This window comes from Nocardioides sp. PD653-B2 (assembly GCF_002117935.1).
Taxonomy (GTDB): domain Bacteria; phylum Actinomycetota; class Actinomycetes; order Propionibacteriales; family Nocardioidaceae; genus Nocardioides.
On sequence record NZ_BDJE01000028.1, the window covers coordinates 1 to 113,244 of the forward strand.

A 113,244-nucleotide genomic window follows, 5' to 3' on the forward strand; every position below is an offset into this window, starting at 1 on the left:
GTGGACGTTGAACCGCCAGAAGTCGATGAGCTCGCACGCCGCGTCGATCTCGGCCTGGTGGGCCGTCTTCGACTGACCCAACATCGTCGCCGCGTTGATCCGCTGCCGCCACGGACCGGCCAACAGGTCCGCGGCCTTCAGCAGCACCGCCGCCCGGTCGTCGAAGTCGAGGCCACGCCAACCAGGCGCCGCGTCGGCGGCGGCCCGGACAGCAGCCTTCGCGTCGGCCTGCGTGGAGTTCTTCAGCACCCCGAGCACGTGCTGGTGATCATGCGGCTGCACGACCTTGATCTCGGCGCCGCCGCCGGCCTTCCTGCGGCCACCGATGTGGGCCTTGAGGTCGCGGGGCTTCCTCTCCAGCCTCTCGATCTCCGCCAGCAGAGCCTCCCGCTCGGGCGTACCCGGCGCATAGGTCAAGTTCGGCTCGTTGACCGGAGCCGGGGGTGTCGTCACTGCGTCCATGGGGTGCTCCTCTGGTCGTGGTCGATGAGATGACGCAGGCTCGCCGGTCAGCGCCGCGACATCGCCCGCAGGAAGAACGCGACGTTGGCGGGCCGCTCGGCCAACCGGCGCATGAAGTAGCCGTACCAGTCGGCGCCGAAGGGCACGTACACCCGCATCTGCTGACCCGCGGCGACAGCCCGCTCCTGCAGGTCCGTCCGGATGCCGTAGAGCATCTGCAGCTCCCAGCCCTCCGGCGTCCGGCCGCACTCGCGCGCAGCGGCGGCCGCGCGAGCGATCATGCGGGGGTCGTGGGTGGCGATCATCGGGTAGCACCCGGACCGCATGAGGGCGTCGATGTCCGCGAGGTAGGCGCGGTCCACCTCCGACTTGCGCTGGTGGGCCACCGACGCCGGCTCCCGGTAGGCGCCCTTGACCAGCCGGATCCGCGCACCCGACGTCGACAGCGCCGCGATGTCGCCGGGCGTTCGCTCGAGACTGGACTGCAGCACGTTGCCGATCTGCGGGAACTCGCCACGCAGCGCGGCGCCGGTCGCCAACGTCGCGTCCACGGTGGTGTGGTCCTCCATGTCGAGCGTGACCGTGCACCCGACCGCCGCCGCGGCAGTGCAGATCTGGCGGGCGTGCACCGTGGCGAGGTCGGCGCCGGAGCCGGGCAGCGCCTGCCCCAACGCGGAGAGCTTCACCGAGACGTCGGAGCCGTCCGCCGAGCCGGCCTCGTGCAGCGCGAAGAGCAGGTTCAGGTAGGCGTCACGCGTCGCACGTGCGCCGGCGACGTCGGCGACGTCCTCGCCGAGAACGTCGATCGTGACCGACCGTCCGCCGTCTCGGAGCTGCTGCGCCGCGGCGACGGCGTCGGGGACGTGCTCTCCCGCCACGAAGCGGTCGACCACGCGCCGGGTCACGGGAAGCCCTTCCACGGCGCGCCGCGCGCGAGCGCTGCGCGAGGCGCGGTTCAACGTCGAGCTGAGCACGGCGCTCCTTGCAGGCCAGGGGATTCCACGGCTCGGAGCCCCGGCCGCGGTCGCGCCGGCGTCACCCGCCGGCGAAGCCCACGCTAGAGAAGCGCTCCCGCCCGCGGGATGGGTCGATGTCACAGCTATCCGGCCCACCAGTGCGACAATTGTCTAGTGACGACGTTGGAGGAGCTCGTCGAGGACATGGCACTGCTCCTCGAGGCGCCGTGCACGCTGGAGGACGCCGAGTTCCGGCTGATCGGCTTCTCCGACCAGCGCGGTCGTGCCGCCGTCGACACGGTTCGCCAACGCTCGATCCTCGAGCGCGGCTCCAGCGCCGAGGTCCGCGACTGGTTCCACGGGCACGGCATCCGCGAGGCGGCCGGGCCGGTCCGGACTCCCACCGACGACGCCCGCGGCATCGTCGGGCGACTGTGCGTGCCGGCGCGTCACCGCGGACGTGTCTACGGCTACTTCTGGCTGCTGGACCCCGACAACACGATCGACGAGCGGCTGTGGCCCGAAGCAGGCCGCATCGCCGAGGCCGCCGCCGAGCTGCTCGACCTGGTCGAACGCCGTCAGGAGCGCCGCGACGCACTGTTCCGTGAGCTGGTCGAGGGCGTCACGGCGGCACGGCTGTCCGCCACCGAGCTCGCCGCGGCCGGTGGGCTCGACGTCCACGAGCCGGTGAGGTGCGTGCTGGTCCAACGGCCGGAGCTCGCGGAGCAGGTCGCGAGCCGGCCGACTCGTCCCGGTGTCGTCTGGGCTCGCGCCGGTGCGGGCACGTGCGCCGCCGTGGTGCGCGCCTCGCTGCTCCCGGCAACCGCGGCCCTCCCGGACGTGCTCACCGCGTTGGGACTGAGCCGCCGGGTCGCGGACCTCGATCGCGCCACCCATGTCGCCGTCGGCCCCACTGTCCGCGGGTTCGACGAGCTGGCGTCCGCGCACACCGGTGCGCTGGTCGCGCTCCGCGTGGCGCGCGCCGGGGCCGGCGGCGCCGTCGTCGACTGGACGTCGCTGGGACCGCTGACCCTGCTCGCCGTGGCCCGCGACGGCGACCTGGCGTGGTCGCTGATACCGCCGTCCCTGGCTCGTTTCCTGCGCGAGGCCACGCCGGAGGTCCTCGAGACCGCACGGGTGTTCCTCGACGAGGCCGGCAGCGCCTCACGCACGGCCCAGCGTCTCGCGGTTCACCGCCAGACCGTCTACCACCGGCTGTCCCAGGTCGAGCGCCGCAGCGGATGCGACCTCTCCTCCGGTGAGGATCGGCTCCGACTGCACCTCGCGCTCAGGCTGGCCCCGTTCGTCCTCGACCCGGTGTGACCGGGGCGGTCGGCCCGCCGGTCAGCCGCCGGCGCGGAAGGCCTCGCCCCATCCTCGCGAACGGCCGGCCGGCGAGCGCAGCTGCGGCACGCCCCACGGGTTGTCGTCCCGCAGCGGTTCGGGAAGCAGCACCTGCGGCACGTCCTGGTAGGCGACGGCCCGCAGGAACCGACCGATGGCGGCGCTCCCGACCGAGGTGCCGGCGTCGTTCGTCGTCGCCGGCCACGGTCCCCCGTGCTGGGTCGCATGGCTCACTGCAACCCCCGTCGGCCACCCTCCGAACACCAGGCGGCCGGTGCTTCGCGCCGCCCAGTCGACGAGTGCACGCAGCGCCTCCGTGTCCTCGTCGTCGGCTGCATGGACCGTGCTGGTCAGGTTGCCCTGGAACAGGTCGGCCGCCGCGGGAGCCAGCTCCGCCTCGTCGTCGTACTCCACGATGACGGAGAGCGGACCGAACGCCTCGTCGAGCAGGGTCTCGCGATGCTCCCTGAGCGTCGTGAGGTCGGTCGCCACCACGGTCGGCGTCGCCCACCCCTGCCCGTCCTCGTCCACGCGTACGGCACCCGCGGCGAGCGGATCCACCCCCGGCGTGCCGAGGATGGCGTCCCTGCGCGCGGCGTAGCCCGCGGTGATGCCGGGGTTCAGGAGGCGCTGCTCGCCCACGGCGCCGGCGGCCTCGGCGGCGCCGGCGGCGATGTCGCTCCCGCGCGGCACGAAGAGGAACCCCGGCTTGGTGCAGAGCTGACCGGCGGACCCGGACACGCTCGTGGCGAAGCCCTGCGCGATGGACCCACTCCGCTGGGCCGCTGCCCTCGTCGTGACGAAGGCGGGGTTGACACTGCCCAGCTCACCGTAGAAGGGAATCGGCGTGGGCCGGCCCATCGCGAGGTCGGCCAGCATGCGGCCGGCCCGGATCGACCCGGTGAAGCTGGCTGCCCGGATGCGTGGGTCGAGCAGCATCGCCACCCCCTCCTCCTGCCCGACGAGCAGCTGGAGCGTCGCGTCGGGAGCACCGCTCTCGGCGAGAGCGGCGCGGACGACCTCTGCGGTCTGTCGCGACAGCTCCGGGTGTCCCGGATGGGCCTTGACGATGACGGGGCATCCCGCGGCCAGCGCCGAGACGGTGTCGCCACCGATGACCGAGAACGCGAAGGGGAAGTTGCTGGCGGCGAAGTTGAGGACCGGCCCGAGCGGCACGTGGTAGCGGCGCAGGTCCGGGCGGCTGCCGAGGACGAAGTCGTCGTCCGCCTCGTCGATCCGGACGTCGAGGTAGGAACCCTCGACCACGACGTCGGCGAAGAGACGGATCTGAACGACGGTGCGGTTCAGCTCACCCGTGAGTCGCGCCTCGGACAAGCCGGTCTCGGACATCGCGGTGGCGACCAGCGCCGGGCCTGACGTCGCCACGGCGTCCGCCACCGCCGACAGCGCGGCGGCGCGCTGTCGCGGTGGCGTGGCCGACCAGCCGGGGAACGCCTCCGCCGCGGCCCGCGCGATCCGCTCCACCGTCGCTGCCGGCTCGCGGCCCGTCCCCGCCTCGGACCCGTCCACTCAGGCCACCGACGCCGAGCCGCGCGCGGCGATCGCGGCGAGGGCCCGCTCGGTCTCGCGTCGCACCGCGGCCTCCTGCGCAGCGCTCAGCGGGCCGCGCGGCGGCCGGCTGGCGCCGCCGTAGCTCTCCCCCGCCACGTCGATGCTGAGCTTGATCGCCTGCACGAACTCGGTGCGGGAGTCCCACCGGAAGACAGCGACGACCTGCTGGTAGAGCTCTCGCGCCTCCGCGATCTTCCCCTCCTGCACGAGGTTGTAGAGCTCGACCGCCTCGCGCGGGAAGGCGTTCGGGTAGCCGGCGAACCAGCCCTTCGCGCCCACGACCAGCGACTCGAAGAGCAGGTCGTCCGCACCGGCGATCACGTCGATGTCGCACAGCTCCTGGATCTCCAGGACCCGGCGGACGTCGCCCGAGAACTCCTTGATGGCGACGACCTCGGGGATCTCGGCGAGCCGGGCCACCAGCGACGGGACGAGGTCGACCTTCGTGTCGATCGGGTTGTTGTAGGCCATGATCGGCAGGCCCACCTCGGCGACCTTGCTGAAGTGCTCGACGATCTCCTCGTCGTTCGCGCGGTAGACGATCGGCGGGAGCAGCAGCACCCCGTCCGCGCCGTCCTCCTGGGCGAGCTCGGCCCACTTCTGCGCCTGGTGCCAGCCGACCCCGTGCGCACCGGCGATGACGAGGCCGCGGCCTGCGACCGCCTCCACGGCGACCTGGATGACCCTGCGGCGTTCCTCGGGCGTGAGCGAGGAGTACTCGCCCAGGGAGCCGTTCGGCCCCACGCCCCGCACGCCGTTGCGGATCAGCCAGTCACAGTGCTCGGCGAACCGGTCGTAGTCGACGGCGAGGCCGCCAGGAGCGGAGGCGTCCTCCTTGAACGCCAGCGTCGTTGCGACGACAACGCCGCCGAGGTCGAAGTTGGTAGTCATCGGTCTCTCATTCTGTTTCGTTCGGGGTCGGGGACTGGCTGGGTGAAGCGGTGGGTGGCTCAGGGTCCCGGCGGGCGGCCAGGTCTCCGAGCCGGATCGGCACGGCGATCGGGCGCTGGTCGGCGACGACCTCGTCCCGGAGCCTTCCGCCGGCCACGCGGCCGGCGAGGATCTCTTCGACCGAGCGACCGCACATCCGGCCCTGGCAGATGCCGAGTGCGGCGCGGCTCGAGAGCTTGAGGGAGCGCAGGGACGTCGTGCTCGTGGCGTCCGCGGCCCCGCACAGCCGACCGAACGAGACCTCCTCGCATCGGCAGACGATGGTGTGGGAGTCCAGCCAGCCGGTCCAGCCGGGACGGATCCCGTGCGCGGCCTCGAGTCGTGCCGCGAACGCCCGGTACGCCGCACGTCGCCGCCGGCCGTCGCGCACCGCCTTGTCGTCGGGCGGCCCGCCGGCGGCCGCCCACCCGGCGATGCTGCCCTCGGCCATGGCCAGGTCGACTCCACCGATTCCGGTGATCTCCCCCGCGGCATACAGTCCGACGACGTTCGTCTGCTGGTCCGGCCCCGTCATGACGAACCGATCCGGGGTCAGCGCGCACCCGGCGGCGATGGCCAGCTCCAGCCGCGGCGTGAAGCCGTGGCTCACGCACACGGCGTCCACCTCGACGGTTCGCTCGGTGCCCGCGATCGGAGTCCAGGCGGCGTCGACGGCCGCGGTCGTCACCGACGTGACGCGATCGGTGCCGTGAGCCGCGACCACGGCTCGCCCGGTCCGGTAGGGGATCGCGTGCCGCACGTGGTTCGCGACGTACCCGGCGAGCTCGCGCGCCTTGGCGTGCGTCGACGCGAGCTGCCACGGCCGCGGCGCCCAGCCCTTGACCAGCGTCGACAGGCGGTTCGCCTCGAGGACGCCGACGACCGTGGCGCCGGTCTGGGTGAGCGACGCAGCGACGGGGAGCAGGAACGGACCGGCTCCGGCGACCAGCACGCGGCGGCCCACCGCGATCCGCTCGCCCTTGGCGAGCGCCTGCGCGGCACCTCCGGTGAAGACACCCGGGAGGTCCCACCCGGGGAACGGCAGCGTCCGGTCGTGCGCCCCCGTCGCGAAGACGACCGCGTCCGGGCGCAGCGCGAGACGCTGCCGCCCGCCGGCGTCCGGAGGACCCACCAGCACGTGCACGACGGCCGGGACGCCGGTGTCGCGCTCGATGGCCCACACCTGGGCGGAGGTCACGATCCGCACGTGCGGGTCGGACTCCAGCCGCCGACGCAGCGCCGTGAAGGTGTCCCACCCGTGGTGGAGGAGCCTCTCGCGCTCTGCCGGGCGGGAGTCCGGGAGGTGACGCCAGTACTGGCCGCCGAGCACGTCGGACGAGTCGAGGAGCGTCACCTCGCCGCCTGCTTCGCGCGCGGCGGCAGCCGCCGCGAGCCCAGCCGGTCCGGCCCCGATGACGAGGACGTCAGCCATCGATGCTCCCCTCGACGGGCGTCGGAAGAGGGTCGTGCTGCTGGACGACGACGTCGCCGTGGACCGCACGTCGCAGGCACGCCCGGACGTCCGGCTCGTCGTTCACCGTGACCAGGCAGTCGAAGCAGACGCCGATGCCACAGAAGACACCACGCGGCCGGCTCCCGGCCGACGTGACCCGCCAGTCGAGTCGACCGGTCGCCAAGATGATGCCGGCGATGCTCTGACCCTGCACCCCGGTGAGCCGTTCACCGTCGACGGAGATCGCGACGGGCTCGCCATCACGCCGGCGGATCGGGTCCTCCGCAGCCGAGCGGAGGTACGCGCTCATCGGACACCCCCGACGGACGCGAGCGCGGGACGGCCCGGCAGGTACGGCGCTGCGGCGACGGCGGGCGACTCGCGCCTGATCAGCGCGCCCAGGATCTCTGCGGTGGCGGGCGCGAGACCGATGCCGGCCCCCTCGTGCCCGTTGGCGTGCCAGAGCCCGGGGACCATCGCGTCCGGCCCGATGAGGGGCAGGTGGTCCGGCGTGAACGGGCGGAACCCGCCGTAGACCCGCATGACCGAGGCCATGCGCAGGAACGGGAAGAGCTGGGTGGCCTTGAGCGCGAGCTCCTCGAGCACGTTGACGCGCAGGCGGTCGTCGAACCCGATCATCTGCCGCGAGGAGCCGATGAGGACCGTGCCGGACGCGGTGCTCTCGATGACGCTGGACGTCTGCAGCTCCGAGCCGTTGGACCCGACAGCGCCGACGTAGTCCGCGTCGTAGACCTTGCGGAAGATCCGATGCCGCATCCTCGTCGTCACCAACACCATGCCGCGGCGTGGCACCACCGGGATCGTCGCGCCGAGCGACGACGCGACCCGCGCAGACCACGGCCCGGCCGCGACGACCACGTGCGGCGCTCGGATCGTGCCCGCCGTCGACTGGACACCGGTCAGCTCGCCGGACTCGGTGAGCACGGGCCCGGTGACCTCGGTGTGCGGGAGGATCCGGGCACCCGCACGCCGGGCCGACGCCAGCAGCGCCTCGGCGGCGATGACCGGCTGCACCTGTCCGTCCTCGGGGTAGTGCACGGCGGCTACGGCGGACGGGGTGAGCTCGGGCTCGAGGCGGAGCGCTTCGGAGGCAGTGAGCACCCGGACCCGAGCACCCGCCTGGCGCTGGCTCTCCGCCAGCTCGAGCAGGGGGCCGGCACCTCGCTCCTCCGTCGCGACCACCAGGCCGCCCTTCTCCTCGAACTCCAGCGACGGGAAGCCCGGACCGAGCTCGTCGGCCAGCTCCACGCTCAGCTCACGCCACAGCCGCGCCGAGTACTGGGCGATGTCCAGCTCGGCCCCGGGCCGCTTGTCGGAGACGAGCAGGTTCCCTTCGCCGTGCGCGGTCGTACCTCCGGCCGCGGCGCCGCGGTCGACGACGGTGACGCTGAGCCCCGCCCGGGCCAACGTGCGTGCGCACGCAGACCCGACGATGCCCGCGCCGACCACGACGACATCGCAGTCCACTCAGCTTCCCCAAGCCTGGGCGAACACCCGGAGGAAGTTCTCGCCGAGGATGCCGTCCGTCTCCTCGTTCGAGAAGCCGACGCCCCCCAGCGCGGTCCGCAGGCCAGGGACGTCCGCGTGGCTCCCGAGCCCGGCCGGCCAGGTCCACGGGGGGCGGGGGTAGTACCGCTCGTCGTAGCCGTAGAAGTCGTAGTCGGAGGCGTCCTCGTCGGAGAAGTCCAGGCCCATGCCGACGTGCTCGGCCCCGATCAGCTCCGCGAGGTACGCGGCGTGCTCGGCGAGCCTCTCGACGCTCGGGGAGTCGTCGTCGACGAACGCCGGGAAGGCACAGAGCCCGACGACGCCGCCGGACCCGGCGACAGCGCGTGCCAGGTCGTCGCTGAGGTTGCGGGGGTGGTCGCACAGCGCCTTCGCGTTGCTGTGGCTGGCGATCACCGGCGAGGTCGAGACCTCGATGATCTCGAGGCTGGACGACTCCCCCGTGTGCGAGACGTCCGGGATCATCGTGAGCTCGTTGAGCCGACGTACCGCCTTGCGCCCGGCCTCGCTGAGGCCGGCGTTCGCGGGCTCGAGGCATCCGTCGGCGAGATAGTTGCGGTAGTTGTAGGTCAGCTGCGCGACCTTGACTCCCGCGGCGGCGTAGAGCTCGAGCCGGTCGAGCTCACCGCCGACCGCGTGCAGCCCCTGCACATGGAGCACGATCGCGAGCTCGCCGGCGGCCTGCGCTGCGACGATGTCGGAGACCGATCGCGCCAGCCGCGCGCCGGCCGGCGGCCGGTCCTCGAAGGAGCGCCACGCGCCCAGGGTCGAGGTGACGCCGGCCAGGTCCTCGATCGACGCGACCGTCGGCAGGAGCACGCCGACGCCGCCGGCGGACAACGCCGGCAGCAGGGCGTCGAGGTGCCCCGGGTGCTGGACCAGCGGCACGGCCGCGTCGAGCACCAGGGGTGCGCGCCCGACGCTGCTCGGCAGCAGCTCGCTCACGACGCGGAGGCCGAACGCAGCCGCTGCGTGGCCGCCTCGTCGACGACGAAGGTCGCCGGGTCGATCACGACGCCGTAGTCGATGGCCGCGCGCTCGACACTGACGAACCCGAGCTGCACGTCGGTGGCGACGGCAGCCACGTCACGCGTGAACGGGTCTCCCCATCCACCGCCGCCGCCGGTGACGTTCGCCATGCCCTCGTCCGCCGCGAAGTGCGTGTAGCTCTGGCCGACCTCGACGGCGCGGTCGGTCCCGGGATAGAGGACCACCGTGTTGTTCATGCCGTCGTGACCCTCGCCGATGCCCCACGGCTTCGTCTTGGTCTTGTAGTTGATGACGATCGCCGAGGACGGCGCGAGGAAACGGTAGGTGCGCTCGATGCCGACACCGCCCCGGTACTTCCCCGGCCCGCCGGAGTCCGTGCGGTAGCGGTAGTTCTCGATGATCAGCGGCGCCTTGGTCTCCAGGATCTCGATCGGGTTGTTCCGGCAGCCCGGCTCCGAGAGGTGCATGATGCCGTCCGATCCGTCGCCCTCCGAGTGGGCACCGAACCCCACACCGTCGTTCGTGGCCTCGAGCCAGGAGACACCCGTCTCCGGGTCCACCCCGAGCGCCATGATCGAGCAGACGTCGCCTCCCGAGCAGGCCGGGATCAGGTCCGGCATGCCCTGAGCGAGCGCCTTGTCGATGACCTCCGGGGCGAGGATCGCCGGCCAGATCGTGAAGGTCGGCATCGGCTCCACCGCGTGCATCAGCGACCCGGGGGTCGTCAGCACCTCGACCGGGCGGAAGTTGCCGGAGTTCACCGGCGTGCCGGGAGTCGTGAGCGCCTTGAAGGCCATCATCGTCGTGGCGACCGTGAGACCGCGCGGCAGGTTGATGGGCCCCTTGGCCGGCTTGGAGGTCTCCCGCCAGTCGACGATCATCTTCTCGTCCGTGACCGTGACCGTCACGTCCATACGGACCATCTCGTCCTTGACGACGCCGTCGGTGTCGACGAAGTCGTGCGCGGACCAGGTGCCCTTGGGCAGCTTCGCCAATGCGGCCTTCGCCAGGCGCTCGCCGTGGTCGTTGATATCGCGCATCGCCTCCTTGAGGACGTCGACGCCGTGCTTGGCCACGATCTCCTGGACCCGGCGCTCACCGGTCTGACAGGCCGACACCTGCGCCTGGATGTCACCGATGGTCCGCTCCGGCATCCGGCTGTTGAACCGGATGACGTTGAAGATGTCGTCGTTGATCACGCCCCGGTCGTAGAGCTTCACCGACGGGAAGAAGATGCCTTCCTGCGACATGTCCGTGGAGTCGAGCACGTAGCCCGCGTCCTTCTGCTTCAGGTCGAGCAGGTGCACCCGGCACGTCGACCACGCGACGAGCTCGTCCTCCACGAAGATCGGAGCGAGCACGAGGGCGTCCAGGGTGTGCGCCGAGGACCAGTACGGGTAGTTCAGGAAGTACACGTCTCCCGGGTGCAGGTTGTCCTGGCCCAGGAACTTCACCGTGTTGCGGATGCCCACGTCGTTCGCCCCGGTGAACATCGCGATGCCCGGCGTGTCCGCGACGACGTCGCCGGCTGCGTCGTGCAGGCCGATCCCGTAGTCGTGGATCTCGTAGACGACGGTGTTGTACGCCGTCCGACAGAGGTTGCGCGCCATCTCATCGGCCGATGCCAGGAGGCTGTGGCGGATGACCTCGACGGTGATGGAATCAACCATGGTTCGGCTCCTCTGCAAGCGTGATGACGATCTCTCCGACACGGCCGACCTCGGCCGTGTCGCCGGTGTGCATGACCGTCGTCGAGGTGTGCTCGACGATGATCGCCGGACCTTCGATGCGGTCGCCGAAGCGGAAGTCGCTCCGGTCGTAGACCTGGTACGGGATCCGGGTGCCGTCGGGCTGCACGACCCCGCGGCTGGCGATCGGAGCCAGCTCGTCGCCATCGCGCTCGGCCACCTCCGGCAGCCGAGGCCGCTCCACGACGCCGATGGCGCGGGACCGTAGCGTGACGATCTCGATCGGGTCCGACATCGCATGGCCGTAGTGGCGCTCGTGGATCTCGCTGAACTCCTGGCGCAGGCGCTCGACGTCGTCGTCGGCCGACAGCCCCGCGACGGGGACCGAGACCGCGTGCTCCTGACCGAGGTAGCGGACGTCGATGAACCGCTGGAACGTGCGGTCGTCCGACCCGAAGCCCTCGGTCTCCAGGGCGGCCGCACCCTCCTCCTCCATCTCGCGGAACATCGCCTCGAGGTGCTCGAGGTCGATGCCGTCCAGCGGAGACACCTGGGTGCGGGAGTAGTCGTGCTGGACGTCGGCCATCAGCATGCCGAGCGCCGAGAAGGCGCCCGGTCCGGGAGGGACGATCACCCGGGGGATGGAGAGCTCGTGCGCGACGTCGATCGCGACGAGGCCACCTCCGCCGCCGTAGGTCAGCAGGGCGAAGTCGTTCGGCTTGTGCCCGATGTCCACGGTGATGGACCGGACCGCGCCGACGATCTTGGTCGTGGCGATCCGCAGGACACCCCGGGCCACGGTGTCGATGGACATGCCGAGCGCCTCCGCGCTCGGAGCGAGCGCCCCTTCGGCGAGGTCCCGCCTCAGCTCGAGGCTGCCGGCGAGCGCGGTCTCCGTGCCCAGGTAGCCCACCACGAGAGCCGCGTCGGTGAACGTCGCCTCCGTACCACCCCAGTCGTACGCCGCCGGGCCGGGCGAGGACCCGGCGCTCTGCGGCCCCACCTGGAGGTGGCCGCCCTCGTCGATCCAGACCAGCGAGCCACCGCCGGCGCCGATCGTGTGGATGTACAGCGACGGGATGGTGAGCGGCAGGCCCTCGAACGAGGCCTCGTGCCTGAGGACGGACTCGCCGTCGACGATCAGCGAGGCATCCAGGCTCGTGCCACCCATGTCGATGGTGATGAGATTGCCCTCACCGGTGGTCCTCGCGAACGATGTCGCCCCGATGACGCCTCCGGCGGGGCCGGAGAGGATCAGGTTCACCGGAGCCTCACGGGCACTCTCGACCGTCATCGCCCCGCCGCCGGAGCGGATCATGAAGAAGTGGCCACCGAAGCCGTTCTCGGCCAACGCGTTCTTGAGGCGGCCGAGATAGCGCCGAACCACCGGCTTGATGTAGGCGTCGAAGACCGCCGTGCTGGTCCGCTCGTACTCGCGGTACTCGCGGGACAGCTCGTGGGACAGCGTCACGTCCATCTCCGGAACGACCTCGGCGAGCACGTCGCGCATCCGCAGCTCGTGGTCGGGGTTGGTGTAGGCGTGGAGGAAGCACACGGCCACCGACTCGAACCCCGCCTCCTTCAGCCGCTCGGCCACCGCTCGGGCGGCGGCATCGTCGAACGGGCGGAGCACCCGCCCCTGGTAGTTCATCCGTTCGGGGACCTCGAAGATCGCGTCTCGGCGCACCAGACTCTCGGGCGTCTTGTAGCGGAAGTCGTAGGACACCGGCCGGTCGGTGCGACCCAGGAGGTACACGTCGCGGAAGCCGTCGGTGGTGACGATCGCCGTCCTGGCGCCGTTGCGGGTCAGCAGCGCGTTCAGGCCCAGCGTCGTGCCGTGGGTGAAGTAGCCGGCCCGCTCCATGTCGACTCCCGACCGGACGAACGCGTTGATCACGCCCTGGCTGGCGTCGGCCGGGGTGGTCGGCACCTTGTCGAACCGGAGCGCTCCGTCGGCCGAGTCGAGCGTCACGACATCGGTGAAGGTGCCTCCGACATCGACGGCGACACGGACCGATGAGGACGACGATCGAGGCATGGGTGTTGTTCTCCTTCGCGAGTGGTCGACGTCGACATGATGACGTTGCGGTCATTATGTTGCGCCATTGTCTTCATCATAATGAACGGATGGATCGGATTGTCCGGATGACTCACCAGCGGTACCGCTCCGTCGGCATCAGGCCCGCCGTCTTGCCGCCGTCGATCGGTACCGCCGCCCCCGTGATGGAGGCTGCGTGGTCGGAGGCCAGGAAGCAGATGAGCTCGGCGACCTCTTCGGGCGCCGTGATGCGCCGCGCCGGGCTCAGCGCGAGGGCGCGTCGGAGGCCCTCGTCGCGACCGCCGACCAGCGCCCACTCGTCGTAGGTCATCTGGGTGTCCACCGGGCCGGCGCACACGGCGTTGACCCGCACCCCCCGATCGGCGTACGCAAGCGCCAGCGACTTGGTCAGGCTCACGACGGCAGCCTTCGACGCCGCGTAGCCGGCGCCGCCCGCGACACCGAGCAGACCGGCCATCGACGCGTTGTTGACGATGACGCCGCGGCTGCGCTCCAGGTGCGGGAGCGCGGCGCGGCTGCACAGCCAGGTGCCCTTGGCGTTGGTCGCGAACATGCGGTCCCAGTCGGCCTCGGAGGGTCCGTCGGAGCCCTCCTCCGCCTCGACCCCGCTGTTGTTCACCACGATGTCCAGCGAGCCGAACCTCTCGACGGTGGTCTCGACGAGCCCGGCGACCGACTCGGCCTCCCGCACGTCCAGCTCGACGTAGGTGACCGTCCCGGACGCGCCGGCGGCGAGCTCCGCCGCGGCCGTGGCGCCGCGGTCGCGATCGCGGCCGGCGATGACCACATGGGCGCCGCGGTCGGCGAGTGACCGCGCGGTCGCCAGCCCGATGCCGGTCGAGCCGCCGGTGACGATCGCCGTACGGGACTCGAACGTCCCGCCTCGCGTGACGTGCTGCTGAGGGATCATGTGCTTCTCGCCCGACGGATGTAGCGGTCGGTGATGATCGCCACGAGGATGAGGCAGCCCTGGACGACCTGCTGGAACGTCGTGTCCCACCCGAGCAGGTTGAAGCCGTTGCTGATCAGCGTCAGCAGCAGCACGCCGACCATGCCGCGCCAGATGGCACCCTCGCCGCCGAGGATCGACGTCCCGCCGATGACCGCCGCCGCGATCGCACTGAGCTCGAGGCCGAGCGCCATGTTGGCCTGGGCGCCGCCGCCGCTGCGCGCGACCAGCACGAGGCCGGCGAGAGCAGAACAGACGCCGCTGGCCATGTAGACACCGATGTGGACCGAGCCCACGCGAATGCCACTCAACCGGGCCGCCTCGGCATTGCCTCCGACCGCGTAGATCCGCCGGCCGAAGTTCGTGGCCCACAGCACGACACCCATGACGAGCGCGACGACGAGCAGCGTCGCCGTCGCGACGGTGATCCCGAGCCCGGGGACGTCGTCGGTGAAGACCTGGACGCCGTCGAGCTGGTCGGTCAGCGGGTAGATGATGGCGCCGCCGGTGATCACGAGCGCGACCCCTCGGTAGACGATGCTCACCGCGAGCGTGGCGATGAAGGCGTTGACCGCCGTGCTGACGTTCACGATGAAGCCGGTCAACGCGCCGAGGCCGGCGCCGGCCAGCACGGCGGCGACGAAACCTGCCTCGACACCGGCTGCCTGCGTCACCTCGACACCGATGATCGCCGAGAGCGCGAGCGACGCCGTCGCCGTGAGGTCGAAGACGCCGCTGATGATGCAGAGCGTCGCGCCGCAGGTCAACAGGCCCACGACGACCGCCTGGTCGAGCACGTTGGTGAGGTTCCCGGTCGTCAGGAAGGTGCTCGTCGACAGGGACAGGTAGATCACCAACGCGACGACGCCGATCACGACGCCGTAGTCGCGCAGGTTGAAGGACCGGGAGAGCGCCGAGGGCTGCGCCACCACGGGTGTACTGGTCTCAGTCATGATTCCTTGCCTCATCTCCGAAGGCGGCCGCCACCACGTCGCCGGCCGCCGCGTTCTGTGCGAACTCCGCCACGGCTCGTCCGCGCCGCATCACCACGACGCGATGGGCCAGTCCGAGCACCTCCTCGACCTCGGAGGAGACCACGACCACCGCCACCCCTGAGGCGGCGAGATCCACGATCAACCCGTGGATCTGCTGCTTCGCGACCACGTCCACGCCGCGGGTCGGCTCGTCGACGAGCAACACCGACGGCTCGGTGAGCAGCCACTTGGCGAACAGCGCCTTCTGCTGGTTGCCACCCGAGAGCGTCCAGATCGGCACTCCCAGGCCCTTGGCCCGGAGGTCGACCCGGCGCGCGACATCCGCAACCGCCCGCCGCTCGGCCTTGCGCTTGGCGAAGGGCCCCAGGCGCCGCCTGGACAGGGTCGGCGCGGCGACGTTGTCGCGCACCGACCGGGTGAGGGCAAGGCCCTGCTCCTTGCGCGACTCGGGGACGAGAGCGAGACCGGCCGCCATCGCGCGCGCCGGCGACGGCGCCTTGAGCGGTGCGCCGTGCACGAGAACCCGTCCGGCCGCCGGGGTGTCGGCACCGAAGATCATGCGCAGCAGCTCGCTGCGGCCCGAGCCGACGAGCCCCGCAACACCGAGGATCTCGCCGGCCCGCACCTGCAGGCTGACGTCTCGCACCATCCCTCGGCTGAGCCCCTCGACCGACAGTGCGACCGGGGCGTCCTCGGGAACCGGAGGCAGCGTCGGGTACATCACGTCGACCTGGCGGCCCACCATCATCGCCACCAGCGATGCCGGTTGGTGGCTGCTCGCGTCGTCGGTCGCCACGAGGTCCCCGTCTCGCAACACCGCGACGCGGTCGGCGATACTCAGCACCTCGTCGAGGAAGTGCGAGACGAACACGACCGTGGTGCCACCCTCGGCGAGCTTGCGGATGAGGTCGAGGAGCCCCTCCTTCTCGTGTCCGGCGAGCACCGCGGTCGGCTCGTCCAACGCGAGGACCTGTGCACCGCGCGCCAGGGCCTTGAGGATCTCCACCTGCTGCTGCCTCCCGATGGGAAGCGAGGCGACGATCGCGTCCGGGGCCAACCGGAACCCGGTCTCCTCCTGGAGCCGTTGGAAGGTCTGCAGGTCGCGTGCGCGGCCGTGACCGCCGGCCCAACCGTCCCAGCTGCCGAGGAAGACGTTCTCGAGGACCGTGCGCGCGGGGACCAGGGCGAGCTCCTGGCTGATCAGGCTCACCCCGCGGCTGATCGCGTCCTTCGGCGTGCGGATCCCGGCCGGCTCCCCGTTGAGGAGCACCTCGCCGGTGTCGGGCCGGATCGAACCGGCGAGGACTCGGAGCAGGGTGCTCTTCCCGGCACCGTTCTCCCCGACGAGACCCAGGATCTCGCCGGGTCGTACGTCGAGGTCCACGTCGCGCAGCACGGAGACGCCCCCGTAGCTCTTGCCGACGCCGCGGGCCGAGATCCCCAGCCCGCTACGCTGCGCCACCGGCGTCATCATCGGTGCCCTTCCGCTGCCAGCTCGATCAGTCCGAGTACTCGCCGGTGTAGCCCGCGAGGTTCTCCTTGGTGCCCAGGACGCCGAACGGGGTCAGCTCGTCGTAGCCGACGAACGCCGGGTCGACCTCGTCGCCCCGCGCGGCGGCGAGACCCATCTCGGCCGCCTTGGCGCCGGCGGTCTTCTCCGCGAACACGTACACGGCGTAGAAGTCACCCTGCTGAACGGCGGTCACGGCCTGCGTCGAGCTGCCGTTGCCGACGATGCTGACGTCATCGATGCCGGGAAGGTCGATCGCTCCGAGCAGCGCAGCCGAGGATGCGCCGGCGATCACGTCCACGTCCGGGTTCGCCTGGAGGATGTCCTGGACCGCGGCGCGGCCGGTGTCCTGGGCGTAGCCGCCCTCGACGTTCGCCACGACCTCGACGCCCGGCTGGTCCACGGCCGCGAGGAACGCGTCGGTCCGCACCACGTCGATCGGCTGCGCACTGAAGCCCTGCAGGTACGCGACCTCGCAGGGATCCGCACCGGCGTCCTCACACGCCTGGAGGCTCAGCTCGCCCAGCACGGTGCCGTTCCGCTTCGGGTCGTCGACGAGACTCAGCGTCCCGGGGATCTGCGGCTCCAGGGTCTCGAAGTCCGGCCCGATCGGAGTGAACTCGGCGACGACGGTGATGCCGGCGTCGACGGCCTCCTGGATCGTCTGCTGGACCGCGACTCCGTCGTTCGCCTGCACGATCCAGACGTCGTAGCGCTTGCTGGTGAGCGCGTCCTTCAACTGCTGGAGCTGCACCTGCACGTCGAAGTTCGGGTCAATGAACTCCGCGGTCGCGTCGTTCTTCTCGGCGTACTCGCTGATTCCCGCGTACGCCGCCTGGGCGAACGAGTTCGTCTTCGAGAACCCGAAGAACCCGATGCTCAGCGACTCGTCCGAGGCCGATCCGGTGTCTGCGGTGTCGGCGTCGTCGCCGCACGCCGACAGGAAGAGGGCTGAGCTGAGCGCGACACCGACGGCGGCGGCGCGAACGATCTTGTGCATGGACATCTCCCTTGGTCGCTTCTTGCGAGTAGCGAGATGTCTACCACAGTGTTCATTCTATTGGAAGAATGTTCATTAAAAGAAACATGGCTGACATGTTCAGGTCTAGGCCGAGGTGTGGTCGGCCGCGATCCACCACTGTCCGTCGCGCTTTTTCAGGTGCAGGGAGAACAGGCTCGTGGCGTCGTCGCCATCCCCGCGCGAGATCCAGGCGCGGCCGAACACGAGGGCGTCGGCCGGCCCCGCGAGGGTGATGACCACGTCCTCGTAGCGGAGCTCGCCGAGCCTGCTCCAGTCCGGGTACGCCCGCCTGAAACGCTCCCTGACCCGATCGATCCCGTGGACCACGGTGCTCGCCGAGGCGTAGCGGACGGACTCGTCTTGGACATAGGTGTCGAGAAGTCCGTCGAGGTCGCCGCCGTTCCACGACTCGAGGTGCGAGTCCAGCAGCCGCCGGATCGCCGCCCGGTCCGCCTCGGCCGCCTCGTCGAACGAGGACACCGCCCCGCTCATGGCTTCGCCTGCTCGCCGTGCGAGTCCAGGGAGTCGACCGCGAGCGCCACCGAGGGCGACGCCTGGTCGGGGTAGTGGATGACGAGGAACCCCTCGACCACCTCGTCGAGGGCCTCGTAGGCGTGCTCGCCCCACGACGGAAAGGACACGTAGTCGCCCGAGGCCACCTCGATCGGCGAGGACGTGGGACCGGTGAGCAGCCTGCCCTGCTTGACCACGATGTGCTCGACACCGGGATGCCCTCGCGAGACCTGCCGGTTGCCCGGCAGGCAACGGAAGTCGTAGATCTCGGTCGCGCTGCCCGTGCTGGCGAACCGGTCGTAGAGCATCAGCTCGACGGCGACGCCCCGGATGTGCCGGGCGTCGTCTCGACCGACGAAGGTCGGCGCCGCCTCCTCCTCGCTCGAGACCAGTTCGCCGATCGGCACCCCGAGGCCCCTGGACAGCGCGAAGATGGTCTCCAACGTCGGGTTCCCGACGCCGCGTTCGAGGTTCGACAAGGTGCCCTTGGCGACTCCGGACTGCTCGGCCAAGGCGCTCAGGGAGAGTCCCCGCTGGGTGCGCAGCCGCAGGATGGCACGCGACAGGGGACCGCTCACGAAGGACTGAGCGGAGGTCCTTCCGTTCATTTCATTAACCTCATTGACATCGACACCGGACTGCTGCGGAACGGTCGACACGCGGACCGCCCAGGTCCCTGCCGTCGTTCTACCTGGGACCGTAGCGGATGTTTCGCCCCTGTGACACGGAAAGCCTCGTCTCGACGTCGGCCTCGTCGCACTGCGGACAGCCGCACGGGCGGGAAGTCGACGTTCTATATAATGAATGCCGATCTGATTGCTGCCAAGACATGGAGCCGACTGCACATGCCACTGACCGGTCCCGTCTGGATCTCTTCGGACGAGGTGTACGCCAGGCTGAGTTTCGTCGGTGCCGCTCGCGCCATCAGCGAGTCGCTGCGCGACGGGCTCGACCCCTCCGCCGATCCGCCGCGCTCGATCGTCGACGTCTCCTCCGGCCAGCTCCTCATCATGCCCTCGGAGTTCGCCCGCCATGTCGGGGTCAAGATCGCCAGCGTCTCGCCGAACAATCCGGCGCGGGGCCTCCAGCGGATCCAGGGCGTGTACCTGCTGCTCGACGCCGACACGCTCGCGCCCGTCGCGCAGCTCGACGGCGTGGCTCTGACCACGCTGCGGACCGCGGCGGTCTCGGCGGCCGCGGCCGACGTGCTGGCACCCGACCGTGTGGAGCACCTCGTCGTCTTCGGCTCGGGCCCCCAGGCCTGGGGGCACGTGATGGCGCTCCGCGCGGTTCGTCCCGTCGAGCGCGTCACGATCGTGGCCCGGGACCGAGACCGCGCAGCGGCGCTCGCCGACAAGCTCGCCGACGGGACCATGACCGCCGCGGCCGGGTCCGCCGATGCCGTCGCGGACGCCGACCTGGTCGTGTGCGCCACCACGGCGCGCTCCCCCCTCTTCTCGGGGAACGTCCGCGACGACACGCTTCTCATCGCGGTGGGTTCCCATGAACCCGACGCGCGGGAGCTGCCCGGCGACGTCGTCGCGCGAGCCCAGGTGGTGGTGGAGGACGAGGCCGCCGCACTCCGCGAGGCCGGCGACGTGATGATTCCGGTGGCCGAGGGGCGCCTCGACCCCGCCTCCCTCGTCTCGCTCCGATCGGTCGTCCGAGGCGAGGTCCCCGTCGACCGCTCCCGACCACGGGTGTTCAAGAGCGTGGGGATGTCGTGGGAGGACCTGGTGATCGCGTCAGCGATCTACCACGCCTGAGCCAGCCCCACCCCGAGGCTCCGACACCACCACCGGACGTGGTCGATCGTCGCGTCGGTCACATCCCTTGGTTCCACGGGAGCTTCCCGGGACCGTCGCGTGCTCCAACAGGAAAGCCCCTGACCGGCATGACTGCAGGTCAGGGGCTTCTTGGTGGAGCCGCCTGTCAGAATCGAACTGACGACCTTCTCATTACGAGTGAGACGCTCTACCGACTGAGCTAAGGCGGCGTGCTGCCCGGGGTCTGGAGACCAGGTCCGGGCAACCCGGAGAAGTATACGGACGCCGGCTCGGTGCGCGAAAACGGCACCGGAGCCGACGCCCGGAGGTCCGATCGGGACGGCGAACGCGACCACGCCGCGCCTCTCGGAGGCGGGTGGGTCAGGCCGCGAGAGTGACGCTGGACGCCGGGGTGGCGGCCCGGCCGGTGACCATCGTCTGGTCGGCACCGCACCAGCAGGTGAAGGCGACGACGATGCCCTGGTCGGTGTTCGTCAGGGACGACACCTGGCTCGAGAAGATCAGCTGGCGCTTGGCGCAGGCGGTGCAGTAGTGGTCGAACATGAGGTGACCTCCCTCGAAGACGGCGGATGGGTGCTCCCCCATGGTTCAACATCTGTAGCCATAGGGGTAGCCTTGCTTTCCTTCGAGAAGTCAAGGCACAACCTATGATTGTGCGCGTGCTCTCCCTCCATCAGCTCACCTGCTTCCTCGCCACCTACGAGCACGGGTCGCTGACCGCGGCTGCCGAGGAGCTCGGCTACGCGCAACCATCGGTCTCCGAGCAGATCCGCTCGCTGGAGAAGTCGCTCGGCGTGCCGCTCTTCCGTCGGGTCGGGCGCGGCGTCGTGCCGACCACCATCGCCGACACGCTGCGCCCCCACGCCGAGCGGGTGCTCGCCGCCGTCGAGGACACCCAGCGAGCGGTGCAGAGCGTGAAGTCCTTCGAGACCGGGACCATCCGCTTCGGCATGTTCGGCACCGCCCGTCTGTACGCCGGCGCCGGGCTGGTCGCCGACGTGCTGTCGCGCTACCCCGGCGTCCGCGTGGAGCTGATCGGGCAGAACTCCATGGACGTGCAGGAGGACCTGCGCCGCGGGCGGATCGAGGCCGCGATGATCGCGGTGCCGTCCGTGGGCAGCGAGGGGCTCGACGTCACCCCGGTCGCCCGCGACGAGCTCGTCTACATCAGCGCCGACCCGACGCACCTCGAGGCACCGGTGACCGCACACCGGCTCTCGCAGGCGTCACTGGTGATGCCCGAGACGACCTGGCGGGCCGACGACTCGACGCGCCGGGTGCTGCGCCAGATGCTGCACGAGACCGGCCGCAACCCGCACACCCGGATCGAGGTCGAGGACGTCGAGACCGCCGTGGAGCTGGTCGGCATGGGCTACGCCGACTCGGTCATCCCGAAGGGCGCGGCGGTCCAGCTGCTGCCGCGGCTGGCGCCGAAGGCAGGCTGGGTGTCGCTGCGGCCGCGCCAGTACGACATGTTCGCGGTCGTGCACCGTGCCGGCGCGACCCTCTCGCCCGCCGCGCGCCTGATGATCGACCTCGCGACCACGCGGATCCAGAACATCGCCGAACCGGTTTCGCCCCACCGGTCCGGGGTTACTGTCGAGGCATGACTCCGGAAGGCTCAGAACAGATCGTCCGCGTCTTCCTCGAGCGCCTCGCCGCGGCCGACGTGGACGGTGCGCTCGAGCTGCTCGACCCCGAGGTCGTGTGGAAGAACACCGCGATGCCGGCCTTCAGGGGCGAGCGGGCGCGCGGCATGCTCCGCGACATGAAGCAGCGCGGCATCGGCTTCGGCGTGCAGTGGCACCACGTCGCCGCGAACGGCGACGTCGTGCTCACCGACCGCACCGACGTGATCAAGGCCGGCTCGTGGGAGACGTCGTTCCGCGTGCGCGGCACGTTCGAGGTCCGCGACGGCCGGATCGTGCTCTGGGACGACTCCTTCAGCTGGCTCGAGCTGTTGGAATCCGGCGTGGTCGGGCTCGGCCGGGTGCTGACCTCGCGCTAGCGCGCACGGTGCGGCTGGGCGGCCGAGAAGCGGCGGCGAGGCGCTAGCAGTCGGTCCCGTCCTCGGGCACGGTGCCGTCGAGCAGGTAGTCGTCGACGGCGGAGTCGACGCACTCGTTGCCCTCGTGGTAGCCGGTGTGGCCGTCGCCGTCGCGGCTGACGAGCACGCCCGACTCGAGCTGGTCGGCGAGGTGCACCGCCCAGGCGTACGGCGTGGCCGGGTCGCGGGTCGTGCCGACGACCACGATCGGCGGGGCGCCGGCCGCCCGGACGTCGCGCGGCTCCTCGGTCGACCGCACCTGGATCCCGGCGCAGGTGTTCAGCCCCCAGGCGAAGATCCGGCCGAACGTCGGCGACGCCTCCTCGAAGTCCGCCACGGCGGCCGGCACCTGGTCCGCGGGCACGGCGTAGGGGTCGTCGAGGCAGCTGATCGCCGGGAACGCCTCCATCGAGTTGTCGGTGTAGCCGCCGTGCCCGCGCGACGCGTAGGCGTCCGCCAGCGCCAGCAGCACGCTGCCGTCACCGTCGAACGCCGCCTCGAGGCCCTGGGTCAGGTAGCTCCAGAAGTCCCTGCTGTAGAGGGTGAACGCGATACCGGACACCGCGGAGCCCTCGGTGAGGTCGCGGTCGTCGGAGGTCTCCAGCGGCTGCCCGTCGACGTCGGCGATGAACTCCTTGATCCGGGCGACGCCGTCGTCCACGGTGTCGCCGAGGAAGCAGTCGCCGCCGTCGACGCAGTCCTGGACGTAGGAGCGCAGCGCCGTCTCGAAGCCACCGGCCTGCTCGAGGCTGAGCTCGCGCGAGCTGATCGAGAGGTCCACCGCCCCGTCGAGGACCAGCCGGCCCACCTTGTGGGGGAAGAGGTCGGCGTAGGTCGCGCCGAGCTCGGTGCCGTACGACGCCCCGAAGTAGGTGAGGGTCGACTCACCGAGCGCGGCCCTCAGGACGTCGATGTCGCGGGCCGACTCGATGGTCGAGATGTGAGCACTGAGGTCGCCGGAGCTGTCGACGCAGCCACGCCAGAACTCCTCGCCCGAGCGTACGTAGGCGTCGACCTCGGCCGCCGTGTCCGGGTCGGGGTCGCGGGCGAGGAACGCGTCGAGCCGGGCGTCGCTCAGGCAGTCGACCGGGCTGCTGTCACCGGTGCCGCGTGGGTCGAAGCCGACCACGTCGTAGGCGTCGAGGACCGGGCTCCGGAAGACCTGGCCCGCCGCCTCGGCGTAGTCGGTGCCGGGCGCGCCCGGGCCGCCGGGGTTGACGACCAGGGAGCCGATCCGCTCGGACGGCTCCGCGGCCGGCACCTTCAGCAGCGCGAGGTCGAGGGTCTCGCCGGCCGGGTGACGGTAGTCCAGCGGCACGGTGAGGGCCGCGCAGAGGAAGCTGCCGCGGCACGGGGACCAGCTGAGCTGCTGGGAGTAGTACGGCGCGAGGGCCGGATCCGGCGGCTTCGTCGCGCCGGGGGCCGGTGTCGTGGTGGGGACGTCGGTCCGGGCCGGGGTGGGGGTCGGGTCGGCTCCGCCCGAGCCGAGCACCGACAGCGCGGCCACCCCCACGATGCTGACCACCAGCGCAGCGACGAGGACGAGCACGACGACGCGCTTCACCCGGCGCGCACCTCGGGCGCGACCAGGCCGAGCATCATCGACTCGAGGGCCAGCGCGGGCTGGACGTTGAACTCCAGCATCTGCTCGCGGGCCTCGAAGATCGCGGAGATCCGGCGCAGGTTGGCCTCCGGCGTCGAAGCGCGGGCGAGCAGCTCCACGTCGTCGCGGATCTCCTCGTTGACGAGCGCCCCGGCGGCCCCGGCGGCGACCGCGATCGCGTCGCGGTAGACCGACACCATGTCCATCAGCCCGCGGTCGACGACGTCGAGGTGGCGGCGCTTGGCGCGCGCCTTCTGGTCCTTCTCGAGGTCGCGCAGCGCGGGGGCGTACTCCCGCGGCCGGCGCCCGCGCTCGACGACGCCGTACGTCGCGTCGAGGTCGGCCTTCTCGCGGGCGTCGAGCTCGCCGGTCATCAGGTCGGCCTCCTCCTTGGTGACGTCGTTGAGGCTCGAGGCGGCGTTCATGCACGCGCCGAGCGACGTCAGCCGCACCGGGAGCGCCACCACCTCGCGGCGCCGGTTGCGGGTCGCCTCGTCGCGGGCGAGCGCCCGGGCCCGCCCGATGTGGCCCTGGCTGGCGCGCGCGGCGTACGACGCCAGCGCGTCGGGGACGCCCACGGTGCGCACCAGGAAGGCCGCGACGTCGTCGGCGGTCGGGGTGGTGAGCGTGACCAGGCGGCACCGCGAGCGGATCGTGGGCAGCACGTCCTCGACGGTCGGCGCGCAGAGCATCCACACGGTCCGCGGGGCGGGCTCCTCGATCGCCTTGAGCAGCGCGTTGTAGGAGTGCTCGGTGAGCCGGTCGGCGTCCTCGACGATGATGATCTGCCAACGCCTGCCGACCGGCGCGAGCGAGGCGCTGCGCACCAGGTCGCGGACGTCCTTGACCCCGATCGAGAGCCGCTCGGTGCGGACCACGCGGACGTCGGCGTGGCTGCCGGCGAGCACGGTGTGGCAGGCGTGGCAGGTGCCGCAGCCGCCGGTCTCGCACTGCAGCGCGGCGGCGAAGGCGATCGCGGCGTTGGAGCGGCCCGAGCCGGGCGGCCCCGTGAACAGCCACGCGTGGTTCATGCCGTGGCCCTCGGCCGCCGACCGGAGCGCCTCGACCGCGCGGTGCTGGCCGACCAGGCCGTCCCAGACGGTCACGGCGCGGGCGTCCGTCGTACGGCGTGGTCGAGCAGCGGGGCGACCCGCTCGCGCACGGCGGCGGCGATCGCGTCGATCTCGGCCCGGGCGTCGAGCACCAGGTAGTGGTCGGGGTCGGCCGCGGCCAGGTCGAGGAAGGAGTCGCGCACCCGCTCGTGGAACTCGACGGACTCGCCCTCGATCCGGTCGCGCCCGGCGAAGCGGCTCAGCCCGCGGCGGGGGTCGAGGTCGAGGAGCACGGTGAGGTGCGGTCGCAGGTCGTGGGTTGCCCAGCGGGCGACCCACTCGACCTCCTCGACGACGAGCGAGCGGCCGGCGCCCTGGTAGGCGAGGAGGGAGTCGACGTAGCGGTCGGTGATGACGACGTCGCCGCGGTCGAGGGCCGGCTGCACGACGGTGTCGATGTGCTCGGACTTGTCGGCGGCGTAGAGCAGCGTCTCGGTGCGGTCGGAGAGGTCGCCGGTCTCGGGGCTGAGCACGATCCGGCGCAGCTCGCGCCCCACGACCGTGTCACCGGGCTCGAAGGTGAGCAGCACGGCGTACCCCTGCTCGCGCAGCCACTCGGCCAGCAGCTGCGACTGGGTCGACTTGCCGCCGCCCTCGCCGCCCTCGAAGCACACGAAGACACCGGTCTCGACGTACCTCCCGATGCTCACGCGTGAAACCTACGGGGCGGCACCGACGCAGACCAGCGAGGGGTGGCTCCGGTGGTCACGACTTCTTGGCGGCGGCCTTCTTGGTCGTCTTCTTGGCGGTCTTCTTCGCAGCCTTCTTGGCGGGCGCCTTCTTCGCACCCTTCTTGGCCGTCTTCTTCGCGGGACCCTTGGCCCGGCGCTCGGCGAGCAGCTCGGCCGCGCGCTCGAGGGTGAGCTCCTCGATCGAGTCGTCCTTGCGCAGCGTCGCGTTGTACTCGCCGTCGGTGACGTACTCACCGAAGCGACCCGCCTTGACGACCACCGGCTGCCCGGAGACCGGGTCGTTGCCCAGCTCCTTGAGCGGCGGCGCGGCCGCGGCCCGGCCGCGCTGCTTCGGCTGCGCGTAGATCCGCAGGGCCTCGTCGAGGGTGATGCTCAGCAGCTGGTCCTCCGAGGTCAGGGACCGCGAGTCGGTGCCCTTCTTGAGGTACGGCCCGTAGCGACCGTTCTGCGCGGTGATCTCCTCGCCGTCCTCGCCCACGCCGACCACCCGCGGCAGCGAGAGCAGCTTGAGCGCGTCGTCGAGGGTGATGGTGTCGAGCGACATGGACTTGAACAGCGAGCCGGTGCGCGGCCGGTCGTTCTTCTTGGCGTCCTCGGGGAGCACCTCGGTGACGTACGGGCCGAAGCGGCCGTTCTTGGCCACGACCTGGAGCCCGCTGTCGGGGTGCACCCCGAGCTCGATCTCCTCGCCGGCGGGGTTCTCGAGCAGCTCGAGCGCCTTCTCGAGGGTCAGCTCGTCGGGCGGCAGGTCGTCGGGCACGTTGGCGCGCTTGCCGATCGGGTTGCCCTCGTCGTCCGGGCCCTCGAGGTAGGGGCCGTAGCGACCGACGCGCAGGTTGATGCCGCTCTCGCCGTCGCCCACCGGGAAGGTCGCCAGCTCGCGGGCGTCGATGTCGCCGAGCTCGTTGACCAGCCGCTGCAGGCCCGCCACCTCGGGCGAGCCGAAGTAGAACTCGCCGAGCTCGGTGTTGCGGTCCTTGCGGCCGGCGGCGATCTCGTCGAGGACGTCCTCCATGCCGGCCGTGAACTCGTAGGAGATCTGCCGCGGGAAGTGCTCCTCCAGCAGCCGGACGACCGAGAACGCCAGCCACGCGGGCACCAGGGCGGTGCCCTTCTTGTAGACGTAGCCGCGGTTGAGGATGGTGCCGATGATCGAGGCGTACGTCGACGGGCGGCCGATCTCGCGGTCCTCGAGCTCCTTGATCAGGGTCGCCTCGGTGTAGCGCGCCGGCGGCTTGGTCTCGTGGCCCGACGCGGTGATGCTCGCGGCGGAGACCGCGTCACCCTCGGCGAGGGTCGGCAGCCGGGTCTCGGCGTCGTCCTTCGTCGCACCCTCGTCGGTGCCCTCGACGTAGGCCTTGAGGAAGCCGTGGAAGGTGATCGTGCGGCCACTGGCGGTGAAGACGACGTCCTCGCCGCTCGACGCGGCGCCACCGAGCCGGACGGTCACGGTGTTGCCGACCGCGTCCTTCATCTGGGAGGCGACGGTGCGCATCCAGATCAGCTCGTAGAGCCGGAACTGCTCACCCGTCAGGCCGGTCTGCGCGGGGGTGCGGAACGTCTCGCCGGCGGGGCGGATCGCCTCGTGGGCCTCCTGGGCGTTCTTGACCTTCGAGGCGTAGACGCGCGGCGAGTCGGGGAGGTACTCGGCGCCGTACAGCTCGCGCACCTGGGCCCGGGCCGCGTCGACCGCACCACCGGAGAGGGTGGTCGAGTCGGTGCGCATGTAGGTGATGAAGCCGTTCTCGTAGAGGCGCTGGGCGACCGACATGGTCACCGACGCGCTCATGCCGAGCTTGCGGCTGGCGTCCTGCTGGAGCGTGGTGGTGCGGAACGGCGCGTAGGGCGAGCGGCGGTAGGGCTTCGCCTCGACGGAGCGGACCTCGAACGTCGAGTCCTGCAGGCCGGCCGCGAGCGTCTCGGCGCGGGACCGGTCGAGGTGGACGACGTTGGCGCCCTCCTTCAGCAGCCCCTGCTGGGTGAAGTCGGAGCCGCGGGCGACGCGGACGTCGTCGACGGTGTGCAGCCGGGCGGGGAACATCCGCTGGTCGTGCTTCGCGCCGGCGTCGAAGGTGCCCTCGAGGTCCCAGTACGACGCGAGCCGGAAGCGCATCCGCTCCCGCTCCTTGTCGACGACGAGCCGGGTCGCCACGGACTGCACGCGGCCCGCGGACAGGCCGGACATGACCTTCTTCCACAGCACCGGAGAGACCTCGTAGCCGTAGAGGCGGTCGAGGATCCGGCGCGCCTCCTGGGCCTCGACGAGGTCCATGTCGAGCTCGCGGGGGTTCTCCGCGGCCTCGAGGATCGCGGCCTTGGTGATCTCGTGGAAGACCATCCGCTTGACCGGGATGCCCTTCGGCTTCAGCTCGTCGAGGAGGTGCCAGGCGATCGCCTCGCCCTCCCGGTCCTCATCGGTGGCGAGGAAGAGCTCGTCGGCGTCCTTGAGGAGGCCCTTGAGCTTGGAGATGTGCGCCTTCTTGTCCCGGGGCACCACGTAGTAGGGCTCGAAGCCGTGGTCGACGTCGACCGCCAGCCGGCCCCAGGGCTTGTCCTTGATCTTCGCGGGGGTGTCCGCCGCGTTGTTCGGGAGGTCGCGGATGTGGCCGATCGAGGACTCGACGACATACCCCGATCCGAGGTACCCGCCGATGGTGCGGGCCTTCGCCGGGGACTCGACGATCACCAACTTGTGTGCCACTGGACCTGTCATTTCCTTCGCTGTGCGGTGCGTGCTGCCCCGAAGTGGGGCCCCACGGCCGAACACGGTAGCGCGTGCGGCGAACAACCCATTCCCGGCCGTCTCGCGGGAATCGTCGTGGAAGGCCCTCAGCGTTCCGCCATCGGCCCCCGTCACTGGAGCGTAGGTGAGAGACGATCACGGCCCCGGGAGGCGGACGGTGGACCAGGACGTCGCCGGGGACCTCACCCAGGAGTCCCTCGCCGGACGCGTGGTCCAGACGGTCCGCGCAAACCGCTGACAGGACCCCGCGGCAGGCCTACCGTCGAGGTCATGGGACCCCGGAGGTCAGTCCCCGTCATCCTCGCCCTGGCGTTCGTCGCGGCGACGTTCAGCGGCGCCGACGCCGCGGCCCGCCGCGACGGCCACCACCCGCTCGGCGGCTCGGCGGAGACGTCGACACCACCCGGCGCGTCCTCGACCGTCACCTCGGGCAACTACTCCAACGACGTCGGCAGCGCCGACATCTACATCAACACCGACGCGTCCCGGGCTGCCGAGGACTTCAAGCTGATGACCTTCGTGCTGATGAGCGTGAAAACCCCGAAGAAGCGGCTCGTCGCCTGCGCCGTGATGGCCGCCGACGAGCAGGCCCACGTCCGTGACCTGTTCACCGACGGGTCGGTCCCACCCGACCGGATCGAGTCGTTCGCCGGCAACAGGGCGGCGGCGTACGCCCTGATGTGCATGAACATCGCGCGGCTGATGGCAGAGATCGAAGCAGAGCCGCCGCCGGCTCGCGCGACGGCTCGGAGGTCGGCGTGCGAGGTCGTCCCCGTCAAGATCAAGGTGCACACCGAGCGGACGGAGGACGGCGGCTACCGGCTGGTCCCCGACGACGACAAGTTCAGCGACGGCACCAAGGCGCTACCGCTCAGGGCGACCTGCACCGGCAGAGGGACCAAGCTGACGATGCATGTGGCGCCCAAGAACAAGGGGTCACTGAGGAAGGTGACCGGCCCGCGGGTGATCGTCGGGGTCGCCAACCCGCCGGCCGCCGACCGCCGACCGGACCATGCCGGTCACCGTCGGGTTCAAGGGGCGCTGAGGAAGCCCTCGGCGACCAGCTCGCGCACCACCGGCAGGTAGGTCTCGCGGGTCTGCGCGGCGTCGAGGTCGAGCAGCTGCGCCAGCGCATCGAGGATCTGGCCGACGCTGAGGTCGCCGTCGCAGGCACCGACCAGCGCGGCCTCGACGGTGTCGGCCTGGCGGGCTCGGCGCAGCCCACGCTGCTGGCGCAGGACGACCGTCTCGGGGTCGGCCGCCCCGGGAGCACCGAGCGTCTCCTGGCGCACGTCGGTGCGGACCACGAGGTGGGAGTCGAGGTCGACCCGGGCGTCGTGCGCCGCAGCCCAGTCCCGGATCGCGGGCGCGATCGGCTGCTCGACGTCGTAGGGCCACTCGAGGAACTCGCGGGCGGAGCCGCCGCCCTTGCGCAGGTTGATCCAGCCGAACCCGACCGCCTCGATGCCCTGGTCCTCGAACCACGAGAGCCACGTGTCGTAGCGGACCAGGTAGTCGGCGGAGCCGTGCAGGCCGGCGTCCTTCAGCCAGAGCTCGACGTACGACGCCGGGTCGACGACCTCGCGCTGCACGACGAAGGCGTCGCAGTCGTCGGCCACCCACCCGGCCAGCCGCTCGTGCCAGGCGGCACCGGTCGGCACCACCCAGTTGGCGAGGACCTGGCACCAGCCGCCGTCGGTCAGGTGGTCGGGGGCGTTGCGGACGATGTGCTCGACGACGCGGTCGCCCGGCAGGCCCGAGTCGCGGTAGACGAGGCGTTCGCCGGTGGCGGGCGAGATGACGAACGGCGGGTTGGTGGCGATCAGGTCGAAGAGCTCCCCCGCGACCGGCTCGAAGAACGAGCCGTCACGCACCTCGAACGGGGTCTCGATCTCGTTCAGCTCGACGTTGAAGCGCGCCCACCGCAGCGCGCGCGGGTTGACGTCGGTGGCGACGACCGCAGCGCTGTGTGCGGCCAGGTGGAGGGCCTGCACACCACAGCCGGTGCCGAGGTCCAGCGAGCGGCCGACGGGCTCACGCAGCGTCAGCTGGGCCAGCGAGGTGGAGGCCGAGCTGATGCCGAGGACGTGGTCGGGGCCGACCCGGTTGAACCCGCCGTCGAGACCGGGCGTCAGGTCGCTGACGACCCACAGGTGCCGGTCGTCGACAGCGTACGGCCGGACGTCGAGGCGCGCGGTCACCTCGCCCACGGTCTGCTCCAGCAGGCCCTCGGCCACCATCCGGTCGACGAGACCGGGCAGCGCCCGCTCGGCGGCGACCCGCTCGACGGGGGCCTGCAGCAGGAACAGCCGGATCAGCGTCTCGAGCGGCCAGCCGCCGGCCGTCCGGCGCAGCCCGGGGGTCGTCTCGTTGCGCATCAGGGCGTCGTGCCCTTCCGGTCCGAGGACCTCGGCCACGCCGTCGTACGTGAACCCTGCCGAGAGGAGGGCCGCCCGCAGACGGTGCGGGAGGTCGGAGGTCGGAGGAGAGGTCACGGGACGAGCCTAGGACCACCGGTCCAGACCGCACTTTTGGCCGGCCGGCGTGACGGGCATCACCCCCCGCATGCATCGGTTCACGCGCGCCGTCGGCGCCCTCGCCATCTCCGCCCTGGTGTCCGCCGGTCTCGTGGTCGGACCGACCGGCACGGCCCAGGCGAAGGACCTGCTCCCGGGCGTGCCCGCCGCCCTGGCGGTCGTCAGCGCCCCGGTCCTGAGCGGGACCGGGGACGTCGGCTCGACGCTCACCCGCACCCTCCCGGTGTGGAACCTCGCCGGCGTCACGAACTCGACCCAGTGGCTCAGCGACGGCGCCGCGATCCCGGGCGCGACCGGCGCCACCTACGTGCCCACGGCTGCGGATGCCGGCTCGACGGTCCAGGCGGCCGTCACCGGCACCCTGCTCGACATCGTCCCGCTGACGGCGTACTCGAACGCGATCACGGTGCCCGCCGCCGGCGGCGGCGGGGAGGACCCCGGCGACCCCGGCGACCCCGGCGACCCCGGCGACCCCGGCGACCCCGGCGACGTGCTGTCGGCACTCGTGGGCCCGGTCCTGAACGGGACCCCGGCGGTCGGCTCGCTGCTGACCGTCACCGCCCCGGTCTGGAGCCTGCCGGGCGTCACCACCACGTACCAGTGGCTGCGCGACGGCGTCCCGATCCCGGGTGCGGACGACCCGTTCTACGTGCCGACGGTCGACGACGCCGGGCACCAGGTCTCGGTCTCCGTGAGCGGCGCCCTCCTGGGTGTCCCGGGCGTCAGCATGCTCACCGAGTCCCTCGGCATCCCGCTCTCCAGCGGCTCCACGGTGAGCCCAGCCAGCGATGTCACGGTCTCCGGCACCCGGAAGATCGGGACCGCGCTCACCGTCACCGGGCCGACGTGGGAGCCGGCTGACGCGACCAACACGTACCAGTGGCTGCGCGACGAGGCGCCGATCGCGAGCGCGACGGCCGCGACGTACACGCTCGTCCCGGCCGACCTCGGGCACGCGATCTCCGTGAAGGTCACCGGCCACAAGGACGGCTGGACCGACAACACCATCACCAGCGACCCGGTCGCCCCGGTGGTCGGCGACCCGATCCAGTTCCTCCTCAAGCCACGGCTGACCGGCACCGGCAAGGTCGGCAAGCTGCTGACCGCCGACCCCGGCGTGTGGGGAAGCGCCGGTGAGGACGGCGCGCCCCCGGCCTTCTCCTACCAGTGGAACCGCAACGGCGTCGCGATCCCCGGCGCGGTCGCGCAGACCTACCAGGCCCAGCTCGCCGACGCCGGCCGGAGCCTGACGGTCACGGTCAAGGCGGCCCGGCCGGCCTACCGGCCGGGCACGTTCACCACCGCCGGGATCACCGTCGCCAAGGTCGCCACGAGCCTGCGGGCCACGACCGCGAAGTCCACGATCAAGAAGGGCCAGGCGGCCGTGCTCGCGCTGCTGCTGAAGGCACCGGGAGTCGCGAAGCCGGCCGGGGTCGTCAAGGTCTTCGACGGGAAGCTGCTGCTCGAGAAGCTGACCCTGGCGCCCGGCAAGAGGGGGAGGACGACCGTCCGGCTCGCCGGATTGAAGCCGGGCCTGCACAAGCTCACCGCGGCGTACGCCGGCAGCGCCGTGCTGGCGGGCACCACCTCCCAGGTCGTGAGGCTGAAGGTCACCACGAAGAAGTAGCCGGACACGACACTGGCCCGTCAGAGGTGACTCTGACGGGCCAGTGTGCTGTGCGGCGGAGCTACTGCTGGGTCGGTGCCTCGAACCGCTGCGTCGGGGCGGGGTCGGGCTGGTGCACCGGCGGAGGAGGCGGCGGCGGCGGGGCCGGCGTGCCGGACTCGTCGTCGCCGAGCGTGACCTCGCGCTGCTTCGAGACGTAGACCGCCCCGGCGATGATCGCGACCGCCACGACGGCGATCAGGATCCGCAGGGCGTCGTGCTGGTCGTCGCCGACGCTCATCGAGACCACGGCGCTGGCGATCAGCAGCGAGACCAGGTTCATCACCTTGATCAGCGGGTTGATCGCCGGGCCGGCGGTGTCCTTGAACGGGTCGCCGACGGTGTCGCCGATGATCGTGGCCGCGTGGGCCTCCGATCCCTTGCCACCGTGGTTGCCGTCCTCGACCAGCTTCTTCGCGTTGTCCCACGCGCCACCCGAGTTGGCCAGGAAGACGGCCATCAGGGTGCCGGCGCCGATGGCGCCCGCGAGGAAGCCGGCCAGGGCGGTGACGCCGAGCCCGAAGCCGACCGCGACCGGCGCCAGCACCGCGAGGATGCCCGGCGTGATCAGCTCACGCAGGGAGTCCTTGGTGACGATGTCGACGACCTTGCCGTACTCCGGGCGGCCGGTGCCCTCCATGATGCCGGGGATCTCCCGGAACTGGCGGCGCACCTCGTAGACGACCGCGCCCGCTGCCCGGGCCACGGCGTTGATCGCCAGGCCGGAGAAGAGGAACACCACGGCCGCGCCGAGGAGGACGCCCACGATGACGGCGGGGTTGAAGACCGAGAAGTCGAGCAGGTAGTTCTCGTCCGGGCCGACGTTGGCCTTGTTGAGCGCCTCGAAGACCGAGGTCGCATAGGACCCGAAGAGGGCCGTGGCCGCGAGCACCGCGGTCGCGATCGCGATGCCCTTGGTGATCGCCTTGGTCGTGTTGCCGACGGCGTCGAGCTCGGTGAGGATCTGCGCGCCCTCGGGGCTGACGTCGCCGGACATCTCCGCGATGCCCTGCGCGTTGTCGGAGACAGGGCCGAAGGTGTCCATCGCGACGATCACGCCGACGGTGGTGAGCAGCCCGGTGCCCGCGAGCGCGACCGCGAACAGCGACACGGTCAGCGCAGCACCGCCCAGGAGGTACGCGCCGAACACGGCGGCGCCGATGACCAGGGTCGTGTAGACCGCGGACTCGAAGCCGACCGAGAGGCCGGCGAGGATCACCGTGGCCGCGCCCGTGAGCGAGGTCTTGCCGACGTCCTTGACCGGGCGGTGCTCCGTGCCGGTGAAGTAGCCGGTCAGGGCCAAGATCCCGGCCGACATCACGATGCCGATCACCACGGCGGACGCCGCGATGAACCGTGGGTCGCCGTCGGCGCCGGAGAGGCCGCCGGCGATGTTGTTGAACTCGTCGAAGCTGCCCGGCAGGTAGACGTAGGCCAGGATCACGCTGGCCACGGCGGCGATGCCCGAGGACAGGTAGAACGACCGGTTGATGGTCGTCAGGCCGTTGACGCCGGCCGTCGGCCGGGTGAGGTAGACGCCGGCCACGGCGGTGAGCGCACCGATCGCGGGGATGAGGAGCGGGAAGACCAGACCCTTGTCGCCGAAGGCCTGCGAGCCGAGGATCAGCGCGGCGACGAGCGTCACGGCGTACGACTCGAAGAGGTCGGCGGCCATGCCGGCGCAGTCACCGACGTTGTCGCCGACGTTGTCGGCGATCGTCGCGGCGTTGCGCGGGTCGTCCTCGGGGATGTTCTGCTCGACCTTGCCGACCAGGTCGGCACCCACATCGGCGGCCTTGGTGAAGATGCCGCCGCCGACCCGCATGAACATGGCGAGCAGCGCGGCACCGAAGCCGAAGCCCTCGAGCACCTTGGGCGCCGTGTCCTGGAAGCAGATCACCACGATGCTCGCGCCGAGGAGGCCGAGACCGACGGTGAGCATGCCGACCATGGCACCGGTCCGCAGACCGATCCGCATGGCGGGCTCGCGGCCCTGCTCGTTGGCGGCCGCAGCCACCCGGAGGTTGGCGCGGACCGCCAGGTTCATGCCGAGGTACCCCACCGTGGCGGAGAAGCCGGCGCCGACGAGGAAGAAGACGGACCGGAAGATCCGGACCGTGGCGTCATCGGCAGGTAGTGCGAGCAACGCGAAGAAGGCGATCGCCGCGAAGATGGCGAGCGTCCTGAACTGTCGCGTCAGGTAGGCGTTGGCGCCTTCCTGCACCGCTTGCGCGATGTTCTTCATGTTGTCGGTGCCTTCACCGGCGGCGAGTACCTCTTGGCGGAACATCGCAGCCATCGCAAGCGCGCCCAGCGCGATCAGTGCGACGACGATGACCAGCACGAGGTTGCCTCCGGTGAGGTCCACGACTGCGGGACTGATCCCCGTCATGTGCTTCCTCCTGGGAGTGATACAAGTCTCACGGACGACGCGGAGTCTACGCAGGAGGAGGCGTGCTAAAGCACGGACATGTGATCCGGGCCACACCGGGAGATGCGAACGGCCCGGACCGCAGGCACCGCGGGATCACCGCGTGAGGGGCGCGACGAGGCGCGCCGGCGCCGTCGTACGGCGCGCGTGAGGAGCCGGGGGTCAGCTGCTGGCGAGCGCGGCGTCGGCCGACTCGTGGATGACGAACACCTTGGCCAGGCCGGTGATCCGGAAGATCTTGAGAAGGCGGTCCTGGTTGCAGACCAGCTGCAGGGAACCGTCGTGCGCGCGCACCTTCTTCAGGCCGCCGACGAGGACGCCGAGGCCGGTCGAGTCCAGGAACTCGACCTCTTCCATGTCGATCACGATGTCGTAGACGCCGCCAGCGACGAGCTCGGTGATCTTGTCGCGCAGCTTGGGGGCGGTGTAGACGTCGATCTCGCCCCCGACGGCAACGATGGTCTTCCCACCGGCGTCGCGAGTCGTCAGAGTCAGGTCCACCTATGTCTCCCCGGAGCAGCTTGTTCGGTCGTCGGACCCTGTCGCGGCTTCTGCCCCGACATCCGACCTGCACAATGAAACCACGCCCGCCCCTTCCCGCGCACAAACTAGGTGAGAGTTCCGCGAGAAGTGAGGACGGCCCACCGTACGACGCGCGCCCGGCCGCAGGCGTTCCCGGGTCCCCCCTGTCGGTGCCGTCGACGAGAATGACCGCATGACCTCGGCGCTGCACTCCTCCTCCCGTGGCCCCGCCCACGGCGCGGCTCGCAGCGTCGCCGCCGTGGTCGAGCGGCTGTCCGGCGTGCCCGGCCGCGAGGGCCGGATGCGCCACCTCGAGGTGCTGCCGGCGCGGGCCGCGCGCTACGCGGACTGGCCCGACTGGGCCGGTCCCGACGTGGTCGCGGCGTTCGAGGCCCGCGGTGTGTCGCGGCCCTGGCAGCACCAGGTCGCCGCCGCCGACGCGGCCCACGCCGGCCAGCACGTGGTGCTCGCCACCGGCACCGCGTCGGGCAAGAGCCTCGGCTACCAGCTGCCCGCCCTCTCGGCCGTGCGGTCCGCACGCGGACCACGAGGTCAGCGCGGCGCGAGCGTCCTCTACCTCGCGCCGACCAAGGCGCTCGCCCAGGACCAGCTCGCCGGCATCAGCTCGCTCGGGCTCGACCTGCGGGTCACCACCCACGACGGCGACAGCGGCCGCGACCAGCGCGACTGGGCGCGCGACCACGCGGAGTACGTCCTGACCAACCCCGACATGCTCCACCACTCGCTGCTGCCCGGGCACTCGCGCTGGGCCGACTTCCTCGGGTCGCTGAGCTACGTCGTCGTCGACGAGTGCCACCACTACCGCGGCGTGTTCGGCGCCCACGTCGCGCACGTGCTGCGGCGGCTGCGCCGGGTCTGCGCGCTCTACGGCGCTTCCCCCACCTTCGTGCTCGCCTCCGCGACCGTCGCCGAGCCGGAGGTCGCCGCCCGCCGGCTGACCGGCCTCGACGTCCTGGCCGTCACCGGCGACGCCTCCCCGCGCGGCGAGGTCTCGCTGGTGCTGTGGGAACCGCCCTTCACGTCCCACACCGGGGAGAACGGCGCACCGGTCCGCCGGGCCGCGTCCTCCGAGACCGCGGACCTGCTCGCCGACCTGGTCGCCGAGGACGTCCGCACGCTCGCGTTCATCCGCTCCCGGCGCGGCGCCGAGCAGGTCGCGATGACCGCCGCCGACCTGCTGGCCGAGGTGGACCCGTCGCTGCCGGGCAAGGTGGCGTCCTACCGCGGCGGGTACCTGCCCGAGGAGCGCCGGGCGATCGAGGAGGCGCTGCGCCGCGGCGACCTGACCGGCCTGGCGGCGACCAACGCGCTCGAGCTCGGCATCGACGTCTCCGGGCTCGACGCCGTGCTGATGGCCGGCTTCCCCGGCACCCGCGCCGCGCTCTGGCAACAGGTCGGCCGGGCCGGCCGCGACGGCCAGGACGCGCTCGGCATCCTGGTCGCGCGCGACGACCCGCTCGACACCTACCTGGTGTCGCACCCCGACGCACTCCTCGGCCAACCGGTCGAGGCGACGGTCTTCGACCCGTCCAACCCCTACGTGCTCGGCCCGCACCTGTGCGCGGCCGCCCACGAGGCGCCGCTGACCGAGGCCGACCTGCCGCTCTTCGGCCCCACCGCGCGCGAGGTCGTCGAGGCCCTCACCGACGGCGGGCTGCTGCGGCGCCGGCCGCGCGGCTGGTTCTGGACCGACCGGCGCCGCGCCAGCGACCTCGCCGACATCCGCTCGACGGGCGGCGCACCCGTGCAGCTCGTCGAGGACGAGACCGGCCGGGTGATCGGCACCGTCGACGCGTCCAGCGCCCACGGCACCGCCCACGCCGGCGCCGTCTACGTCCACCGGGGTGAGACCTGGCTGGTGCGCTCGCTCGACCTGGAGGACCGCGTCGCGGTCATCGAACGCTCCGACCCCGACTACTCCACCACGGCCCGCGAGGTCACCGACATCTCGATCGTCCAGGAGCGCGAGCACGCCCGGTGGGGCGACTGCCGGCTGTCGCTGGGCGACGTGGACGTCAGCCACCAGGTCGTCTCGTTCCTCAAGCGCCGCCAGCCGGGCGGCGAGGTGCTCGGCGAGGAGCCGCTCGACCTGCCGGTGCGCGCGCTGCGCACGACGGCCGTCTGGTGGACCGTCCCGGAGGCCGCGCTGGACGAGGCCGGGCTGGCGGGTCGCGACCTGCCCGGCTCCGCCCACGCCGCCGAGCACTGCTCCATCGGTCTCCTGCCGCTCTTCGCGACGTGCGACCGGTGGGACATCGGCGGTGTCTCGACCGCCGTCCACCCCGACACCGGACAGCTGACCGTCTTCGTCTACGACGGCCACCCCGGTGGCGCCGGCTTCTCCGAGCGCGGCTTCCGGGCCGCGCGCGCCTGGCTCACCGCCACCCGCGACACCATCCGGTCCTGCACCTGCGACGAGGGCTGCCCGTCGTGCATCCAGTCGCCCAAGTGCGGCAACCAGAACAACCCGCTCGACAAGCCCGGCGCGGTGGCGCTGCTCGACGTGCTGCTCGGCGGCAGCTAGCCTCCGGATATGGTGGTCCTGGGTCTCATCCTCATCGCCGCGGGCGCGCTCGCCATCGTCGCCGCACTCGGCACCGCCGACGGCACGAGCGTCGAGCTGCTCGGCACCGACGTCGGCGCCCTGGCACTCTTCTTCATCGGCGTCGGCAGCGGCGTGGCGATCCTCTTCGGCTACACCGTCCTCAAGTACGGCACGAAGCGGTCGCTGCGCCAGCGCCGCGAGAGCAAGAAGCTCAACGAGCTCTCGGAGAAGCTCGACGAACGTGAGGCCGAGCGGCGGCGCGAGGACGCCGAGGAAAGCGACCGCTCGATCTGAGCCGTTCGTCCTGGCTCATCCGGGACCGGCGCGGGCTTCGGCCTCGAGGTCCGCGGCCTGGCCGAGCCAGTGCGGGCCGTCCACCAGCACCCGCACCGTGACCTCACGGCCGGCGACCGCGCACGACGTGAGCTGTGCACCGTTGGCCGACGCGGTCGACCGGCCGGCAGTGCACGGGTCCTGACCCCGGCCGACCGCCGACGCGGCGGAGAGCGCGGCCAGGTCGGCCGCCGACTGGGCGACCCGGTGCGCCCGCACCAGCGCCGCCACCACGCCCAGCGCCGCGCCGAGCAGCAGGAGCACGGCCAGGCACGAGATCGCGAACAAGCTCGCCGACCCCCGCTCGGCGCGCCTCACGGCCCGGCCCCCTCCGCCGCCGCCACGGCCTGCGCGGACACGGTGACCGCCGGGAGCGCCCCGAACAAGCCACCCGGGCCGGCGACCCGGCCCACGACGACGGCGGTCACCTGGCCCCCGTCGGCGCCGACGCTGACCCGGCTCCCGTCCGGGGCCACCTGCCGGCCGCGGGCCACGGCGCTGTCCACGCTGTCGCCGCGCGCCACGGCCCGGGCCGTCTCGCGCGCCGCATCGACGGCTCGCACCTGCGCGGCGCCGACCGCGAGCAGCCAGACCAGGCCGATGGTCACCGCGACCAGCAGCGGCAGCACTATCGCCAGCTCGGCGGTCGCCGCGCCGCGCTCGCAGCGCCGGCGCGTCATCCGATGCCCAGCAGCCCGAGGACGTGGTCGAACAGGGTCTTGAGGAGCTGGTCGCCGAAGCCGCCGGTGAGCAGCTTGTAGAGCAACCCGGCCAGGCCGGCGCCGGCCGCGGTGCCGACGGCGTACTCGGCGGTGGTGATGCCGCGCTCCTCGCGGTGCGTGGCGCGGAACTTCCGGCGGGGCAGGTGGTGCAGCGACATGAGGGACTCCGTTTCCCGGTCGCCCGATGCGACCGTCGCCGTCGACCCTCCGCGATGACGGGGAGGGCCCGCACCGGCCGTCGCGGCTCCTGTGGAGGTCGGTGCGGGAACGGGCGCGGTGGAGAGTCAGCGGCTCACAGCTCGAGCGTCGCGAGGAGCGCGACCACGAGCGGCACGATCCCGATCAGCACGAACGCCGGGAGCAGGCAGAGCCCCAACGGGAGCGCTGCCTTCACGCCGACGGCCCGGGCCCGTTCCTCGGTCTCGGTGCGCGCGGCGCGGGCCAGGTCGCCGGCGAGCCGCTCGACCGAGGCGACGACGGGGGCGCCGGTGGCGTGCGCACGCGACAGCGTGCGGCCGAGCCGGGCGAGCTGGGGGTCGTCGGCGAGCGACGACCAGACGTCGACCGGGTCGAGGCCCAGGGCGAGCCGCGACGCCACCCCGGAGAGCCGGTCACCCGCCGCACCGGGGAGCGCGGCGCAGACCAGGGCGATGCCCTCGGCCGGCGCGGAGCCGGCCCGCAGCGTGGCGCCGAAGAGCTCGACGACGTGCGGCAGGTCGCGGCGCACGGCGTCGCGACGGCGCCGGACGTCGGCCGGCTCGGCCCGCCCGATCGCCACCCAGCAGACGATCCCGGCGACCATGCCGGCGGCAGGGCCGGCCCGCCCCTGCACGAAGACGACGGCACCGATGCCCGCGAGCAGGCTCCAGACCAGGCGGTGGCGGTGCAGCCAGCCGACCGACGGCGCCGCCGCGGCCGCCGCGGGACGGCGCAGCGCCGGTCGGACCGGCAGCGCCAGCGCGGCCGCCGCCGCGGCACACACGACCGGCACCCAGCCGGTCGCCGCCGCCGTCATCATGCGGCGTCCTCGGCCTCGCGGGCGATCGCCTCGATCCACCAGAGCCCGGCCAGGCCGAACCCGAGCCCGCACGCGAGGCACGCCAGGCCGGCGGGGTGCCCGAGCAGGAAGCCCCACGGGTCGCCGCCCGCCCCGGACCCCATCGCCAGGGCGAGGACCGGCAGGCCGGCGACCAGCCGGGCCGTGGCCCGCGCCGAGGCCAGCTCGCCGGTGACCAGCCGGCGGGTGGCCGCGGTGGCGCGCAACCCGTCGGCCACCCGGTCCACCGTCGCGGACAGCCCCTGGCCGGTCCGGTGCGCGACCTGCCACGCAGCGGCGACGACGCGCAGGTCGCGGGCGCCGTCCAGGTCGGCGGCCAGCACGCGCAGCGCGGCCGGCACGTCGGCCCCGACCCGGAACGCCTCGGCGACCGGTGCCATCGGCGGCCAGGCGGTGGCCGCCCGGTCGAGCGCCTCACCGGGCGGCCGCCCTGCGCCGAGCTCGCTCGCGAGCAGCTCGCAGGTCTCGAGGACGTGGCCGCTCACACGCTCGGCGGCACGTCGACGGTGACGCCGGCGCCACAGCCCGGTCGAGCCGGCCGCCGCGGCCCCGGCGATGAGGGCCAGGGCACCGAGCTGCGGGGCGGCTGCCACGACGACGCCCACGCCCGCGAGCAGCGCGGTGAGCCCGAGGCGCCCGATCGGGGCGGCGGAGCCGGGCGTCGGGTCGAGCCGGGCGGTCGGCCGGATCAGCAGCACGACGGCCAGCACCGCACAGCCGACGGCGAGCCCGGTCATCGGTCCAGCCGAGCCGCGAGCGTCGCCGCACCGGGGCCCGGGACGCTGCGACCGCCGGCGTCGACCCGCAGCGCCGAGACCATCGACACCAGTCCGTCGGCGCCCCGCTCGGGCACGGCGACCTCGCGCAGCCGCCGCACGCCGTCGGGGCCGCGGGCGAGGTGGAGCACGGCGTGCACCGCCGAGGCGAGCTGGCTGTGGGCGGCGTCGCGGCCCAGGCCGGCGGCCAGCGCGAGCGCCTCGACCCGGGCCGGGACGTCGGCAGCGGAGTTGGCGTGGAGGGTGCCGCAGCCGCCCTCGTGCCCGGTGTTGAGGGCGGCGAGCAGGTCGACGACCTCGCCGCCGCGGACCTCGCCCACGACCAGTCGGTCGGGTCGCATCCGCAGCGCCTGCCGCACCAGCGCCCGCACCTCGACCGCGCCGCCGCCCTCGATGTTGGGCGGCCGGCCCTCGAGGGCGACGACGTGCGGGTGGTCGGGACGCAGCTCGCTCGCGTCCTCGACGAGCACGATCCGCTCCTCGGCGGCGACGCGGGACAGCAGCGCGGCGAGCAGCGAGGTCTTGCCGGACCCGGTGCCGCCGCTGACCAGGAAGGCCAGCCGAGCGTCGACGATCGCCTGCAGGATCCGGGCGGTGTCGGGGGTGAGGGTGTCGAGCCCGACCAGCTCGTCGAGGTCGAAGGTGCGCTGGCGGGGCACCCGCAGCGACACGAGGGTGCCGGGCCGGGCGAGCGGGGCGAGGACGGCGTGGAAGCGGGTGCCGTCGGGCAGCCGCAGGTCGACGTACGGCGTGGCGTCGTCGAGCCGTCGGCCGCCGAGTGCGGCCAGCCGCTGGGCCAGCCGCCGCACCGACTCCTCGTCGGGGAACCGCACCGGGGTGAGCTCGAGGCCGGAGCCGCGGTCGAGGTAGACGCGGTCGGCGCCGTTGACCAGGACATCGGTCACGTGCGGAGTCCGCAGCAGCGGCTCGAGAGGTCCGGCGCCGACCACGTCGCGGCGCAGCGCCTCGTGGACCGCGAGCACCGTGGCGTCGCCGACCGGCCGACCGGTCTCGCGCAGCGCCTCGGCCACGCGGTGCGGCGTCAGCTCACCCGGGCTGCGGGCCAGCCGGTCACGGACCGCCTCGAGGTCGTCGAGGGGTACGGCGCTCATGCTGCGGCGGCGCGGAGGAGGAGCAGCTGGTCGAGCACCTCGCTCGCCGCCCGGCCGAGCGACCCGCGGCGGGAGCGGACCGGTCCGAGCCCGAGGTCGATCGCCTCGCCCAGCCCACGCTGGTCGGCCATCGTGGCGAGCACGGGGATGCCGGTGGCCCGCGCGACGGCCTGCGGGTCGATGCCACCGCCGCGCAGGACCAGGCGGACGGTGGTGGGGTCGCGATGGCGCGCGCAGATCCGGACCGCGGAGGCCACGCCGGCGACGGTCGGCACGACCACCACGAGGAGCCGGTCGCAGCGCGCCGCGACCTCGTCGACGACCGGGTCGGCCGTGCGCGGCAGGTCGACGACGACCAGGTCGTGGCCGCGCTTCGCCGCGGACAGCACCTCGCGGACGGCGAACGCCTGGAGGGAACCGGGGGTCCCGGCGGGCCAGGCGAGGGCCCCGAGGCCCTCGCGGCGCGGCAGCGCCTCGCGCAGCGAGCGGGCGCTGAGCCGCCCGGTCGTCTGGCAGAGGCCGTCCCACCGCACCCCGTCGCGGTCCTCGAGCCCGAGGACCCGGTCGACCCCGGGCCCCAGCGGGTCGGCGTCGACGACCACCGCCCGGCCGCGGCGCGCGGCCAGCTGCCCGAGCGCGCACGCGAAGGTCGTCGCCCCCGCACCACCGCTACCGCCGACCACCCCGACCACGAGCCCGGCGGCCGGCGCTTCCGCGCCGGCGTCGCCGAGGTCGGTGAGGGTCTCGGTCAGCCAGGCCTCGGAGCGCGGCAGCTGGGCGACGCTCTCGGCCCCCACGTCGAGGGCGACCCGGAACATCACATCGGGCACCGGCCCCCAGGCCGCGACGTACACCCCGGGTCGGCGGGCCGGCGAGATCCGCGCCAACTCCTCGGCGACGTCGGCGCCGACCAGCACCAGCGGCGCGGCACCCCAGGCGCGCAGCGCGGACCCGCCGTCGACGGCGACGTCGGGGGTGACGCCGGCCGCCGCGGCGAGGCGCAGCAGCTCGTCGAGGAGGGACTGGTCACGGGTGATGAAGAGAGGTGCGGTCATGCGGTGATGGTTCCGCGGGCGGCCGCGCGCCGAACCGGCCGGCGCGGCACCTGTGGAGAACTCGTCCGACATCGGCGCCTGTGGACGGTTGCCGACCCCGGCACGCCTACGATTGAGGCATGGCGCCCCGCCCGACCGCGGCCTTCTTCGATCTCGACAAGACGATCATCGCCAAGTCGAGCACGCTGGCCTTCAGCAAGCCCTTCCAGGCCGGCGGCCTGATCTCCCGGCGCGCGGTGCTGCGCTCGGCGTACGCCCAGTTCGTCTACCTCGTCGGCGGCGCCGACCACGACCAGATGGAGAAGATGCGGCAGTTCATGTCGCAGCTCTGCGCCGGCTGGGACGTCGCCACGGTCCGCGAGATCGTCGCCGACACCCTGCACAACATCGTCGACCCCCTCGTCTACGACGAGGCCGTGTCGCTGATCGAGGAGCACCGGCTCGCCGGCCGCGACGTCGTGATCGTGTCGGCGTCCGGCACCGAGGTCGTGGAGCCGATCGCCGAGATGCTCGGCGCCGACCGGGTGATCGCGACCCGGATGGAGGTCTCCGACGGCTGCTACACCGGCGGCATCGAGTACTACGCGTACGCCGAGGAGAAGGCGCGCGCGATCGAGGAGCTCGCCGACACGATGGGCTACGACCTGGAGAACAGCTACGCCTACAGCGACTCGGTGACCGACGTCCCGATGCTCGAGGTGGTGGGCCACGCCTACGCCGTCAACCCGGACAAGGAGCTGCGCAAGGCGGCGGCCTCGCGGGGCTGGCCGGTGCTGGTGTTCACCAAACCGGTGGCGCTCCAGTCGCGGGTGACCTTCCCGCCCGCCAGGCCGACCCTGGCCGCGCTGGCGGTCGGCGGCGTGGTGGCCGTCGGCGGGGTGCTGTGGGCCAACGCCCGCCGGCGCCGCCTCGGCGCCTAGCGTCCCGAGTCAGCCGGCGCTCTCCACCGAGCCGACCACGTGGCGGCTGATCGGCTCCAGCGCTGCGCGCTGCGAGCGCCGCCCGTCGACGACGAGCCGGTTGTCCCCGACGAGGTAGACGCTCGTCCACGACCACGTGTCGTCCGTCTGGGCGTCGCGGTAGGAGTAGACCCAGCGGACCCGCACCGCCGCACCCGGCCCGCTCACGCGGAACTCGTGCTCCCGGTAGTAGCGCGGCCCGAGCGCGCGCATCTCCCGCCGCTCGGTACGGGCCTCACGGACCGTGTCCACCAGGGGCTCGAGGTCGACCACGATCCAGCGGCCGGGCGCCGTGTAGTCGAAGAAGCCGACGCTGTGCCGGTTGAGGCGGCTCCGCTCCCAGTTGTCGGGGACGTCGAGCGTGAGGCGCTCCCCGGTCCCGGCGGCGGCCACCTCCTGCTGCTCGTAGACGACGTCGGTGGCCGTGGCAGGGGGCGGGGCGGCCGCGACGAGGCAGGCCGCTGCGGCGAGAGAGGTCAGGACGGTGCGCGACATGCGGATCTCCTGGGGCCGATCGGACCGGGTGACAGGAGCAGTACGCCGAGCGGGCCGCTCCGGTTGCGTCAACCCGGAAGTTTCCATCTGCCGGATACCGGCGTCGCGACCTAGCGTCCTGACATGGCCCCCACTCCGACCACACCTCCGACCATCGCGGTCCGGGTCGTCACGACGTACGACGACGCCACCCGCCGGGTCGATCTGCAGATCACCGGCACCCGCGGCGTCGCGCTGGAGGCCGGTCGGGCCACGCCGTTCGACACCGAGCGGCTCTGGCCCACGGTCCGCGAGCTGCTCCCGCCGCTCGGCCAGCTCCGCGCCGACCCCGCCGGCCGGCTGACCCCGGTCGAGCCGCGCCGACCCGGCCCGGACTGGGTGGAGGAGTGCCGGGCGATGGTCGCGATCGCCACCGTCGCCGCACCCGAGGGTCTCGAGACGGAGTCTCCCCGGGTCGCGCTCCGCACCTGGTTCGCCACCGACGACGAGCTCTGGTCGGCGACCCCCCGGCCCGACGGCTCCACCGACATCCGGTCGGCGACCCCGGGTGACGTCGCCGAGCTCCTCGTCTGGGACGTCACCGGCGCCCTCGACGTGCTCGTCCGGGCCCGGAGCGAGACGCCATGACCTGTCCCCCACGAAGTTGCTCGCTGCGCTCCCCAGTCCGCGGGGACCCCAGATGAGCATCACGCACGGCATGGACACGGTCGCCGGCAAGCAGGCCGGCGACCAGCTCCGCCAGGGCTCGGACCAGATCATCGAGATCGCGCAGCGGCTCGACGCGATCCTGATGTCCTTCGACTGGACCGGCACCGACGCCGACCGCGTGCGGGCCGGCTGGCAGGACGTCGAGCGGCCCGCCCTCGACGTCACCGCCCAGCACCTCTCGATCCTCGCCGTCCAGCTCCAGAAGGAGGCCGACGAGCAGGACACCGCCTCCGACCGGGGCAGCGGGGCCGGCGCCGTCGCGTCCGGTGCGGCGGCCGCGCCGGCCACCGGCGGCGGCATCATCGGCTGGCTCGACCGCCACGTCGGCGCGTTCCTCGACGGGCTGGTGTCGACCGTCAGGAACGGGCGCGACTTCGACGGCTTGCTCCTCGATGTCCTCACCGGCCAGCAGGACTGGTCCGTCGCCGCCCTGGCCGCGAGCGCGATCTCGACGGTGGGCGCCGGCGTCGGCGCGGTCGTCAACGGCGTCACCGGCGAGGACGCGCACTGGTTCGAGGACGGCGAGGGCCTGGCCGGCACCCCGGTCGCCGCGCCCACCGACCCGAGCCGGGCGACCCAGTTCCAGCCGGTGGTCACCCAGCCCCACGACCTGCCGTCCCTGATGCAGGGCGTGACCGACGCCTACCAGGTCGGCAGCGGCCCGGGCAGCACCGGCGACATCCGGATCACCGAGGTCGACAACGGCACCGGCACCCCGTCGTACATCGTCGCGGTCCCCGGCACCGAGACCTGGAACCCGTCGGCCGGCGCCAACCCCCACGACCTGACCTCCAACCTGGCGCTCGTCGCAGGCACCCCCAGCGCGGCGGCGCAGTCCGTGGTCCGCGCGATGGAGCAGGCCCACATCCCGCCCGGGTCCCCGGTGATGCTGGTCGGCCACAGCCAGGCCGGCATCGGCATCGCGACCCTGGCGTCCGACCACAGCCTCGTGGAGCGCTTCACCATCACCCACGTCCTGACGTACGGCGCCCCGATCGACCACATCGCGATCGACCCGTCGGTCCAGGTCCTCCAGGTCCAGCACGGGATGGACGTCGTCCCCCGTCTCGACCTCGGCGGCGTCACCACCAGCGGCCGGTTCCCCGCCTCCGCGCCGGGCGTGACCCTCGACAGCCCGGGCGCCGTCTGGCGGCCCGACATCAACCACAGCTACCTCGAGTACTCCCAGTCCGTGCGCGACGAGCTCGGCGCCGCCACCGACGAAGGTCGTATCCTCCGTGACTACCAGGCCACGCTGGCTCCGTTCTTCGTCACGCCCGGGGGCAGCGCGACCGCCGTCGACGTCCCCGTGACCCGAGGTGACCGCCCGTGACCCGCCCGTTGCCCACCGCATGACGGGGCTGTTCGCACGCCTCATCGGACGCGGCCGGCCGGACGCCGAGACCGTCGCGGCCCAGGTCGCGGCCGCGATCGCGCGAGTGCCGGGCGTGGTCGACGAGCAGGTCGGCTACAACCACCTGCAGTACTCCGCCGGCGCGCTGAGCGGCGTGGTCGACCTCGACGCGGCGGTGACCTTCGACGACGTGCTGCGCGCGGCGCACGCCGCCCTGGTCGAGCAGCTCGGCGACGACGCCGACCGGGTCGTGGTCTACCTCAGCGGCCGCACCGCCGACGGGCACGCCGTCGAGCCGGACGCCTTCGGGCTCCCCCAACGGCCCACCGGGACCGACCTGCGACGCCGCTACGCCTGATCTCGCCTTCACCCGGGAAGTCAAGCCTTGAACGTCGGGTCGAACAGGCGTAGACAGGCAGGGAAGAACTGAACAGCAGCACGTGAGCCTGGTACCCACGCGGCGATCTACCCTTCGTTGAGGGCGCTTGCCACCGGGAACTCCCCGAGGCAGTAGTTAGATGTTGCACGCCTGGTAGCCATCGGCCTCACGTGTCAGCGGCGGCACCCGGACCAATCACATCGAGACCACCGGGTGCCGTTCGCATTCTCAGTCGGCCGCCCGCCGCAGCGGGCTCGCCTCGGCCCCGGCGGCGAAGGCCTCCGCGCCGTACAGCAGCCACGCCTGCACGCCCGCCGGCCCGCCGTCGCGGTAGCCGCGCAGGTTCGACTCGTACGCCGCGCGCAGCGCCAGGTGCCCGGCCTCGGGCACGACCAGCGACTTCTCGTCGACGCCGCGCGCCACCAGCACCAGCCGCTCGGTGGCGCGGGCGACGATGCCGTTGTGGGAGCCGAACGGCGCCGCGGTCGCGAGCTCGGCGTGCACCACGGCGGCCAGCAGCAGCGCGGGCGCGGTGGTGGTGGCGGTGAGCAGGTCGCCGACGGCGCGCAGCCGCTCGGCCGCGGCGGCGTCGCGTGGCCGGCCGCGCCGGTCGGCGGGCTGCGAGCCGGCGGCCAGGGCGTGGATCCGGGCCAGCGCCTGCAGGGGTGAGCGGGTCAGCGCCGGGGCCAGCGAGAGCAGCTCGGCCGACAGCCGGACGGCGTCGCCGGCGACCTCGTCCGCCGCGCCCTCCCGGATCTCGGCCAGCGACGACGCCGACCCCTCCAGCACCGCGCTGGCGTGGGCGCCCCGGAGCAGGCTCTCGGCGGTCGTCTCGGGGGAGGTACGGCGCAGGCCGCGGTCGCGCAGCATCACGTCGATCCCGTCGCGGGCGGCGGCGTACGCCGACGGCACGCCCTCGAGGGACGACAGCCGGGCCAGGGGATCGGTGCTCACCGACCGAAGGCTAGCGAGCAGGTAGCGTGGCCTCGATGAGTGACCAGCACGCGCGCTCCTTCGGCGCAGTCGCCGACGCCTACGACCGTGGCCGGCCGAGCTACCCCCGGGAGGCCGCGGCCTGGCTGGTCGGCGACCAGCCGGTCGCCGCGCTCGAGCTCGGGGCCGGCACCGGCAAGCTCACCGAGGCGCTGGTCGACCTCGGCCACGACGTGCACGCCACCGAGCCCGACGAGCAGATGCTCGCCCTCCTCGAGCAGCGGCTGCCCGACGTACGCACGTCCCAGGCGTCGGCCGAGGAGATCCCCGCACCCGACGCGTCGTACGACGTGGTGGTCTCGGCACAGGCGTTCCACTGGTTCGACCCCGACCGGGCGCTGCCCGAGATCGCGCGGGTGCTCAAGCCCGGCGGCCGGCTGGCGCTCGTGTGGAACCAGCGCGACGAGCGCATCCCGTGGGTGCGCAAGCTCGGTGCGATCATCGGCACCCAGGAGCAGCTCCGCGAGCCGGCGGAGGCGCTCGTCACGTCGACGCGTTTCGGGTTCGTCGAGGACCGCGTCTTCCGGCACTGGCAGGTCGTCGACCGCGAGTCGATCCGCGACCTGGTGCTCTCGCGCTCCAACGTCGCGGTGCTCGACGAGGAGGGCCGGGCCGCGAAGCTGGCCGAGGTGCTCGCGTTCTACGACGACTACGGCCGCGGCATGGACGGCATGCAGCTGCCGTACGAGGCGCGCTGCTTCCGCGCGGTCGTGGTCGACCCGCCGGAGGCCGAGCGGGCGTCGGCCGACAGGGAACCCTCGGAGGCTGCGGACGGGGCGACGGCTCCGGTCTCCGACGGTGCCGACGCCGACATGCTGCTGATCGACTTCCGCTGACCCGATGAGCCGTCCCTGGCGTCGCCGTCATCTCGGGACGGAGGCCGACCGGGCGACGTTCCGGACGCTGCACAGCGCCTCACTGGCCTCGCCCGCGCTGCGCGAGGGGCTGACCCGCGACAGCGCCGAGCGCAGCATCCGGCACCTCCACGCGCTGCTCGGGAGCCCGGCCCTCGCCCTGACCGACACCGCGGAGACACTCGCGTGGCACGGCGGCGGCCAGCACCACGCCGACCAGTGCCCCGGCCTGGCGGTCGCGACGGTCGAGCGCGGGAGCACCCGGATGTTCGACCGCGGTGACCTGCCGTGCGACGTGCCCGGCTGCCTGATCCGGACGGCGATCGTCAGCCCGCTGGTCGTCGAGGAGCGGGTCGTCGGCACCCTCCAGGTCTTCGCCGCGCACCCGACCGCCGGCCTGGCCCGGGCGGCCGACGAGGTGTCCACCTGGGTCTCGGCGCAGCTCGACCTGGCCGAGCTCGACGCGTCCCGCACCCGGCTGATGGAGGCCGAGGTGCGCGCGCTGCGGGCCCAGATCAGCCCGCACTTCATCTACAACTCGCTCGGCGCGATCGCGAGCTTCGTGCGCACCGACCCCGACCGGGCCCGCGAGCTGCTGCTCGAGTTCGCCGACTTCACCCGCTACTCGTTCCGCCGGCACGGCGAGTACACGACGCTGGCCGAGGAGCTCCGGTCGGTGGAGCGCTACCTGCTGCTCGAGCAGGCCCGCTTCGGCGACCGGCTCCGGGTGACGCTGCGGATCGCGCCGGAGGTGCTGCCGGTCGCCGTACCCTTCCTCTGCATCCAGCCGCTGGTCGAGAACGCCGTCCGGCACGGTCTCGAGGCGGCGGAGGGCGGCGGCCACATCCGGATCGTGGCCCGTGACCAGGGTCAGGAGTGCGTGATCGAGGTGGAGGACGACGGCGTGGGCGAGGACCCCGACATCGTCCGGCGCGCGCTCGCCGGCGACGCGGCCCTCGACTCGATCGGCCTCGGCAACGTGGACTCGCGGCTGCGCAACGCCTTCGGCGACGACTTCGGGCTCGTCGTCGAGACCGCCCAGGGGGCGGGCACCAAGGTCGTCGTCCGGGTCCCGAAGTTCGCGCCCGGGGTGCACGCATGAGCCTGCGCGCGCTGGTCGTCGACGACGAGCGCCCGGCCCTCGACGAGCTCGCCTACCTGCTCGCGCGCGACGAGCGGATCGGCGAGGTGCTCACCAGCGACTCGGCCACCGACGGTCTGCGGATCCTGCAGGAGTCGGACGTCGACGTGGTCTTCCTCGACATCCAGATGCCGGGGCTGACCGGGCTCGAGCTGGCCCAGGTGCTGAGCCGCTTCCGGGTGCCGCCGGCGATCGTGTTCGTCACCGCCCACGAGGGGCACGCCGTCGAGGCGTTCGACGTCCGCGCCGTCGACTACGTGCTCAAGCCGGTGCGGGCCGACCGGCTGGCCGAGGCGGTCCGACGCGTCGTCAGTGTCGTCGAAGGGGTCGGCGACCGGGCGATCCCGGGCGACGACCCGCAGGTCGCGGTCGAGCGCGGTGGGGTGACCCGGTTCGTCCGACGCTCCGCGATCAGCCATGTCGAGGCGCAGGGCGACTACGCGCGGCTGCACACCGCCGACGACTCCCACCTGGTGCGCACGCCGCTGGCGACCCTCGAGGAGGAGTGGGGCGGCGCCGGCTTCGTGCGGATCCACCGCTCGCTGCTGGTCTCGCTGGCGCACGTCCGCGAGGTGCGGATGGACGGGGGCCGCTGCACGGTCGTCGTCGGCGACCCGTCGGTCGAGCTCGGCGTCAGCCGCCGGCACACCCGCGAGCTGCGCGAGCTGCTGCTCCAGAACCGGACCGCCCGACCGTGAGCCAGGCCGACCCTCCCGAGCGGGTCCGGGTCACCGGCCCGCCACGGCGTCGTACGCCGGGCGGGCGCACCACCGACATCGACGCGGAGACGCGGCTGGGCGACATGTACATGGGCTCGCTGCTCCGTGAGCAGCTGCGGCTCGCGCTCGGCGTCCTGACCGTGCTCGCCCTGACCGTCGGGGTGCTGCCGCTGCTCTTCCACCTGGTGCCCGGGCTCTCGGGCGTCGGCGTCCTCGGGCTGCCGCTCGGCTGGCTGCTGCTCGGCGTCGCGGTCTACCCGTGGCTGCTGGCGCTCGGCTGGGCCTACGTGCGCCGGGCCGAGCGCAACGAGGACGACTTCACCGAGCTGGTCTCGGAGGTGGAGAAGTGAACCCCGGCCTCGACGCCGCACCCGGCATCGTGGCGGTCACGCTGGTCACGGTCGCGACGCTGGTGATCGGCACGTGGGGGCTGCGCTTCTCGCGGACCACGAGCGACTTCTTCGTCGCCTCGCGCACGGTCCGGCCGCGGCTCAACGCGAGCGCCATCGGCGGCGAGTACCTCTCGGCCGCGTCGTTCCTCGGCGTCGCCGGGCTGGTGCTGACATTCGGTGCCGACATGCTCTGGTACCCGGTCGGCTGGACCGCCGGCTACCTGGTGCTGCTGGTCCTGGTCGCCGCGCCGCTGCGCCGGTCCGGCGCCTACACGCTGCCCGACTTCGCCGAGGCGCGACTGGGGTCGCGGGGGGTCCGGTCGGTCTGCTCGGTGCTGGTGGTCGCGGTCGGCTGGCTCTACCTCCTGCCGCAGTTCCAGGGCGCCGGCATCACGCTGAGCTCGACCGTCGGGGCGCCGACCTGGCTCGGCCCGATCATCGTCGGGATGGTCGTGCTCGCCAACGTCACGTCGGGCGGGATGCGCAGCATCACCTTCGTGCAGGCCTTCCAGTACTGGCTCAAGCTCACCGCGCTCCTCATCCCGGTGACGGTGCTGCTCGCGGTCTGGGCGGGTGACTCGGCGCCGACGGCCGGCGGCGGCACCTGGTCGGTGCCGCTGGCGGCCGGCGGCGGTCAGGGGCTCTACGTCACCTACTCGCTGATCATCGCGACCTTCCTCGGCACCATGGGCCTGCCCCACGTCGTGGTGCGGTTCTACACGAACCCCGACGGCCGCGCGGCCCGCCGTACGACCCTGGTGGTGCTGGCGCTGCTCGGCGTCTTCTACCTGCTGCCGCCGGTGTACGGCGCGCTCGGCCGGATCTATGCCCCCGAGCTCGCGACGGCCGGGCGATCGGACGCGCTGGTGCTCGAGCTGCCGCGGATCATGCTCGACGGGCCGGCCGGCGAGCTGCTGACCGGACTGGTGACGGCCGGCGCGTTCGCGGCGTTCCTCTCGACGTCGTCCGGGCTCTCGATCGCGGTGGCCGGCGTGCTCAGCCAGGACGTCACCGGCCGGATGTGGGGCGGTCACCGGCTCGGCGGGGTGGCGGCGTTCCGTCTCGGCGCGGTGGTCGCCGTGACGGTGCCGTGCATCGTCGCGCTGGCGGCCCCGAACCTCGGCGTCGCGCGGGCCGTCGGCCTGGCGTTCGCGATGGCCGCGTCGACGTTCTGCCCGTTGCTGCTGCTCGGCATCTGGTGGCGGCGGCTCACCTCGGTCGGCGCGATCGCGGGGCTGGTCGCCGGCGGTCTCGGCTCCGGTGTCGCGATCGCGTGGACGCTGGCGGTGTCGGACCCCGAGGGCTGGGCGGACACGCTGATGGGCCAGCCCGCCGCCTGGACCGTCCCCCTCGCCCTCGTCACGATGGTCGTCGTCTCGCTGCTCACCGCCGCCCGGATCCCCGCCCACACCGGCCGGTTCCTGGTCCGCCTGCACACGCCCGAGACCCTCGACCTCGACCGCGGCTGACCGTTGTAACGCGGGGTTATGACCTCTGGTGACCCCGTTCTAACGGGTTCCTAGTGGACCTAACCCCGCGTGACAACCGCGACGCCGGACCTCCGTAGCATCGCCGCGTGCGCCTCATCCTCGTCCGCCACGGACAGACCCCTTCCAACGTCGCCGGCGAGCTGGACACCGCGGTGCCCGGCGCCCCCCTGACGGCGCTCGGACACCGGCAGGCCGACGCGCTCCCGGACGCGCTCGCCGACGAGGACGTGGCCGGCGTCTACGCCTCCGTCCTGACCCGCACCCAGCTCACCGCGGCCCCGCTCGCGGCCGCCCGCGGCCTCGAGGTCGTCGTCCTGGACGGGCTCGAGGAGATCTCCGCCGGTGACCTCGAGATGCGCGCCGACGACGATGCGGTGGCGGCGTACGCCGACACGGTCGCCGCCTGGATCGACGGCGACCTGGCGGTCGAGATGCCGGGCGGGCCCGACGGCCACAGCTTCTTCGATCGGTACGACGCAGCCCTCGCCACGATCGCCGGCGCCCACCCCGCCGACGCCACGGTGGTGGCGTTCAGCCACGGCGCCGCGATCCGCACCGTCGCCGCCCGGCACGGCGGCCACGCCGACCACCGGCTGCTCAACACCGGCGCGGTGGTGCTCGAGGGATCCCCGGCGGGATGGACCGTCGCGAGCTGGTCGCTCCAGCCGCTCGGCGGCGCCCACCTCGCCGGCGACACCTCGCACGACGTGACCGGCGACCCCGACCCCGTCTGACCGCCGCCGCTGTAACGCGGGGTTGTGACCTCTGGTGACCCGTTCTAACGGGTTCATAGAGGGTCTGACACCGCGTTACAGCGGGCGGTCAGGCCGAGCGGCGCGCGCCGAGCAGCTCGGACGCGCGGGCGACGATCAGATCGACGACGGCGGGGTGCGGGCCGATCACGTCGGCGACGACCCCGGCCGCAGCGGACCCGGCGCGTGCCCGGGTGGCGAAGAAGCCCGGCGCCAGCAGGTACGGCGAGACCGCGTCGCCGGGCCGGACGACCTCGGCGGGGCGCCGGCCCCGACCGGCGAGCGTGGCCAGCCGCACCGGGCCGCCCCAGGCCGACGAGAGGTACGCCGCGGCGAGTATCAGGTCCCGGGTGGCCCGCGGGTCCCGCGAGCCGGCGGCGACCATCACCACCGGTTGACCGGGCGCGGCACCGGCCGACAGCAGGCGCGCGACCTGCGCCGACGCCAGCAGCGCGTCGGGTCCGAGGGCACGAGCCCCGGCCAGGTCCTCGCGGACGTGGTGGCCGGTCGACAGCAGCAGCGGCACGACCACCGACGGCTCGGGCGACTCCATCACCGAGGTGAACGACGGCGAGCAGAGCTCGACGTACGACGCGACCGCCGGCAGACCCAGCCGGGCACCGGCCGCCGCGGTGAGGGACGCAGCGACCGCGTTGCCGGCAGCGGTCCGCGTCCCGTGCGCCACGGTCACCAGTCGCGTCACGGCGCGACCGCCAGCCGGTAGCCGCGCTTGACGACGGTCTGCACGGTCCGGGTGCCGAGCGCCGCGCGCAGCCGGGCCACCGCCATCTCGACGGCATGCTCGGAGCCCGCCGTCCCCGACGGCAGCATCGCCAGCAGCGCCGGCCGGGAGACGACGTTGCCGGGGTTGGCCACGAGCGCGTTGAGCACGGCGGTCGGCGCGGGCGAGAGCCTGACGTCGGCCCCGTCGAGGAGGACGTCCTCGCCGTGCAACAGCAGCTGGCGGCCGCCGACGAGCTCGATGGTGAGCCCCGAGCGCCGCGACGGCAGCTCGGTCTCGAGCTGTTTGACCATCGCGCCGAGCCGGGAGCGGTCGGGGAAGATCGTCGGCACGCCCCACATCTCGAACGCCGCCGCCGTGACCGGTCCGACGCAGGCCGCGACGACGTCGGCCTGGAACGCCGAGATCACCTCGTCGCGGCGGCCGGTCGACCCGGCGGCCTCCATCAGCGCGGCGACCGCGGGCGCGGAGGTGAAGGTGACCGCATCCAGCGACCGCTCCGCGATCAGGTCGACCATCGCGAACATCGGCCCCGGGTCGTCGGCCGACGCCACCCGGTAGACCGTCACGGTGGTGACGTCGGCGCCCTGCCTGCGCAGGGCGTGCGCGACCATCGACAGCGACTGGCCGTGCTCCTGGACGACGATCCGCACGCCCTCGAGCGACCGGCCGCGCAGGTGCTCGAGCACGTCCTCGAAGCACTCCGACTCCGGCGCCCAGAGCTCGCGGAGACCCTGGCGGCGCAGGGCTCCCACGCTCTTGGGCCCGCGGGCGAGGATCTCCGACCCCTCCAGCGCCGCGAGCAGCTCATCGAGGATGCCCCAGCGCTCGGCGGCCGCGAACCACGCCTTCATGCCGATGCCGGTGGTCGCCAGGAACATGTCGACGGGCGAGGCGAGCACCTCGTCGGTGGCCGCGCGCAGCTGGTCGTCGTCGACGTGGTTGGGGTCCAGCGACAGCGCGGGCGCCCACTCCACCGCGGCGCCGCGGCGCTCCAGGAGCGCGACCTGCTCGTCGACCTTGCGGGCGGCCGTGACCCCGATGCGGAAGCCGGCGAGCGGGCTGTCGGTCACGGACTCTCCTGTCGGGGACCACCCACGCGCACCACGCCGTCGGTGACCCGCACGTCGTACGTCGGGACCCGGACCGCCGCGTCGTCGAGGCACTGTCCGGTGCGCAGGTCGAAGGCCTGCTTGTGCATCGGCGACGCGACGAACGGGATGTCCCCTCTCGTGCCCACGATCCCGCGCGCCAGCACCGATGCGCTGGAACAAGGGTCGTAGTTGGACATCGCGTAGACGTTGCCGTCGTGTGTCCGGAAGATTGCGACCGCGGCGCCATCGACCAGGGCGACCACCCCGCCCTCGACGTCGATCTGGTCCAGCCGGCAGACGGGCACTCCCCACGTCATCGGGGCGCACCCACCGGGATCGTCGACCCGAGCGACACCGGGCCCTCGGAGTCGGCGGGCTGCACCTGCCCGCGCTCGGTGGTGAACGTGATGTTCGGGTCCGGGGTGTCCGGCGCGTTCACGAACGACACGAAGCGGGCCAGCTTCTCCGGGTCGTCGAGCGTGGCCTTCCACTCGTCGAAGTAGGTGTCGACGTGCTTGGCCATCGCCGCCTCGAGCTCCGAGCCGAGCCCGAGGGCGTCGTCGACCACGACCTCGCGGACCCGGTCGAGCCCGCCGTCGAGGCTGTCGACCCACGGCGCGGTCCGCTGGAGGCGGTCGGCGGTGCGCACGTAGTACATGAGGAACCGGTCGATGTAGCGGATCAGCGTCTCCCGGTCGAGGTCGCCGGCGAGCAGCCGCGCGTGCACCGGGGAGGAGCCGCCGTTGCCGGCGACGTAGAGGTTCCAGCCCTTCTCGGTGGCGATCACGCCGAAGTCCTTGGACCGGGCCTCCGCGCACTCGCGGGCGCAGCCGCTCACGCCGGCCTTGATCTTGTGCGGCGAGCGCAGCCCCCGGTAGCGGTGCTCCAGCTCGATCGCCAGCCCGGTGGAGTCCTGCACGCCGTACCGGCACCAGGTCGAGCCCACGCACGACTTCACCGTGCGCAACGACTTGCCGTACGCGTGCCCGGACTCGAAGCCCGCGTCGACCAGCCGCCGCCAGATGGCGGGCAGCTGCTCCATCCGGGCGCCGAGCAGGTCGATGCGCTGGCCCCCGGTGATCTTCGTGTAGAGGTCGAACTCCTGGGCGACCTCGCCGATCACGATCAGCTTCTCGGGGGTGATCTCGCCGCCGGCGATCCGCGGCATCACCGAGTAGGTGCCGTTGCGCTGGATGTTGGCGAGGTAGGCGTCGTTGGTGTCCTGGAGGGTGCGCTGGTCGCCCGCGAGGACGTGCCCGTTGAGCTGGGTCGCGAGGATCGAGGCGATCACGGGTTTGCAGACGTCGCAGCCGCGGCCGGTGCCGTGCGCCTCGACGATGTCGTCGAAGCGCGTGTAGCCGTGCACGGCGACGACGTCGAAGAGCTCCTGCCGGGTGAGCGCGAAGTGCTCGCACAGGCTCGTGTCGACGACCTTGCCCTGGGAGACGAAGTAGTCCTCGATGATCTTCTTCGTCTGCGCCTTGCAGGAGCCGCAGGTCGTGCCGGCCCGGGTGGTGGTGCCGTCGGCGGCCGCGGTCACGATCTCGGCCTTGGTGACGTTGTTGCAGGAGCAGACGACCGCCTCCGCGGGCAGCCCGATCTCGTCGCCGCTTCCGCGACCGGCGGGCAGGATCAGCTCCTCGGGGTTGTCGGGCAGCTCGATGCCGCTCGCGACCATCGGCCGCAGCACGCCGTACGCCGAGGCGTCGCCGACCAGGATGCCGCCGAGCAGCTGCTTGCCGTCCGCGCTGACGACGAGCTTCTTGTAGACGCCGGCGACGGCGTCGGAGAACACCAGCTCCAGGGCCCCCTCGGTGGCGGCGAAGGCGTCGCCGAACGACGCCACGTCGACGCCCATCAGCTTGAGCTTGGTGGACATGTCGGCGCCGGTGAAGCTGCCCGGGCCGCCGAGCAGCGCATCGACGACGACCTCGGCCATCGCGTAGCCGGGCGCCACCAGCCCGTACATCCGGCCCCCGGGCGCGGCGCACTCGCCGATCGCCCAGACGTGCTCGTCGGAGGTGCGGCAGCGCTCGTCGACCAGCACGCCGCCGCGCTCCGCCAGGTCGAGTCCGGCGTCGCGGGCGAGACTGTCGCACGGCCGGATGCCGGCGGAGAAGACCACGATGTCGGCGCTGACGAGGTCACCGTCCTTCAGCGCGAGCCCGGTGACCCGCTCCTCTCCCAGCACGCGCTCGGTGGCGGCGCCGGTGTGGACGGTGAGCCCGAGCTGCTCGATGTGCCGGGCCAGCGTCGCGCCACCGGCGTCGTCGACCTGCACCGCCATCAGCCGTGGGGCCATCTCGACGACGTGGGTCTCGAGGCCGAGCTGGGCCAGCGCGTTGGCGGCCTCGAGCCCGAGCAGGCCACCGCCGATGACGGCGCCGACGGTGGCGGTCTGCGCTGCGTCGCGGATCGCCTCCAGGTCCTCGATGGTCCGGTAGACGAAGCAGCCGTCGAGGTCGTGGCCCGGGATCGGCGGCACGAACGGCGCGGCGCCCGTCGCCAGCACGAGCTCGTCGTACCCGATCACCTCGCCACCGGACAGCAGCACCGTCCGGGTCTCGGTGTCGAAGCCCTCGACCTCGGTGCCGGTCACCAGCCGCACCCGCGGGTCGTCGTACGCGCCCGTCGGGAGGAACGACAGCTCGTCGGCGCCGACCTCGAAGAACGAGGTGAGCGCCACCCGGTCGTAGGCCACGCGCGGCTCGTCGCCGACGACCACGAGGTCGTAGGTCTCGGTCAGGCCGCGCTCGACGGCCGCCTGCACGAAACGGTGGCCGACCATGCCGTGACCGGCGACGACCAGGGTCTTGCGGAGATGCGGGCTCATGATGGTGTTCCCTCCAGGGTGCGGGTGGCGAGGAGCTGGCGGACGGCGGGGGCGCACCCGCCGCAGCCGGTGGTGGCGCGGGTGGTTTCACGGACGTCGTCGAGCGAGTGGCAGGCCCGGATCCGCCCGGCGCTGACGCCGGCGCAGGCGCAGACCTCGGCGTCGTCGGGGAGGGCGACCGGCGTGGCCGGCCGCTCCCCCATCAGGAGGTCGCCGGGCTCGCGCGGGCCGAGGACGGTGCCGCGGTCGTAGTGCTGGGTGATGAGGCCGATGCGGGACAGTTCGCCGACGAGGGTGGCGCCGACGATCACCCCGTCGCGGACGACGAGCTTGCGGTGCGACCCGACGACCGGGTTCGAGATGGCGACCACGTCGCCGTCGGTGCGCTCGGGGTCGCCGAGCACGGCGACGTCGAGGCCGGTGGCACGCAGCCGGGCGACGGTCCGCGCGCCCTCGTACGTGACGTCCTCGCCGGCGAGGTGCCGGGCCAGCAGGCCCGCCTGCTCCCACGCGGGCGGGACGAAGCCGGTCACCTGGTCGCCGAACTGGGCGCAGTCACCGATCGCGTGGATGCGCTCGTCGCTGGTGCGCAGCTGCCCGTCGACGACGATGCCGCGGCGGACGTCCAGCCCGGCCCGGCGGGCCAGGGCGGTCGACGGTCGGCCGCCCGCGGTGAGCACGACGAGGTCGGTGTCGAGGGTGTAGCCGTTGTCGAGGGTGAGCCCGGCGTCGGTGAGGCGGACGGCGCGGGCGCCGGTGTAGACGGTGGTGCCGAGCTTCGCCAGGTCGCGGGCCAGGATCGCGCCGGCCGGGGCGTCGACCTGGCTGCGGAGCAGGTGGTCACCGCCCTCGACGACCTCGGTGGCCAGGCCGCGGACGGCGAGCGCCCGGGCGACCTGGAGCCCGAGCAGCCCGCCGCCCACCACGACTGCCGTGCGGGCGTGGGGCACTGCGGTCGACAGGCGCTCGCAGTCCGCGAGGGAGCGGAAGGCGTGCACCTTCTCGTGGAGGCGGCCGTCCAGCCGGACCAGGCCGCGGATCGGCGGCAGCGTCGGGATGCTCCCGGTCGCGAGCACCAGCCGGTCGTAGGCGACCCGGCGCCGGTCGGCCAGCTCGACCTCCTGCTCGGCGCGGTGGATCTCGACGACGCGGGTGCCGAGCCGGAGGTCGACGTGCCCGGGCATCCGCATCGTCACCGCGTCCGGGCTGTGGGTGCCCTCGAGCACGGCCGACAGCAGGATCCGGTTGTACGGCGGGTGCGGCTCGTCGCCGAGCACCGTGACACCGGGGAGGTCCTGCGCCAGCCGGGTCGCGGCCATCCCGGCACCGACGACGACGATGCGCTCACTCATGCCGGGGTCTCGATACGCTCGCTGGCGCTCGCTACTCGACCAACGGGGGTTTCGTTGGTCGAGCAGCCGTCGCGAGGGACGAGCGACGGCGTGTCGAGACCCACCGCACACGCACACGCCTTGAACTCCGGCATCCGGCTGGCCGGGTCGAGCGCGTCGTTGGTGAGCCGGTTGGCTCCCACCCAGTGGAACGGCACGAAGACCGTGTCGGGCCGGATGGTCGAGACGATGCGGGCCGGCGCCTTGAGCTCGCCGCGGCGGGTGGTGACGACGACCGGCTCGCCGTCGTACGCGCCGATCCGGGTGGCCAGCATCGGGTGCATCTCGACGAACGGACCGTCGTCGGGCAGGTCGCGCACCCGACGGGTCTGCGCGCCGGACTGGTACTGCGCGAGCACCCGCCCGGTCGTCAGGTGGAGGGGGTACGTCGCGTCCGGGACCTCGGCCGGTCCGCGGTGGTCGACGGCGACGAATCGGGCCCGGCCATCAGGCGTCGCGAACGCGTCGGCGAACATCCGCGGTGTGCCGGCGTGGTCGGCCGACGGACAGGGCCAGAAGACGCCGTGCTCGTCGCGGATCCGTTCGTAGGTGATGCCGGCGTAGTCGGCGCGGCCGCCGGCCGACGCCCGGCCGAGCTCGGCGAAGACCGCCTCGGGGTCGGTCTCGAACGGCACCGGCGAGCCCAGCCGCTCGGCCAGCCCGGCCATCACGTCGAGGTCGGAGCGCACCCCGTCGGGCGGTGCGACCGCGCGCTCGCGCAGGATCACCCGGCCCTCGAGGTTGGTCATGGTGCCGGTCTCCTCGGCCCACTGGGTGACCGGCAGCACCACGTCGGCCATCGCCGCGGTCTCGCTCATCACGATGTCGGCGACCACGAGCAGGTCGAGGGCCGCGAGCCTGGCGGTCACCTGGGTGGCGTTCGGGGCGGACACGACGATGTTGCTGCCGAAGACCAGCAGCGCCCGGGAGCCGTCGTCGGTGCCGAGCGCGTCGAGGAGCTCGTACGCCGAGCGCCCGGCGCCCGGCAGCGCGTCGGGGTCGACGCCCCAGACCCGGGCGACGTGCTCGCGCGCAGCCGGGTCGTCGATCATCCGGTAGCCCGGCAGCTGGTCGGCCTTCTGCCCGTGCTCCCGGCCGCCCTGGCCGTTGCCCTGACCGGTGAGGCAGCCGTAGCCGGCGAACTCCCTGCCGGGCATGCCCAGCGCGAGCGCGACGTCGATCCAGGCGAGCACCGTGTCGGTGCCCTGCGCGTGCTGCTCGGCGCCACGCGCGGTCAGCACCGTCACCCGCCCGGCCCCGGCCAGGAGCGTGCACAACCGGCGCAATTGCGCTGTTGCGACACCGGTCACCCGCTCGACCCGCTCCGGCCACCAGGCGGCGACCGCGCGCCGTACGTCGTCGAAGCCGGTGGTGCGCGCGGCGACGTACTCCTCGTCGACGGCGCCGGCCGCGTCGAGCAGGTGCAGCAGCCCGAGCGCGAGCGCGAGGTCGGTGCCGGGCACGGGCTGGAGGAACAGGTCGGCACGGTCGGCGGTCGGCGTCCGACGGGGATCGATCACGACGACGCGGCCGCCGCTCTCCCGCAGCCGGTCGAGGTGGCGGGCCGCCGGCGGCATGGTCTCGGCGAGGTTGGACCCGACCAGCACGAGCACGTCGGTGTGCTCGACGTCGGCCAGCGGGAAGGGCAGCCCCCGGTCGATCCCGAACGCCCGGTTGGCCGCCGACGCCGCCGACGACATGCACCAGCGGCCGTTGTAGTCGATCTGGCTGGTCCCGATCGCCACCCGGGCGAGCTTGCCGAGCTGGTAGGCCTTCTCGTTGGTCAGCCCGCCGCCGCCGAAGACCGCGACCGTGTCCGGGCCGTGCCCGTCCCTCAGCTCGCGCAGGCGACCGGCGACCAGGTCGAGTGCCTCGTCCCAGCCCGCCGCGCGCAGCTCGCCGGTCGCCCGGTCGCGCACCAGCGGCGTGGTCAGCCGCTCGCGGTGGCCGCGCAGCCCGGTGGCGGTCCAGCCCTTGCGGCACAGCGCTCCCTCGTTGACGGGGAACTCCGGCCAGGGCTGGACCTCCAGCGCGCGTCCCTTCAGCTCCAGCGTCATGCCGCACTGGAGCGAGCAGTAGGGACAGTGGGTGGTGGTCATCAGACTCCGGCAACCGCGAGGCGGGCCGTCTTCTCCGACTTCCGGAGGTAGACCGCCCAGGTGACCAGCGCGCAGAGCACGTAGTAGGCCGTGAACACCAAGAACGCGCCCTTGGTCGACGACATCGGGTCGTCGACCCACGGCGAGCTGAACGCGATCGGGATGAGGAAGCCGCCGATCGCACCGACCGCGCCGATGACGCCCAGGGCCGCCGACGCCTGCTTGGTCGCGGCGGCGATGGCCGACGTCCGCTCCGGGGTCCCGGCCGCGGTCGCGTCCTCGGCCTCGCGGCGCCAGATCGCCGGGATCATCTTGTACGTCGAGCCGTTGCCGATGCCGGTGGCGGCGAAGACGCAGAGGAAGAAGCCCAGGAACCAGGGGAACCACGACCGGTTGTCGCCGGCGATCGCCGGGTCGGCGGCCGGGTTGGGTGTCAGCTGGGTCAGCGTCCACAGCACCGCCAGGGTGAAGACGACCATCGCGCTGAACGCGCCGAGCGTGACCCGCGCCCCGCCGTACTTGTCGGCGAGCCAGCCCCCGAACGGCCGGGTCAGCGAGCCGATGCCGGCGCCGAGGAAGGCGTAGTAGGCGAAGAAGATGCCGGTGCCGAGCGGCGCCGGGTCGGGCACCCAGAAGTTGAGCTTGATCAGCAGCGGCATCGCGGCCGAGTAGCCGATGAACGAGCCGAAGGTGCCGATGTAGAGCATCGCCATGATCCAGGTGTGCGGCTTGCGCACCACCTGGAGCTGCTCGCGCGGCTTGGAGTGCGCGGTGCCGAGGTTGTCCATGAAGAGGTACGCCGCGAGCGTCGCGGCCACCGCGAGCCCGGCGTACACGTAGCCCGCCGTCTGCAGGTGGATGCCCGCCTCGCCGGCCTTGACCAGCCCGAAGATGCCGGCGCCGCCGATGATCACCGGCAGCAGCAGCTGGATGATCGCGACACCGGCGTTGCCGCCCGCGGCGTTCAGGCCGAGCGCGGCGCCCTTCTTGGCGGCGGGGTAGAAGAAGTTGATGTTCGCCATCGAGCTGGCGAAGTTGCCGCCCCCGAAGCCGGCCGTCGCGGCGATCACGCAGAACACCCAGAACGGCGTGTCCGGGCGCTGCACGAAGAAGGCGAAGAGCAGCGTCGGGACCAGCAGCAGCGCGGCGCTGACCATCGTCCAGTTGCGGCCGCCGAACTTCGGGACGGCGAACGTGTACGGCAGACGCAGCAGCGACCCGACCAGGTTGGGCAGCGCGACCAGGAGGAAGAGCTGCTGGGGCGTGAACGCGAAGCCCATCTGCAGCAGGAACGCCGAGCTGACGCTCCAGATCAGCCACACCGAGAAGCCGAGGTGCTCGGCGAAGATCGACCAGACCAGGTTGCGGCGGGCGACCTGGCGGCCGCCGTTCTCCCAGAACTCGGGGTCCTCGGGTCGCCAGTCGTCGATCCAGTGGCGGCTGCGCCGGGCGGGTACGTCGGTCGCCGCTGCGGGCGGGTTCGTGGTGAGGGTCATCGGGAGGCTCCAGGGGTGTCGGGTGCTCCCAGGCTCGGCAGCCGACGTTTCGCGCGGCTCAGGACGCCGTGGCCGAGACGTCAACTTGTCCTCACGGCCTCACACGCCGCCGCGCTCACGGCGTACGACGGACGACCGCTCGTCGTGCGAAACGCACCGCTCACCGACCGCTGCGACCCGCTCGGCGCGCACCCCGTGCGGACCCCTCACCGACGTACGGCCACCGGTCCTACCGTGACGGCGATCACACACCGAGAGGGGTGCGCCTGTGACCGACGTCCAGAACGAGCCGCCGGAGGTGCCGCACGAGCGGGCCGACCGGCACGATCCGATCTACGACACGCTGCACGAGGAGCCGGAGTTCGTCGAGCTCCGTCGCGCCTACCGGGCTTTCGTGTTCCCCGCCACGATCGCCTTCCTGTCCTGGTACCTGCTCTACGTCGTGATGAGCAACTGGGCCCACGACTTCATGAGCCACCAGCTGGTCGGCAACATCAACGTCGCGCTGGTCTTCGGGCTGCTCCAGTTCGTGACGACGTTCCTGCTCGCCTGGGTCTACAGCAGCTACTCCACCAACCGGCTGGACCCGTTGGCCCGCAAGCTCGACGAGCAGTACATCACCGAGCTCGAGGGGAGGCGCTGACATGGACGGCGACCAGGCACTCACCACCATCCTGTTCCTGACGGTCGTGGCGATCACGGTCGGCATCACCTTCTGGGCGAGCCGGCAGACGCAGGGCGCGGCCGACTTCTACGCCGGCGGACGCGGCTTCTCCGGACTGCAAAACGGTCTCGCGATCGGCGGCGACTACATGTCGGCTGCCTCGTTCCTCGGCATCTCCGGCGCCATCGCGCTGAGCGGGTACGACGGCTTCCTCTACTCCATCGGCTTCCTCGTGGCCTGGCTCGTGGCGCTCCTGCTGGTGGCCGAGATGCTGCGCAACTCCGGTCGCTACACGATGGCCGACCAGCTGGCGTTCCGGATGCGCCAGCGCCCGGTCCGTACGGCGGCGGCGACCTCGACGGTGGTCGTGTCGATCTTCTACCTGCTCGCGCAGATGGTCGGCGCCGGCGCGCTCGTGGCGCTGCTGCTCGACGTCAACAGCGACACCGCGAAGAACGTCACGATCTTCGCGGTCGGCGCACTGATGATCTTCTACGTCACGGTCGGCGGGATGAAGGGCACGACCTGGGTGCAGATCGTCAAGGCCGTGCTGCTGATGGCCGGCTCCGCGCTGATCGTCGTCCTCGTCCTCGCGAAGTTCGGTTTCAACCTCTCCGACCTGCTCGGCACCGCCGCGTCCAACAGCGGCAAGGGCCAGGGGTTCCTCGAGCCGGGGCTGAAGTACGGCGTCTCCGAGACCAGCAAGATCGACTTCCTGTCGCTCGGCCTCGCACTGGTGCTGGGCACGGCGGGCCTGCCGCACATCCTGATCCGCTTCTACACCGTGCCGACCTCGCGGGACGCCCGGAAGTCGGTGCTGTGGGCGATCGGCCTGATCGGCGTCTTCTACCTGTTCACGCTGGTGCTCGGCTTCGGTGCCGCGGCCCTGCTGAACAAGGGTGACTACGCCAAGGTCGTGGCCTCCGGCGGCAACCTCGCCTCACCCCTGCTGGCACAAGCCGTCGGCGGCGGGGACGGGTCGACGGGAGGAGCCGTCCTGCTGGCCCTGATCTCCGCCGTCGCCTTCGCCACCATCCTGGCGGTGGTCGCCGGCCTCACCCTGACCTCGTCGGTCAGCGTCGCGCACGACATCTACAACGGCGTCATCCGCCGTGGGCAGGCGTCCGAGCGCGATGAGATGAAGGTCGCCCGGTGGGCCGCCCTCGCCATCGGCCTGGTGGCCATCCTGCTCGCGATCCCGGCGCAGCGGCTGAACGTCGCGTTCCTGGTGGCCCTGGCCTTCGCGGTCGCCGCGTCGGCCAACCTGCCGGCGATCGTCTACAACATGTTCTGGAAGGGCTTCAACACCCGGGGCGCCGTCTGGAGCATCTACGGCGGCCTGATCTCGTCGGTGGGCCTGGTGGTCTTCTCGCCGATCATGTCCGGCAAGGGCATCGACCCGGTCTCCGGCAAGAACCTGTCGCTGTTGCCCACCAGCATCGACATCTCGTGGTTCCCGCTGGAGAACCCCGGCATCGTCTCGATCCCGCTCGGCTTCTTCCTGGGCTGGCTCGGGTCGGTGACCTCCGAGGAACCGGAGGCCGAGGAGCGCTACACCGAGCTCGAGGTGCGCGCCCTCAGCGGCGCCGGCTCGGAGAAGGCCGTGATCCATTAGCGAGTGACCCAGGTACGGCGTGCCGGGCGACCACCACGGGGTGGCCGCCCGGTGCGTCTTCCGGCCTCCGTGGCTACTGTGGCGAGAGCCACCTCACCGAACCAGGAGAGATCGTGACCGAAGAGACCCTGTCGAACCTCCTCAAGGAGGACCGCCGCTTCGAGCCGCCTGCTGAGATCGCCGAGAACGCGAACCTCAAGGCCGAGGCCTACGACCGGGCCGCGGCCGACCGCGAGGCCTTCTGGGCCGAGCAGGCCGAGCGGCTCGACTGGGACCAGAAGTGGGAGCGGGTGCTCGACTGGGACGACCCACCGTTCGCGAAGTGGTTCGTCGGCGGCCGGCTGAACGCGTCGTACAACTGCGTGGACCGGCACGTCGAGGCCGGCCGGGGCGACAAGGTCGCGCTGCACTGGGTCGGCGAGCCCGTGGACGCCGACGGGAACGCCGACAGTCGCGACATCACCTACGCCCAGCTGAAGGACGAGGTCAGCAAGGCAGCGAACGCGTTGACCGAGCTCGGCGTGCAGACCGGCGACCGGGTCGCGATCTACCTGCCGATGATCCCGGAGGCCGTGGTCGCGATGCTGGCCTGCGCCCGGATCGGCGCCCCCCACACGGTGGTCTTCGGCGGCTTCTCGGCCGACGCGCTCGCGTCGAGGCTCGACGACTGTCAGGCCAAGGTGGTCATCACCTCCGACGGCGGTTACCGCCGTGGTGCGGCGTCCGCGCTCAAGCCGGCGGTCGACGAGGCCCGCACCAAGACCGACGTGGTGGAGAAGGTGCTGGTCGTCCGGCGCACCGGCCAGGACGTGGACTGGGACGACGACGTCGACGTCTGGTGGCACGACGCGGTCGGCAACGCGTCGAGCGAGCACGCGTGCGAGTTCTTCGACTCCGAGCACCCGCTCTACGTCATGTACACCTCCGGCACGACCGGCAAGCCCAAGGGCATCCTGCACACGACGGGCGGCTACCTGGTCGGCACGTCGTACACGCACTGGGCGGTCTTCGACCTCAAGGCCGACACCGACGTCTACTGGTGCTCGGCCGACATCGGCTGGGTGACCGGCCACTCCTACATGGTCTACGGCCCGCTCGCGAACGGGGCGACCCAGGTCATGTACGAGGGTGTCCCGGACAGCCCCGAGCGCGGCCGCTGGTGGAAGATCATCGAGGACTACAAGGTCACGATCTTCTACACCGCGCCCACCGCGATCCGCTCGTTCATGAAGCAGGGCCGCGAGATCCCGGACCGGTTCGACATGTCGTCGCTGCGGATCCTCGGCTCGGTCGGTGAGCCGATCAACCCGGAGGCCTACGTCTGGTACCGCCACGTCATCGGCGGCGACCGCACGCCCGTCGTCGACACCTGGTGGCAGACCGAGACCGGCATGATCATGATCAGCCCGCTCCCGGGCGTCACGCACGGCAAGCCCGGCTCGGCGATGATCCCGATCCCCGGCGTCGCGGCCGACGTCGTCACCGAGGAGGGCGTGTCCGTGCCGAACGGCTCGGGCGGCTACCTCGTGCTCACCGAGCCGTGGCCCGCCATGCTGCGCACCATCTGGGGCGACGACGACCGGTTCCGCGACACCTACTGGTCCCGCTACGCCGAGCAGGGCTTCTACTTCGCCGGCGACGGCGCGAAGAAGGACAGCGACGGCGACCTGTGGATCCTCGGCCGGGTCGACGACGTCATGAACGTCTCGGGACACCGGCTCTCGACCACTGAGATCGAGTCCGCGCTGGTGTCGCACCCCAAGGTCGCCGAGGCCGCGGTCGTCGGGGCCCAGGACGAGGACACCGGCCAGGCGGTCTGTGCGTTCGTGATCCTGCGCGACGAGGCCGGTGACGGTGGCGAGGACATCGTCGAGGAGCTGCGCAACCACGTGCGCAAGGAGATCGGCGCGATCGCCAAGCCGCGCCAGATCATGATCGTCCCCGAGCTCCCCAAGACCCGCTCCGGCAAGATCATGCGCCGGCTGCTGCGCGACGTCGCCGAGCACCGCGAGGTCGGCGACGTGACCACGCTCGCCGACTCCACGGTGATGGACCTGATCAAGGGCAAGGAGGACGCCTCGGGCTCGGACGAGTAGCCGGGCCACTAGGCTGGCCCCAGGTGCGCCGGGAAGTCTGGTCGGCAACGACGTCGACGACCCCTGAGGACTGCCATGACTTCCGCTCCCCCGCCCGGCTCGACCTCGCCCGGCCCGCGGTCGCGGCTCTTCTCGCGCGGGACCTGGCCGGAGGCCTCGCGGGTCGGGGAGGTCCTGCGCGCGGAGACGACCGGCGGCCTGCTGCTCATCGCCGGCGCGCTGGTCGCGATCGTCTGGGCCAACACGCCGTGGTCGGAGGCGTACGAGTCGCTGGTCGACCTGCGGGTCGGGCCGGAGGCCCTGCACCTCGACCTGACCCTCGGCAGCTGGGCCGCCGACGGGCTGCTCGCGGTCTTCTTCTTCGTCGCCGGGCTCGAGCTCAAGCGGGAGTTCGTCGCCGGTGACCTGCGCGACCCCCGTCGCGCCGCGCTCCCGGTCGTCGCCGCGGTCGGCGGGATGGCGGCGCCGGCCCTGATCTACGTCGCCTGGAACCTCGGTGCCGACGGCGACCTCTCCGGGTGGGCGATCCCGACGGCGACCGACATCGCGTTCGCCGTGGCGATCCTGGCGGTGATCAGCACGCACCTGCCCACCGGCCTGCGCACGTTCCTGCTCACCTTGGCGGTGGTCGACGACCTGCTCGCCATCACGATCATCGCGATCTTCTACACCGACGATCTCGACCTGCCGTTCCTGGCGCTGGCGGCGCTCCCGATCGTCGGGTTCGCGGTGCTCGTCCAGCGCCGGGTCCGGTCGCCGTGGGTGCTCGTCCCGCTCGCGCTCGCCGCCTGGGCGCTCGTCCACCAGTCCGGGGTGCACGCCACGGTGGCGGGCGTGCTGCTCGCGTTCACGGTGCCCGTACGACGGGCCGACGGCGCGGCCGGCACCGGGTACGCCGAGCGCCTCGAGCACCTGCTCCGGCCGGTCTCCGCGGGGTTCGCCGTACCCGTCTTCGCGTTCTTCGCCGCCGGTGTGACCGTCGGGGGCCTCGACGGGCTCGCGGACGCGCTCACCGACCCGGTCGCCCTCGGCATCGTCTGCGGCCTGGTCGTCGGCAAGACGGTCGGGATCGCCGGCTGCACCTGGCTGCTCGCCACCTTCACCCGAGCCGACCTCGATGACGACCTGACCTGGGTCGACGTGGTCGGCATGGCGATGCTCGCGGGCGTCGGGTTCACGGTGTCGCTCCTGATCGGCGAGCTGGCCTTCGGCCCCGGCAGCGCCCGGGACGACCACGTGAAGGTCGGCGTGCTGGTGGGCTCGTTGGCCGCCACCGTGCTCGCCACGGTGGTCCTGCGCGGCCGCAACCGCGTCTATCGCCGGATCTGCGAGCTGGAGGAGCGTGACGCGGACGCGGACGGGGTACCCGACGTCTACCAGCGTGGCGACAGCGACGGCTGACAGTTCTGTAGGGTCGGCACCGAGCACCACCCACCACCAGAGAGAGAACGAGACGCATGGCACCCGAACCGGTCCGCGACACCGATCCCACCATCGGCCGCCTGGTCCACGACGCCAGCCGTGACATCTCGACCCTGATCCAGAAGGAGATCCAGCTCGCCAAGTCCGAGCTGAAGGTCAGCGTCACAGCGGGCGGCATCGGCATCGGGCTCTTCGCCGGCGCCGGCTTCCTGGTCGTGCTCGCCGTGATCATGCTCTCGGTCGCGATCGCCTACTTCATCAACTGGAACGGCCACGGCCTCGCCCTGCACTGGGCGTTCCTCATCGTCTTCGGCTTCTACCTGGTCCTGGCCGGCCTGCTGGTCTTCGTCGGCATCAGGAAGGTCAAGCAGGTGCGCGCGCCGGAGCGGGCGATCGAGCAGGGCCGCGAGATCCCCAAGGCGCTCAAGGGTCAGTCGAGCTGAGACGGCTTGCGCCCTAGCCGGCGCAGTCGCCCGTGGACACCTCGCTCGAGGTCGTCGTCCCGGCCGCCGCGCTCGCGGAGACCTGCGACGCGGTCAGCGCGTAGCCGGTGTCGTGGTCGGTGACCGACGCGGCGAAGACCACGCCGACCACGTCGCCGGCCGACGACACGATCGGCCCACCGGAGTTGCCCGGCAGGATCCGTCCGCGCAGGGAGTAGACCTCGCGGATGACGGCCCCGTCGCCGTAGATGTTGGGTGAGCGCAGCCGCTGCTCGGCCCGGATCCGCCCGGGCTCGACGTGGTAGGGACCGTCCTGGGGATAGCCGAGGATCGCGACACCGTCTCGCGGCTCGGCCGTCCGGTCGAGCTCGAGGACGGGGGCGTCGCCGCTGTCGAGGGCGAGCACCGCGATGTCGATGTCGGGGTTGTAGTAGACGACCTGGGCGGGGACGGAGTCGTCGCCGGACAGCACCTCGGGGTCCGCGACCCCGGCGACCACGTGGGCGTTGGTCATCAGCCGGTTGGGGGCGTAGAGGAACCCGGAGCCCTCGACCCCCCGACCGCAGCTGTTGGTGCCGCGGACCTTCAGGACGCTGTCGGCGGCCCGCTCGACGTCGGGATCGGTCAGCAGCCGCTGGGGGCCGGGGCCGACGTCGACGATGCGCTCGGGCGCGAACGGCTCGAGGTAGCGGGGGAAGAAGCTGGTGCCGACGACGTCGTTGAACGCCTTCAGGGCGCTGCCCGCCGACTGCGGGAGCACCTCGTCGACGTGGGCCAGGACCGCGGAGCTGCGCACCAGCGGGGTGACCCCGCCGATCCGGCTGCCGGAGATCGCCACCCCCAGGGCCCAGGCGACCAGGAGCACCGCGAAGGCGCTGAGGAGGGCGCCCCCGATGGCGTCGATCGCCCGCGCCGGCTGCCAGGTGACCTTGTCGCGGAGCCGGGCACCGGCGAACTGGAAGAGCGCCTGGCCCAGTGATGCGGCGAGGATCACGATGAAGAGCGCACCGAGCGAGACCATGAGCGACGGGTTGGCGTCACCCAGCGCGACCGGCGCCAGCCACACCCCGAACAGACCGCCGAGCAGCAGCCCTCCGGTCGCGAAGGCACCGGTGATGAAGCCCTGCCAGTAACCCGAGAGGGCATACGCCAGCACGAGCACGACCAGCAGCCAGTCGAGCAGGTTCACCGGCGCTCCTCAGCGGTCTTCGATGTCGAGCAGGTCGGTCCGCGACTCGGACCGTCGGGGGTCAGCCTGCAGCATGTACGACGGAAGGTCGCGCACGCGGGACTGATCCCACGGGCGCGTCCAGCCGAGGAAGTCGAAGAGCCGGGCGATGATCCCCCCGGTGAAGCCCCACAGGATGACGTCCTTGTCGGGTCCGATCAGGAAGCCCGGGCTCTCGTAGCCGATCCGCGGGTGCCGGACCTGGATCCGGTGCGCCGGGTCGAGCAGCTCGGCGATCGGGGCGTGGTGGATGGCGTGCACCTCGGCCGCGCTGACCACGGAGACCTCGCCCGGCTCGCGCCACCAGCCGAGGATCGGCGTCACCGCGAAGTTGCTCGGCGGCAGCCACAGCTCCGGCAGCCGGCCGAAGACCTCGACGGAGGCGGGGTCGAGCCCGACCTCCTCCTGCGCCTCACGGAGCGCTGCCTCGACCGCGGTCTCGCCGGGGTCGACCGAGCCACCGGGGAAGGAGACCTGACCCGGGTGGGACCGCATGTCGTGGGCGCGCTCGGTGAGGAGCAGCTCGCCGCCGTCCGGGCCGTCGCCGAACAGCATCAGCACGGCGCCCTCCCGGGCGTCACCGCCCGGGGGCGGCGTGAAGCGGGTCAGCTGGTCGGCCGAGATCGCCTCGGCCCCCTCCTTGACGGGCACCAGCCACTCGGGGATCACAGGTCGGTCCCGAGGTGGTCGTTGGCCAGCTCGACCAGCTCGTCGAGGGAGTCGACGCCGCCGGACGCGAGCTGGACCGTGCCGTCGGCGGCGACGAACGCGAAGAGCGGGAGGCCGATGAGGTTCGGGAACGGCGCCGCGCCCTGGAGGTCGGACTGCGGGTCGGCCAGCAGCGGGTAGGTCACCCCGGACCGCTTCACGAGCTGCATCGCGGGCTCGGTCTGCACGTCCATGTAGTCGACGCCGAGCACACCGACCTGGTCGCCGTACCTCTCGTGGAACTGCTGGAGGACCGGCATCTCCTTGCGGCACGGGCCGCAGGTGGCGGCGAAGAGGTTGATGACGAGCGGGCCGCGCAGCGACGACAGGTCGACGCTCGGCCCGCCGCCGAAGCAGGGCAGCGTGACCGCGGGCAGTCCGCCGTCCACCGGGGCCGCGTCGCCCGGCGCGCAGTCGGCGACCCCGGCGTCCTTCTTCATCTCCACGAGCCGGGGGGTGTCGACATCGATCTTCGCCTCACCCGGGAGCGTGTCGTCGGAGGTGCACCCGCCCAGCAGCAGCACGGCCGCGACCAGGGCGGCCGGGAGCACCCGCCTCATGCGCGGCCCTCGGTCTTCACCAGCTTCGCGGCGGCCTCAGGGTCGGTCGGACCCTCGCCGTACGACGGGCAGAGCTTGGCGATCGGGCAGGCCCCGCAGGCCGGGTTGCGCGCGTGGCACCGGCGCCGGCCGTGCCAGATGAGGTGGTGGCTGAGCATGGTCCAGTCGCGCTTCTCGAACAGGGCGCCGACGGCGTGCTCGACCTTGACCGGGTCGGTCTCGTCGGTCCACCGGAAGCGCCGGGCGAGCCGGCCGAAGTGGGTGTCGACGGTGATGCCGGGGATGCCGAAGGCGTTGCCGAGGACGACGTTGGCGGTCTTGCGGCCCACGCCCGGGAGCTTCACCAGGTCGTCGAGGCGGGGCGGGACCTGGCCGTCGTGCTCATCGACCAGCGCGGCGCTCAGCTTGAGGAGCGACTCCGTCTTGGCCCGGAAGAAACCGAGCGGACCGATGATCCCCTCCAACGTCGCCCGGTCGGCGGCCGCCATCGCCTTGGCGTCGGGGTAGGCCGCGAAGAGGGTGGGTCGGACGGCGTTGACCCGCCGGTCGGTCGTCTGGGCGGACAGCACGGTCACGACGAGCAGCTCGAACGGGTTGGCGAAGTCGAGCTCGCAGCGCGCGTCGGGGTAGGTCTCGCCGAGCATCCGGTCGATCTTGCGGGCACGCCGGACCAAGCCGGTGTGGGTCTCGACGGCGGGCACGGGCCCAGCGTACGGCGAGGCCCCGACACGCTCCGAGGTGAGGTCGGCAGGCGACGGAGCCCCGAATCCGGACGGCGGTGGTTCCTGTGACCTTTCCCACTGGTTAGGATCAGCGCGGAACCCGTGTGCTGCGGGGCCATCTCACGAGGAGGATCCGTGGACAACGACGTACTGCGTCAGGCTCCGCTGTTCAGCGCGCTGGACGACGAGGCTGCTACCGCGCTGCGCGGCTCGATGGCCGAGTCGAAGCTGCGACGCGGCGACGTGCTGTTCCACGAGGGCGACTCCGGCGACAAGCTCTACGTCGTGCTCGACGGCAAGGTGAAGCTCGGCCGCACGTCCTCCGACGGCCGCGAGAACCTGCTCGCGATCCTCGGCCCCGGCCAGATGTTCGGCGAGCTCTCGCTCTTCGACCCCGGCCCGCGCTCGGCGACCGTCACGGCCGTCACCGACGCGACGTTCGCGTCGCTCTCCCACGAGGACCTGCTGCGCTGGCTCGAGGGCCGCCCGGTCGTCGCCCGTGGCCTGCTCGCCCAGCTCGCCGGTCGCCTGCGCAAGGCCAACGACGTCGTCGCCGACCTGGTGTTCTCCGACGTCCCCGGCCGCGTCGCCAAGGCGCTCCTCGACCTCGCCGACCGCTTCGGCCGCACCGCCGACGACGGCGTGCACGTCCACCACGACCTCACCCAGGAGGAGCTCGCCCAGCTGGTCGGCGCCTCCCGCGAGACCGTCAACAAGGCGCTCGCCGACTTCGCGTCGCGGGGCTGGCTGCGCCTCGAGCCGCGCTCCGTCGTGATCATGGACCCCGAGCGTCTGGGTCGTCGGGCGCGCTGAGCCGGAGGCTGGCGACCGTAACAGCGCAATTGCGCGGTTACGACGCGAAATCGGACCCCCGCGGGTGCACAACAGCGCAAATGCGCTGTTGGTGACCGGGCAAGGCCGAGGGGGCACCCCCGGGCTCAGGCGACGCGGAAGTGGTCCTTCCAGGCGTCATCGAGGGCGGGGACGTTCGGCCAGCCGCGCAGGATCAACTGCCGACGGACCCGCTCGAGAGTCCGCTGGGGTTGCGCGTAGATGCCCTCGGCAGTCACCACCAGGATTCGATAGCCCTCGTCGTCGAACTCCTCGCGGCGGTCGAGGTCGCGTTTCCACTGCGCCCGGTCATCCGCATGCTGCCGACCGTCGTACTCGACGATCAGCTTGATGCCGGGATAGCAGAGGTCGAACCGTCGGTGCCACGAGCCGTCCTCGTTGACCAGCCGCACATTCGTGCTGGGCTCGGGCAGGCCCGCCAGCACGATGAGCATGCGGAGCCGGCTCTCCATCGGGGAGTCGACTCCGCGCCGTACATGCTCAGCGGCCAGGGCAGCCCGACCGGCGTAGTAGTCGCCACTTCGTCGACAGAGGCGAAGCAGCCGCTTCGGCGCCATGTTGAACCGGCGAACGATGGCGTCACCGAGCACCACCATGTCGACGAGAGAGAGCGATCCCGCCAGCTGGATGAAGGTGGACACCGGATCGAGAACGGGGATGCCCCGCACCTCCTGGACACGACGCGGCCGGATGGTGACATGACTCTTCAGCTCGGGCCGGTGCCGCCGGTCCTGGGCGCGAAACACCGTGACGTGTTCGAAGAAGTGGTCAGGAACCGGCAACCGGTGGATCCGGGCAGCGCTGTAGTGGCTGGCGATCGCTCCCTCAGGATGGATGAGCAGCGCAGCCCGGATGCGAGTGTCGGCGTCGAGACTGTCGACACGTGCCCAGACCGATCGCATGACCTGGACGAATCCTGCGCCTCGTAGAACCGTGACGGGCTGCCCAGCCGCGGCAAGGGTTGCGCGGGTGAAGGGCAGCGATCGGTCCTGAGCCGGTTCCCTCGCTGTCTCTGCGTTCACGCCACCAAGGTGCCCGAATCGCACGCGCGTGCGTTTCGTCATCCACAGGGGCCGATCGCGGCGGTGGGTCCCGGTCACGCCGGCCCGGCGCACGTAGCGCAATTGCGCTGTTAGGGATGGGTCCGAGGCACTCCCGGTGTCAGAACGGCGCAATTGCGCTGTTGGGGACGGGTCCGAGGCACTCGGGGTGTCAGAACGGCGCAATTGCGCTGTTACGGACGAGTTCGCGGCACTCCCAGTGTCAGAACAGCGCAATTGCGCCGTTAGGGACAGGCGGGAGCCGACGACGCAGGCAAGGGACGGGCAGCGTCAGCGCGCGGCGAGGTACTTCAACTGCGCCCGCACCGACAGCTCGGCAGGCACCCACAGCGACTCGTCGACGTCGGCGTAGACGACCTCGACCACCCGACGCGGCAGGGACTCGTCCTCGGCCGACTCCGGTGTGAGGGGCACGTCCAGCTCGCGGAGTGCGGCCTCGACCTGGGCGAGCCGCTCGCGGCGGTGGGACACGTAGAAGTCGAGGACGCCGAGCGCGTCGTCGAGGACCGGCCCGTGCGCCGGCCACAGGGTGCGCACCTCGCCGCCGAGGACGAGCGAGCGCATCCTCTCGATCGAGTCGAAGTAGGGACCGAGCTGGCCGTCGGGGTGGGCGACGACCGTCGTGCCCCGCCCGAGCACCATGTCGCCGGTCAGCAGCGCCCCGTCGCCCGGCAGCACCAGGGAGATCGAGTCGGCGGTGTGGCCGGGGGTCGTCACGACACGGACGGACAGCCCGTCGACGTCGAGCTCCTCACCGTCGACCAGCGGATCGCCGTCGACGCAGTACGCCGGGTCGAGCGCCCGCACGGCGCAGCCCTTCCGTGCGGCGAACTCGGCCGCGACCTCGGAGTGGTCGAAGTGGTGGTGGGTGAGCAGCACCAGCCCGACGTCGCCGGACTCCGACGTCAGCGGGTCGAGGTGACCGTCCTCGACCGGGCCGGGGTCGACCACGACCGACCGCGACGCACCGGGTTCGCGCAGGATCCAGGTGTTGGTGCCGTCGAGCGTCATCATCCCGGGGTTCGGGGCGAGCAGGCAGCGACCGCGCGCGCCGAAGGTCCCGCCCTCCCAGCCGTTCACGCGCGACGCCGCGACGCCACCAGCGGCCGGAGCCGGTCGGGCATGGAGAGGGTCCACTCCTCGCCGAGCGGCTCGACCGCGGGGGTGAACATCTCGACGGACCGCGAGGCGGCGACCACGAGGACCTCGTCCGGCGTGGCGTGGGTGCCGACCTCCAGGGAGGTGAGGTACGTCGGGGGCATCAGCGCGAGCTCGCCAGCGTCGGCCTGCTCGGCCGCGACCCGGGCCGGCAGCCAGGTGACCGACGACGACTCCGAGGAGACGTCGCGGGTGCGCTGGCCCTCGGGCAGCGAGGCCACGAAGAACCAGGTGCGGTAGCGCTTCGGCTCGAAGATCGGCGTCAGCCAGGCGTCCCAGACGCCGAGCAGGTCGGTGCGCAGCACCAGCCCGCGGTTGTTGAGGAAGTCGGTCATCGACAGCTCGCGCGACTCCAGAGCGATCCGGTCGGCCTCCCAGTCGTCGCCCGTCGTGTCCGCGACGACGGACGTGTCCGACGCACCGGCCAGCAGGACTCCGGACTCCTCGTACGTCTCGCGCACGGCGGCGCAGACCAGGGCCCGCGCGGTCTCCTCGTCGCAGCCCAGGCGGGCCGCCCACTCCGCGGGGGACGGGCCGGCCCAGGCGACGGCCGTGTCGAAGTCGCGCCGGTCGACCGCGCCGCCCGGGAAGACGCACATCCCGCCGGCGAAGTCCATCGAGACCTGACGGCGCATGTAGTACACCTCGGGTCCCTCGGGCGAGGGGCGCATCAGGATCACCGTCGCCGCGTTGCGCGGCTCGACCGGCGTGCGCGTGCCGTCGTCGTACTCGCGCGCGACCGCGACCAGGTCCGCGGGCAGCGGCACCGGCGGGAGCGGGATCCTCACCCGGCCACCCGGACGATCAGCTCCACCTCGACCGGGGAGTCGAGCGGCAGCACGGGTACGCCGACGGCCGAGCGCGCGTGGATGCCCGCGTCGCCGAAGACCTTGCCGAGCAGCTCGGAGGCCCCGTTGGCGACCTGCGGCTGGCCGGTGAAGTCGGGCGTGGAGGCGATGAACGCGACCACCTTCACGACCTGGACGACCCTGTCGAGGTCGCCCACCACGGACTTCACCGCGGCGATCGCGTTGAGCGCGCACTGCTGCGCGCACTCGGTCGCCTCCTCCGGGCTGACCTCGCCGCCGACCTTGCCGGTCACCATCAGCTCGCCGCCCCGCATCGGGAGCTGGCCCGACGTGAACACGTGGTCGCCGGACTGCACGGCCGGCACGTAGGCCGCCACCGGCTTGGCCACCTCGGGCACCGCCAGCCCGAGCTCGGCGAGCCGGTCCTCGGGGATACTCATGCCAGCGGCCGCTTGAAGTAGCCCACGAGGTTCTCCGGGTTCATGCCGGGTGCGACCTGCACCAGCTCCCACCCGTCGGCCCCGAAGTTGTCGAGGATCTGCTTGGCTGCGTGCGTCAGGATCGGCGCGGTCAGGTACTCCCACTTGGTCATGGCTCGCACCCTACTCGCGGCGTACGCCGGGGCCACCCGCGGACGGACGCGCGGGCCCTGGTCGTCCCGGTCGCCGGCGTCGCGGGGCTGCTGTCCGCACTGCTGCCGGACCGACCGGGGTCACCAGAAGGGCACGTACGGCCCCAGCACCTTCTTGAGCTCGTTGACGGCGAGCGCCGCGAACAGCAGCGCGCACAGCAGCATCAGCCCGTTGGAGACCCAGCCGTTGCGCCACTCGGGCGGCACGTCCGAGTGGGGCAGCGCGCCCTCGCGCCGCCTGTTCAGCAGCACCAGCAGCGTGATCGCGAGGAACGGCATGAACAGCGCACCGAGCGTGCCGTAGGCGAGAATCAGCCCCACGGGCTCGTCGAGCAGCAGGAGCAGCATCGGCGGGAAGGTCAGCCACAGCATGTAGGCGCGGAAGTACCTGCCGCCGGTGCGCGTGTCCGGGTGGCCCGCCGGCAGGTCGCGCAGGTTGCCCACGTAGTCGGCGAACATCAGGCTGACGCCGCTCCACACGCCGATCAGCGACGAGAACGACGCCGCGAAGAAGCCGACGAGGAAGAGCGTGCCGAAGACCTCGCCGTACCGGTCGTCGAGCACGTCCGAGAGCTGCACCAGCGCCTGGTCGCCGGTCTCGGCGGCGATGCCGGCCGAGTAGTAGAGCTCGGCGCCGATGATGAGCATCGCGACGACGAAGACACCGGTCACCGTGTAGGCGACGGCGTTGTCGATCCGCATCACCTTCATGAACGTCGGTGCGGCCCAGCCCTTCTCGCGCAGCCAGTAGCCGTACGCCGCGAGCGTGATCGTGCCGCCGACGCCGCCGGCGATCGCGAGGACGTTGACCACCGAGTCGTCGGGGAAGATCGGCCGCAGGCCGAGGACGATCTCGCCGAGGTTCGGGGTCGCGCGCACGGCGGCCACCGACACCGCCACGAACATGACGCCGACCAGGGCGGCCATCACCTTCTCGAAGGACGTGTAGCTGCCGAACCACACCAGCAGCAGCCCGACCAGCCCGATCACGATCGCGGTCCAGCGCAGCGACAGGTCCGGGAACAGGGCCACAATCGGGAGCGCGGACGACGACATCGCGGTGGCGCCGTACACGAGCCCCCAGACCACGATGTAGGGCGCGAAGTACCACGTCGTCCACCGGCCGAGGCTGCGCCAACCCTCGAAGATCGTGCGGCCGGTCGCGAGCGAGTAGCGACCGGCTCCCTCGACCAGGACCACCTTGATGACCGCGCCGAGCACGGCGACCCAGAGGAGGGTGTAGCCGGACTTCGCGCCCGCGACGAGCGTCGCGACCAGGTCGGCCGCGCCGACGCCGGTCGCGGCGACCACCAGCCCGGGACCGACCACCTTCCATCTCGGAGGTCGTTCGGCTTCCACGGCGGTAGCGTCGGCGCTCATCGCGCCACACCATCACATGCGGGCGCCTCAGTCGACGAACGCGCAGAACTCGTTGCCCTCCGGGTCGGCCAGGACCGTCCACCGGATCTCGTCGTCCTGCGGGCGGACCACGGCGGCTCCGTGGTCGGTGAGCAGACCGAGGTCGGAGACGTCGACGTCCCAGTGGATGCGGTTCTTGACGGTCTTCGGCTCGGCGACCGGCACGAAGACCAGGTAGTCGAACGGCGCTCCCGGGATCTCCTCGACGCCCGCCCAGCCGTGCTCCGCGTCGTACTCCCAGCGTCCGCCCAGCACTCCCGCCCACCACTGCGCGAGCAGCGCGGGGTCGGCGCAGTCGACCACCACCTCGTACAGGCGGCGAGCAGGGACCTCGTCGCGCGGGAAGGCGCACAGCTCGCCACCCTCCGGGTCGCGGAGGACCTTCCACCGGAACGTGTCGACGTCGAGCGGCGTCGCGCCGAGATCGAGCACGTCGTCGACGTCGGCCACGTGGACGTCGAGGTGCACCCGTTGCTTGACGGTCACGGGCTCGGGGACCCGAGCCAGCCACACCGTCGACTGCGGGGTCGGACCGCTGAGCTGCACCAGGCCCTCGTCCCGCTGCCGGAGCTCGAGGCCGAGCGCCGCGGCCCAGAAGGGACCGAGTGTTGCCGGGTCGACGGCGTCGATGCTGAGGTCCTTGAAACGGGCGATCGTAGTGCTCACCCGCACATCATCGCCCACCCCGTGTGACCTGGTCGATTGACCTCAACCGAGGTTGAAGTCCTACGGTCGGCCAGTGACGATCACCGCCCCGACTCCGCAGGCGCGACCACGCCTGCTGTCACCGACGTACGCCGCGACCACCATCGGCATGTTCGCGCTGGTCGCGTTCACGGCGTTCGAGGCCACGGCGGTCACGACCGTGATGCCGACGGTCGCCGAGAAGCTCGACGGCGTCGGGCTCTACGCGCTCTCCTTCGCCGCACCGCTCGCCAGCGGCGTGGTCGGGATGGTGGCCGCCGGAGCCCGGAGCGACCGGCACGGCCCGGTGGCACCGCTCGCCGTGGCGCTGGTGGTGTTCGCGGTCGGGCTGGTCGTCTGCGGCACGGCACCCTCGATGGAGGTGCTGGTCGCCGGCCGACTGCTCCAGGGGCTCGGCGCCGGCGCGCTGACGGTCTGCCTGTACGTCGTCGTCGGCCTGGTGTTCCCCCCACTCCTGCAGCCGGCCGTCTTCGCGAGCTTCGCGGCCGCGTGGGTGCTGCCGTCGCTCTTCGGGCCCGCCCTCGCGGCGTTCGTGGCGCACGCGCTCGGGTGGCGCTGGGTCTTCCTCGGCGTCGTGGTGCTCGTCGGGGCGGCCACGCTGCTCATCCTGCCGGCGCTGCGCGGCGTCGAGGCTCGCGGCGGCCAGGGTGAGGCGTCCCGCTCGCGCCTCGCCTGGGCCGTCGTCGGAGCCACCGCCGTCCTGGTCCTCGAGCTCGTGGGGTCGCACCGCGGTGCCGTCGGCCTGCTCGCGATCCTGGCGCTGGGGGTCGTCTTCCTCTCGCTGCGGCGGATGCTGCCCGCGGGTGCGTTGCTCGCCCGGCGGGGCCTCCCCGCGGTGATCGGCACGCGGGGACTCCTGAGCGCCTCGTTCTTCTGCGCCGAGGCCTACATCGTCTTCGTGCTGCAGGACCACTGGGACCTCACCCCCGGCACGGCCGGGCTCGCCCTGACCGCCGTCGGCCTCGTGTGGGCGGGCGCCAGCCAGGCGCAGTCCCGGCTCGGCGCGCGGGTCTCCGACGTCGTCGCGATGCGGTGGGGCGCCACCCTCGTGCTCGTCGGCACGGCCGTTCTCACCGTCGTCGTGGCCGGCGACGTGTCGCCGGTGCTCGCGGTCGCGGCGTACGTCGTCGCCGGCGCCGGGATGGGCTTCGGCTTCCCGCGCACCAGCGTGGCCATGCTCGCCGCGTCCAGCGACGCCGACCGTGGCTTCAACTCGTCGGCCCTCTCCATCTCCGACTCGCTCGGCGGTGCACTGGCGCTGTCGCTCTCGGGCATCGTCTTCGGTCTGGCAGACCATGCGGGCGCCGACCCGTTCGTCTCGGTCTTCGTGCTGGCGACCGGGATCGCTGTCCTGGGTGTCGTCACGGCGTTGCGGACCGCACCCGGTCGCGGCGAGACGGTCAAGAGCCCGTCAGCCACTGGTCGAAGGTGATCGTGCCCCGCGGCCCGTCCGACGTCGGGGTGAGCGCACCGGACCGCATCGCCTGCCCGCGGCGCCCGGCAGCCGCACCGGTACGACGCGGCGACCGAGACCGCGCGCCCGCGACACGCGCCGGGCGAGGTCGACCATCTCCAGCACGGCGGGTCCGGCGAGGTCCGGCACCCGGCCGGCCGGGCCGGACCCCGCGAGGTCGACCAGCGCCTCGGCGACCTCGCGGGCGGCCACCGGCTGGCTCAGCATCCGGGGCACCAGCGAGAACGGGCCGAGCCGGACGAAGCCCAGCGCCTGCTCGGCGAACTCATGGAACTGGGTGGCGCGCAGCACCGACCACGGCACGCCGCCCTCGGCGAGGATGCGCTCCTGCAGCCGCTTGCCGGCGTAGTAGCCGGTGTCGACGTCGTCGACGCCCACGATCGAGAGCGCGACGTGGTGCCCGACCCCGGCAGCGGACCCGGCGGCCAGCAGCCAGCGGGTCACGCCACCGAAGAAGGCCTCGGCCTCCGAGCGCTTCTGGGAGGCGTGGTTGGTCGTGTCGATGACGACGTCCGCCCCGGACAGGCGGTCGACGAGCCCGGCGCCGGTCGTGAGGTCGACGCCCTCCGACCGGGCCAGCGCGACGACGTCGTGCCCGCGCTCGCGTGCGCGGTCGACGACGAGGCGGCCGACCAGACCGGTGCCCCCGGCGACCGCGATCCTCATGGGTGCACCGCGGGTCGCCAGCCCAGCGCCGGGCCGAGGGCGGATGCGATGTCGGTGAGGATCTGCACGTAGTCGTCGTGCCCGAAGGAGAACGGCAGCGCGAACGCCACCTCGTCGATCTCGCGGAACGCCGCGTGGGCGTACAGCTGCTCGGCGATCTGGGCGGAGCTGCCGATCAGGTCCGGGGAGAACATCATCCGGGCCGGGCCCTGCGGCTCCGCGGTGCGCGGTAGGCGGGACTCGACGTACGCCACGTACTTGGCGCGCTGCTCGGCGGTCGCGGAGTCGGTGGGGATGACCACGAGGCCCTGAGACACCCGGGCCGCGTCGCCGTCGGCGTGGTGGGCCCGGAAGGTCCGCACGTGGCCGAGCTGGATGTCGGCGAAGTCCGTCGGCCCGCCCTCCTCGGCCTTCACGACGCTGCTGGTGAGGAAGTTCAACCCCTGCTCGCCGGTCCACTGCGCGGAGCGGGTGCTCGCCCCGCCGTACCAGATCCGGGACGCGAGGCCGGGCGAGTGCGGCTCGACCCGCTCGGAGAAGACCTCGATCCCGGCGGTGCCCTGGAAGGGGGAGGCGGGTTCGCCTCGCACGAACGACAGCAGCCGCTCGATGCGGGCGTAGGAGAAGTCCTCGACGTCGGCGGTGTCGGGGTAGAGCGCCTCCTTGACGTCGTCCCACCGCATGGGCGGCCCGACGCTGAGTCCCGGGTTGAGGCGGCCGCCGGACAGCAGGTCGACCGTGGCGAGGTCCTCGGCGAGCCGGAGCGGGTTCTCCCAGCCGACCGGGGTCACCGCGGTCCCCAGCTCGATCCGGCTGGTGCGCTGGCTGGCCGCCGCGAGGACGGCCACCGGCGACGAGATGCCGTACTGCAGATGCCGGTGGCGCAGCCAGGCGCTGTCGAAGCCCAGCTGCTCGCCGAGCTCGATGATCGCCAGCGTGGACTCGTGGCCGGGGGCCGGGTCGGCCCCGTCGAACAGGCCGATCGTCAGGAAGCCGAGCCGGCGCAGCGGCGTCGAGGGGTCGGGCACGGTGTCTCCTCAGACGAGCTCGGGCTCGGTCTTCTCGCGGACCTCGTCCTCGGTCACGCCCGGGGCGAGCTCGACCAGGCGGAGTCCGTCGGGGGTCACGTCGATCACGCACAGGTCCGTGATGATCCGTTGCACACAGCCGCGGCCCGTGTAGGGAAGGGAGCACTCGTCCACGATCTTGTACGACCCGTCCCGGGCGACGTGCTCCATCAGCACGATGACCCGCTTCGCGCCGTTCACGAGGTCCATCGCCCCGCCCATCCCCTTGACCATCTTGCCGGGGATCATCCAGTTCGCGATGTCACCGTCCTTGCTGACCTGCATCGCACCCAGGATCGCGGCGTCGATCTTCCCGCCCCGGATCATCCCGAACGACGTGGCCGAGTCGAAGATGGACGCTCCCGGCCGCAGCGTCACGGTCTCCTTGCCGGCGTTGATCAGGTCCGGGTCGACCTCGTCCTCGGTCGGGTAGGCACCCGTGCCGAGCACTCCGTTCTCCGACTGCAGCACCAGCTCCACACCCTCGGGCACGTAGTTGGGCACCAGCGTCGGCAGCCCGATGCCGAGGTTCACGTACGACCCGTCGACCAGCTCCGAGGCCGCCCGGGCGGCCATCTCCTCCCGCGACCAGCTCATGCCCGCTCCCTCACGGTCCGCTTCTCGATCCGCTTGTCCGCGGCCTGCTCCGGGGTCAGGGCGACCACCCGGTGCACGAACACCCCCGGGGTGTGCACCTGCGCCGGAGGGATCTCGCCGGGCTCGACCAGCTCCTCGACCTCCGCGACCGTGACCCGCCCGCACATCGCGGCCAGGTTGTTGAAGTTGCCCGCCGACGCCCGGTAGACGAGGTTGCCGTGCCGGTCGCCCTTCCAGGCCCGCACCAGCCCGAAGTCCGCCACGATCGCGTGCTCGAGCACGAACTCCTTCGGGCCCTCCGCGGTCTCGAACGTCTGGGTCTGCTTGGCCGGCGACGACACCACCACGTTGCCCGCGTCGTCGTACCTCCACGGCAGGCCACCCTCGGCGACCTGGGTGCCGGCCCCGGTCGCGGTGAAGAACGCCGCGATCCCCGTGCCACCTGCCCGCATCCGCTCCGCCAGCGTGCCCTGCGGGGTCAGCTCGACCTCCAGCTCCCCGGCCAGGTACTGCCGCGCGAACTCCTTGTTCTCCCCCACGTACGACGACACCATCCGCCGGATCCGCTTCTGCGCCAGCAGCAGCCCCAGACCCCAGTCGTCGACACCACAGTTGTTCGACACCGCCTCCAGGTCCGTCGTCCCCGCCTCGAGGAGGGCCTGGATCAGGACCGAGGGAATGCCGCACAGACCGAAGCCGCCGACCGACAGCGTCGCACCGTCCGGGATGTCTGCCACCGCCTGCGCAGCAGAGGCCACCACCTTGTCCACGTCATCTCCTCCTCGCTGTGACTCGGGTCTCGTTGATCCTAGGACCCGGCGACCGGTCGCCTAGGCTCGCACCATGTCCGCTCCCGACGCCCAGCACGACTGGCCCCGGGTGCGCCTGCACGTCGTGACGGGCAAGGGCGGCACCGGCAAGTCGACCGTCGCGGCCGCGCTCGCGCTGGCGCTCGCCTCGCAGGGCCGCAACGTCCTGCTCTGCGAGGTCGAGGGCCGCCAGGGCATCGCCCGGATGTTCGACGTCGACCCGCTGCCGTACGAGGAGCGCCGGATCGCCACCGGCCTGCGCCGCGACGACAAGCCCCCGGGCGTGGTGCACGCGCTGCACATCGACCCGGAGTCGGCGCTGCTCGAGTACCTCGCCATGTACTACAAGCTCGGCCGCGCCGGCCGCGCGCTCGACCGGTTCGGCGTGATCGAGTTCGCCACCACCATCGCGCCCGGGGTGCGCGACGTGCTGCTGACCGGCAAGGTGTTCGAGGCCGTGCAGCGCAACAGCCGCAACAAGCACGCCATGCGGTACGACGCGGTCGTGCTCGACGCGCCGCCGACCGGGCGGATCACGCAGTTCCTCAACGTCAATAACGAGCTGGCCGGGCTCGCCAAGGTCGGCCCGATCAAGAGCCAGGCCGACACCGTGATGACCCTCTTCCGGTCGCCGCGGACCGCCGTCCACCTGGTCACGGTCCTCGAGGAGATGCCGGTGCAGGAGACCGTCGACGGGATCGACGAGCTCCGCCAGGCGCAGCTGCCCGTGGGCGGGGTCATCGTCAACCTGGTCCGCCCCCGAGACATCGGCGCCGCCGACCTCGAGGCGGCCCGGGCCGGGCGTCTGGATGCCGGACGTCTGGAGGCCGACCTGAAGGAGGCCGGCGTGGATGTCAGCGCCGACCTGGTCGACGGCCTGCTCGCCGAGGCGCGCGACCACGCCGAGCGGCGCGCCCTCGAGGACGCCCAGCGCGAGATCGTGGACGGTCTGGGGGTGCCGTCGTACGAGCTGCCGCGACTGCCGGGCGGCGTCGACCTGGGCGGCCTGTACGACCTCGCCGGCGAGCTGGTGCGACAGGGCATGGCATGAGCGGCCCCAGCCTGGGCGCCGGCCGGAGCACCAGCCGGAGCCGCACCCGCGTCGGACCGCTCGCGACCAGCAACGGCCCGGCCCCGGACATGGACATCGACGCACTGCTCGACGACCGCAGCACCGGCATCATCGTCTGCTGCGGCTCGGGCGGTGTCGGCAAGACCACCGCCTCCGCCGCCCTCGCGCTGCGCGCCGCCGAGCGCGGCCGCAAGGTCGTCGTGCTCACCATCGACCCGGCCCGCCGGCTGGCGCAGGCGATGGGGATCGAGACGCTCGACAACACCCCACGGCCGGTCGTCGGGCTGCGCACCAACGCCAAGGGCAACCGGCGCGGCGGCAGCCTCGACGCGATGATGCTCGACATGAAGCGCACCTTCGACGAGGTGGTCGAGAGCCAGGCGACCCCGGAGAAGGCGAAGCAGATCCTGGAGAACCCCTTCTACATCGCGCTGTCGAGCTCCTTCGCGGGCACACAGGAGTACATGGCGATGGAGAAGCTCGGCCAGATCCACGCGGACGCGCAGCGCGACGGCACCTACGACCTGATCGTGGTGGACACCCCGCCGTCCCGGTCGGCGCTGGACTTCCTCGACGCGCCGGAGCGGCTCTCGAGCTTCCTCGACGGCCGCTTCATCCGGCTGTTGCTGACGCCCGCGAAGGGTCCGGCCCGGTTGATGACGGCCGGTCTCGGGATCATCACCGGGGCGTTGAACAAGATCCTCGGGGCGCAGGTGCTGACCGACATGCAGACCTTCGTGGCGGCGTTCGACACCCTCTTCGGCGGCTTCCGGCAGCGGGCGCAGAAGACGTTCGAGCTGCTCCAGGCCGACGGGACGGCGTTCCTCGTGGTCGCCGCGCCGGAGCCGGACGCGCTGCGCGAGGCGGCGTACTTCGTCGAGCGGCTGGGTGAGGACGACATGCCGCTCGCCGGCCTGATCGTGAACCGGGCCGCGCCGGCGCCCCAGGGCACGCTGTCGGCGGACGAGGCGATGGCGGCCTCGACGCGGCTGCGCAAGGCGAGTCCGGGGTCGCTGACGGCCGGCCTGTTGCGGCTGCACGCCGACCAGACCCGGATCGTCGAGCGCGAGGCGCTCCTGCGCGAGCGGTTCGCCGCGGCACACCCGCAGGTGCCCACGGCCGTGGTCCCGGCCCTGCCCGGCGACGTGCACGACCTCGCGGGCCTGCGCCGCGTCGGTGACCTGCTGGCGGAGACGCGCTAGCGGATCCGCCGATGGTGGTCGACGACCGCGACGCCGAGATCGCTAGACGCTGACCTTCACGGTCTCGGTCGAGCCCTGCTCGCGCGCCGTCTCGAGCACCGCGCGCCAGGACGCGGTCGGCCGGCGACGCAGCAACGCCCGGCGCTCCCGCTCCGTCATGCCCCCCCAGACACCCCACTCGATCTGGTTGTCGAGCGCCTCAGCGAGACACTCGGTGCGCACCGGGCACCCGGCGCAGAGCTGCTTCGCCTTGTTCTGCTCTGCCCCACGGACGAACAACTGATCCGGTTGCGCCTGGCGGCATGCTGCCGCGGGCGCCCAATCTTCAACCCACATGACGATGTCCCCACATCTATTCCGAGATAGGTGCGCGTCCCCATGACGCCTACCTGGGATGTATCCCCTCAAGATGAAAGGTAAAGAATTCATGAGAGCGTGAACAGACACCATCTACCCAGTCGGCATAGTCCGAACGGACTAGTCATAAATGACTAGGACTGGGTCAGGGTTCAGCCGCTCCCGTACTCTGGAGAGCATGTCCGAGCCGCGTGATGACCGCCTGCCTGCCTCCCGGGTGGCCTCCCATCTGGTCGTGATGGTGACGGTCGCCGCAGTCATGGGAGTCGTCGTCGCCGGCCTGGCGATCCCGTTCGCCGGCCTCCTCGGCATCGGCGCCCGCAACGTCGCCGAGACGATGGACAACCTGCCGGCCGAGCTCGAGACCGAGGCGCTGCCCCAGAAGACCAAGATCCTCGACGCCGACGGCAACACGATCGCGACGCTCTACGACGAGAACCGGGTCAACGTCTCGCTGGACCAGATCTCGCGGACCATGGTCAAGGCGATCGTCGCGATCGAGGACTACCGCTTCTACGAGCACGGCGCCCTCGACCTCAAGGGCACCCTGCGCGCGCTCATCACCAACCAGGCCAGCAACGGCGTGGTCCAGGGTGGCTCGTCGATCACCCAGCAGATGGTCAAGCTGACCCTGCTCAGCCAGGCCAAGACGAAGGCCGAGCGCGCGGAGGCGACCGACGACACCTACGCCCGCAAGCTGCGCGAGCTGCGCTACGCGATCGCCTTCGAGCAGAACCACACGAAGGACTGGATCCTCGAGCGCTACCTCAACATCGCCTACTTCGGTGACGGCACGTACGGCGTCCAGTCGGCGGCCCGCCACTACTTCGGCGTCAACGCCAAGAACCTCGACCTCCGCCAGTCGGCGATGCTGGCCGGGCTGGTCAAGAACCCGACCGGCTACGACCCGACGAACTCCCCCGACCGTGCGCTCGACCGGCGCAACGTGGTGCTCGACCGGATGGCCGAGCTGAACGTCATCGGCCGGTCGAAGGCGACCAGGACCAAGAAGACGGGCCTCGGGCTGCACGTCATCCCGGCCAAGAACGGCTGCCTCTACTCCAGCGCACCCTTCTTCTGCGACTACGCCGTCAGCTGGCTGCTGAACCAGCCGGACCTGGGCGAGACCCGCCAGGAGCGCAAGCAGAAGCTCAAGACCGCCGGCCTGATCATCCGCACCACCGTCGACATGGCCGACCAGACGGCCGCCGACAACGCGGTCCGCGACCACGTCGACAAGGGCGACCAGGCGGTCGGCGCGATGGCGATGGTCGAGCCCCGGACGGGCTACGTGAGGGCCATCGCCCAGTCCCGGCCGATGGGTCGCGTCGAGACGGACGGCGAGACGTTCCTGAACTACAGCGTGCCCACCAAGTACGGCGACTCCGCCGGCTTCCAGGCCGGCTCGACGTTCAAGCCCTTCGTCCTGGCCGCTGCCGTCAACGACCACATCCCGCTCACCCAGGTGTTCAACGCCCCGGAGTCGATGACGATCCCGCAGGCCGACTTCGAGAACTGCCCGGGCCAGCCGGCCTTCGCCGGCGAGTGGGAGGTCGCGACCTCGACCTCGTCGGGCCCGATGGACATCTACCGCGGCACCCGCGAGTCGGTGAACACCTTCTACGCGATGCTCGAGCGCGAGACCGGCGTGTGCGAGCCCTTCAAGATCGCCAAGGCGCTCGGCGTCGAGCTGACAGACCCGAAGGGCGACTCCCACGGCTACGGCGCCGAGCGGGTCCCGACCTTCACGCTCGGCATCGCCAATGCCAGCCCGCTCGAGATGGCCGAGGCCTACGCGACCTTCGCCGGCCGCGGTCTCCACTGCGACTCCCAGCCGGTGACCGCCATCGACGACGCCGCCGGCAACGTCCTCAAGGAGTACCACCCGTCCTGCCAGCAGGCGCTGCCCGAGGCGACCGCGGACGCGGTCAACGACGTGCTGCGCGGCGTCCAGGAGCCCGGCGGTTTCGGGTACGAGAACGGTGGCACCAACCTGACCGACCCGGCGACCGGCGCGGTGATCCCGTCCGCCGGCAAGACCGGCACCACCCAGGACGGCAAGTCGGTGTGGTTCGTGGGCTACACGCCCCAGATCGCCACCGCCGCGATGATCGCGGGTGCGACCAAGGACGGGCAGCGGCCGATGGAGCTGGCCGGGCAGACCATCCACGGCAACTACATCTACGAGGTCTCCGGGTCCGGCTTCGCCGGCCCGATGTGGGCCCAGGCCATGCACGCGATCCAGGGCCGCCTCGACGTCGAGGACTTCACGCCGCCCTCCCAGAGCGCGGTCGAGGGCGACCCGACGCTGGTGCCGAGTGTCTCCGGCATGAGCGCCGACGAAGCCGAGAGCACGCTCGAGGCCGCCGGCTTCAACGCGCTCGACGGCGGCACCACCGCCTCGGCCGCCCCGGCCGGCACCGTCGCCTACACCTCACCCGGAGGCGGCTCGTACGCCCCGGAGGGCTCGGTGGTCACCTACTACGAGTCGACCGGCACCCCGCCACCGCCCGCGAACACCGGTGGCGGACGCGGCGGCGGCGGACGTGGCGGAGGCGGCGGCGGCGGCCGCTAGACCCGCGGCGAGACGCGCGCTGCTCAGGAACCGAGCTGCCGGCGCACCTCCGCGGCCACGGCACCCCCGTCGGCGCGGCCCTTCACCTGAGGCGTCACCATGCCCATGATCTTGCCCATCGCCTTCATGCCCTCACCGGCCGCGCCGGTCTGGGCGATGGCCGAGGTCACCAGGTCGGCGATCTCCTGGTCGCTGAGCTGCTCCGGCAGGTAGTCGGCGATCACGGCGGCCTCGGCGGTCTCCTTGGCGGCCATCTCGGGGCGGCCACCGTCCGCGAACGCGGTCGCGGCCTCGCGGCGCTTCTTCCCCTCGCTCGAGAGCACCCCGATGATGTCGTCGTCGCTGAGCTCGCGGGCCTCCTTGCCGGCGACCTCCGCGTTGGTGATCGCGGTCAGCACCATTCGCAGGGTGGAGGAGCGCACCTCGTCACGGGCCTTGATGGCGGTGGTGAGGTCGGCGCGCAGACGGTCCTTCAGGTCACTCATGCGCGTACTCGCTTCGCTCCGTGCGCGCATGAGGCACAGGTCGCGCTGTGTTGGACGATTCGCTCGCTCCGCTCGCTCATGTCGGCCATTGTGGCAGCCTTGCCGCATGACCTCCCTGGCCGCCGCCCGCCGCGGGCTGCTGGGGATCGCCGGAGCCGGAGCGGTCGCCGGCGCCGGGCTCACGGCGTACGCGATGGCCGAGGCGCGCGCCTACACGCTGCGGCGGGTCACCGTGCCCGTGCTGGCGCCGGGGAGCCCCGAGCTGCGGGTGCTCCACCTCAGCGACCTCCACCTGACACCGGGCCAGACCCGCAAGCAGGCGTGGCTGCGCTCCCTGGTCGACCTGAAGCCCGACCTCGTGGTCGACACCGGCGACAACCTCGCGCACCGGGACTCGGTGCCGGTCGTCCTCGACTGCCTCGGTGACCTGCTCGCCGTGCCGGGCGTCTTCGTGTTCGGCTCGAACGACTACTTCTCGCCGACGCTGCGCAACCCGCTCCGCTACCTGCTGCCCGACGACGGCACCCGCCACACCGACGTGCCCCAGCTGCCCTGGCGCGAGCTGCGGCGCGAGCTCGGCGCCTCCGGCTGGCTCGACCTCACCAACGCCCGGGGGCAGCTCGAGGTGCGTGGGCTGACGATCTCCTTCGCCGGCGTCGACGACCCCCACCTCGGCTACGACCGGCTCGAGGACGTCGCCGGCCCGGCCGACCCGGGCGCCGACCTGCGCCTGGGGGTCGCGCACGCGCCGTACCTGCGGGTGCTCGACCGCTTCGCCGCCGACGGCTACGACGCCGTGCTCGCCGGGCACACCCACGGCGGCCAGGTGTGCGTCCCGTACGTCGGGGCGCTCACCACCAACTGCGATCTCGAGCCCGCGCGGGCCAAGGGCCTGCACCGGCACCCGGCGGCGTCGCGGCCCGGCGACCCCGGGTCGGCGTGGCTGCACGTGTCCGCCGGGCTCGGCACCAGCCCGTACGCCCGGATCCGGGTCGCCTGCCGCCCGGAGGCGACGCTGCTGACGCTGGTCGCCACCGCCTGAAACCGGCGGGCCGTCCACGGGCGGAACCCGATTTCGGGGCTTGTCGGCGCTCGGGTAAGGTTTCCCGTGCTTGGGAGCCGGACCGTGTCCGGGACCAGCGATCGGGCTGTGGCGCAGCTTGGTAGCGCGCCTCGTTCGGGACGAGGAGGCCGCAGGTTCAAATCCTGTCAGCCCGACAGCGAGGGGCCCGGATCTTCCACGAGGATCCGGGCCCTTGGCCATCTCCGGGTCCTGCCGTTTCGGGCGGCGCTCTCGTGGCACACTCCGGACATGGCCGCAGGGGACTCCGAGAACGACCAGCCGTCGCTCGAGCTGCCCAAGCTCAGCCTGCGCCGTCGCAAGAAGAAGGAGCCGGCCCCGGCGGCTCCGTCGGCCGAGGAGACCGCCGTCGACGCCGCGCCCGTCGAGGAGACCGCCGTCCTCCCCCCGACTCCCCCGGCACCGACTCCCCCGCCACCGACGCCTCCGCCGCCCGCGCCCGAGCTCGCGGAGCCGCCGCCGCTCTTCGTCGACGAGGTCGAGCCGATGACCGCCGACGAGCCCGGTCGGCCGGTGGTCGTCGACGACGTGCCGCTCCAGCCCAAGGCGCCCGAACCGACCCGGCGCGCGATCGAGGTCCGCGGCCCGGGCGGCATGGTCGCCGCGGTCGTCACCGGCATCGTCGTGGGGCTCGGGATGGTCGGCCTGACCTGGGCCAGCCTCCGCCTGTGCGAGGCCGCGCAGGGCACGTCGTCGTGCGGCGGCACGGGCTACCCCCTGCTGGCGGCGATCCTGGTGCTGATGGTGATCGCCGGCACGCTGCTGCTCAAGCTGGGCCGGGTCGCCGAGCCCGGCAGCACCAGCTTCCTGGCGGTCGGTCTCACCTCGGTCCTGGCGCTGCTGTTCCTCGTCGACTCGCTGCTCGACACGGCGATGATCGTGGTGATCCCCGTGATCTCGGCGGCGTCGTACGCCGCGTCGCACTGGGTGACCCGCACCTTCATCGAGCCCGCCGAGCACTGACCCGGCTAGAGAGCGGCGGCGAGGAGCTCCGCGATCTGCACGGTGTTGAGGGCGGCGCCCTTGCGCAGGTTGTCGTTGGAGATGAAGAGCGCCAGGCCGCGGTCGTCGTCGACGCCCGGGTCCTGCCGCAGGCGCCCGACGTACGACGGGTCCTGGCCGGCCGCCTGGAGCGGGTTCGGGATCTCCGACAGCTCGACACCCGGGGCGTCCGCCAGCAGCTCGGTGGCCCGCTCGACGCTCATCGGGCTCGCGAACTCGGCGTTGATCGCCAGCGAGTGGCCGGTGAAGACCGGGACCCGCACGCAGATGCCCGAGACCTTGAGGTCGGGGATGCCGAGGATCTTGCGGGACTCGTTGCGGAGCTTCTGCTCCTCGTCGGTCTCCAGCAGCCCGTCGTCGACGATCGAGCCGGCCAGCGGGACCACGTTGTAGGCGATCGTGCGCTGGTACTTGTCGGGCTCGGGGAACGTCACGGCCGCGCCGTCGTAGGCCAGCTCGCGGGCCTTGTCGCCGGCGGCGGCGACCTGGGTGGCCAGCTCCTCGACGCCGGCGACGCCGGAGCCGGAGACGGCCTGGTAGGTCGACGCGATCAGCCGGGTCAGGCCGGCCGCGTCGTGCAGCGGCTTGAGGACCGGCATCGCGGCCATCGTGGTGCAGTTCGGGTTGGCGATGATGCCCTTGCGGGCCTCGGCCAACGCGTCCGGGTTGACCTCGGCGACCACCAGCGGGACGTCGGGGTCCATCCGGAAGGCCGACGAGTTGTCGATGACGGTGACGCCGGCGGCGGCGAACTTCGGCGCCAACGCCCGCGAGGTGGTGGCGCCCGCGGAGAAGATCGCGATGTCGAGCCCGGCCGGGTCGGCGGTCGACGCGTCCTCGACGACGACCTCACGGCCGGCGAAGGGCAGCACGGCTCCGGCGGAGCGCGCGGAGGCGAAGAACCGGATCTCCTCGATCGGGAAGTCGCGCTGCTCGAGGATCTGGCGCACGGCGACGCCGACCTGGCCGGTCGCGCCGACGACACCGAGACGTACGCCGCGGCTCATCTGCCGGTCCCGCCGTACACGACTGCCTCGACCTCGGTGGAGTCCAGGTCGAACGCGGTGTGCGTCGCCCGGACGGCGTCGTCGACCTGGGCCTCGTCGACGATGACCGAGATCCGGATCTCCGAGGTGGAGATCATCTCGATGTTGACGCCCGCCGAGGCGAGCGCGGCGAAGAACTTGGCGGTGATGCCGGGGTGGGAGCGCATGCCGGCGCCGATCAGCGACACCTTGCCGATCTGGTCGTCGTAGAGCAGCTTGTCGTAGCCGACCTCGTCCTGGATCCGCGCCAGCGCCCCCATGGCCATCTGGCCGTCGGCGCGCGGGAGCGTGAAGGAGATGTCGGTCAGAGCGGTCGCCGCCGCCGAGACGTTCTGCACGACCATGTCGATGTTGGCCTCGGTGGCCGCGAGGGCCTCGAAGATGCGCGCCGCCTCGCCCACCTTGTCGGGCACGCCGACCACGGTGATCTTGGCCTCGCTCCGGTCGTGCGCGACGCCGGCGATGATCGCCTGCTCCATCTCACTGTCTCCTGACTGGGTGTCCGGGATGACCCAGGTGCCCTCCTTCTGGGAGAAGGAGGAGCGCACGTGGATCGGCATGCTGTAGCGGCGGGCGTACTCGACGCACCGCAGGTGGAGGATCTTCGCGCCGGAGGCGGCCATCTCGAGCATCTCCTCGGTGGAGATGCGGTCGAGCTTGCGCGCGGCGGGGACGATCCGCGGGTCGGCGGTGAAGACGCCGTCGACGTCGCTGTAGATCTCGCAGACGTCGGCACCGAGCGCCGCCGCCAGGGCGACGGCGGTCGTGTCGGAGGCACCGCGCCCGAGGGTGGTGATGTCCTTGGTGTCCTGGGAGACGCCCTGGAAGCCGGCGACGATCGCGATCGCGCCGTCGCGGATCGCGGCCTCGATCCGGCCCGGCGTGATGTCGATGATCTTGGCCTTGCCGTGGGCGGAGTCGGTGATCACGCCCGCCTGCGAGCCGGTGAACGACTGGGCCTTGTGGCCGAGCTGGGCGATCGCCATCGCCACGAGCGCCATCGAGATCCGCTCGCCGGCCGTCAGCAGCATGTCGAGCTCGCGCGGCGGCGGCAGCGGCGTCACCTGCTCCGCGAGGTCGCGGAGATCGTCGGTCGTGTCACCCATGGCGGAGACGACGACGACGACGTCGTTGCCCGCCTTGCGGGTGTTGACGATCCGCTGGGCGACGCGCTTGATGCCCTCGGCGTCGGCCACGGAGGATCCGCCGTACTTCTGCACGACAATGCCCACGGTCTGGTCCCTACTTGCTTGACATCCTCTACGAGTCGTCGAGTCTAGCGAGCAGCCGGGTCGCGCTCCTCGAGCATCTCATCGGCGACCGCGAGCAGCTCCTCCTCCTCGACGGGGGTGTCCGCGTCGAGGCGGTCGTGGGCGACGATCGAGAGCAGCGCGTTGAGCGCGGCACCCGCGAGGTTGCCCCACGAGGAGACGTAGGAGAACTGCCACCACCACAGAGCCTCGAAGACGTTGCCGAGCCGGTAGTGGCGCAGGCCGTTCTCGAGGTCGGTGGCGATGCTGGTGAGGTCGTCGGAGAGCTGGCTCTCGACCACCTCGGGCACGTACGGGTCGAAGACGAAGCTGTAGGTGTCGACGCTGTCGAGCATCGCCGCGAGCCGGAGCCGCATCTCGTCGATGTCCGGCTCGGGGCCGACGTCGGGCTGGTACTCCGCGATCGGGGTGAAGTCGCGCTGGGCGCCCAGGCGGGCGCCGGCGAGCAGCACCTGGCTGATCTCGAGCAGCAGCAGCGAGATGGCACGGCCCCCGTCGGCCTCGCGGGCGATGGCCTGCAGCGCGATGAGGAAGCTCTCGACCTGGTCGGCGATCTGTTGCGCGAACTCCTCGGTCTCGGGGTCGAGGAACTCGGGCTCCGTCACGGAGGGGGTCGTGTCAGTCATCTGCGGATCGCCTTCCTGCGAACGCGCGGCCCAGGGTCACCTCGTCGGCATACTCCAGATCGCCACCTACCGGCAGTCCACTCGCCAGACGCGTCACGCGCAAGTCGAACGGCTTGAGCATGCGAGTGAGATAGGTCGCGGTCGCCTCACCCTCCAGGTTGGGATCGGTCGCCAAGATGATCTCGGTGATCGCGCCGTCGGCCAGCCGCACCATCAGCTCCCGGATCCGCAGCTGATCGGGCCCGATGCCGTCGATGGGCGAGATCGCCCCGCCGAGCACGTGGTAGCGGCCGCGGAACTCGCGGGTGCGCTCGATCGCGACGACGTCCTTGTACTCCTCGACGACGCACAGCTGCGCCGGGTCGCGCCGCGGGTCGCGGCAGATCCGGCACTGGTCGTCCTCGGACACGTTGAAGCAGATGGTGCAGAACTTCACCTTCGCCTTGACCTCGATCAGCACGTCGGCGAGCCGGCGTACGTCGGCGGGGTCGGCCTGCAGCAGGTGGAACGCGATCCGTTGCGCACTCTTGGGGCCGACGCCCGGCAGCCTGCCGAGCTCGTCGATCAGGTCCTGGACGATGCCTTCGTACAAGGCTAGAAACCGAGCTGGCCGGGCATGCCCGGCAGCCCCTCGGCAGCGCCGGCGAGCGGTCCGAGGACCTCGCCGGCCAGCGCGTCGGCCTGGGCCTTCGCGTCGCGGTAGGCCGCGACGATCATGTCGCCGAGGTCGGACAGGTCGTCGGGGTCGCTGCCGTCGAAGCCGCCGGCCTTGACCTCGACGCCGACCAGCTCGCCGACGCCGTTGACCTTGACAGTCACCGCGCCGCCGGCGACGGTGCCGTCGACGACCGTCTCGGCCAACCGGGCCTGGGCGCTCTGCAGCTGCTCCTGCATCTGCTGGGCCTGCTGGAGGAGGGCGTTCATGTCGAAGCCCCCGCCGCCGAGTGCCTCGAAGGGGTTCTGGCTCATCGTGTGGTCACCTCTGGTCGTCGGTGGTGCTCGGGGGTCGGGGTCACAGGTTGCGGATCTCCTCGATCATCTGCGCGCCGAGCTCGCGCTTGAGCAGCTCGGCCGTGCTGAGGCCCTGGTGGTCGGCATCGAGGTCGTCGGGGCGGGCGTCGGCGTCGGCCGCCGCCCAGTCGGGCCGGTCGTCGGACCGCGTCTGGTCGCCCGACCGGGTCTGCTGGATCGCCTCCCGGGCCGCGGCGATCGACTCGGGGTCGCTGGTCCGGCGGGACGCCTCCGGCTCGACGGGCGCTGCGGGGGCCGGCTGCTCGCCGACCGGTCCCCCGGCCTCGCGCCCGGTCGACGCGTCGGGCTGGGCCTCGGGGGCCGCGACCGCGGCGCGGGTGACGGTCGGGGTGCCTTCGGCCTTGGCGCCCGGGTCGACGATCGTGTCGATCTTCCAGGTCGCACCGACGACGTCGATCGCGGCCTGGCGGAGCACGTCGTCGCAGCCGCCGTTGACGAACGACTCACGCGCGCCGGCGTTGGCGAAGCCCAGGGTCAGCGTGGTCGCGTCGACCGCGACGACCTGGCAGTTCTGGGTGAGGTGCATCCACGCGACCCGGCGGCGCAGCTTGGTGGCGTCGACGATGTCGGGCCAGAGCCGGCGTACGTCGACCAGGGTCAGGCCGCCGGCAGCGGCCGGTGCGACAGCCGCGGCCGGCTCCGCGACGGGGGACGGCGTCGGCTCGGGGGCCGGAGCCGCGGCCACCGGCTCGGGCTCGGGCTCGGGCTCGGGGATCGCCGACGCCGGCTGCTCGACCACCGGCTCCGGCTCCGGGGTCGGGGGGTGGGCCGGGGGGTGGGCCGGCTCGGGCCGCTCGGCGGCCGGGTCGGGCGCGGCCGGCCGGGACGGAGCGGCGACCGGGCGGTCCTGGGCGGGCGGGGCCGGCGGCGCGACGACCGGCGACGGCGTACCGCTGATCGTGAGCCGCTTCTCGAGCCGGTCGAGCCGGGCGAGCACGCCGTCGGTCGCGTGGTCGGCACCCGGCAGGAGCACCCGCGCACAGAGCAGCTCGAGCAGCAGCCGGGGCGCGGTGGCGCCGCGCATCTCGGTCAGGCCGGTGGCGATGATGTCGGCGGCGCGGCTGAGCTCGGCCGGGCCGAACCGCGCGGCCTGGGCGACCAGCCGCTCACCCTGGTCCTCGGAGACGTCGATCAGGCCGGTGGCCGGCGCGTCGGGGACCGCGGCGACGATCACCAGGTCGCGCAGGCGGCGCAGCAGGTCCTCGGTGAAGCGGCGGGGGTCCTGGCCGGTCTCGACGACCTTGTCGACGACACCGAACACCGCGGCGCCGTCACCCGCCGCGAACGCGTCGACGACGTCGTCGAGCAGGGTGTCGGGGGTGTAGCCGAGCAGTCCGGTCGCGAGGTCGTAGGTGACGCCCGCGGGCCCGGCGCCGCCCAGCAGCTGGTCGAGCACCGACAGGGTGTCGCGGGCGGAGCCGGCGCCGGCGCGCACGACGAGCGGGACGGCCGCCGTCTCGATGCTGACGCCCTCCTTGTCGCAGAGCTCGGAGAGGTAGGAGGACAGCAGCCGCGGCGGGATCAGCCGGAACGGGTAGTGGTGGGTGCGCGAGCGGATCGTCGGCAGCACCTTGTCGGGCTCGGTGGTGGCGAAGATGAAGCGCAGGTGGGGCGGCGGCTCCTCGACGAGCTTGAGCAGGGCGTTGAAGCCCTGCGTCGTCACCATGTGGGCCTCGTCGATGATGTAGACCTTGTACTTGCTCCGCACCGGGGCGAAGAACGCCTTCTCGCGCAGGTCGCGGGCGTCGTCGACGCCGCCGTGGGAGGCCGCGTCGATCTCGATCACGTCGATGGACCCCGGACCGCCGCGGGCCAGGTCCCGGCAGCTGTCGCACTCGCCGCACGGGTCGGCGACCGGCGCCTGCTCGCAGTTGAGCGCGCGGGCGAGGATCCGGGCCGACGTCGTCTTGCCGCAGCCGCGCGGTCCGGAGAAGAGGTAGGCGTGGTTGACCCGGTTGTTGGCCAGCGCGGCGCGCAGCGGCTCGGTGACGTGCTCCTGGCCGATGACCTCGGCAAAGGTCTCGGGCCGGTAGCGGCGGTACAACGCGAGGGGTGACTCCACGCATGAACCCTAACCAGCCACGCCGACACCCGGTAGCGCGGTGACCGTCGCCTCGGCCGCCTCGGGGCCGCCCGCCGGATGTAACGCGGTGTTGGACCCTCTAGGAACCCGTGAGAGCGGGGTGACCAGAGGTCCTCACCCCGCGTTGCATGGAGTACGCCGGGCCACGGGACCCGGTCCATCCGGGCATGAAAAGGCCCCCCGCGCACCCGACAGAGCTCGCTTACCCTTGCTGCCTTCCGGCCCTGGGGGAGTTCGGCAAGATGCCGCCACACGGGGGGTTGGCCAGAGTCTAGGTGAGCCCGTCACGGCGCTCCAAGACGGGGCGGCCCCGGTGGCGGCGCGATTTCGTCCCGTCCGGAGCGACCGGTACTCTCCTCGGCGGAGGATTCGCCTAGTGGCCTATGGCGCTCGCTTGGAAAGCGGGTTGGGTTAACGCCCTCAGGGGTTCGAATCCCCTATCCTCCGCCACCCGGACGGCGTCGCACCCTCGGTGCGGCGCCGTTCGTCGTTTCGAAGCGACGGGTCGACGCCTTCCGAGCGTGCCGAAGCGACGGGTCGACGCCTTCCGAGCGTGCCGAAGCGACGGGTCGGCGGTCAGGGGCGGCGCGTGAGCACCGGCCGCAGCAGCAGCGCGACCAGGAGCGTGCCGCCACCGATCAGGCCCCACCACACGGCGTCGTCGCGGGCGCTCGCGAGCAGGTCGGGGTCGGGGTCGGGCGCGGTCGCCTTCGTCTCGTCACCGCTCTCCTGCGTGGTCGCCTGCTCGACGTCCCCGTTCCTCTTGGGATCCAGCGGCCGGGTCAGCGCCTCGTAGGGCTGCACGACCCCGGCGCCGGTCAGCGGCGTGGGGTCGTCGGTCAGGCCGTTGGCGGTGTCGACCAGGCGGGCCATGATCTGCTGCGCGGTGTCGTCGGGGTAGCGCTCGCAGAGCAGGGCCAGGATCCCGCTGACCTCCGCCGCCGCCCACGACGTGGCCACCCCGCCGACCGTGCAGGCGTCACCGTTGAGCCCGTAGGAGATCGCTCCAGCGGTCGGTACGGCGACGTCGGTCTGCGAGTTCTTGAGGACGACCCCGATCAGGGAGGACCCCTCGGCGCCGCCGTCGGTCGAGTTCACGGCGATCACGTCGTCGTAGCCGGCCGGGAAGATGTGCGTGGCGGCGTCCTCGACGAGTGGCGACTTGATCTCGTCCGCGGCGGCGAACTCGCCGGCGAACTCGTCGCTGTCGTCGACGGGTCGGTTGCCGGTCGACGCGACCACGATGACGTGCGCCTTCCGGACGTGCCGCACCGCCCTCTCGACGGCGGCGACGTCGTGCAGCGCGAGCGAGACGTTGGCGACCTTGATGTTGTAGGTCTCGGCGTTGCGCGCCACCCACTCCAGGCCCTGGGCGAGCGCGTCCGCCGAGACCGCGGCAGAGTCCTCGTCGACTCCGTCCTTGTCGGTGTCGTAGACCCGGACGTCGATGATCTGGGCGTCGGGAGCGAACCCGACGGGCTTGGCACGGGACCGGTCGCGTCCCGCGATCAGCCCCGCCACAGCCGTGCCGTGGTAGTAGTGCGGCGGGTCGGGGTCCTTCGTGACGTCGTGTCTCGCCACGATCGGGATCGGGCCGTCACCGCGGACGTCGCCGTAGACGCCCGAGTCGAGGACGGCGACGCCCACCGGCCGACCCGCGGGGGCGTACCGGTCGACCACCTCCTGCGCCCGACGGATCCCGAGCGCGTCGAAGGGCAGGCTCGCGGCGGCGGCGTCGCCGCCCGTCGTGGTCTGCTCGACGCCCTCGCAGACGTTGTCGGTCGCGAAGGCCGGCCCGGCCAGCGGGCCACTCAGCACCGCGCACGCGGCGATCCCCAGGGCCGCCACGCCGGAGCCGAGCCGTCCGGCACTCACTCGCCGCACTGGCGGTCGTCCTCGCTCGGCGGGGAGAGCGCTGCGTCCTGGGAGAGGTTGACCCCGCACTCGAAGAGGTCGAGCCAGGTGTCCGGTACGACGGGCACCGGGTGGTCGCCGTACCCGAGCAGGTCGGCGGTGCCCTGGCCGACCAGCGGGTACACCTTGCCCTTCGAGTCGATGACGAACGGCAGACCCGAGCTGCGGTCGGTCCAGTCGCCGGAGAGGACGTAGGCGCCGCGTCCGGGAGCGACCACCTGGTCCTTGTCGCCGACGTCGACACCGTCGAGGCCTTCGGAGCTGGTGGCGCCGCTCGCATCGCCCGGGCCGACCAGGTCCACGTGCGGCGACTCACCGGGCACGGCGGTCAGCTGGGCGCACGGGTCACTGAGGAGGGGCTCCTGCTTGGCGGCCGGCCAGGACACATCGCCGAGGATCGGGTCGCCGTAGGTCCCGGGGACCGACGGGATCGTGACCTCCTCGACGGGCTTGCCGTTCGGGAGCTCGATGTTGCGGTAGACCGCGGCCGCGAACGGCGAGATCGTCGCCGGCCCCGAGTCGGTGAGGAGGAAGAACCCCCCGTCGCCCTCGACCTCCAGCAGGTCACCGATGACCGCGTCGGCGGCCGGACCATCCAACCGGTTCTCGCTCGGCAGCTTGCCGAGACGGTCCAGGTCGAAGCTGCTCCAGTCGAGGGATCCGCCGGTCGGGAAGAGCAGGAGCCACCGCCGGGGGACCTGGATCGCGCTCTGCGTGGTCTGCGAGCCGATCTCTCCCAGCAGGCCGTCCGTCCGGTCCGTGTCCGGCACGGCATAGGCGTAGGTGCCCGGCTCCTCGTCGTCGACGGGTGCGGACTGGGCGATCACGTAGAGGTCGCCGCCGCTCATGACGGTCACCGCCTTGCCCGGCGCCGGGGTGGAGGCCGGCGGGTCCGTCACCGTCACCCGGACGCCGTGGTCGGAGCCGGTGCACGCGGTCCAGCCGCTGTCGATGAGGAGGGAGGAGGTGGGGAGGCTGGCGGGAGCGCCGAAGATGCCGATGTCCGCGCCGATGTGCTGGTCGTCGATGGTGTCCTGGGAGATCAGCGTCGGCTCGGCCTCCGACCCGAGGATCAGCTTGGCACTGGTCGAGTTGATGACCGGGCGCAGGTCGGGGTCGTCGCTCTCCTTCGTGATGACGTAGGCCGCGCCCGTCTCCTTCGAGATGAGCAGCCCGGGCTGGTTCCAGTCGTCGGGGGTCCGGGGCGAGAACACGCCCGCGATGGCCGCCCCGGCGGCGAGGAGGACGGCGAGTGCCAGGCCGCCGACCACGGTCCGGCCGGGGCGGGCGGGCTCGACCTCGCGACCGCCGGGCGCACCCGACACGAAGGCCGTGACGAGACGCCGACGGCTGAACGAGTAGGCCTCGACGAGGTCCTTCTTGGTGGCCACGGTCGTCAGCCCCGGATCGAGGAGAACAAGCCGACCGCCACCACGAGGAGCGGCAGCAGGGACAGCAGGGCCACGCTCTCGGCGATGTCACCGAGGCGGCCCCGGCGCACCGACGGGCTGCCCGGGAGCAGCGTGACCGCCAGGAGCACGGCACCGGTGCCCGCGAGCACGACCGCGGCGGTCGGGCGCCAGTCGGGGTGCAACCAGAGCATCGAGACGGCGACCGAGACCAGGCCCAGGATCCCGGAGACCAGCCCCACCAGCACCTCCGAGCCGGTGCGGTACTGCCGCGTCCGGAGCATCACGACCAGCGAGCACATGACCGCGAGGATCGTGCCCGAGAGCCCGAGCGCCACCGACAGCGGGGCGACCAGCACGAGCAGGAGGCCGACGGTGGACGACACCGCGACCAGGATCTCGTGGGCGACCCGGGCATCGGCCCCGACGCGCACCGGGTCGATCGGGCGCGGCTCGGCGGTGATGTCGGCGACGCTGTAGAGCTGGTCGACCGACGTCCCGGTGGCGCCGAGCGCGAGCCACGGGAAGACGCTGCCGGCGATGACGACCAGGACGAGGGCGATGGTCAGCACCACCGCGGGATCGAACTCCGCGGCCTGCATGACCAGGCCGGTGGCGAGGAAGACGGCGCCGACGACGACGGGCGGGATCACCAGCGTGCGCCCGTCGCCGAGGCCGACCAGGCAGACCAGGCCGGCGGCCAGCGCGCCACCGCCGGCGGCCGCGACCGGCAGGCCGAAGAACGGGCCGGAACCACTACCAGCGGTGACCAGCATCAGGCCGGCGACAGCGGCGTACAGGGAGCCCATCCAGGCCACGGCGACCGCGGCCTCGGGCTCGCGCTGGGCTCGGGAGAGCACGACCGCGCCGGTCACCAGGGTGGCGCTGACGACGACAGCGGCGATGCCGGCGAGCGTCGAGCCGCGCTGGATGAGCAGGGCGACCGCGCCCAGCGCCATCAGGAGGCCGGCCGCGGACAGCGCCGTACGTCGTCCCGAGGCGGGCTCCCAGGGCTTGAGGTCGTGCTCGACCACGTCGGTCATCGCCTCGACCACGTCGTCGTAGACCCGCGGCGGTGCGTCGTCCACGCCAGCGGCGACGGTGATCAGGCCACCGTCCTCGATGCCCTGGATGATCAGCCCCGCGTCGGTCGCGAGCTCACGGCCCTCGGCGGTGACCAGACGGTAGCCGCCGTAGACGGTGGTGGCGTCGAGCAGCCCGACGCTGCGGGCGAGCTCGGGCACGAGCTCGGCGACGGGGACCGCGCCGGGCAGGACCAGGTCGACGCGACGGGTGCCGGACGCGACGGTCACCCGCACCAGTCCGGACGTGCTGACAGGCGCCTGGCTCATCGTCCCTCCCCGGTATCACTCGCCAGAACTACGGGCCGCCCAAAAGGGGCCGACGCGGTGAGCGCGTCGACCCCTCGGAACGGTGGTGCTCAGATGTCGAACGACGAGGCGCCGCGCTGGTCGGCGGCCTTGTACTCGGCGTTCGACTGGTGCACGGTGTTGCTGGTGTCCTGGAGCAGGGTCTTCATGTCCTGCATGGCGCCGTCCCACTTGGCCTTGGCGACCTGGTAGGCACTCTGCGCATTACCGGTCCAGTCGCTGCGAAGCGGAGCAAGCTCCCCCTCGAGGCGGTTGAGCCGGTCGTCGATCGCCTTGACTGCCATGCCGAGGTCCTCGGCTGCGGTGTCGAGGCCGGCGTGGTTGACGCGAAGTCCGTCGAGACTCATCTCTGTCACTCCTCTGTCTTCCCGTGTCAGCCGAGACGGCCGGCGTAGCGGTTGTAGTTGGACGACTGGGTCTCGTCGGTGTTGATGTTGTCCTTCTCGGTGGACGTCAGCGACGCCTCGAACTCGTTGAGCGCGTTCGTGATCACCCGCTGCTTCTCGGTCCAGGCCTGGTGGAGGCTGAAGAACGCCTGCCCGCCCTGGCCGGCCCACTTGCCCTGGAGGCCTGCGATCTTGCCCTCCAGCGACTTGCTCAGCCCGTCGAAGTCCTGCTTGGCATCGGCAACGAGGCCTGCGGCACGGGTCAGTGTCCGCTCGCCCTGTCCCATCTCCTGTGCGCCTTGCGACATGTCGCCAACTCCTTCCCCCGTGGCGGCGTCGCCGCTCGAGATTTCCCTAGTTGTGGTGTGGCGATCCGGGTCGGTGTCGGCCCGAGCCGGACAGCAGTCGATTACCCGTGACCTACCGCACTAAACCTCACGAGCTCAGTTCCCACAGGCTGGCGACCTCCCACAGGGCGCGAAACCAGCCGCACGCCACGACCAGCGAGGCGAGGGCGAAGGCGGCGCACAGGCCCTCGGCGATCTCGGCGCGACGCGACCACCACGCCGAGCGCCAGCCGCGGCCCACGGCGACCGCCACGACCACGACGAGGACGCCGAGCAGGACCGCACCGATCGCGAGCCACCAGTCGACGTCCGCACCGGCCTCGCGCAGCAGGACGACGAGCAGCGCGACCCAGCACACGAGCCCGGCCATGCGCAGCAGCACCCGGGCCGCTGCGTGCCGGTAGCTGCGCGCTGCGAGGAGCAGGCCGCCACCGGCGAAGCCGACCAGGCAGCGGGCGCCGATCAGGTCGATCGGCTGGGACGCGGTGAGCAGCAGCATCGGCGCGGCGACCAGGACGACCCCGAGGATCGCCGTACCGGACGCGGTGATGATCCGGGTGCCGCGGATGGCGAGGACGGTGATGGCGCCGAGGGGGACGACGGAGCGCCCGCGCTTCCCGCTGGGCTGCTCGCGAGCCGACCAGGCGCTGACCGCCAGGCGCTCGAGGTCGATGAGGTACTGGTCGGGGACGTCGACGGCGTAACCCGGGACGAACCGCGTGGCGAGCATGGCGCCGACGAGGAGCAGGGACCAGCAGAGCTGGGCGGGCGCGCCGACGAGCGCGCCGAGGCCGGTGACCAGGAAGAGCAGGACGCCGACGACGATCCAGACCCGCAGCGCCTCCTCGGAGCGCCGGTCCAGGGCGCGCCCCACGGCGGCGGTCAGCGCCGCGACCAACCCGGTGAGGCCGACGACCATCGGCAGCCGCTCGAGCTCGGGGTCCCAGACGACGACGAACGCCGCGGCTGCGGCGAACGCCGGCGCGGCGACGACCCGGTGCGCCACGAACCTGCCGATCGGGAGCACGCCGACCAGGCCGGCCCCGGCGAGCACGGCGACGGTCGCGGTCTGCAGGTCGCCGGAGGGTGCGTGTGCCGCGCACCAGCCGGCCAGCGCCGCGGCCGCCGCGGCCACGCAGAACGACAGCGCCGAGAGCGCGCCGGGACCGGTGGCGGTCCGGGCCGGGGCGTGCCTGCGTCCGGAGGCGGCCGCGGGGCGGGCGCCGACCATCGTGGCGACCAGGACGCCTCCGGTCTCGATGCCGGCGTCGACCAGGGAGTCCTCGGCCGGGATCGGCCGACCGGTGCTCGTGTGGAGCGCGGGCACGACGTCCAGCCCGGACTGTCGCGCGTACTCCTGGGCCACGTCGAGCGCAGCGGCAGCCGTCGGCACGACCAGGTCGAGGACGCCGGCCGGACCGTGGACGGTCACCGCGAGACTGTTCGTGGTCGCGAAGGTGTTGGCCACGACGACACCTTCCCCCGTCGGAGGAGGCGTCAACCTCGCTCGAGCGGGGTATTCCCTCGGCGAGGGTCCGCCTACCATCAGGCGGACCCGAACGGGAGGGCACAACCAGGTGAGTACGACGCTTCGCGGGGGCCGGCTCGACGAGCCCGAGATGCCGACGGGTCAGATCGTGCTCCAGCCGCCGCCGCAGATCGAGCCGAACGAGGGCGCCAGCGGCGTCTTGATGAACGCCATCCCGATGCTCGGCAGCCTCGGCTCGATCGTGCTCGTCGCCACCATGGGCAGCGCGAACGGCGGTCGCGGGCTGATCGCGGCCGGCATGTTCCTCTTCGCCACGGTCGGCTTCATCATCGTCCAGCTGGACCGGCAGAAGAAGCAGCGCGCGCAGCAGGTGACCGGCTCGCGCACGGAGTACCTCCGCTATCTCGGCAACGTCCGCAAGGTCGCCCGCGAGGCCGCCGACCAGCAGCGCCGGGCGCTGACCTGGCACCACCCCGACCCGGCCGCGCTGCCCTCGATCGCCGACGAGCGGTCCCGGGTCTGGGAGCACGGCACGGCCGACCCGAACTTCCTCCACGTGCGGTACGGCCTCTGCACGCAGCCGCTGTCCCTGGAGCTGGTGCCACCGGAGAGCACGCCGATCGACCAGGTCGACCCGGCCGCGGCGTCCGCGCTGCACCGGCTCCTCGTCGTGCACCGCCTGCAGCCCGACCTGCCGGCCTCGATCGACCTGCGCGCGTTCGACCGGATCGAGGTCTGCGGTCCCGAGGAGCCCGCCCGCTCGCTGGCCCGCTCGCTGATCTGCTCGGCCACGACCTTCCACTCCCCCGACCAGCTGGTCGTCGCGGTGCTCTCCTCCGAGCAGAACCTCGCCCAGTGGGACTGGGTGAAGTGGCTCCCCCATGCCCAGAGCAACCAGCAGTCCGACGCCGTCGGCCCGATGCGGATGGTCTCGACCTCGCTCGCCGACCTCGCCACCCTGCTGCCGCCCGACCTCAGCGAGCGACCCCGGTTCGGCGCGGACGAACGGCCCGCGACGCCGCACATCCTGCTCGTGATCGACGGCGGCGAGCTGCCGCCGGGCAACCACGTCGTACCGCCCGACGGCCTGCACGGCGTCACCCTGCTCGACCTCCCGGCCCGGTGGGACGAGCTCGAGGACTCGACCCGGCTGCGGATCCAGTTCGAGGGCGAGCCGGCGGCCGACGGACGGCACCCGGTGCTCGCGCTGCGGCTGCGCGAGGAGCCGATCCGCGCGCGCGGCGACCAGTGCAGCCTCGCCACCGCCGAGGCTCTGGCCCGCCGACTCACGCCCCTGCACACGATCGCGTCCGGCGTCGTCGAGTCCGGCACCGGCGAGATCACCGGTCCGACCGACTTCATGGAGCTGCTGGCGCTCGGCGACGTGCACTCCTTCGACCCCGGTGCTGCGTGGCGCCCCCGTCCGGCCCGCGACCGGCTGCGGGTGCCGATCGGCCTGGGCGAGGGTGGGTCGGTCATCCACCTCGACATCAAGGAGTCCGCCCAGCAGGGCATGGGCCCGCACGGTCTGGTCATCGGCGCGACCGGGTCCGGCAAGTCGGAGTTCCTGCGCACGCTCGTGCTCGGGCTCGCGCTCACCCACTCCCCCGAGCAGCTGAACATGGTGCTGGTCGACTTCAAGGGTGGCGCGACGTTCGCGGGCATGTCCGAGATGCCCCACGTCTCGGCGGTCATCACGAACCTCGCCCAGGAGCTCACCCTGGTCGACCGCATGCAGGACGCCCTGTCCGGCGAGATGGTGCGCCGCCAGGAGCTGCTGCGCGAGGCGGGCAACTTCGCCTCGATCCGCGACTACGAGAAGGCGCGGGTCAGCGGCGAGGACCTCGCGCCCATGCCGTCGCTCTTCCTGGTGGTCGACGAGTTCTCCGAGATGCTCTCGGCCAAGCCGGAGTTCATCGACCTGTTCGTCGCGGTCGGCCGGCTCGGCCGGTCGCTCGGTCTGCACCTCCTGCTCGCCTCGCAGCGTCTCGAGGAGGGCCGCCTGCGCGGCCTCGAGTCCCACCTCTCCTACCGGGTCGGCCTGCGGACGTTCAGCGCCGGCGAGTCGCGCACCGTGCTCGGCGTCCCCGACGCGTACGAGCTGCCCGCCGATCCCGGCCTCGGCTTCTTGAAGCCCGACCAGTCCACGATGCTGCGGTTCAAGGCGGCCTACGTCTCCGGTCCGCCGTCCGGCCGGGTGCGCGCCCGTCGCGACGAGGGCGGGCACCTGCGCGGCATCTTGCCGTTCACCATCTCCGAGGTGCACACGCTGGCGCCGCCGGAGCCCGAGCCCGAGCCGGTCACCCCCGAGCCCGGCACCGGCGAGCAGGAGTCGCTGCTCGACATCGCGGTGCGCCACATGGTCGGCCACGGTCCCGCAGCCCACCAGGTCTGGCTGCCCCCGCTCGACGTACCGGACACCCTCGACGACCTGATGGGCGACCTCGCCGAGACCCAGGACGGACTCATCTCGGCGCAGTGGCGCCAGCTCGGCGGGCTCGTCGTGCCGCTCGGCACCGTGGACCGCCCGCGCGAGCAGCGCCGCGACACCCTGACCGTCAACCTCAGCGGCGCCGGCGGCCACGTCGCCGTGGTCGGCGGACCGCGCAGCGGCAAGAGCACCCTGCTGCGCACCATCGTGGCGAGCATGTCGCTGACGACGACGCCGCTGGAGTCGCAGTTCTTCGTCCTCGACTTCGGTGGCGGCACGTTCTCGCCGTTCACCGGCCTGCCGCACGTCGCCGGTGTCGGCACCCGCTCCGAGCCCGACGTCGTACGCCGCATCGTGGCCGAGGTGGCGGGCGTGGTCGACCGCCGCGAGGCCTACTTCCGGGCCAACGGCATCGACTCCATCGAGACCTACCGGTCGCGGCGCGCGAGCGGCCGCGCCGACGACGGGTACGGCGACGTGTTCCTCGTCGTCGACGGGTGGAGCACGCTGCGCGCCGACTTCGACGACCTCGAGATCGAGCTCCAGCAGCTCGCGAGCCGCGGCCTGACCTTCGGCCTCCACCTCGTCGTCGCCGCCGCCCGCTGGGCCGACTTCCGGGCGTCGATGCGCGACCTCTTCGGCACCCGTCTCGAGCTGCGGCTCGGTGACCCGATGGACTCGGAGATCGACCGCAAGGTGGCCACCCTGGTCCCGGCCGGCCGGCCCGGCCGCGGCCTGGTGCAGAACAAGCTGCACTTCCTCGCCGCGGTCCCGCGCGTCGACGGCAACCCCGACACCGAGAGCCTCGGCGACGGTGTCGACGACCTGATCAAGCGGGTCTCCGCGGCCTGGACGGGACCCTCCGGCCCGAAGCTGCGGCTGCTGCCCGAGCGGATCGACCTGGCCGAGGTCCGCGAGCTGACCCCGCCCGGCGTGGACGACAAGCAGCTCCTGGTCGCGGTCAACGAGAAGGACCTCGGCGCCGTGGCGCTCGACGTCGACGCCGAGCCGCACCTGCTGATCTTCGGCGACGGGCAGTCCGGCAAGAGCGCCGTACTCCGCGCCTACGCCCAGGAGGTGATGCGCACCCGCTCGGCGCAGGAGGCGCAGCTGGTGGTCGTCGACTACCGGCGCTCGCTGCTCGGTGAGGTGCCCGAGGACTACCTCGTCAACTACCTCACCTCGGCGACGCAGGCGCAGCCCGCGATCCGCGACCTCGCGTCGTACCTCGAGTCCCGCATCCCCGGCCCCGACGTCACGCCCGAGCAGCTGCGCAACCGGTCGTGGTGGTCCGGCGCCGAGGTGTTCGTGCTCGTCGACGACTACGACCTGGTCGCCACCACCCAGAGCTCGCCGGTGCAGGCGCTCCAGCCGCTGCTCGCGCAGGCCCGCGACGTCGGCCTCCACCTGGTGGTCGCCCGGCGCTCGGGCGGCGCGTCGCGGTCGCTCTACGAGCCGATCATCCAGTCGATGCGCGACCTGGCCATGCCCGGCCTGCTGCTCTCCGGCAGCCCGGACGAGGGTCCGCTGCTCGGCAACCAGAAGCCGCAGCCGGCACCTCCCGGGCGCGGTCGGCTGGTCACCCGTGACCGCGGCGTCGAGGTCGTGCAGATGGCCTGGTCCGAGCCCACGATGTGACTGCCGGCCGGCGACCGTAACGGCGCAATTGCGCTGTTCGGACACCTCTGAGGCCGGGTTCCCTGCCGTACCAGCGCAATTGCGCTGTTACAGCAGGTCGCGGGCGGCCCGACCTAGACGTGCGTGTGCTCGCCCGGGCCATTGACCTTGAGGCCGGGCAGGTCGGCCAGGTCGTAGGTGATCTCGAACGTCCGGCGGTAGCCGGTGTGCGCGACCCGCCAGCCGTCCGGCGTACGCACGTAGCGGTCGTCGTAGAACGCCGCACCCTCGAGCATGAAGTGGAAGGCGGGGACGATCACCTTGTCCTGGAGGTACCACCGGCCGGTCGCCGTGTCGCCGTCGACCGCGATCTCCGGGTGGTGCACCTGGTGCAGGGTGAGGATGCCCTCGCCCAGGTTGGTCTGCATGTAGGTCACCAAGGCATCGCGGTCCTGGAACAGCAGGCCGTTGTAGTCGCCGGTCGCGTCGGACACGAAGCAGGTGGCGAACTCGTCCCACTGCTTGGTGTCGAGCGTCTGCAGGTAGCGGTACTTGAGGTGGCTGATCTCGTCGATGTCCGTCACGAAACTAGAACGTATTCCAGTTCTGTGGTTGACGCAGCGTTAACAAGCGGTCAACCTCCCCGCGATCTTGCTCCCGCACCCTGATGACAGGGACCGCTCCATCCGAGCGGCGCACACTCAGGGAGGCCGAGATGGAAGACCCCACCACGCCCGACCGCGAGCTCGACCGGATCCGCGAACAGCGGGTCCAGCTCAAGCTGCGGCACGCCCAGGCACTCACCACGTTGATGGTCGAGCGCGACGACCTGCGCGGGGTGCACGCGCTGGCGGACTACTTCGACGACGCGGTGCGCTGGTCGGCGTAGCGCGCACGTCCGTGCCGGCCACCCCTCGGTGTGAGACCGACGGGTGGCCGGCCTCGTTATAGTCGCGGCGTGATCTTCAAGCGCGTCGGTGACGGGAGGCCGTACCCCGACCACGGCCTCTCCTCCCGGGCCTGGGCGGCGGTGCCGCCGCGCCAGGTGCGTCTCGACCAGCTGGTGACGACCAAGGACACGCTCCAGCTCGCCGCCCTGCTCGACGAGGACTCGACGTTCTACGGCGACCTGTTCGCACACGTCGTCGAGTGGCACGGGGAGTACTACCTCGAGGACGGGCTGCACCGCGCACTCCGGGCCGCGCTCCAGCAGCGCAGCGTCCTGCACGCCCGCGTCCACACCCTGGAGGGCTGATGACCCAGGGGGTGCGGTCCGCGATCACGCTCGCGGTGCTCGGGGTGCTGCTCCTCGCCGCCGCCCTCTGGGGCTGGAACGCCACCATGAAGCCGCTGCCGGCCAAGGTCGACACCCCCATCTGCGTGCAGGAGGACGTCCCGGCCGGGACCAAGGTCTTCCCCGAGGACGTCACGGTCAGCGTCTACAACGCCGGCAGCCGCGAAGGGCTGGCCGGTCGCACGATGGCCCTCTTCACCGACAGCGGCTTCCACGAGGGCAACAGCGGCAACGTGACCCCTGACCAGCCCATCCGCGGGTCGGCGATCTGGACCGACGACCCGACCAGCCCGGCGGTGCTCCTGGTCGCGAGCCGGCTCGGCCCGGACGTCGACATCGAACGCCGCGACCCCCCGGGCGTCGGCGTGGTCGTCGTGGTCGGCGACGACTTCGAGGACCTGGTGAAGGGCCGCCGCGCCACCAAGGCCACCGAGGACAGCGAGATCTGCAGCCCGCCGGTCGCCTGACCGGTCAGGGTCCCGTCGGGTCCTTGCCCTTGCCGAGCCACAGCGCGAGCCGACCGTGCTCGCTCACCTGGCGCAGCCGCTCCTCGGTCTTCTCGCGGAGCTTGCGCGGCGTCACCACCAGGAGGTCGTCGCCGTGGCGGAGGACGGTACGGCGCTCGGGCACCAGCGCCTCGCCGTCGCGGACCACCATCGACACCGACGCGCCCGGCGGCAGCCGCAGCTCGCCCACCTCGACGCCGTGCATCTGCGACACCGGGCTGATCGTCACCTGCAGCAGGTCGGCCGCGACCCGTTCGAGGGGCGCGGCCTCCATCTCCAGGCCGCGCGGCTCGGAGCGGCGCGCGACCTTGAGGAGGCGGGCCACCGCGGGCAGCGTCGGCCCGGTCAGCAGGGTGTAGATGACCACGAGGACGAAGACGATGTCGAAGAGCTCCTCCGCTCCGGCGATGCCGTCGGCCAGCGGGATCGTGGTGAAGACGATCGGGACCGCACCACGCAGGCCGGCCCAGGAGATGAAGGTCAGGTCGCGCCACGGCATCGGCTGGACGAGGGAGCTGACCAGCACCGAGAGCGGGCGGGCGACGAAGGTCAGGATCAGCCCGGCCACGACGGCCAGTCCCAGGATCTCCCAGGTCAGCCGGGACGGCGACAGCAGCAGCCCGAGCATCACGAACAGCCCGATCTGGGCGATCCACGCGATGCCCTCCGAGAAGGACCGCGTCGCCGCCCGGTGCGGCAGCTCCATGTTGCCGAGGATCAGCGCGGCGACGTACACGGCGGCGAACCCGGACGCGTGCACCGCCGCACCGGCGCCGTACGCGAGGACGGTCAGGCAGAGCACGGCGATCGGGTAGAGACCCGAGGACGGGAGCGCGGCCCGGCGCATGACCCAGGCGCCGCCGAAGCCGACCGCGAACCCGACGCCGACGCCGACCACGAGCTCGAAGACGATCAGGGCGAGCATCGCGAGGATGCCGTCGTCGGCGGCCGCGCCGGAGGAGACGAGCACGACGAGGACCACGACGGGTGCGTCGTTCAGCCCGGACTCGGCCTCCAGCGCGCCGGTCAGCCGTTTGGGGAGCGGCACCAGCCGGAGCACCGAGAAGACCGCCGCCGCGTCGGTGGCCGAGGTGACCGCACCGAGCAGGACCGCGAGCTGCCAGGGCAGACCGAGGACGTAGTGCGCCCCGAGGGCGACGACCCCCACCGACACGCTCACCCCGATGGTTGCGAGCGCGACCCCCAGCCGCATCGACGGTCGGATCTCGCGCCAGCTGGTGGTCAGACCGCCCTCGGCCAGGATCACGACCAGCGCGCCGAAGCCGAGCGCGTGCGCGAGCTCGGCGTCCTCGAACTGGATGCCGAACCCTGCTTCCCCGAGCAGGACCCCCATCAGGAGGTAGATCAGCAGGCTGGGGAGACCCGCGCGCGTCGAGGCCCGGACGGCCAGGACGGCCGCCAGCGTGACGCTCGAGCCGATCAGCAGGAACACGTCCAGCTGATGGGCGTCGAAAGTCATGTCACCTCAGGCTTCGCGGCGTCGGAAGCGCAGTCTATCGGTGCCCGACCTCCTGCCGGACGGTCGTCGGGCGCTCCCGGATCGCACGGAACTGAAACTTGTTCTAGATTTGCCGCATGAGCTCCAGCGGCACCGCCCTCCCAGCCGTCCTCCCCGCCGGCGTCCTGACCGACCCGGGGGGCGAGGCCCCGTCGTACGACGTGGTCGTGGTCGGGTTCGGCATCGCGGGCGGGTGCGCCGCACTCGAGGCAGCGCGGGCGGGAGCGCGGGTGCTGCTGCTCGAGAAGGCGGCCGTGCACGGCGGGACGTCGTCGATGTCCGGCGGCCACTTCTACCTCGGCGGTGGGACGGCCGTGCAGCAGGCGACCGGGCACGCGGACTCGGTCGAGGAGATGTACCGCTACCTCGTCGCGGTCTCGAAGGAGCCCGAGCACGACAAGATCCGCGCCTACTGCGAGGGCTCGGTCGAGCACTTCGACTGGCTCGAGGCGCTGGGCTTCGAGTTCGAGCGCTCCTTCTTCCCCGGCAAGGCGGTGATCCAGCCAGGCACCGAGGGCCTGATGTACACCGGCAACGAGAAGGTGTGGCCCTTCAAGGAGCAGGCGGTGCCGGCGCCGCGCGGGCACAAGGTGCCGGTGCCGGGCGACACCGAGGGCACCAAGATCGTGATGGACCTCCTGCGCACCCGGGTCGAGGAGGCCGGCGTCGAGGTCCGCTTCGAGACCGGCGTGACCAACCTCGTGGTCTCCGACGACGGGGCGGTCGTGGGGGTCGCGTGGAAGTCGTTCGACGAGACCGGAGTCGTCGCGGCGCCGGCGGTCGTGGTCGCGGCCGGCGGGTTCGTCATGAACCCCGACATGGTCGCGCAGCACACTCCCGCCCTCGGGTCGAAGCTCTTCACCCTCGGCTCGACGTACGACGACGGCCTCGGCATCCGGCTCGGTGCGTCGGTCGGCGCGGAGCTCAAGCACATGGACGAGCCGTTCATCACTGCGCCGGTCTACCCGCCGTCGGTGCTGGTGACCGGGCTGATCGTGAACGCGCAGGGTGAGCGGTTCGTGGCCGAGGACTCCTACCACTCGCGGACCTCGCAGTTCGTGATGGAGCAGCCGGACTCGGCGGCGTACCTGATCATCGACAGCGAGCACGTCGAGTACCCGACGATGCCGCTGGTGCCGCTGATCGACGGCTACGAGACCGTCGCCGAGATCGAGACCGCGCTCGGCTTCCCGGACGGTGCGCTGGAGAAGACGCTGGCGCGCTACAACGAGTACGCCGCGCTCGGGGAGGACCCGGACTTCCACAAGAGCCCTGACTGGCTGGCCTCGCAGGCCGTCGGTCCGTGGGCGGTCTTCGACCTGCGGCTGGGCAAGGCGCTCTACGCGGGCTTCACGCTCGGTGGCATCCGGGTCTCGGTCGACGGCGAGGCGCAGCGAGCCGACGGCTCCGTCGTCCCCGGGCTCTACGCCGCCGGCGCGTGCGCCTCCAACCTGGCCCAGGACGGCAAGGGCTACTGCTCCGGCACCCAGCTCGGCGAGGGCTCGTTCTTCGGGCGACGAGCGGGTCGACACGCTGCGGGTTTCACCGGCTGACCGCCAGAACCCGCACGACACGCCGTTGGCCATCGGCGTGTCGTGCGGGCGTCGGCGGCCGACCGGTGAAACCCCGGCACGACTGCTCCTCGGTCACCTCACCTTGAGGGTGAAGGCACCGGTCTGGGCGCCGGTGGTGCCGTCGGACCCGTCGACCGCGAGCCGGTACCTGAACGTGCCCTTCTGGCTCTGCCGGGCGAAGGTCACCTTCGCCGACTCGCCGTCGCAC

107 protein-coding genes, 3 tRNA genes, 1 other RNA gene and 1 pseudogene (1 of these 112 only partly in view) are annotated in these 113,244 nt (G+C 72.2%); 37 read left to right on the forward strand and 75 right to left on the reverse strand.

The window, feature by feature from the left end; genetic code table 11:
- On the reverse strand, positions 1-462 hold a 462-nt coding region (locus PD653B2_RS12460; RefSeq protein ID WP_123061238.1), incomplete at its 3' end, for an aldehyde dehydrogenase family protein.
- A 47-nt stretch (positions 463-509) separates the two neighbouring features.
- Entirely contained in the window at positions 510-1,367 is an 858-nt protein-coding gene (locus tag PD653B2_RS12465) for a proline dehydrogenase family protein (RefSeq protein ID WP_242665263.1), read from the reverse strand.
- A gap of 225 nt (positions 1,368-1,592) precedes the next feature.
- Here PD653B2_RS12465 and PD653B2_RS12470 point away from each other — a divergent pair, with 225 nt between their 5' ends.
- Positions 1,593-2,741, forward strand: a complete 1,149-nt coding sequence (locus PD653B2_RS12470; protein ID WP_133058876.1) for a PucR family transcriptional regulator — start codon at positions 1,593-1,595, stop codon at positions 2,739-2,741.
- Between the two features lie 21 nt (positions 2,742-2,762).
- Here the strand turns inward: PD653B2_RS12470 and PD653B2_RS12475 are convergent, their stop codons facing one another.
- From PD653B2_RS12475 to PD653B2_RS12540, 15 genes and pseudogenes are all read right to left on the reverse strand, one after another.
- Positions 2,763-4,292: an aldehyde dehydrogenase (NADP(+)) gene (locus PD653B2_RS12475; protein WP_085872713.1), complete on the reverse strand. Its 1,530-nt coding sequence runs from the start codon at positions 4,290-4,292 to the stop codon at positions 2,763-2,765.
- Positions 4,293-5,225 carry a dihydrodipicolinate synthase family protein gene (locus tag PD653B2_RS12480; RefSeq protein ID WP_085872714.1) on the reverse strand — a complete coding sequence of 311 codons (933 nt, stop codon included), beginning with the start codon at positions 5,223-5,225 and terminating at the stop codon, positions 4,293-4,295. It lies immediately after the preceding gene.
- Positions 5,226-5,232: 7 nt separating this feature from the next.
- Complete coding sequence (locus PD653B2_RS12485; protein ID WP_085872715.1) at positions 5,233-6,696, reverse strand: NAD(P)/FAD-dependent oxidoreductase; 1,464 nt, start codon at positions 6,694-6,696, stop codon at positions 5,233-5,235.
- Entirely contained in the window at positions 6,689-7,027 is a 339-nt protein-coding gene (locus PD653B2_RS12490) for a (2Fe-2S)-binding protein (protein ID WP_085872716.1), read from the reverse strand. The genes PD653B2_RS12485 and PD653B2_RS12490 overlap by 8 nt, the downstream gene beginning before the upstream one ends.
- Positions 7,024-8,205, reverse strand: coding sequence for an NAD(P)/FAD-dependent oxidoreductase (locus PD653B2_RS12495; protein ID WP_085872717.1), 1,182 nt, complete (start codon positions 8,203-8,205; stop codon positions 7,024-7,026). The genes PD653B2_RS12490 and PD653B2_RS12495 overlap by 4 nt, the downstream gene beginning before the upstream one ends.
- The gene (locus PD653B2_RS12500) at positions 8,206-9,189 is read right to left on the reverse strand and encodes a dipeptidase (RefSeq protein WP_085872718.1); all 984 of its coding nucleotides are present in this window, start codon (positions 9,187-9,189) and stop codon (positions 8,206-8,208) included. It lies immediately after the preceding gene.
- Complete coding sequence (locus PD653B2_RS12505) at positions 9,186-10,904, reverse strand: hydantoinase B/oxoprolinase family protein (protein ID WP_085872719.1); 1,719 nt, start codon at positions 10,902-10,904, stop codon at positions 9,186-9,188. Before PD653B2_RS12505 ends, PD653B2_RS12500 begins: the two co-directional genes overlap by 4 nt.
- Complete coding sequence (locus PD653B2_RS12510; protein ID WP_085872720.1) at positions 10,897-12,960, reverse strand: hydantoinase/oxoprolinase family protein; 2,064 nt, start codon at positions 12,958-12,960, stop codon at positions 10,897-10,899. The genes PD653B2_RS12505 and PD653B2_RS12510 overlap by 8 nt, the downstream gene beginning before the upstream one ends.
- 112 nt (positions 12,961-13,072) lie before the next feature.
- Positions 13,073-13,891 carry an SDR family NAD(P)-dependent oxidoreductase gene (locus PD653B2_RS12515; protein ID WP_085872721.1) on the reverse strand — a complete coding sequence of 273 codons (819 nt, stop codon included), beginning with the start codon at positions 13,889-13,891 and terminating at the stop codon, positions 13,073-13,075.
- The gene (locus tag PD653B2_RS12520; protein WP_085872722.1) at positions 13,888-14,883 is read right to left on the reverse strand and encodes an ABC transporter permease; all 996 of its coding nucleotides are present in this window, start codon (positions 14,881-14,883) and stop codon (positions 13,888-13,890) included. The genes PD653B2_RS12515 and PD653B2_RS12520 overlap by 4 nt, the downstream gene beginning before the upstream one ends.
- Complete coding sequence (locus PD653B2_RS26050) at positions 14,876-15,673, reverse strand: ATP-binding cassette domain-containing protein (RefSeq protein ID WP_414689167.1); 798 nt, start codon at positions 15,671-15,673, stop codon at positions 14,876-14,878. The genes PD653B2_RS12520 and PD653B2_RS26050 overlap by 8 nt, the downstream gene beginning before the upstream one ends.
- 255 nt (positions 15,674-15,928) lie before the next feature.
- Positions 15,929-16,303 (reverse strand): annotated as a pseudogene (locus tag PD653B2_RS26055) (ATP-binding cassette domain-containing protein); the annotation flags it as partial.
- A gap of 121 nt (positions 16,304-16,424) precedes the next feature.
- Positions 16,425-17,435, reverse strand: coding sequence for a sugar ABC transporter substrate-binding protein (locus PD653B2_RS12530; protein WP_085872724.1), 1,011 nt, complete (start codon positions 17,433-17,435; stop codon positions 16,425-16,427).
- 105 nt (positions 17,436-17,540) lie between these two features.
- The gene (locus PD653B2_RS12535) at positions 17,541-17,948 is read right to left on the reverse strand and encodes a nuclear transport factor 2 family protein (RefSeq protein WP_123061233.1); all 408 of its coding nucleotides are present in this window, start codon (positions 17,946-17,948) and stop codon (positions 17,541-17,543) included.
- A complete protein-coding gene (locus tag PD653B2_RS12540) occupies positions 17,945-18,577 on the reverse strand; it encodes a helix-turn-helix domain-containing protein (protein WP_085872726.1) in 633 nt (210 codons plus the stop codon). The genes PD653B2_RS12535 and PD653B2_RS12540 overlap by 4 nt, the downstream gene beginning before the upstream one ends.
- A 237-nt stretch (positions 18,578-18,814) precedes the next feature.
- Between PD653B2_RS12540 and PD653B2_RS12545 the strand changes: the two genes are divergently transcribed.
- Positions 18,815-19,735, forward strand: coding sequence for an ornithine cyclodeaminase family protein (locus PD653B2_RS12545; RefSeq protein WP_085872727.1), 921 nt, complete (start codon positions 18,815-18,817; stop codon positions 19,733-19,735).
- A 154-nt stretch (positions 19,736-19,889) separates the two neighbouring features.
- Here the strand turns inward: PD653B2_RS12545 and PD653B2_RS12550 are convergent.
- Positions 19,890-19,965, reverse strand: a tRNA-Thr gene (locus PD653B2_RS12550).
- 151 nt (positions 19,966-20,116) lie between these two features.
- On the reverse strand, positions 20,117-20,341 hold the full coding sequence (locus tag PD653B2_RS12555) for a hypothetical protein (RefSeq protein WP_085872728.1): 225 nt from the start codon (positions 20,339-20,341) through the stop codon (positions 20,117-20,119).
- 74 nt (positions 20,342-20,415) lie between these two features.
- Between PD653B2_RS12555 and PD653B2_RS12560 the strand changes: the two genes are divergently transcribed.
- Entirely contained in the window at positions 20,416-21,366 is a 951-nt protein-coding gene (locus PD653B2_RS12560; RefSeq protein WP_085872729.1) for a LysR family transcriptional regulator, read from the forward strand.
- On the forward strand, positions 21,363-21,764 hold the full coding sequence (locus PD653B2_RS12565; protein WP_085872730.1) for a limonene-1,2-epoxide hydrolase family protein: 402 nt from the start codon (positions 21,363-21,365) through the stop codon (positions 21,762-21,764). The genes PD653B2_RS12560 and PD653B2_RS12565 overlap by 4 nt, the downstream gene beginning before the upstream one ends.
- A gap of 43 nt (positions 21,765-21,807) precedes the next feature.
- Here PD653B2_RS12565 and PD653B2_RS12570 read toward each other — a convergent pair whose 3' ends face one another.
- The 4 genes from PD653B2_RS12570 to topA are packed head-to-tail and all read right to left on the reverse strand — an operon-like array spanning position 21,808 to position 27,923.
- A complete protein-coding gene (locus PD653B2_RS12570; RefSeq protein ID WP_085872731.1) occupies positions 21,808-23,367 on the reverse strand; it encodes an alpha/beta hydrolase in 1,560 nt (519 codons plus the stop codon).
- Positions 23,364-24,512 (reverse strand): DNA polymerase III subunit delta', encoded by a 1,149-nt coding sequence (locus tag PD653B2_RS12575; protein WP_085872732.1) that lies wholly within the window; start codon positions 24,510-24,512, stop codon positions 23,364-23,366. Before PD653B2_RS12575 ends, PD653B2_RS12570 begins: the two co-directional genes overlap by 4 nt.
- Entirely contained in the window at positions 24,509-25,168 is a 660-nt protein-coding gene (tmk, locus tag PD653B2_RS12580; protein ID WP_085872733.1) for a dTMP kinase, read from the reverse strand. The genes PD653B2_RS12575 and tmk overlap by 4 nt, the downstream gene beginning before the upstream one ends.
- 55 nt (positions 25,169-25,223) lie before the next feature.
- Positions 25,224-27,923 (reverse strand): type I DNA topoisomerase, encoded by a 2,700-nt coding sequence (gene topA / locus PD653B2_RS12585; RefSeq protein ID WP_165763458.1) that lies wholly within the window; start codon positions 27,921-27,923, stop codon positions 25,224-25,226.
- Positions 27,924-28,223: 300 nt separating this feature from the next.
- Here topA and PD653B2_RS12590 point away from each other — a divergent pair, with 300 nt between their 5' ends.
- Positions 28,224-29,039 carry a hypothetical protein gene (locus PD653B2_RS12590; RefSeq protein WP_085872735.1) on the forward strand — a complete coding sequence of 272 codons (816 nt, stop codon included), beginning with the start codon at positions 28,224-28,226 and terminating at the stop codon, positions 29,037-29,039.
- Here the strand turns inward: PD653B2_RS12590 and PD653B2_RS12595 are convergent.
- Entirely contained in the window at positions 28,985-30,448 is a 1,464-nt protein-coding gene (locus PD653B2_RS12595) for a DUF7059 domain-containing protein (protein ID WP_085872736.1), read from the reverse strand. The genes PD653B2_RS12590 and PD653B2_RS12595 overlap by 55 nt on opposite strands.
- Positions 30,449-30,518: 70 nt before the next feature.
- Here PD653B2_RS12595 and PD653B2_RS12600 point away from each other — a divergent pair, with 70 nt between their 5' ends.
- A complete protein-coding gene (locus tag PD653B2_RS12600; protein WP_165763459.1) occupies positions 30,519-32,117 on the forward strand; it encodes an Ig-like domain repeat protein in 1,599 nt (532 codons plus the stop codon).
- A gap of 61 nt (positions 32,118-32,178) precedes the next feature.
- Here the strand turns inward: PD653B2_RS12600 and PD653B2_RS12605 are convergent, their stop codons facing one another.
- Together PD653B2_RS12605 and PD653B2_RS12610 are read right to left on the reverse strand one after the other, a co-directional pair.
- Positions 32,179-34,548 carry a sodium-translocating pyrophosphatase gene (locus tag PD653B2_RS12605; protein ID WP_085872738.1) on the reverse strand — a complete coding sequence of 790 codons (2,370 nt, stop codon included), beginning with the start codon at positions 34,546-34,548 and terminating at the stop codon, positions 32,179-32,181.
- 201 nt (positions 34,549-34,749) lie between these two features.
- Entirely contained in the window at positions 34,750-35,088 is a 339-nt protein-coding gene (locus PD653B2_RS12610; RefSeq protein ID WP_085872739.1) for an STAS domain-containing protein, read from the reverse strand.
- A gap of 322 nt (positions 35,089-35,410) precedes the next feature.
- Here PD653B2_RS12610 and PD653B2_RS12615 point away from each other — a divergent pair, with 322 nt between their 5' ends.
- Together PD653B2_RS12615 and PD653B2_RS12620 are read left to right on the forward strand one after the other, a co-directional pair.
- Complete coding sequence (locus PD653B2_RS12615; RefSeq protein ID WP_207559244.1) at positions 35,411-37,654, forward strand: DEAD/DEAH box helicase; 2,244 nt, start codon at positions 35,411-35,413, stop codon at positions 37,652-37,654.
- Between the two features lie 9 nt (positions 37,655-37,663).
- Positions 37,664-37,969: a hypothetical protein gene (locus tag PD653B2_RS12620; RefSeq protein WP_085872741.1), complete on the forward strand. Its 306-nt coding sequence runs from the start codon at positions 37,664-37,666 to the stop codon at positions 37,967-37,969.
- A gap of 15 nt (positions 37,970-37,984) precedes the next feature.
- On the opposite strand, the gene PD653B2_RS12625 is transcribed toward PD653B2_RS12620, so the two are convergent.
- From PD653B2_RS12625 to ssd, 7 genes are all read right to left on the reverse strand, one after another.
- Positions 37,985-38,326, reverse strand: a complete 342-nt coding sequence (locus tag PD653B2_RS12625) for an Rv3654c family TadE-like protein (protein ID WP_085872742.1) — start codon at positions 38,324-38,326, stop codon at positions 37,985-37,987.
- Positions 38,323-38,688, reverse strand: coding sequence for a TadE family protein (locus tag PD653B2_RS12630; protein ID WP_085872743.1), 366 nt, complete (start codon positions 38,686-38,688; stop codon positions 38,323-38,325). The genes PD653B2_RS12625 and PD653B2_RS12630 overlap by 4 nt, the downstream gene beginning before the upstream one ends.
- Positions 38,685-38,888, reverse strand: a complete 204-nt coding sequence (locus PD653B2_RS12635) for a DUF4244 domain-containing protein (protein ID WP_085872744.1) — start codon at positions 38,886-38,888, stop codon at positions 38,685-38,687. Before PD653B2_RS12635 ends, PD653B2_RS12630 begins: the two co-directional genes overlap by 4 nt.
- A 134-nt stretch (positions 38,889-39,022) precedes the next feature.
- Complete coding sequence (locus PD653B2_RS12640) at positions 39,023-39,748, reverse strand: type II secretion system F family protein (protein WP_242665264.1); 726 nt, start codon at positions 39,746-39,748, stop codon at positions 39,023-39,025.
- Entirely contained in the window at positions 39,745-40,524 is a 780-nt protein-coding gene (locus PD653B2_RS12645; protein ID WP_085872745.1) for a type II secretion system F family protein, read from the reverse strand. Before PD653B2_RS12645 ends, PD653B2_RS12640 begins: the two co-directional genes overlap by 4 nt.
- On the reverse strand, positions 40,521-41,675 hold the full coding sequence (locus PD653B2_RS12650) for a TadA family conjugal transfer-associated ATPase (RefSeq protein WP_085872746.1): 1,155 nt from the start codon (positions 41,673-41,675) through the stop codon (positions 40,521-40,523). The genes PD653B2_RS12645 and PD653B2_RS12650 overlap by 4 nt, the downstream gene beginning before the upstream one ends.
- Positions 41,672-42,730 (reverse strand): septum site-determining protein Ssd, encoded by a 1,059-nt coding sequence (ssd, locus tag PD653B2_RS12655; RefSeq protein ID WP_085872747.1) that lies wholly within the window; start codon positions 42,728-42,730, stop codon positions 41,672-41,674. The genes PD653B2_RS12650 and ssd overlap by 4 nt, the downstream gene beginning before the upstream one ends.
- A gap of 119 nt (positions 42,731-42,849) precedes the next feature.
- Here ssd and PD653B2_RS12660 point away from each other — a divergent pair, with 119 nt between their 5' ends.
- Positions 42,850-43,650, forward strand: coding sequence for an HAD family hydrolase (locus PD653B2_RS12660; RefSeq protein ID WP_085872748.1), 801 nt, complete (start codon positions 42,850-42,852; stop codon positions 43,648-43,650).
- A 9-nt stretch (positions 43,651-43,659) separates the two neighbouring features.
- Here the strand turns inward: PD653B2_RS12660 and PD653B2_RS12665 are convergent, their stop codons facing one another.
- Positions 43,660-44,184 carry a hypothetical protein gene (locus PD653B2_RS12665; RefSeq protein WP_085872749.1) on the reverse strand — a complete coding sequence of 175 codons (525 nt, stop codon included), beginning with the start codon at positions 44,182-44,184 and terminating at the stop codon, positions 43,660-43,662.
- A 123-nt stretch (positions 44,185-44,307) separates the two neighbouring features.
- Here PD653B2_RS12665 and PD653B2_RS12670 point away from each other — a divergent pair, with 123 nt between their 5' ends.
- The 3 genes from PD653B2_RS12670 to PD653B2_RS24950 are packed head-to-tail and all read left to right on the forward strand — an operon-like array spanning position 44,308 to position 46,604.
- Positions 44,308-44,811, forward strand: coding sequence for a hypothetical protein (locus PD653B2_RS12670; RefSeq protein WP_085872750.1), 504 nt, complete (start codon positions 44,308-44,310; stop codon positions 44,809-44,811).
- A 52-nt stretch (positions 44,812-44,863) separates the two neighbouring features.
- Positions 44,864-46,225: a hypothetical protein gene (locus tag PD653B2_RS12675; RefSeq protein ID WP_085872751.1), complete on the forward strand. Its 1,362-nt coding sequence runs from the start codon at positions 44,864-44,866 to the stop codon at positions 46,223-46,225.
- Between the two features lie 19 nt (positions 46,226-46,244).
- A complete protein-coding gene (locus PD653B2_RS24950) occupies positions 46,245-46,604 on the forward strand; it encodes a hypothetical protein (protein WP_085872752.1) in 360 nt (119 codons plus the stop codon).
- A 249-nt stretch (positions 46,605-46,853) separates the two neighbouring features.
- Here PD653B2_RS24950 and PD653B2_RS12685 read toward each other — a convergent pair whose 3' ends face one another.
- Positions 46,854-47,579: an oxidoreductase gene (locus PD653B2_RS12685; RefSeq protein WP_085872753.1), complete on the reverse strand. Its 726-nt coding sequence runs from the start codon at positions 47,577-47,579 to the stop codon at positions 46,854-46,856.
- 35 nt (positions 47,580-47,614) lie between these two features.
- Between PD653B2_RS12685 and PD653B2_RS12690 the strand changes: the two genes are divergently transcribed.
- From PD653B2_RS12690 to PD653B2_RS12715, 6 genes are all read left to right on the forward strand, one after another.
- A complete protein-coding gene (locus PD653B2_RS12690; RefSeq protein ID WP_085872845.1) occupies positions 47,615-48,454 on the forward strand; it encodes a class I SAM-dependent methyltransferase in 840 nt (279 codons plus the stop codon).
- A 4-nt stretch (positions 48,455-48,458) separates the two neighbouring features.
- Positions 48,459-49,574 carry a sensor histidine kinase gene (locus PD653B2_RS12695; RefSeq protein WP_085872754.1) on the forward strand — a complete coding sequence of 372 codons (1,116 nt, stop codon included), beginning with the start codon at positions 48,459-48,461 and terminating at the stop codon, positions 49,572-49,574.
- The gene (locus PD653B2_RS12700) at positions 49,571-50,311 is read left to right on the forward strand and encodes a LytR/AlgR family response regulator transcription factor (protein WP_085872755.1); all 741 of its coding nucleotides are present in this window, start codon (positions 49,571-49,573) and stop codon (positions 50,309-50,311) included. The genes PD653B2_RS12695 and PD653B2_RS12700 overlap by 4 nt, the downstream gene beginning before the upstream one ends.
- Complete coding sequence (locus PD653B2_RS12705) at positions 50,308-50,682, forward strand: hypothetical protein (protein WP_085872756.1); 375 nt, start codon at positions 50,308-50,310, stop codon at positions 50,680-50,682. Before PD653B2_RS12700 ends, PD653B2_RS12705 begins: the two co-directional genes overlap by 4 nt.
- The gene (locus PD653B2_RS12710; protein WP_085872757.1) at positions 50,679-52,193 is read left to right on the forward strand and encodes a cation acetate symporter; all 1,515 of its coding nucleotides are present in this window, start codon (positions 50,679-50,681) and stop codon (positions 52,191-52,193) included. The genes PD653B2_RS12705 and PD653B2_RS12710 overlap by 4 nt, the downstream gene beginning before the upstream one ends.
- Positions 52,194-52,300: 107 nt before the next feature.
- Entirely contained in the window at positions 52,301-52,948 is a 648-nt protein-coding gene (locus PD653B2_RS12715) for a histidine phosphatase family protein (protein WP_085872758.1), read from the forward strand.
- Positions 52,949-53,036: 88 nt separating this feature from the next.
- Here PD653B2_RS12715 and PD653B2_RS12720 read toward each other — a convergent pair whose 3' ends face one another.
- Genes PD653B2_RS12720 through PD653B2_RS12750 form a run of 7 tightly spaced genes read right to left on the reverse strand, consistent with a single transcriptional unit; the run spans position 53,037 to position 62,621 of the window.
- Complete coding sequence (locus PD653B2_RS12720; protein WP_085872759.1) at positions 53,037-53,669, reverse strand: sirohydrochlorin chelatase; 633 nt, start codon at positions 53,667-53,669, stop codon at positions 53,037-53,039.
- Positions 53,666-54,781 carry a uroporphyrinogen-III synthase gene (locus tag PD653B2_RS12725; protein ID WP_085872760.1) on the reverse strand — a complete coding sequence of 372 codons (1,116 nt, stop codon included), beginning with the start codon at positions 54,779-54,781 and terminating at the stop codon, positions 53,666-53,668. Before PD653B2_RS12725 ends, PD653B2_RS12720 begins: the two co-directional genes overlap by 4 nt.
- Positions 54,778-55,119 carry a nitrite reductase small subunit NirD gene (gene nirD / locus PD653B2_RS12730; RefSeq protein WP_085872761.1) on the reverse strand — a complete coding sequence of 114 codons (342 nt, stop codon included), beginning with the start codon at positions 55,117-55,119 and terminating at the stop codon, positions 54,778-54,780. The genes PD653B2_RS12725 and nirD overlap by 4 nt, the downstream gene beginning before the upstream one ends.
- Positions 55,116-57,635, reverse strand: a complete 2,520-nt coding sequence (gene nirB, locus PD653B2_RS12735; protein WP_085872762.1) for a nitrite reductase large subunit NirB — start codon at positions 57,633-57,635, stop codon at positions 55,116-55,118. The genes nirD and nirB overlap by 4 nt, the downstream gene beginning before the upstream one ends.
- Positions 57,632-58,987, reverse strand: coding sequence for an FAD-dependent oxidoreductase (locus tag PD653B2_RS12740; RefSeq protein WP_085872763.1), 1,356 nt, complete (start codon positions 58,985-58,987; stop codon positions 57,632-57,634). The genes nirB and PD653B2_RS12740 overlap by 4 nt, the downstream gene beginning before the upstream one ends.
- Positions 58,984-61,125 (reverse strand): molybdopterin oxidoreductase family protein, encoded by a 2,142-nt coding sequence (locus PD653B2_RS12745; protein WP_085872764.1) that lies wholly within the window; start codon positions 61,123-61,125, stop codon positions 58,984-58,986. Before PD653B2_RS12745 ends, PD653B2_RS12740 begins: the two co-directional genes overlap by 4 nt.
- A complete protein-coding gene (locus PD653B2_RS12750; RefSeq protein ID WP_085872765.1) occupies positions 61,125-62,621 on the reverse strand; it encodes an MFS transporter in 1,497 nt (498 codons plus the stop codon). The genes PD653B2_RS12745 and PD653B2_RS12750 overlap by 1 nt, the downstream gene beginning before the upstream one ends.
- A gap of 268 nt (positions 62,622-62,889) precedes the next feature.
- Between PD653B2_RS12750 and PD653B2_RS12755 the strand changes: the two genes are divergently transcribed.
- The 5 genes from PD653B2_RS12755 (at position 62,890) to PD653B2_RS12775 (ending at position 68,861) form a co-directional block, all read left to right on the forward strand.
- Positions 62,890-63,264 carry a DUF485 domain-containing protein gene (locus PD653B2_RS12755; RefSeq protein ID WP_242665265.1) on the forward strand — a complete coding sequence of 125 codons (375 nt, stop codon included), beginning with the start codon at positions 62,890-62,892 and terminating at the stop codon, positions 63,262-63,264.
- Between the two features lies 1 nt (position 63,265).
- The gene (locus PD653B2_RS12760; RefSeq protein ID WP_085872766.1) at positions 63,266-64,900 is read left to right on the forward strand and encodes a solute symporter family protein; all 1,635 of its coding nucleotides are present in this window, start codon (positions 63,266-63,268) and stop codon (positions 64,898-64,900) included.
- A 113-nt stretch (positions 64,901-65,013) separates the two neighbouring features.
- Positions 65,014-66,996 carry an acetate--CoA ligase gene (acs, locus tag PD653B2_RS12765; RefSeq protein ID WP_085872767.1) on the forward strand — a complete coding sequence of 661 codons (1,983 nt, stop codon included), beginning with the start codon at positions 65,014-65,016 and terminating at the stop codon, positions 66,994-66,996.
- Positions 66,997-67,071: 75 nt separating this feature from the next.
- Positions 67,072-68,397 carry a Na+/H+ antiporter NhaA gene (gene nhaA / locus PD653B2_RS12770; RefSeq protein WP_085872768.1) on the forward strand — a complete coding sequence of 442 codons (1,326 nt, stop codon included), beginning with the start codon at positions 67,072-67,074 and terminating at the stop codon, positions 68,395-68,397.
- 56 nt (positions 68,398-68,453) lie between these two features.
- A complete protein-coding gene (locus tag PD653B2_RS12775; RefSeq protein ID WP_085872769.1) occupies positions 68,454-68,861 on the forward strand; it encodes a phage holin family protein in 408 nt (135 codons plus the stop codon).
- A gap of 13 nt (positions 68,862-68,874) precedes the next feature.
- Here the strand turns inward: PD653B2_RS12775 and PD653B2_RS12780 are convergent, their stop codons facing one another.
- The 4 genes from PD653B2_RS12780 to nth are packed head-to-tail and all read right to left on the reverse strand — an operon-like array spanning position 68,875 to position 72,001.
- Positions 68,875-70,050, reverse strand: coding sequence for a MarP family serine protease (locus PD653B2_RS12780; protein ID WP_085872770.1), 1,176 nt, complete (start codon positions 70,048-70,050; stop codon positions 68,875-68,877).
- A 9-nt stretch (positions 70,051-70,059) separates the two neighbouring features.
- A complete protein-coding gene (locus PD653B2_RS12785; RefSeq protein WP_085872771.1) occupies positions 70,060-70,758 on the reverse strand; it encodes an NUDIX hydrolase in 699 nt (232 codons plus the stop codon).
- Positions 70,755-71,357, reverse strand: a complete 603-nt coding sequence (locus PD653B2_RS12790; protein ID WP_085872772.1) for a TlpA family protein disulfide reductase — start codon at positions 71,355-71,357, stop codon at positions 70,755-70,757. The genes PD653B2_RS12785 and PD653B2_RS12790 overlap by 4 nt, the downstream gene beginning before the upstream one ends.
- Complete coding sequence (nth, locus tag PD653B2_RS12795; protein WP_242665273.1) at positions 71,354-72,001, reverse strand: endonuclease III; 648 nt, start codon at positions 71,999-72,001, stop codon at positions 71,354-71,356. Before nth ends, PD653B2_RS12790 begins: the two co-directional genes overlap by 4 nt.
- Positions 72,002-72,214: 213 nt before the next feature.
- Between nth and PD653B2_RS12800 the strand changes: the two genes are divergently transcribed.
- Complete coding sequence (locus PD653B2_RS12800; RefSeq protein ID WP_085872774.1) at positions 72,215-72,892, forward strand: Crp/Fnr family transcriptional regulator; 678 nt, start codon at positions 72,215-72,217, stop codon at positions 72,890-72,892.
- A 125-nt stretch (positions 72,893-73,017) separates the two neighbouring features.
- On the opposite strand, the gene PD653B2_RS12805 is transcribed toward PD653B2_RS12800, so the two are convergent.
- The 7 genes from PD653B2_RS12805 to PD653B2_RS12830 all read right to left on the reverse strand — a co-directional run bounded on the left by PD653B2_RS12805 (position 73,018) and on the right by PD653B2_RS12830 (position 78,675).
- Positions 73,018-73,953 (reverse strand): DUF559 domain-containing protein, encoded by a 936-nt coding sequence (locus PD653B2_RS12805; RefSeq protein ID WP_165763460.1) that lies wholly within the window; start codon positions 73,951-73,953, stop codon positions 73,018-73,020.
- A 309-nt stretch (positions 73,954-74,262) separates the two neighbouring features.
- Positions 74,263-75,072, reverse strand: coding sequence for an MBL fold metallo-hydrolase (locus PD653B2_RS12810; protein ID WP_242665266.1), 810 nt, complete (start codon positions 75,070-75,072; stop codon positions 74,263-74,265).
- Positions 75,069-75,938, reverse strand: coding sequence for an NUDIX hydrolase (locus tag PD653B2_RS12815; RefSeq protein WP_207559238.1), 870 nt, complete (start codon positions 75,936-75,938; stop codon positions 75,069-75,071). The genes PD653B2_RS12810 and PD653B2_RS12815 overlap by 4 nt, the downstream gene beginning before the upstream one ends.
- The gene (locus PD653B2_RS12820; protein WP_085872776.1) at positions 75,935-76,399 is read right to left on the reverse strand and encodes a RidA family protein; all 465 of its coding nucleotides are present in this window, start codon (positions 76,397-76,399) and stop codon (positions 75,935-75,937) included. Before PD653B2_RS12820 ends, PD653B2_RS12815 begins: the two co-directional genes overlap by 4 nt.
- Positions 76,396-76,551, reverse strand: coding sequence for a DUF4177 domain-containing protein (locus tag PD653B2_RS24955; RefSeq protein WP_089503960.1), 156 nt, complete (start codon positions 76,549-76,551; stop codon positions 76,396-76,398). The genes PD653B2_RS12820 and PD653B2_RS24955 overlap by 4 nt, the downstream gene beginning before the upstream one ends.
- A 120-nt stretch (positions 76,552-76,671) precedes the next feature.
- On the reverse strand, positions 76,672-77,970 hold the full coding sequence (locus PD653B2_RS12825) for an Nramp family divalent metal transporter (RefSeq protein ID WP_085872777.1): 1,299 nt from the start codon (positions 77,968-77,970) through the stop codon (positions 76,672-76,674).
- Positions 77,971-77,997: 27 nt separating this feature from the next.
- Positions 77,998-78,675: a VOC family protein gene (locus PD653B2_RS12830; protein WP_207559239.1), complete on the reverse strand. Its 678-nt coding sequence runs from the start codon at positions 78,673-78,675 to the stop codon at positions 77,998-78,000.
- Between the two features lie 73 nt (positions 78,676-78,748).
- Here PD653B2_RS12830 and PD653B2_RS12835 point away from each other — a divergent pair, with 73 nt between their 5' ends.
- Positions 78,749-80,146: an MFS transporter gene (locus PD653B2_RS12835; protein ID WP_207559240.1), complete on the forward strand. Its 1,398-nt coding sequence runs from the start codon at positions 78,749-78,751 to the stop codon at positions 80,144-80,146.
- Here the strand turns inward: PD653B2_RS12835 and PD653B2_RS12840 are convergent.
- Genes PD653B2_RS12840 through PD653B2_RS12855 form a run of 4 tightly spaced genes read right to left on the reverse strand, consistent with a single transcriptional unit; the run spans position 80,126 to position 83,288 of the window.
- A complete protein-coding gene (locus PD653B2_RS12840; protein WP_207559241.1) occupies positions 80,126-80,854 on the reverse strand; it encodes an SDR family oxidoreductase in 729 nt (242 codons plus the stop codon). The genes PD653B2_RS12835 and PD653B2_RS12840 overlap by 21 nt on opposite strands.
- Positions 80,851-81,882, reverse strand: coding sequence for an LLM class flavin-dependent oxidoreductase (locus tag PD653B2_RS12845; protein WP_085872779.1), 1,032 nt, complete (start codon positions 81,880-81,882; stop codon positions 80,851-80,853). The genes PD653B2_RS12840 and PD653B2_RS12845 overlap by 4 nt, the downstream gene beginning before the upstream one ends.
- A 9-nt stretch (positions 81,883-81,891) precedes the next feature.
- Entirely contained in the window at positions 81,892-82,518 is a 627-nt protein-coding gene (locus PD653B2_RS12850; protein ID WP_085872780.1) for a CoA transferase subunit B, read from the reverse strand.
- Positions 82,515-83,288, reverse strand: a complete 774-nt coding sequence (locus PD653B2_RS12855; RefSeq protein WP_085872781.1) for a CoA transferase subunit A — start codon at positions 83,286-83,288, stop codon at positions 82,515-82,517. The genes PD653B2_RS12850 and PD653B2_RS12855 overlap by 4 nt, the downstream gene beginning before the upstream one ends.
- Positions 83,289-83,361: 73 nt before the next feature.
- Between PD653B2_RS12855 and PD653B2_RS12860 the strand changes: the two genes are divergently transcribed.
- Both PD653B2_RS12860 and PD653B2_RS12865 read left to right on the forward strand, forming a co-directional pair.
- Complete coding sequence (locus PD653B2_RS12860; protein WP_085872782.1) at positions 83,362-84,378, forward strand: ArsA-related P-loop ATPase; 1,017 nt, start codon at positions 83,362-83,364, stop codon at positions 84,376-84,378.
- 89 nt (positions 84,379-84,467) lie between these two features.
- A complete protein-coding gene (locus PD653B2_RS12865) occupies positions 84,468-85,601 on the forward strand; it encodes an ArsA family ATPase (RefSeq protein WP_085872850.1) in 1,134 nt (377 codons plus the stop codon).
- A 42-nt stretch (positions 85,602-85,643) separates the two neighbouring features.
- Here PD653B2_RS12865 and PD653B2_RS12870 read toward each other — a convergent pair whose 3' ends face one another.
- A complete protein-coding gene (locus tag PD653B2_RS12870; RefSeq protein WP_085872783.1) occupies positions 85,644-85,937 on the reverse strand; it encodes a WhiB family transcriptional regulator in 294 nt (97 codons plus the stop codon).
- Positions 85,938-86,136: 199 nt separating this feature from the next.
- On the opposite strand from PD653B2_RS12870, the gene PD653B2_RS12875 reads away from it, so the two are divergent.
- Positions 86,137-88,533, forward strand: coding sequence for a penicillin-binding protein (locus PD653B2_RS12875; protein ID WP_085872784.1), 2,397 nt, complete (start codon positions 86,137-86,139; stop codon positions 88,531-88,533).
- 23 nt (positions 88,534-88,556) lie between these two features.
- On the opposite strand, the gene PD653B2_RS12880 is transcribed toward PD653B2_RS12875, so the two are convergent.
- Entirely contained in the window at positions 88,557-89,018 is a 462-nt protein-coding gene (locus tag PD653B2_RS12880; protein ID WP_085872785.1) for a GatB/YqeY domain-containing protein, read from the reverse strand.
- A 106-nt stretch (positions 89,019-89,124) separates the two neighbouring features.
- Between PD653B2_RS12880 and PD653B2_RS12885 the strand changes: the two genes are divergently transcribed.
- The 3 genes from PD653B2_RS12885 (at position 89,125) to PD653B2_RS12900 (ending at position 91,062) form a co-directional block, all read left to right on the forward strand.
- Positions 89,125-90,060, forward strand: a complete 936-nt coding sequence (locus PD653B2_RS12885) for a metallophosphoesterase (protein WP_085872786.1) — start codon at positions 89,125-89,127, stop codon at positions 90,058-90,060.
- A 102-nt stretch (positions 90,061-90,162) separates the two neighbouring features.
- Positions 90,163-90,236, forward strand: a tRNA-Pro gene (locus PD653B2_RS12890).
- 94 nt (positions 90,237-90,330) lie between these two features.
- A complete protein-coding gene (locus tag PD653B2_RS12900) occupies positions 90,331-91,062 on the forward strand; it encodes a hypothetical protein (RefSeq protein ID WP_089503961.1) in 732 nt (243 codons plus the stop codon).
- A 5-nt stretch (positions 91,063-91,067) separates the two neighbouring features.
- Here the strand turns inward: PD653B2_RS12900 and PD653B2_RS12905 are convergent, their stop codons facing one another.
- The 7 genes from PD653B2_RS12905 to ffs form a co-directional block, all read right to left on the reverse strand.
- On the reverse strand, positions 91,068-92,108 hold the full coding sequence (locus tag PD653B2_RS12905) for an aspartate-semialdehyde dehydrogenase (RefSeq protein ID WP_085872789.1): 1,041 nt from the start codon (positions 92,106-92,108) through the stop codon (positions 91,068-91,070).
- The gene (locus tag PD653B2_RS12910; RefSeq protein WP_085872790.1) at positions 92,105-93,379 is read right to left on the reverse strand and encodes an aspartate kinase; all 1,275 of its coding nucleotides are present in this window, start codon (positions 93,377-93,379) and stop codon (positions 92,105-92,107) included. The genes PD653B2_RS12905 and PD653B2_RS12910 overlap by 4 nt, the downstream gene beginning before the upstream one ends.
- Positions 93,380-93,423: 44 nt before the next feature.
- Positions 93,424-94,044 carry a DUF5063 domain-containing protein gene (locus PD653B2_RS12915; RefSeq protein WP_085872791.1) on the reverse strand — a complete coding sequence of 207 codons (621 nt, stop codon included), beginning with the start codon at positions 94,042-94,044 and terminating at the stop codon, positions 93,424-93,426.
- Positions 94,037-94,636: a recombination mediator RecR gene (gene recR, locus PD653B2_RS12920; RefSeq protein WP_085872792.1), complete on the reverse strand. Its 600-nt coding sequence runs from the start codon at positions 94,634-94,636 to the stop codon at positions 94,037-94,039. The genes PD653B2_RS12915 and recR overlap by 8 nt, the downstream gene beginning before the upstream one ends.
- A gap of 2 nt (positions 94,637-94,638) precedes the next feature.
- Positions 94,639-95,013 carry a YbaB/EbfC family nucleoid-associated protein gene (locus PD653B2_RS12925; RefSeq protein ID WP_085872793.1) on the reverse strand — a complete coding sequence of 125 codons (375 nt, stop codon included), beginning with the start codon at positions 95,011-95,013 and terminating at the stop codon, positions 94,639-94,641.
- A 43-nt stretch (positions 95,014-95,056) separates the two neighbouring features.
- Positions 95,057-97,138: a DNA polymerase III subunit gamma and tau gene (locus PD653B2_RS12930; protein WP_085872794.1), complete on the reverse strand. Its 2,082-nt coding sequence runs from the start codon at positions 97,136-97,138 to the stop codon at positions 95,057-95,059.
- 192 nt (positions 97,139-97,330) lie between these two features.
- Positions 97,331-97,421: signal recognition particle sRNA small type (gene ffs, locus PD653B2_RS12935), an RNA gene on the reverse strand.
- 100 nt (positions 97,422-97,521) lie between these two features.
- On the opposite strand from ffs, the gene PD653B2_RS12940 reads away from it, so the two are divergent.
- Positions 97,522-97,609 (forward strand) — tRNA-Ser (locus PD653B2_RS12940).
- 126 nt (positions 97,610-97,735) lie between these two features.
- Here the strand turns inward: PD653B2_RS12940 and PD653B2_RS12945 are convergent.
- The 6 genes from PD653B2_RS12945 to PD653B2_RS12970 all read right to left on the reverse strand — a co-directional run bounded on the left by PD653B2_RS12945 (position 97,736) and on the right by PD653B2_RS12970 (position 104,074).
- Positions 97,736-99,034 (reverse strand): S8 family serine peptidase, encoded by a 1,299-nt coding sequence (locus PD653B2_RS12945; RefSeq protein ID WP_123061236.1) that lies wholly within the window; start codon positions 99,032-99,034, stop codon positions 97,736-97,738.
- Positions 99,031-100,464, reverse strand: coding sequence for a type VII secretion protein EccB (locus tag PD653B2_RS12950; protein ID WP_165763461.1), 1,434 nt, complete (start codon positions 100,462-100,464; stop codon positions 99,031-99,033). The genes PD653B2_RS12945 and PD653B2_RS12950 overlap by 4 nt, the downstream gene beginning before the upstream one ends.
- A 5-nt stretch (positions 100,465-100,469) precedes the next feature.
- A complete protein-coding gene (eccD, locus tag PD653B2_RS12955; protein ID WP_085872797.1) occupies positions 100,470-101,834 on the reverse strand; it encodes a type VII secretion integral membrane protein EccD in 1,365 nt (454 codons plus the stop codon).
- Positions 101,835-101,923: 89 nt separating this feature from the next.
- Entirely contained in the window at positions 101,924-102,220 is a 297-nt protein-coding gene (locus PD653B2_RS12960; protein WP_085872798.1) for a WXG100 family type VII secretion target, read from the reverse strand.
- Between the two features lie 26 nt (positions 102,221-102,246).
- Positions 102,247-102,567 carry a WXG100 family type VII secretion target gene (locus PD653B2_RS12965; protein ID WP_085872799.1) on the reverse strand — a complete coding sequence of 107 codons (321 nt, stop codon included), beginning with the start codon at positions 102,565-102,567 and terminating at the stop codon, positions 102,247-102,249.
- Between the two features lie 127 nt (positions 102,568-102,694).
- Positions 102,695-104,074, reverse strand: coding sequence for a hypothetical protein (locus tag PD653B2_RS12970; protein ID WP_085872800.1), 1,380 nt, complete (start codon positions 104,072-104,074; stop codon positions 102,695-102,697).
- Between the two features lie 109 nt (positions 104,075-104,183).
- Here PD653B2_RS12970 and eccCa point away from each other — a divergent pair, with 109 nt between their 5' ends.
- On the forward strand, positions 104,184-108,164 hold the full coding sequence (eccCa, locus tag PD653B2_RS12975; RefSeq protein ID WP_242665267.1) for a type VII secretion protein EccCa: 3,981 nt from the start codon (positions 104,184-104,186) through the stop codon (positions 108,162-108,164).
- Between the two features lie 113 nt (positions 108,165-108,277).
- On the opposite strand, the gene PD653B2_RS12980 is transcribed toward eccCa, so the two are convergent.
- Positions 108,278-108,727, reverse strand: coding sequence for a nuclear transport factor 2 family protein (locus tag PD653B2_RS12980; protein ID WP_085872802.1), 450 nt, complete (start codon positions 108,725-108,727; stop codon positions 108,278-108,280).
- Between the two features lie 131 nt (positions 108,728-108,858).
- Here PD653B2_RS12980 and PD653B2_RS24960 point away from each other — a divergent pair, with 131 nt between their 5' ends.
- From PD653B2_RS24960 to PD653B2_RS12990, 3 genes are all read left to right on the forward strand, one after another.
- Complete coding sequence (locus tag PD653B2_RS24960) at positions 108,859-109,032, forward strand: hypothetical protein (RefSeq protein WP_165763462.1); 174 nt, start codon at positions 108,859-108,861, stop codon at positions 109,030-109,032.
- 69 nt (positions 109,033-109,101) lie between these two features.
- Positions 109,102-109,398, forward strand: coding sequence for a type II toxin-antitoxin system VapB family antitoxin (locus PD653B2_RS12985; protein ID WP_085872803.1), 297 nt, complete (start codon positions 109,102-109,104; stop codon positions 109,396-109,398).
- Entirely contained in the window at positions 109,398-109,904 is a 507-nt protein-coding gene (locus PD653B2_RS12990) for a LytR C-terminal domain-containing protein (RefSeq protein WP_085872804.1), read from the forward strand. The genes PD653B2_RS12985 and PD653B2_RS12990 overlap by 1 nt, the downstream gene beginning before the upstream one ends.
- Before the next feature lie 4 nt (positions 109,905-109,908).
- Here PD653B2_RS12990 and PD653B2_RS12995 read toward each other — a convergent pair whose 3' ends face one another.
- Positions 109,909-111,423, reverse strand: coding sequence for a potassium/proton antiporter (locus tag PD653B2_RS12995; protein ID WP_085872805.1), 1,515 nt, complete (start codon positions 111,421-111,423; stop codon positions 109,909-109,911).
- Between the two features lie 116 nt (positions 111,424-111,539).
- Here PD653B2_RS12995 and PD653B2_RS13000 point away from each other — a divergent pair, with 116 nt between their 5' ends.
- Entirely contained in the window at positions 111,540-113,015 is a 1,476-nt protein-coding gene (locus PD653B2_RS13000; protein WP_085872806.1) for an FAD-binding protein, read from the forward strand.
- Positions 113,016-113,108: 93 nt separating this feature from the next.
- Here the strand turns inward: PD653B2_RS13000 and PD653B2_RS13005 are convergent, their stop codons facing one another.
- On the reverse strand, positions 113,109-113,244 hold the end of the coding sequence (locus tag PD653B2_RS13005) for a beta strand repeat-containing protein (protein WP_085872807.1). The gene runs 5,555 nt beyond the window's last position; 136 of the gene's 5,691 nt are visible here — the last part of the coding sequence; the start codon falls outside the window, past its right edge; its stop codon occupies positions 113,109-113,111.

Bases quoted from the DNA above. Each gene is read 5' to 3' on its own strand.
- PD653B2_RS12590 (WP_085872735.1), top strand. From the start codon at position 28,224: ATGGGACCCCGGAGGTCAGTCCCCGTCATCCTCGCCCTGGCGTTCGTC.
- PD653B2_RS12860 (WP_085872782.1), top strand. From the start codon at position 83,362: ATGTCCGCTCCCGACGCCCAGCACGACTGGCCCCGGGTGCGCCTGCAC.
- PD653B2_RS12600 (WP_165763459.1), top strand. From the start codon at position 30,519: ATGCATCGGTTCACGCGCGCCGTCGGCGCCCTCGCCATCTCCGCCCTG.
- PD653B2_RS12840 (WP_207559241.1), bottom strand. From the start codon at position 80,854: ATGAGGATCGCGGTCGCCGGGGGCACCGGTCTGGTCGGCCGCCTCGTC.
- PD653B2_RS12485 (WP_085872715.1), bottom strand. From the start codon at position 6,696: ATGGCTGACGTCCTCGTCATCGGGGCCGGACCGGCTGGGCTCGCGGCG.
- PD653B2_RS12820 (WP_085872776.1), bottom strand. From the start codon at position 76,399: ATGAGTATCCCCGAGGACCGGCTCGCCGAGCTCGGGCTGGCGGTGCCC.
- PD653B2_RS12660 (WP_085872748.1), top strand. From the start codon at position 42,850: ATGGCGCCCCGCCCGACCGCGGCCTTCTTCGATCTCGACAAGACGATC.
- PD653B2_RS24950 (WP_085872752.1), top strand. From the start codon at position 46,245: ATGACGGGGCTGTTCGCACGCCTCATCGGACGCGGCCGGCCGGACGCC.
- PD653B2_RS12925 (WP_085872793.1), bottom strand. From the start codon at position 95,013: ATGAGCCAGAACCCCTTCGAGGCACTCGGCGGCGGGGGCTTCGACATG.
- PD653B2_RS26050 (WP_414689167.1), bottom strand. From the start codon at position 15,673: ATGATGGTGGGCCGCCAGGTCGACGTGATGTACCCGACGCTGCCTCCG.
- PD653B2_RS24960 (WP_165763462.1), top strand. From the start codon at position 108,859: ATGGAAGACCCCACCACGCCCGACCGCGAGCTCGACCGGATCCGCGAA.
- PD653B2_RS12775 (WP_085872769.1), top strand. From the start codon at position 68,454: ATGGCACCCGAACCGGTCCGCGACACCGATCCCACCATCGGCCGCCTG.
- PD653B2_RS12645 (WP_085872745.1), bottom strand. From the start codon at position 40,524: ATGACCGGGCTCGCCGTCGGCTGTGCGGTGCTGGCCGTCGTGCTGCTG.
- PD653B2_RS12740 (WP_085872763.1), bottom strand. From the start codon at position 58,987: ATGAGTGAGCGCATCGTCGTCGTCGGTGCCGGGATGGCCGCGACCCGG.
- PD653B2_RS12635 (WP_085872744.1), bottom strand. From the start codon at position 38,888: ATGTCGCTGCACCACCTGCCCCGCCGGAAGTTCCGCGCCACGCACCGC.
- PD653B2_RS12965 (WP_085872799.1), bottom strand. From the start codon at position 102,567: ATGTCGCAAGGCGCACAGGAGATGGGACAGGGCGAGCGGACACTGACC.
- PD653B2_RS12905 (WP_085872789.1), bottom strand. From the start codon at position 92,108: ATGAGCCGCGGCGTACGTCTCGGTGTCGTCGGCGCGACCGGCCAGGTC.
- PD653B2_RS12695 (WP_085872754.1), top strand. From the start codon at position 48,459: ATGAGCCGTCCCTGGCGTCGCCGTCATCTCGGGACGGAGGCCGACCGG.
- ssd (WP_085872747.1), bottom strand. From the start codon at position 42,730: ATGACCGCACCTCTCTTCATCACCCGTGACCAGTCCCTCCTCGACGAG.
- PD653B2_RS12990 (WP_085872804.1), top strand. From the start codon at position 109,398: ATGACCCAGGGGGTGCGGTCCGCGATCACGCTCGCGGTGCTCGGGGTG.
- PD653B2_RS12565 (WP_085872730.1), top strand. From the start codon at position 21,363: ATGACTCCGGAAGGCTCAGAACAGATCGTCCGCGTCTTCCTCGAGCGC.
- PD653B2_RS12545 (WP_085872727.1), top strand. From the start codon at position 18,815: ATGCCACTGACCGGTCCCGTCTGGATCTCTTCGGACGAGGTGTACGCC.
- PD653B2_RS12870 (WP_085872783.1), bottom strand. From the start codon at position 85,937: ATGTGGGTTGAAGATTGGGCGCCCGCGGCAGCATGCCGCCAGGCGCAA.
- PD653B2_RS12605 (WP_085872738.1), bottom strand. From the start codon at position 34,548: ATGACGGGGATCAGTCCCGCAGTCGTGGACCTCACCGGAGGCAACCTC.
- PD653B2_RS12490 (WP_085872716.1), bottom strand. From the start codon at position 7,027: ATGAGCGCGTACCTCCGCTCGGCTGCGGAGGACCCGATCCGCCGGCGT.
- topA (WP_165763458.1), bottom strand. From the start codon at position 27,923: ATGACAGGTCCAGTGGCACACAAGTTGGTGATCGTCGAGTCCCCGGCG.
- PD653B2_RS12675 (WP_085872751.1), top strand. From the start codon at position 44,864: ATGAGCATCACGCACGGCATGGACACGGTCGCCGGCAAGCAGGCCGGC.
- eccD (WP_085872797.1), bottom strand. From the start codon at position 101,834: ATGAGCCAGGCGCCTGTCAGCACGTCCGGACTGGTGCGGGTGACCGTC.
- PD653B2_RS12515 (WP_085872721.1), bottom strand. From the start codon at position 13,891: ATGATCCCTCAGCAGCACGTCACGCGAGGCGGGACGTTCGAGTCCCGT.
- PD653B2_RS12480 (WP_085872714.1), bottom strand. From the start codon at position 5,225: ATGACTACCAACTTCGACCTCGGCGGCGTTGTCGTCGCAACGACGCTG.
- PD653B2_RS12880 (WP_085872785.1), bottom strand. From the start codon at position 89,018: ATGAGTGACCTGAAGGACCGTCTGCGCGCCGACCTCACCACCGCCATC.
- nirD (WP_085872761.1), bottom strand. From the start codon at position 55,119: ATGACGTGGGGAGTGCCCGTCTGCCGGCTGGACCAGATCGACGTCGAG.
- nirB (WP_085872762.1), bottom strand. From the start codon at position 57,635: ATGAGCCCGCATCTCCGCAAGACCCTGGTCGTCGCCGGTCACGGCATG.
- PD653B2_RS12885 (WP_085872786.1), top strand. From the start codon at position 89,125: ATGACCTCCCTGGCCGCCGCCCGCCGCGGGCTGCTGGGGATCGCCGGA.
- PD653B2_RS12650 (WP_085872746.1), bottom strand. From the start codon at position 41,675: ATGAGCGCCGTACCCCTCGACGACCTCGAGGCGGTCCGTGACCGGCTG.
- PD653B2_RS12630 (WP_085872743.1), bottom strand. From the start codon at position 38,688: ATGACGCGCCGGCGCTGCGAGCGCGGCGCGGCGACCGCCGAGCTGGCG.
- PD653B2_RS12875 (WP_085872784.1), top strand. From the start codon at position 86,137: ATGTCCGAGCCGCGTGATGACCGCCTGCCTGCCTCCCGGGTGGCCTCC.
- PD653B2_RS12620 (WP_085872741.1), top strand. From the start codon at position 37,664: ATGGTGGTCCTGGGTCTCATCCTCATCGCCGCGGGCGCGCTCGCCATC.
- PD653B2_RS12790 (WP_085872772.1), bottom strand. From the start codon at position 71,357: ATGAGGCGGGTGCTCCCGGCCGCCCTGGTCGCGGCCGTGCTGCTGCTG.
- PD653B2_RS12690 (WP_085872845.1), top strand. From the start codon at position 47,615: ATGAGTGACCAGCACGCGCGCTCCTTCGGCGCAGTCGCCGACGCCTAC.
- PD653B2_RS12900 (WP_089503961.1), top strand. From the start codon at position 90,331: ATGGCCGCAGGGGACTCCGAGAACGACCAGCCGTCGCTCGAGCTGCCC.
- PD653B2_RS12640 (WP_242665264.1), bottom strand. From the start codon at position 39,748: ATGATGACGGCGGCGGCGACCGGCTGGGTGCCGGTCGTGTGTGCCGCG.
- PD653B2_RS12540 (WP_085872726.1), bottom strand. From the start codon at position 18,577: ATGAACGGAAGGACCTCCGCTCAGTCCTTCGTGAGCGGTCCCCTGTCG.
- PD653B2_RS12670 (WP_085872750.1), top strand. From the start codon at position 44,308: ATGGCCCCCACTCCGACCACACCTCCGACCATCGCGGTCCGGGTCGTC.
- PD653B2_RS12505 (WP_085872719.1), bottom strand. From the start codon at position 10,904: ATGGTTGATTCCATCACCGTCGAGGTCATCCGCCACAGCCTCCTGGCA.
- PD653B2_RS12555 (WP_085872728.1), bottom strand. From the start codon at position 20,341: ATGGGGGAGCACCCATCCGCCGTCTTCGAGGGAGGTCACCTCATGTTC.
- PD653B2_RS12750 (WP_085872765.1), bottom strand. From the start codon at position 62,621: ATGACCCTCACCACGAACCCGCCCGCAGCGGCGACCGACGTACCCGCC.
- PD653B2_RS12850 (WP_085872780.1), bottom strand. From the start codon at position 82,518: ATGAGCTGGTCGCGGGAGGAGATGGCCGCCCGGGCGGCCTCGGAGCTG.
- PD653B2_RS12510 (WP_085872720.1), bottom strand. From the start codon at position 12,960: ATGCCTCGATCGTCGTCCTCATCGGTCCGTGTCGCCGTCGATGTCGGA.
- PD653B2_RS24955 (WP_089503960.1), bottom strand. From the start codon at position 76,551: ATGACCAAGTGGGAGTACCTGACCGCGCCGATCCTGACGCACGCAGCC.
- PD653B2_RS12665 (WP_085872749.1), bottom strand. From the start codon at position 44,184: ATGTCGCGCACCGTCCTGACCTCTCTCGCCGCAGCGGCCTGCCTCGTC.
- PD653B2_RS12615 (WP_207559244.1), top strand. From the start codon at position 35,411: ATGCGCCACCTCGAGGTGCTGCCGGCGCGGGCCGCGCGCTACGCGGAC.
- PD653B2_RS13000 (WP_085872806.1), top strand. From the start codon at position 111,540: ATGAGCTCCAGCGGCACCGCCCTCCCAGCCGTCCTCCCCGCCGGCGTC.
- PD653B2_RS12960 (WP_085872798.1), bottom strand. From the start codon at position 102,220: ATGAGTCTCGACGGACTTCGCGTCAACCACGCCGGCCTCGACACCGCA.
- nhaA (WP_085872768.1), top strand. From the start codon at position 67,072: ATGACTTCCGCTCCCCCGCCCGGCTCGACCTCGCCCGGCCCGCGGTCG.
- PD653B2_RS12535 (WP_123061233.1), bottom strand. From the start codon at position 17,948: ATGAGCGGGGCGGTGTCCTCGTTCGACGAGGCGGCCGAGGCGGACCGG.
- PD653B2_RS12745 (WP_085872764.1), bottom strand. From the start codon at position 61,125: ATGACCACCACCCACTGTCCCTACTGCTCGCTCCAGTGCGGCATGACG.
- PD653B2_RS12700 (WP_085872755.1), top strand. From the start codon at position 49,571: ATGAGCCTGCGCGCGCTGGTCGTCGACGACGAGCGCCCGGCCCTCGAC.
- PD653B2_RS12825 (WP_085872777.1), bottom strand. From the start codon at position 77,970: ATGAGCGCCGACGCTACCGCCGTGGAAGCCGAACGACCTCCGAGATGG.
- PD653B2_RS12915 (WP_085872791.1), bottom strand. From the start codon at position 94,044: ATGACTGACACGACCCCCTCCGTGACGGAGCCCGAGTTCCTCGACCCC.
- PD653B2_RS12520 (WP_085872722.1), bottom strand. From the start codon at position 14,883: ATGACTGAGACCAGTACACCCGTGGTGGCGCAGCCCTCGGCGCTCTCC.
- nth (WP_242665273.1), bottom strand. From the start codon at position 72,001: ATGCTCGGCGAGACCTACCCCGACGCGCGCTGCGAGCTCGACTTCGCC.
- PD653B2_RS12995 (WP_085872805.1), bottom strand. From the start codon at position 111,423: ATGACTTTCGACGCCCATCAGCTGGACGTGTTCCTGCTGATCGGCTCG.
- PD653B2_RS12865 (WP_085872850.1), top strand. From the start codon at position 84,468: ATGGACATCGACGCACTGCTCGACGACCGCAGCACCGGCATCATCGTC.
- PD653B2_RS12760 (WP_085872766.1), top strand. From the start codon at position 63,266: ATGGACGGCGACCAGGCACTCACCACCATCCTGTTCCTGACGGTCGTG.
- PD653B2_RS12530 (WP_085872724.1), bottom strand. From the start codon at position 17,435: ATGCACAAGATCGTTCGCGCCGCCGCCGTCGGTGTCGCGCTCAGCTCA.